Source organism: Ruegeria sp. HKCCD6426 (genome assembly GCF_057221115.1).
On record NZ_JBWVBF010000001.1, the window covers coordinates 737170 to 850658 of the forward strand.

Below are 113489 nucleotides of genomic sequence, written 5' to 3' on the forward strand. Positions count from 1 at the left end.
GCCGAAACGGCAGTGGACGCGACCGCGTATCGGTTAGAGCGCGACGGCCAGCGCCCTCGGCTGCTTCCAGTTGGGTCGCGTTTGCCTGCGATAATCACGGGTGGGTCCGTAAAGATCGCCTTTACTGCCGGTATGGCGGCGGATTGGGGTGGTCTACCGGCCGATCTGGGCCAGGCGGTGCTGCTGCTGGCTGCGCACTACTACGAATACCGGGATGAAACCGCGCTGGGGGCTGGCTGCATGCCCTTTGGTGTGACCAGTCTGATCCAGCGTTATCGGATGGTGCGCTTTGGCGCTGGGGTGATGCAATGAGCGGCCCGCGTCTGAACCGCAAGCTCGTACTTGAGGCTCCGATGCGCAGCGCCGACGGCTCGGGCGGGTATACCGAGACATGGGCCGCTCTGGGTACGCTTTGGGCCGAAGTCACCGCGCGTACTGGGACCGAGCGGCAGATTGCGGGTGTTTCAGTGTCGCGCGTTGGGTATCGTATCGTGGTGCGCGGCGCGCCGGAGGGGGCCGCGGCTCGGCCAGCGCCAGACCAGCGGTTTCGCGAAGGTGATCGCCTCTTTGTCATTCGGGCCGTCGCAGAACGAGATCCGCGCGGTCGGTACTTGACATGTTTTGCAGATGAAGAGGTGGCGGCATGAGTTATTGTGTCTCGGCTGCCTTGCAAGCGGCAGTGTTTCAAAAACTTTCGGACGATGCGGAGGTAAGCGTCCAGTCCGGCGGAGCGATCTATGACGCCGTGCCCACGGGAACGGTTCCGCAGACCTACGTGACACTGGGTCCGGAGGACGTGCGAGAAGCCTCAGACCGGTCCGGCGCAGGGGCAGTGCATCGGTTCACAGTATCGGTGGTGTCCGAGACGGCAGGGTTTGGTGCAGCCAAAACGTTGGCCGGAGCCGTTTGTGATGCGTTGGAAAATACCGAGCTGACGTTGAATCGGGGCCGCCTTGTGGGGCTGTGGTTCGAACGTGCTTCTGCTCGACGAACCGGAACCGGCGGCACGATCCGCCAGGTCGACCTGAGATTCCGCGCTCGCGTGGAAGACGACTAAGCAATCATTGGAGAGAGCATATGGGTGCCCAGAACGGTAAGGACCTGCTGGTCAAAGTGGATATGGATGGCTCGGGGCTGTTCGACACCATCGCGGGGCTGCGTGCCACGCGGATCAGTTTCAACGCTGAAAGTGTCGATGTGACAACGCTGGAAAGCCAGGGCGGTTGGCGTGAACTGCTAACCGGGGCGGGTGTGAAATCGGCCTCTATCTCGGGCTCGGGTGTATTCAAGGACGCTGGTACGGATGAGCGCGCGCGGCAGTTGTTCTTTGACGGTGAGACCCCGGGGTTTCAGGTGATCATACCCGATTTCGGTATCGTTGAAGGGCCGTTCCAAGTGACCGGCATAGAATACGCGGGCTCGCACAACGGCGAGGCCACCTATGAGATGAGCCTGGCCAGCGCCGGTGCCCTGACCTTTACTACGCTGTAAGCCGATGGCCAATCCGTGGACGGGCGAGGTGGCGTTGACCATTGATGGGGAGCGGCGGGTGCTCAAGCTGACTTTGGGCGCTTTGGCGGAATTGGAACAGGAGCTGGGTGAAAGTTCACTGGTTGAATTGGTCCAGCGGTTCGAAGGCGGAGATTTCTCAAGCGGAGACGTGTTGGCACTTATCGTTGCAGGGCTGCGCGGCGGGGGAACGGACGTGACCCGAGCCGATCTTCTGAGCGCGCAGATCGAAGGTGGACCGATCGCGGGCGCACGAGCGGCGGCGGAGTTGCTGGCGCGGGCCTTCATGGTGTCGGGTGGCGCATGAACGGGTTGGACTGGCCCGCTCTAATGCGGGCCGGGCTGGTCGGGCTGAAGCTGACGCCCGATCAGTTTTGGCGGCTGACACCTGCTGAGTTGCAACTGATGCTTGGGCAGGGCGCGGGGATGCCGGTGATGACCCGGGCGGGGCTGGATACCTTGCTGGCGACCTATCCGGACAAGAGAAAAGGAGAGCGTGATGACGGATCGTGACGGATTGGAAGATCTTCAGGAACGCGGCGAGGCGCTGGGCGACTCGCTGGGCGACGCGGCGAGTATGGCGGCGGCTTTTGATGGCCAAATGAAACGGATCAGCGCTGCGTTTGAAGAGACTGGCAAGGATGTTGCCACGCTGGAGCGCGGCATGTCCGGCGGGTTGCGCAAGGCATTCGATGGCGTGGTGTTGGATGGAATGAACCTGTCGGATGCGCTGGATGTGCTGAAGAACTCGATGATCCGTACCGCTTACTCGGCAGCAATCAAACCGGTGACAGATCATTTCGGCGGGATGTTGGCTGGGGGGATCGGGAGCTTGGTACAGGGACTATTGCCCTTTGCCGACGGCGGCAGTTTTTCACAAGGCCGTGTGATGCCTTTTGCAAATGGTGGGGTAATCAGTGGGCCGACAACCTTTCCCATGCGCGGTGCTACCGGGTTGATGGGTGAAGCCGGGCCCGAGGCGATCATGCCTCTGGCGCGCGGCCCGGACGGCAAGCTGGGTGTGCGCAGTTCGGGCAGAGGCCAGGCGGTGAATGTGGTGATGAACATTTCCACACCTGACGTGCAGGGGTTTCGCCGAAGCCAGGGCCAGATTGCGGCCCAGATGAGCCGCGCCTTGGGGCGCGGCAATCGCAACAGGTAAATCAGGGAGCAGGTCATGAGTTTTCACGAAGTGAGATTTCCCGCCAGTCTGAGTTTCGGCTCGGTCGGGGGGCCGGAACGGCGGACGGAGGTCGTGACGCTGGCAAACGGTTACGAAGAGCGTAACACGCCTTGGGCGCATTCGCGACGCCGCTATGATGCCGGGCTGGGTATGCGGTCGCTGGATGATATCGAAACATTGATCTCATTTTTTGAGGCGCGCCAAGGCCAGATGTTCGGGTTCCGCTGGAAGGACTGGTCGGATTTTAAGTCCGGACTCGCCTCAGGGGATGTCGATATGAGTGATCAGGTCATTGCTCGTGGCGACGGCGCACGAACCGAGTTCCAACTGATCAAGACCTACAGCTCGGGCGGGTTCCGCTATGTGCGGCCGATCGTCAAGCCGGTTTTAGGCACAATCAAGCTGGGGCTGGATCAGGATGAGGTGCGTGAAGGCGTGGACTTCGAAGTCAATTTGAACGCGGGATTGATCACCTTTGTGACGCCGCCTGCGGAACAGGTCGAGATCACCGCCGGGTTCGAATTCGATGTCCCGGTGCGGTTTGATACCGACAGTATCCAAACCAGCGTTGCCAGTTTTCAGGCCGGTGACGTGCCCAACGTGCCTGTTGTCGAGGTACGGATATGACGAGCGGAAACAAACTGGGCTTGCAGGCTCATTTGCAAACCGGGCTGACCACAACCTGCCGGTGTTGGGCTATCAAACGTACAGACGGGCTGGTGTTCGGGTTCACCGATCATGACCTGGAATTGTCTTTCGATGGGATCACATTCAAGGCCAGTACCGGCATGACAGCCTCGGCGATAGAGCAGGCGACGGGGCTTTCGATCGACAACACCGAGGCTATGGGCGCACTGTCGGACGCCGCCGTGCGAGAAGAGGACATTGAAGCGGGCCGCTTTGACGGCGCCGAGGTACGTGCGTGGCTGGTGAACTGGGCTGATCTGGGCCAGCGCATGTTGCAGTTTCGGGGCTCGCTCGGTGAGCTGCGGCGTGGTGGAGGTGCATTTCACGCCGAGTTGCGCGGGCTGACTGACTTACTGAACCGACCCTTGGGGCGGATTTACCAAAAGCCTTGTACCGCCGTTCTTGGAGACAAAGCGTGCCGGGTCAATACTGATGCTTCTGGATATTGGGTTAAGGCGGATATCGCCGCTGTTTCGGAATCCGGCGGATTGCAATTGATCGGCGCGACGGCTTTTGCTGATGGATGGTTCGATGGGGGCCGGTTGGATGTTTTATCAGGCTCGGCATCTGGCTTGTGGGGGACTATCAAGCGCGACCGTCAGAGCGCGACCGGTCGCGAATTGACCCTCTGGGCCGGGATTGCAGGCGGTTTGGCCTCCGGAGACCGAGTGCGCCTGACTGCGGGGTGTGACAAGCGCATAAACACCTGCCGCTTCAAGTTTGATAACATCCTCAACTTTCAAGGATTCCCCGACCTTCCGGGTGAGGACTGGGTGATGGCAGTACCCAAAAAGGACAACCCGAACAAGGGAGGCAGCAGACGGTGAGCATACTCAGGCAGGATATCGTGGACGAGGCTCGCAACTGGTTGGGGACTCCTTATATTCATCAGGCTTCGGTTCGAGGAGCCGGCGCGGATTGCCTGGGGCTTCTGCGCGGCGTGTGGCGCGAAGTCATCGGTCATGAGCCCGAGGCCGTTCCGGTTTATAGCATGGATTGGGCCGAACCTCAGGGCGAAGAGCGGATGTGGGCCGCAGCGCGCCGACATTTGACCGAAAAACCTATGGCCGATGCGAAATCCGGGGATGTCCTATTGTTCAGGATGCGGGATCACAGTGTTGCAAAGCACTTGGGTATCCTGAGTGATATCAACCCATTGTCACGTTTTATTCACGCTTACTCCGGGCATGGAGTTGTCGAAAATACCCTGAGCGATCCCTGGCGTCGCCGTATCGTCGCCTGTTTCGAATTCCCGTTGGAGGGTTTCTGATGGCTACCATTTTATTATCAGCCGCTGGCGCCGCGATTGGCGGATCAATCGGTGGAACCGTCGCGGGTTTGTCGACTGCAGTCATCGGACGCGCGGTAGGTGCCACCTTGGGCCGTGTTATCGATCAGAGGTTGATGAGCCAGTCCGTCATGGGCGGTGGCAGTGAAGTCGTCGAAACCGGTCGCCTTGACCGGTTCAGGCTGACCGAAACGGGTGAGGGCGCCCCTGTCGCCACCGTATTCGGGCGGATGCGCGTCGGTGGGCAGGTGATCTGGGCCTCAGACTTTCTGGAAACACGAAGCACTTCGACCTCAACCCAGTCAACCGGGGGTGGGAAAGGGTCGCCTAAACCGGCCGAAGTGAAAACAACCACGCATAGCTACAGCTATTCGGTTTCGCTGGCCATCGCATTGGGAGCTGGTGAAATCGCGGATGTGTCCCGGATCTGGGCTGATGGCGAAGAATTGGCGCGCACAGACCTGAACATGCGGGTTTATCGGGGCAGAGACAACCAGTTGCCGGACCCGTTGATAGAAACCATCGAAGGTGCCGGTACGGTTCCGGCCTATCGTGGGACCGCCTATGTGGTGATCGAGGATCTGGCGCTGGGCGCCTATGGGAACCGGGTGCCGCAGTTTTCCTTTGAGGTGGTGCGTCAAGAACAAAAGGGTCTACCGGATTACGACAGCGCCTTGTCTCGTATCATCAAGGGCGTTGCTCTTATGCCTGGGACCGGAGAGTACGCTTTGGCAAGCACTCAGGTGAACTATACCAAAGGTGCTGGTCGCAGTTGGGCGGCAAATGTCCATTCTCCATCGGGTCAGCCGGATTTGGTCGCTTCGACCCGAGCATTGAATCACGAATTACCAAAATGTGAGGCTACGTCTCTGATCGTGTCATGGTTTGGCAATGATCTGCGATGCGGGCAGTGTCAAATCAAGCCCAAGGTCGAGCGTAAGAGCGAAGATGGAGAGAACATGCCCTGGACCGTATCCGGGGTTTCGCGGGCGGCGGCGCAGGTTGTCAAACGGGAAAATGACCGTCCGATTTATGGGGGAACGCCAGCAGACGCCTCGGTCGTTCAGGCGATCAGGCATCTGAAAGCCAACGGCAAGCGCGTCATGTTCTACCCCTTCATCCTTATGGATCAGATGAAAGGCAATGGTCTTCCCGATCCCTGGTCGAATGCCGACGACCAGCCGCACCTGCCTTGGCGGGGGCGCATCACGCTGAATGCTGCACCTGGTCAATCAGGGTCTGTGGATCAAACTGCTGCGGCCGAAGCTCAAGTAGCTGCTTTTTTTGGGGGTTCTCAGGCTACGGATTTTGCTGTGGCGAACGGGTCGGTCACCTATACCGGACCGCAGGAATGGGGGCTGCGCCGGTTCATCCTGCATTATGCGGCACTGTGTAAGGCGGCAGGTGGAGTAGATTCCTTCTGCATAGGGTCCGAGATGCGCGGGCTTACGCAAATCCGGGGGTCAAGCGGATTTTCAGCTGTGTCCCAGTTGAAATCACTGGCGGGTGAAGTGCGAAAACTCCTTGGGTCAAATACCAAAATTGGCTATGCGGCCGATTGGACTGAATATTTCGGTTATCAGCCCAACGATGGCAGTGGGGACCGCTATTTTCACCTGGATGCTCTATGGGCGGATGACAATATCGATTTTGTCGGCATCGACAATTACATGCCCTTGTCCGATTGGCGTGAAGGAGACGACCACCTGGACGCCGACGGCGGGTCGAGATCGCTGTATGATCTGGAATACTTGCGTGGCAACATCGAAGGCGGCGAAGGGTATGACTGGTATTATGCCTCGCCGGAAGAGGCCGATGCGCAGGTCCGAACTCCGATCGAGGATGGCGCCCATGGTGAGCCGTGGGTCTGGCGCTATAAGGACATCCGCAACTGGTGGGGCAGCAAGCATCACGAGAGGATCGGCGGTGTCAGACAGAAGACGCCAACTGCGTGGGATCCTGGCTCCAAACCGATCTGGTTCACTGAACTGGGGTGTGCGGCGATCGATAAGGGCACGAACCAGCCCAACAAGTTTTTGGATCCGAAGTCTTCGGAATCTGCCTTACCTAAACACTCCAACGGGATGCGTGACGACTTTATTCAGGTGCAGTACCTGAAGGCAGTGCTGGGCTATTGGGGCGATCCGCAAGTCAATCCGACTTCAGACGTCTACAACGGTCCGATGGTAGATTTGTCGAACGCCTTCGTTTGGGCATGGGATGCGCGCCCGTTTCCGACGTTTCCCAACCTGCGTTCCCAATGGAGCGATGGGGTCAACTATGCACGTGGACATTGGCTGAACGGTCGATCCGGTTCACGCACGCTGGCCTCGGTCGTGACTGAGATCTGCCACGGTGCAGGTGTAACAGAGATTGACGTCTCGGCCTTGTATGGCGTTGTGCGCGGTTACACGATGCAGGATGTCATGGATGCGCGGCAGGCTTTGCAACCGCTGATGCTGCGCTATGGGTTTGACGCGATCGAGCGGGACGGTGTGTTGTTGTTCCGAATGCGTGACGGGAGTGGGGCGCTGGATCTGGACCCAGAACAGATCGCTGTCAGTTCGGACATTGAAGGCAATGTAGAGCATCGGCGTGAGGCAGAGGCCGAGATGACGGGACGGGTTCGCCTTCGGTTTGTGCAATCGGATGCAGATCACGATGTAGTCGCTGAAGAGGCTGTATTGCCTGACGACAGGACGCATGCCGTTGCCGTCAATGAAATGCCCTTGTCAATGACACGTGCCGAAGGCCGGCAGACCGTCGAACGTTGGCTGAGTGAGGCTCGGATCTCGCGCGAGACGGCTCGATTTGCGCTACCTCCGTCGTTGATGCATGTGGGCGCCGGTGACGTCGTTCGCATCGCCGATACAGGCAAGGGGGCAGGCGGTCTTTACCGCATTGATCGGCTGGAACAGGCTGAGATGCAGTTGGCAGACGCGGTTCGGGTGGAGCCTGCAGTTTATTCCCCGTCAGATCCCAAGGACGAAGTTCCAGCGGCAAAACCCTACATAGCGCCGGTTCCTGTGTTGCCGGTGTTTCTGGATCTGCCGTTGATTACCGGCTCAGAAGCTCCGCATGCGCCTTATCTGGCGGTTTCAGCCGACCCATGGCCCGGCAACGTTGCCGTTTTTTCGGCGGCACAGGACGAAAACTATGCGCTAAGCGAAGTAATCGCGGGTCAGGCCGTGATCGGGTTCACCGAAACTCCACTTTGGCGCGCCAGTCCGGGGATCTGGGATGAAGGGGCATCGTTGCGTGTGAACCTGTTGGATGGGGTTCTTGAATCGCACCCACGCTCGGCCCTTTTGAATGGCGCCAACCTTGCCGCGATTGGGGACGGTTCAACCGGCAACTGGGAGGTTTTTCAGTTCGGAGATGCTGTGCTTCAACAACCAGGAGTCTATTCGCTTGGGAACCGGTTATGAGGGCAACTTGGGACCGACGCCATCATGCCGGATGTTTGGCCCGAAGGTTCGTTCTTTGTGCTGCTGGACAGCCGGGTTTATCAGACCGGTCTGCTGCGAACCGAACGGCGCGTAACCAAGCATTACCGTATTGGTCCTGCCACGCGTGGTTACGACGATCTATCCTTCGTACATCAGATTGAGGCCTTTGATGGCAATGGGTTGCGCCCATACGCGCCTGTGCACCTGCGCGTACTGCAGTCTTCGACCGGAGACGATATTGCGTGGACGCGGCGCACGCGGATCGATGGCGATGACTGGAGCGGTCTTGACGTTCCATTGGGCGAGGAAAGCGAATCCTATCTTGTCCGTGTTCTCGCAGCGGAGGGGATGTTGCGAGAACACGTAACCGGTTCTGCGAACTGGCACTATTCGCTAGCAATGAAGGCCGCGGATGGTCTCGGCGGGCCATATGAAATCGCAGTCGCGCAAGTCTCGGCTGCTTATGGACCGGGGCCGTTTGCGAAATTGTCGGTCGGGTGAGTCCCCAAATGCGTCCTGTCTTACATGGAGACGTCAGTGCGGCGGCGCGGGTCTTGATGGCCGCGCCGCAAATGGACCGGGATCGGCTATGCGCTCAAATGATCGCCGAAGCGGAGTTGGCCGATCATTATGTCGCCAATACCGGCCGATTGCATCCAGCCTATGGAAACGGTTCTTTGATGGCCGCGGCCCGCGAACGGGATCTGGCGGACGAGCCTGGTTTCGACGATGTCCAATACTGTCAGTGTTTTGAAACGGTTTTGCGTCACCTTATCCGTTTTCATTCTAGCCAGACGCACAGCTAACACATTTACCGGCCGCCAGGTCCAGCTCCAGTCGACCGTGCGGGATAGGATCTCCGCAATCCTCGCAATACCCGAATTCTCCTTCCTCTATTCGTGTTTGCGCGGCTTTCAGGCGAAGAGTTTCCATATCGCGCCGGGCTTGTTGGGCTTTTGCCATGGCTTGATTCTGTAGCGCGTCCATACGGCTGAGGCGACCCACAGCCTGCTGATCCAATTCAACAACTGATTGAGCCTCTTGCCCCGAGGCGGATTGCGCATCCAGTTCGACCAGCCGATCACTTATGCGGCGCGAAAAATACTGTAGATCAGTCTCGTTCATTTTTTGTTGCATCACACATCAAGGGTTTGCGTTTGGCCTTTTTAGGCCTAGATGGCTATTCTAGGCGCAGGAAAGGATCAAAAGCCATGTTCGAAAAGCGCAGCCACGTGACACCCGTCGACCCCGTTTGGGATCGCATCACCTCTGAGGCCCACGCGGCCGTAGAGAAAGAGCCCCTGATGGGCGGGCTGGTTCACGCCTGTATCCTGCATCATCGCAGCCTTGAGCGCGCTCTTTCTTACAGAGTGTCGGCAAAGCTGAGCTCTAATGAAATGTCGATGATGGTCCTGCGTGAGATTGTGGATGAGGCCTACGCTGATGATTCCAACCTGATTGAGGCCGCGCGTGCTGACCTGATGGCCGTTTATGAGCGCGATCCGGCCTGTCACCGGTTGCTACAGCCGGTACTGTATTTCAAGGGCTACCAGGCAATGCAGGCCTATCGCGTGGCGCATTGGCTGTGGCGCAAGGGCCGGCATGATCTGGCGTATTTCTTCCAGATGCGCTCGTCCGAGATTTTTGGGATCGACATTCACCCGGCTGCAAAAATCGGCAAAGGCATTATGATCGATCACGCCCACTCAATCGTGATCGGTGAAACCGCCGTGGTTGGTGACAATGTCTCAATGTTGCACTCGGTGACGCTGGGTGGGACGGGTAAAGAGGAAGAGCAACGCCATCCCACGATCGGAGATGGTGTTCTGATCGGAGCCGGGGCCAAAGTATTGGGTAATATCGAAGTCGGTAATTGCAGCCGTATTGCGGCAGGGTCGGTAGTTCTGCAGGAAGTGCCCGCCTGTAAGACAGTTGCCGGAATACCAGCCAAGATTGTGGGTGAAGCTGGCTGTGATCAGCCGTCGATTTCCATGGATCACATGCTAGGCAAAAACCAGTAACTGATCTTTTGCATGAATGGCTTGAGCGGTTGTTCTTTTTGGTCAAGCCGCTTGAGCCGTCGTTTTTCCCGATTTTGATCTCGCAACTCCACCCGCCTTTCCCGATCAGTCGTTCGCCCCGCAGTCTCGGTTGGGTTGGTTGCTTTAAACGTGGACTATTCGCCAAAATAGCCGTTGAGTTCTGCGTTATTCTCTACGGGAGATGTGAAGGCCAACAGGAACAACGGCAACAGGAACTTGACCGCGTTGGCGAAGATCGTGGATCACCTGTGATACAAGGAATTGATGTGTATCGAAGGTGGTACGTCCAGAAAATCGACCAAGTATCCGCAGGATCACGTCTGCTCACATAAAGCGGGTGAACAGCTGGGCACCCCGAGTGATAACCCGGTGTGCCCAGATTTCAGAAAGCGATTAGGCCAGCATGACCATTGGGTTTTCGAGGTTGTCGACGATCGCCTGCAATAGCTGTGCCCCAAGCGCACCATCGATGACCCGATGATCGACCGACATAGTGACCGACATCACGGTCGCGACGGTCAACTCGCCGTCCTCTCCGACCACGGGTTTCTTGAGGCCTGTGCCAACAGCCAGAATACCTGCGTGCGGCGGGTTCACGATGGCATCGAAATTGTCGATGCCGAACATGCCCAAGTTGGACACAGCAAAGGTTCCGCCCTGGTATTCATGCGGCGCTAGCTTGCGCTCACGGGCGCGACCGGCAAGGTCTTTCATCTCAGTTGAAAGCGCAGACAGTGACTTGGTGTCGGCATCCTGAAGGACAGGGGTGAACAGGCCACCTTCGATGGCGACCGCAACGGCCACGTCCGAAGGTTTCAGTTGAAGCACTCGATCACCGGCCCAGACTGCATTGCACTCCGGCACCTGCTGCAGCGCGTTGGCAACGGCCTTGATGATGAAGTCGTTGACACTCAGCTTTACGCCGCGCGCTTCCAGTTGTTTGTTCAACTGGCTGCGGAACTTCAGCAGGGCATCCAACTTGATGTCGCGACGCAGGTAGAAATGTGGGATGGTCTGCTTGGCTTCGGACAGTCGCGCCGCGATGGTCTTGCGCATGCCGTCGAGCTTGATCTCCTCATACTCGCGCCCTTCGTACATCCGGGCAACTGCATCAGCCGATGGGCCAGCCGGAACCGCCGTGGCGGGCGCAGCTGCTGCCGCTGCCGCCGCAGGCGCTGCGGCCGGAGCCATTGCCGTCGCGCTTTCGACATCCGCCTTGACGATACGCCCATGCGGGCCAGAGCCGGTGATCTGCGAAAGATCGAGGCCCTTCTGGGCTGCAATGCGACGCGCCAGTGGCGAAGCAAAGATACGTCCGCCATCCGCTTTGACCGGAGCAGCCGGGGCAGGGGCGGGCGCCTCGGATGCCGCTGGTGCGGTAGCCTCGTTGCCCGCGTCGGCAGCAGGAGCCGTTTCCGGTGTTTTGGCTGGTGCTGACGAAATGTCAGCAGCGCTTTCGCCGTCTTCCAACAGAACCGCAATAGCGGTGTTGACCTTGACCCCTTCGGTGCCTTCCGGGATCAGGATCTTGCCGACAACACCTTCGTCAACGGCCTCGAATTCCATCGTGGCCTTGTCGGTTTCGATCTCGGCCAGCAGGTCACCGGAGGAGACGGTGTCACCTTCCTTGACCAGCCATTTGGCGAGCGTACCTTCTTCCATTGTCGGCGAGAGGGCGGGCATCAGAATTTCGGTGGGCATCTGTCTGTCGCTCCTTACCGGTAAGTCACTTGTTTGACGGCAGCGATCACCTCATCGGTGGTCACAAGCGCCAGTTTTTCCAGGTTCGCAGCGTAAGGCATCGGAACGTCCTTGCCAGTGCAGGTGACCACTGGTGCGTCAAGGTAATCGAACGCCTCCTGCATCACGACCGACGAAATGTAGCTGCCGACCGAACCTTGCGGCCAGCCTTCTTCGACGGTCACCAGACGGTTGGTTTTCATCACCGAATTGATGATTGCGCCAGTATCCATCGGGCGGATGGTGCGCAGGTCGATCACCTCGGCGCTTATGCCTTCTTCGGCTAGCCTATCGGCGGCTTCCAACGCGAACTGCATGCCGATGCCAAAGCTGACGATGGTCACATCCGAGCCTTCACGCCAGATACGCGCCTTGCCCAGTGGAACCGTCAGATCATCCACCTGTGGCATGTCGAACGAACGGCCATAGAGGATTTCGTTTTCGAGGAAGATCACCGGATTGGGGTCGCGGATGGCGGATTTCAGCAGGCCCTTGGCGTCAGCAGCCGAATAGGGCGCGACCACTTTGAGACCGGGCACCTGCATAAACCATGCCGTGTAGTCCTGGCTGTGCTGCGCCGCGACGCGGGCAGCGGCGCCGTTGGGGCCACGGAACACGATGGGGCATCCCATCTGCCCGCCGGACATATACAGCGTCTTGGCGGCAGAGTTGATGATCTGATCCATCGCCTGCATGGCGAAGTTGAAAGTCATGAACTCGACAATCGGTTTCAAACCAGCCATGGCGGATCCGACAGCAATACCGGTGAAACCATGCTCGGTGATCGGTGTGTCGATCACGCGCTTGGCGCCGAATTCGTCTAGAAGACCCTGGGAGATTTTGTAAGCGCCCTGATATTCGGCGACTTCTTCGCCCATCAGGTAGACGTCTTCGTCGCCACGCATTTCTTCGGCCATGGCGTCGCGCAGAGCTTCGCGGACGGTCTGTTGTTTCATCTCGGCGTCGACAGGCCAGTCGGGGGAAAGGTCGACCTTGGGCGCGGTTGGCGCTGCCGCGGCAGGAGCGGACGCCTCAACCGCCGCTGGGGCGGCTTCAGCGACCGCTTCGGCTGCGGGCGCAGCCGAAGGCAGGGCCGAAGCGTCTTCGCCTTCTTCGACCAGGATCGCGATGGGGGTGTTGACCTTGACCGCTTCGGTGCCTTCAGCAATCAGGATCTTGCCGACAATACCCTCGTCAACAGCTTCGAACTCCATCGTCGCCTTGTCCGTTTCAATTTCGGCCATGATATCGCCCGAGGATACGGTGTCGCCTTCTTTGACCAGCCATTTGGCCAATGTGCCCTCTTCCATCGTAGGCGAGAGTGCGGGCATGAGAATTTCGGTTGCCATGTCTTAATCGTCCTCTCAGGCGTAGATGTCGGTCCAGAGCTCATCCAGCGACGGCTCGGGGCTTTCTTTCGAGAATTCGGCGGCCTGATTGACGATCTCTTTGATCTCTTTGTCGATCGTCTTCAGATCGTCCTCGGTTGCGTGTTTGCCGGACAATAGCAGTTCGCGTACGTGCTCGATCGGGTCGCTTTGTTCGCGAACCTTCTGCACCTCTTCACGAGTGCGGTATTTGGCCGGATCGGACATTGAATGGCCGCGGTAGCGGTATGTCTTAACTTCCAGAATGTATGGACCCTTGCCTGCGCGGCAATGCGCAACAGCCTTTTCGCCGGCCTCTTTGACTGCCAGAACGTCCATGCCGTTGACGATTTCGCCGGGGATGCCGAAGGCTTCGCCACGGTGATAGATGTCTTTGGTCGAGGTCGAGCGCGCCTGAGCGGTGCCCATCGCGTACTGGTTGTTTTCAATCACGAACACCACAGGCAGATCCCACAAGGCGGCCATGTTGAACGTCTCGTAAACCTGACCCTGGTTTGCGGCACCATCGCCGAAATAGGTGAAGGTCACCCGGCCGTTCTCTTTGTACTTGTCAGCAAAGGCCAGCCCCGCACCAAGCGGAACTTGCGCGCCTACGATGCCGTGGCCGCCGTAAAAATGCTTCTCTTTCGAGAACATATGCATCGAGCCGCCTTTACCCTTGGAAAGACCACCCTCACGCCCTGTGAGTTCAGCCATCACTCCGCCGGGCTCCATGCCGCAGGCCAGCATATGTCCATGATCGCGATAGGAGGTGATGCGCTTGTCGCCGTCTTCAGCAGCGGCTTCTAGGCCTACGACAACGGCTTCCTGCCCGATGTAAAGATGGCAGAAGCCACCAATCAGGCCCATACCATAAAGTTGACCTGCCTTTTCCTCGAATCGGCGGATTAGCAACATCTCGCGGTAGTAGGTTTTGAGTTCTTCCGCAGAAACATTTGGTTTCTTTGTGGTTTTTCGCGCAGCCATCGTGGCGATCTCCCCCTTCCGGACAGATAGTTTAGCGTTAAACTATCTCTTAAAGCATTTCGAGCCGTCTGGCGAGTGAAAATGTGACGCGGCGTCGGTGAACCATTGAACTGGTTCGCTTCCAGCGGTTATGTGTGAAAAGCCAAACCGAGGGAGTGTGGTCGGATATGATAATCCTGCGTGAACCTAAGCTGGTGTTTGTAAAGACGAAAAAGACTGGGGGAACGTCGATTGAAATTGCTCTTGGGAAGCGGTTGCAACCGGGAGATTTTGCGTCGCCGCTGGCGCCGGAAGAAGAGGCACAGCGGCCGGGAAAGCGGCCGATTGTCCGGCAGTCCGTCAGATTGCTGAGAGAGCGGTCAGAAGGCGCCGTTCGCGCGCGACAGCCGCACAATGGAATAAGCGTGGTCAACAATTACCTTTCTGATTTGGCGGAAGGTTGCACAAGCTTCTGTGTTGAGCGTAATCCGTGGGACAAAGCAGTGTCGGCCTTCTATTTCTGGATGCATCAGCGGAGTATGAAGATCACGGCGCCAGATCGTATGTTTGCAAAATTCTGTTCTTCGCAACTGCACTATTTTTCGGACTTCAAGTTGTACGCCGAGAACGGGGAGCTGCGTGTCGATCGCGTTTTGCGATATGAAAACCTGCAGGTCGAAGTTGACGGTCTTCTGGCCGAGCATGGCATCGATGACATCTCGCTTGGGCAGGTGCGCGCCAAGTCGGGTATTCGCAAATCCGACCGATTTGAAATGTTCTACGGTGCCGATTGGGACAGCCGAAATGTCGACCTTGTCGCTGATGTATTTGCGGCAGAAATAGAGATGTTTGGCTATGACTTGCCAAAGGTTATCAAGTAACGCGTCTTCCTGACCGGTCTGATCGTTCTGTTCAGCTTAGTTGAAATCGAATGATGCAGTTACCGAATGACGATCTCATCCGTGCGGATCATACCCAGAACCGAGCGGGCTTGTTGATCCAGAAGATCGAGGTCAAGGTAAGTGTCTGAAAGACGGCGGGTCAGGTTATCCATTCGGGAAATATCGGCATTCAGCTCTGCCAGATCCCGTGACAGGAAATCCCGCTCAGCCGCAATTTCAACCCGGCGGAACAACCCATAGTCGCCTTGAACGGCGGCAAAGGTGAAATAGACGCCCAGCGTGAACGCGATCGAAAAGAAAACAACTGCACCTAGGCCGGGACGATGAGAACGGGTCACTATGTTAACCACCGAATGAAACTGCCTCGTAAACGTGCCCTTTCCGGGCATCTGAAAACACTATGTCACAGGTGATTCGCCTTGGGAATCCCCTGTGACACAAAAAAACCGGCTCAGTGTCAGCGCCAGGAAAAGGACCAAGGCTGAGCGTCTTTTTCAGGTGCCCTATTGGTCCAATGCGGCGACACCGGGAAGTGTCTTACCTTCCATCCACTCAAGAAACGCGCCACCCGCGGTCGAAATGTAAGAGAAATCTTGTGCCGCGCCTGAAGCGTTCAGTGCGGCGACCGTGTCCCCACCGCCCGCGACTGAAACCAGCTGTCCGGCGCGGGTCAATGCGGCTGCTTTTAATGCGGCCGCGTTTGTGGCGGTGTCAAATGGCGTCAGCTCGAAGGCACCGAGCGGGCCGTTCCAAATGAGCGTTCTGCTGGCTTCGAAGGTCTCGCAGATTGCGGAGATACTTTCCGGGCCTGCATCCAGGATCATACCGTCAGCCGGGCACTGATCCGTCGGCAGAACTTGATGCGGGGCGTTGGCTTCGAATTTCTCCGCCACCACGATGTCCTGCGGTAGCACAATGGTGCAACCTGCCGATTCAGCTTTGGCCATGATTTTGGATGCTGTATCAGTCATTGCGTGTTCGGCCAGCGATTTGCCGACATCCACACCTTTGGCGACCAGAAAAGTATTCGCCATTCCACCACCGATTACCAAGTAATCCACCTTCTCGATCAGGTTGCCAAGCAGGTCTAGTTTGGTTGATACCTTTGCTCCTCCGACAACGGCGGTGACAGGCCGATTGGGCGATCCAAGCGCGGCCTCGAGCGCGCTCAATTCCTGTTGCATCAGGCGACCAGCACAAGAAGGGAGCAGCCGGGCCAAAGCTTCGGTCGAACTGTGGGCTCGGTGCGCAGCGGAAAAGGCGTCATTGCAATAAACGTCACCTAGCTTGGCCATACCCGCAGCCAGCTCTTCGCTGTTTTTGGTTTCCCCGGCGTGAAACCGAGTGTTTTCCAACAGCAGAACTTCGCCGGTGCCAAGTGCGGTGGCGGCAGCTTCGGCCTCGGGGCCTGCGCAATCGGCGGCGAATTTCACCGGTGCGTTGAACGCTGTTTCCAGCGCGGGGATCAATTGCTGCAGAGACATTTCCGGTACGGGTTTTCCGCCGGGCCGGCCAAAATGCGCCAGCAAGATCGGTTTTCCCCCCGCACTTAGGATGTCTTGAATGGTAGGCACGATGCGTTGGATGCGTGTAATGTCGGTTACTTCGCCGTCAGCCACGGGCACATTGATGTCCACGCGTACCAGCACACGCTTGCCGTTCAGATCCATGTCGTCCAGTGATTTCCAGCCCATCGCGCAATCCTCGTGTTTAAAATCCGATTTAGGCGGTTCTTTTCCTGCATTTTGCCTTCAGGTCAATGCGTCACTTGGCATTCGCGCGCCCGGCGCATAGTTAATTGCGCAAGACAAACGACAGGAGGGCCTCATGGCCGAGATCAAAGATCCCGAAAACACAATCATCATCGAGCTGAAAGACGGCAATGTCATCGTCGAGCTGCTTCCGGATGTGGCTCCTCAGCACAGCGCGCGAATGAAAGAGCTGGCGCGTAACGGAGAGTACGACAACGTTGCGTTTCACCGTGTAATCGACGGTTTCATGGCGCAGACCGGCGATGTGCAGCACGGCGACATGGAAGACGGATTCAACTTGCGAATGGCAGGCACAGGTGGCTCGTCGTTGCCGAACGTTCCTGCCGAATTCTCTAAGCTGCCGCATGATCGCGGCACCTTGGGTGCTGCGCGCTCGCAAAACCCGGATTCGGCCAACTCGCAATTCTTCATCAACTTTAAAGACAACCATTTCCTGAATGGCCAATACACCGTTTACGGGCGCGTCGTTGAAGGGATGGAGCACGTGGACACAATTACCCGTGGCGAGCCGCCTGCGAGCCCTGACCGCATGGTCAGCGTCAAGGTAGCAGCTGATGTATAAGCTGGCCGCCGCGTTTGCCCTGCTGACCGGTCCGGCACTGGCCACGGGTCTTGAGATCGAGATCGAAGGCGAGGGTGCCAACGGCACCGTCACCGTCGACCTGTTCGAAGAACTTGCGCCCAAACATGTCGAACAGATCACCGCAATTGCTGCGGCGGGTCAGTATGACGGGGTTGTCTTCCACCGTGTAATCGAAGGCTTCATGGCTCAGACCGGTGACGTTGAGTTTGGCCGCCTGGGCGGTGACATGCGTCGTGCCGGGACCGGGGGGTCGGATCGTCCGAACCTGCCTGCCGAGTTCTCGGATTACAATTATGACCGTGGTGTCGTCGGTATGGCGCGCGCGCAGGATCCCGACAGCGCTAACTCGCAGTTCTTCATTATGTTCGAACCGGGTCCATTCCTGAATGGCCAGTACACGGTTGTCGGTCAGGTAACCGACGGTATGGACGTTGTGGACGCGATTAAACGGGGCGATGGCCCCAACGGCGCGGTCATCGGTCAGCCGGATGCTATGAAGAAGGTCACTGTGACCGAATGAACAAAGGCCCGGCGCACGGATCAGCGCCGGGCTTTTTCGATGAGCGTCAGTCGTCCGGGGACATCACCTTCCAGATGATCGCGCCAACCGCGCCACCGATCAGCGGTGCAATCCAAAACAGCCAGAGCTGCGCCAGCGCCGGACCATCGGCGAACAGGGCCACACCGGTCGAGCGTGCGGGATTGACGGACGTGTTCGTCACCGGGATCGAGATCAAGTGGATCAGTGTCAGCGCCAGACCGATGGCAATTGGGGCAAATCCAGCAGGTGCCCAATCGGAAGTCGCGCCCAGAATGATCAGAATGAAGAACGCCGTCAGGGCAATTTCGATCACCAGTGCCGACGTCAGGGAATAACCTTCGGGCGAGGCATCACCATACCCGTTTGAGGCGAAACTACCGACGCCTTCAAATCCTGGCGCGCCGCTGACGATGACATAAAGCACCAATGCCGCTGCAATCGCGCCAATCACCTGAGCAACCCAATAGGGCAGCAGGTCCTTTGCTGGAAAGCGCCCGCCGATCATCAATCCCAAACTGACTGCTGGGTTGAAATGCCCGCCTGAGATATGACCGACCGCGAAGGCCATAGTCAGTACCGTCAGGCCAAAGGCGAAGGATACGCCCAGCCAACCGATCCCCACATCGGCAACACCCGCCGCCAGTACTGCGCTACCGCAGCCACCCAGAACCAGCCAAAAAGTGCCAAAGAATTCAGCCATGAGTTTTGATGCCATGAAAAGTCCTCCAGAAAACAATGGCTTTTAGGTTAATTCAAAAAGCGATTTTTGTGAAATCGTCTAATATGGGGGAATTCTCATCTTGATGCGTCAAATAAGATCCATCGGCGCACAGCAAGCGTAAGCCAAGCACCTAAAACTTCGTGATGTCGGCATTGAGCTCAATTCGGGCCTAACAAGTCTGCGGTTAACGAGAGCAAAGTGAGCTCGGCGGCGGGTAGGCTTTTCGTTACAATCGAATAGAGGATCAACCCTGCTCCGTCCGGAAAGGAGGATGGAATCCTCTGAAACGTTTGTCCGGGTTATTCCCGCCACCTTCAGAAACGCCGATATACTGTTGTCTCTGATTGCTACCATTGCCTAATTTGGTACACCCGAGGCTTTTTCATCGACGATCCGAAAATTGAGTGTTACGGACCTGAGGGCGAAAACGCACGCAGCTGCTCAAGTTTATGGTTTGGTAAATCACCCTTCCGCTGGTGACACAGCCCGCTGATAGAGATGCCATGTGGTGTGACCAAGGATCGGCAAGGTAAAGATCAGGCCCAGAAACGCCGGGACCAGCGACAGCAGCATGGTGACCGAGATGATCGCCGCCCAGGTGAGCATGACCACAGGGTTTTCCGAAACGACGCGAATGGACGTGAGCATGGCGGAAACGAAATTGGTTTCCCGGTCGAGCAGCATGGGCATGGCGACGACGGTCACCGTGAACAGAACAGCCGACAGAAATGCGCCGACGCAGGTGCCGATGGCGAGGAAAGTCCAGCCCTGCGGCGTGAAGAGTACGGTGTTCAAAAACCCGTCAAAATCCGAGAAGGATGCATTCTGCAGGGTGATCGCCAGCCAAAGCCGAACCTGATAAATCCACACCCAGAAAATGAACAGGGTGACAAAGGCCATCCAGCCCATTTCGCGCTTGCGTTGATTGGCCATGACGGTGAGGATTTCAGACCAGCCGAAATCCTCTCCTTTCTGCAGTCGACGGGACATCTCATATAGCCCGGCGGCGGCGAAGGGTGCGACCAGCGGAAAGCCCACTATGGCGGGAATGATCATCCAGATCTTGCCGAGCCAGACCAAGCTCCAAACAAACAGGATTCCGAAAACTGCATAGAACAGGCCGAAGAAGCCGCTCATGAAGGGACGAGCGAGAAAGTCTGAAAACCCGGCTTTCAGCGACGCAGTGATATCACCGGCGGTCAACCTATTGACCTCGGGCATGGCCCGCTGCTGCGGCGTCTGATTGTCCGGTGGTGTGGAACCCGCGGTCTTGGACGTCATGACACATTCCTCCCAAAACATGGAACCGCACTGGTCCGTTCGCCAACAAACCTAGCGGTGAAACAGACACTCCTCCTTCGCATAAAAGTTTGCATCAGGTGGGGTATAAGGGCAAGGGGGGAGGATGGCAGCTAAGTCCGCAGAGAAGGCATTCCCGCATTTAGATGAACGGACCCAGAAAAAAACAACGCCGCAGAAGATCCTGCGGCGCTGCTTAACTTTATTACTTTTTTAGTAGGGCTTATTGCTTGACTTCGGCTGCCGGGTTGGCGCCTGCCTTGCCACTGCGGCCTGGGTTCAGAGGGTCATCCTGACGCTGTACAGAACCTTCGAAATGCGCTCCGCTTTCGATTGCGATGGTCTTGTGGATGATGTCACCCTCGACCCGCGCGGTTGACGTCAGGCGAACCTTCAGGCCGCGCACTCGGCCAACGATGCGGCCGTTGATGACTACGTCATCGGCGGTGACTTCGCCCTTGATAGTCGCGGTCTCGCCAATGGTCAGAAGATGGGCACGGATGTCGCCTTCGACGGTACCTTCGACCTGAATGTCACCTGACGTCTTGAGATTGCCGGTGATGTGCAGGTCTGAGGACAGAACCGACGCGGGCGGTTTGGGCTTCGGGGCGGTGCTGGCCTTGGGCTCTGCTGCCGCGGGTGCCGCCGGAGTCGCCGGAGCGGCGGGTTTTGCTGCCTCAGTCTCTTTGGGGCCGGGTTCGTTGATTTTGCTCTTAGAAAACATTTCTCGCAGCCTTGATGTAAGTCATTGGGTTAACAGGTTTTCCGTCCACGCGCACTTCGTAGTGCAAATGGGTGCCGGTCGACCGTCCGGTGCTACCCATATCAGCAATATGATCCCCGCGCGAGACCCTTTGGCCGACCTTGACGCGGATCTTGGTGTTATGAGCGTAAAGTGTCTCAATTCCGAAGGCGTGTTTGATTTTCACCAGCCGACCAAATCCGGATTGCCAGCCTGCATGAGAGACGACACCATCGGCGGTTGCAAAGATATCGGTGCCCGACGCGCCAGCGAAATCAGCGCCGTTGTGCATGCGCCTTCCGCCGGTTTTGGGGTCGCGCCGGGTGCCGTAACCGCTGGTGTAACGAACCGCTGCTCGCACCGGGCTGGCGAAGGGGGCCTTTTCCGCAGCGATGCGATAGAGGTTCAGCTGATCCATTTGTTGCAGCAAGGTGTTCGCGCGGATCTCGTCGGGGGTCAGTTCCTCACCGCGCGTGCTGAAGGATAAAGGGGTCAGCGGACCGCCCATACCGCTATATCCACGCCGGACTTCTTCGATGATGCGATCTGTGGGCATGCCTGCACTGCGGAACATTTTGTCCAGCGGCTCGACCGAGATTACCATGGCCTCTTCGATCTGGCGGAAGATTTCCTCGTTTCGCTCCTGCATCAGCCGGATTTCCAGTTCCAGCTCGTCGCGTTGATCCAGGGCGCCTTGTGCGTTGGCGGCGATCTGATCGCGTTCCAGAGCGGTCCGAGCTAAGGCGTCGGTCATGAACGTCATCTGCTCGGGATTGACCGAGGCTGCCATATAAGAGGCATCCCCGTTCGTTACCTGTTGCAGCACCGCCAGTTTGCCACGGGCCTCTTCGCGCTGTTTCATCGTTGCGCGCAGAGTGGTCTGGATGACCTCGATTCCGGTTTCCAGCTCACGGCGGCGGTTTTCGGATTCCAGCAGCTCGGATTGCATGACCGAGATTTGTTCAAGCGCTGCGTTGAACCGATCATGGGCAGCCAGAGCTTCGGCCGCGCGGGCGTCGCGTTCGCCGGACAGGGTGTTCAGACGTTCCTGATATGTGGCCTGATCGCGCTTGGCCTGTTCTCGAAAGTTCCCTGATCCGATGCTGTCCATCAGCAGGATCGCGGTTGCAACGGCCGTCCAACCGACCATGACCGCAACACCCGCGACGGCTGCCACTTGGGTTTCCGAGCTCAGCCGGATGAACCGCGTATCGTTGTCGGATTTCAGGAAAACGCGGCGTTCTGGAAAGTGCCGCTCGAGCAGTGAGTGTAGTTTGATTGCCAGACGTGTTCGCACGCGCCGTACCTCGATAATCCCCATTGTCCGGAGCCGGTCGTGAGTGAGTGGCCGCTCCTTGACGCGATTGCATAAAGGGACGAGGGCGATGGGGCAAGTTTGTTGACCAGTGATACCTCGGAACCACAGTTTTCCCGCGTGAAATCGGCGGGAACTTGCCGAAGGCGCCGTGTGCGGGTCAGTCCAGTCCGGTGCCGGGGGCGGGCATGTCTTCGGTCAGAGGCCAGTAGAAATCAGGCGGTAATCCGGCCTCGGCCCGTTTTTCCTCGTTGAAAGGCGGTTTCAGGGTGCCGTGGAAATAACGCCGAACAAGGGTATGGAATACATCCTTGGGATCTACATTCTCTCGCCCGCATAGGGACTCGTTATACCAACCAAAATCGATTTTTCATTGTTTTAGTCAGCGCGACCCCCTTGAAAACAATCAATGCATCGAACCGAAATACTTCCACTTCAAAAAGTTCCACGTGCATTATGGAACTTTTTCGCCCCAAAACCCGATCAAAAGTTCCATGTACTTGAGTTCCAGTCTTGATCGAAACGAGGAGAGAAGCGGCAAACAGGAAGAGCATTGGTTTTGACTTGGGCAATTCTTCTGCGTCGCTTGGACGGGATCCCGCAAGCCGAAACGGTCTCGCCCTCGGTGAGTCGGAGCTGTTGCCTGATGAATTGGCGCGAAGGGTGATTACTTGAAGTACGAGGTCCTCAAGCAAAATGCTTCAGTGGCGCAGGCAACTGCCAACTTTCTCAGCGAACATAAGGAGGAAGTTCCTCAGCGAGCGGCCAATAAAAGTCAGGTGGCAATCCGGCATCTGCGCGTTTTTCTTCGTTAAACGGAGGCTTCAAACCTCCTTTGAAATAGCGCTTTACTAGCGCATGGAATACTTCTTTTGGATCACTGTTGTCCCTGCCACAGACGAAGTTAAACCATTTCGCCCCATACGCCACGTGGCTGACTTCCTCACTGTAGATGATTTTGAGGCTTTCAACAGCCGCGGTCTCACCAGCTTTCTCGAAAACGTCTATCATTCCCGGTGTTACATCTAGCCCTCGTGCCTCCAATACCATTGGAACGATGGCTAACCGTCCTTGTAGGTCGTTTGCAGTATCTGATGCCGCGCGCCACATTCCATCATGAGCGGGCAGGGCTCCGTAGTAGCTTCCCATCGTTTCCAGGCAATCACAGATCAGATTGAAGTGTTTTGCTTCGTCGTCTGCGGCTTTCACCCAATCGTCATAAAATCCCATCGGCATCGGCACGTGGGCGAAGCGTGAGATAATATCCCAGTGCAGATCGACGGCATTGAGTTCGATATGAGCGACGGCATGAAGTAGCGCTATTCTTCCTGCTGGAGATCCCGGCTTGCGCTTTGGTACGTCGCGGGGACTGAGCAACTCTGGGTGCTGCGGGCGAGCTGGATGATCTGGTGGAATAGAACACCCGAGTTCAAGAACTTCACCCGTAGTCCGCGCAGTTTTCCAAACCGAAGCGTAGGCTCTTGATTTTGCTGTTTTTGCGTGACCATCCTTCGTGGAGAGCACATCGACCGCCATTGCAGTCAGCGTAGTCGGACGCTGTGTTTCAGCGTCTTTGTCAGTACGGCTAGACAAAGTGTAAATTGCTCCAAGGTCGGTGGAATTAGCAGAGCTTGGCTTTTAACCAAATGGCGCAACAAACTTTCTCAGGTTGCCCGCTATGCCTACTATGGGGCGTAGCCTACGTCCAGATTTCATGTTGCTGCGTGGTGTGAACCATCATGCGCTCCCGATACCAAGGCTGTGTGTCCGCGAGAACGCATATTGAGTGACCGGTTCATTGGAAGATCGGACGGTCGATGAGCCTCGATTATATTTACAAAACGGTCGTTTACACAATTGTCCAGAAGGTTCTTGCTCGTCTAAACGCTTTCGAAATCGTTTACTCAGATTTGTTTTCAATTTTTGACCTTCGCTAGAAATCGTCACGAGCAAAAGCTGCTAGGGTAGATTACTTATGTAGGCACTTAGTCGGATATTGTCCCCAACAAACTTTTGCCACGCCAATCTCCACTACCCGATTATGGGCAACCTGACATCGACATTTCCCCGTGCGACGAACTCGACAAATTGTCCTCTGTCGGACACCGAAACGGGGCATTTAGGTTTATTACCCTTTGGAGTTGGAAATCTCGGCCTCCATTTCCAACACCAATTGGCTCAAGGAAAGACCCAACGCATCACTAAGCCGTTGTAGGGTAGCAAGAGTTGGTTGATGTCGACAGCTTTCCAGCAGGGAGATGTAACGCATGCTTCTACCCGCCATGTGTGCAAGTTCTTCTTGCGAGAGTTTTTGGGCCTGCCTGTGACGTCTCAACACGATTGCGAGCGCGGCTATCATTGGGTCATCGATTCGTTCACGGTCCATAAAAGGACAAAGGGGCCAAAGAGCGGCTTGCGGCTATGAAGTGTACTGTGAATACTGAGTGGAACGGAAAGAAACTCTTTGGGAATGCAGATTCCAAAAAATCTGCTTGATCTGGCTCGTGCAAGGAAAGACGGAACATGTCAAAAAAGTTGTCTGACGATCAGTTCGCTGTGTTAGTCCAAGTTGTTACTGAAAAAGTTTTGGATGCAGTTTCGAGTCACGATGAGCAATCTACTAAAAGCGTAGAAGCAGAATCTCCGACCGTAGTGCGCAAGCGTAACCGCTGGCGCCCAGTATCGCCCTACACAGGCCAGCTTCACTTGAAGGTTTTGCCGGAAGATGAGGAGTGGTTTAAAGAGCTAAGAAGGCAAAACAAAGTTCAGAATGGAAAGCTCTTTCATCTTTTCCGTAAGTTCATTGACGACAACGCGTCTATCTGTGCCGCTGAGTTTCAATTGACTGATCGCGTGCCTTGAAAGCGCCAACGAATCTGGAAAATGATGAAATTCACTCACAACCTGTCGTGTGCGAACTCCAATAAAACTGTTTGAAGTGACCAACACACCTGACGATTGCCGAGTTGGTTGCTGAAGTCGAAAGAAGACCACTAATTGCGCTGTTCAATTGCGGGTTAGTGGTCTCGTGGCGGCATACCGGACCCTCTCTAATCAAGGCCCGGAGCTAGAGACCTCGAAGTGGGTATTCACCACACGCAACAAATGCTCAAAGTCACCCTGGACGGCGTCCTCAAGAAAGGCCTGAATTCGTGCTTGCCCTACTCCGGCTTTTTCGGCTGCTATCTGACAACGTGCCAGCACTATAAAAGCGTTGGCGTTTGTTCCGGGCAGGTCGATGGTCGCAAGTTTTTTCATGTCCAATCCTCTTGTAGAATGCCGGGCAACCATTGCAGGTCGAAATTAATCTCAGGTATAAGAATTGGGTACTTTGCCCACGATCCAGAGACTGAAAAAAATATAACAAAACTCGCGATTATGCAGCGTTTGCGCTGTCGGCAGCCAGCCACCCGCTGCATCTGCACATCGGCCAATCGTGAATATTCTGTCAGTGCCAGCCTTAGACCCAAAGTTCAGAATGCTTCCCCACGCTATAAGGTCAGCAATGCGCAGAAAGCGGACTTTGCAAAGTGTAGCAGACTGCTCAAAGCGGGTATTCCTTCCAATAGCAGCGTATGCGGCTTTGAGCTGCGTTCCGCAAATCATTTAAACTGCACAGGACAGCAACATTGAGCCCAGAGTTGCCGATGTGGCAAGTAGCGTGCAACGCGGCAAGGGTTTCAGAAAGAGACATTGAATCTCGCCGATCTACAATCGGGCATACAATCTAAAAGAAATATTTCAGCCCAAAATACGGCCCCTGCTGCGTGACGTCATATGCGAACTCGCCTGAGCTGAGTGTGTCGCTATAATCAATACTGAAATACCGATAGCCGAACGTCAGCGCGACCTTTTCCCAGGGTTGGTAGTCGAATCCCGCGTTGGCCCCAATTTGCAAATCGTTTCCTCCGGCGCCGAAGCCACCCAATTCCAGAGATGCGATAGAGGTCCATTTTTCATTCAAGCGCCACATACCCCTTGCGCCCACGACAGGTTCTATCCAGCCTTCATCGCCCCCCAGAACCGGAAGCGTCATGGGACCAGGGGTTGAAACTGAAATTTCCTGTCGGATCGAATTCAAGCGCGCACCGCCTTGGATATCGACTGCGTATCTTTGATTTTTTCCCCCGTAAGTCCCGTCCGCAACGCGATACGCAGCGAGGATACCAAACCATTTTTGTCGGACGTCAACATTTACATCTGCGTTCAGTGGTCCCGGTAGGCTGGCATCTTGTTCGATGCCGACATAATTCGCATCAACGATGATACCGAAATCACCTTTCCACGCCTCGTATCGGCCTGCTGCTGCAAAATCCAAGACGTCGAGAACATCTCCCAGGCTCAAATCCAACTCAGCGGATTGCCCAGCGACCGTTGAGGTTCCCCGAGTGCGGAGCGGAGTGAACAGATAGAATGATGCGGCGTGACGCCAATTTGCTTCATCCTGTCCCGCGGCAGGCAGGGATTGCGCGACGACGGTCTCTGGGCAGGCCAGGATGGACGCAGAAAACAAAAGGCTGAACAGGGTTCCGGACTTTGGCATAGATGATCTCCACCGAAGTTGATTGAGGATATATTAGTAGTTGAACCGCAGGCCCAGGCCCGCACCTTTGTCGTAAGGGCGGTCGGAACCTATACCGATGAGAAAGTCGGCATAAATCGCTATTCCGGAGCTGAGGTTCTTGCCGATCTGCAACTCTGCGGTCGCTGGCCAAGCATCGTTTTCCCAGTCATATGGCGCTTTGATATCGGCTTTGGCCCAATACCCATCGCCAAACGGTTGCAGCGCAATCAACCGCATTGCGGTCTGGCTGATGTCGGTCGGGCCATTGTACGAAGCAAAATGCTGGAGCAAGGGGATCAGCGTCAGCCCTGATTTTGTGTTTGCAAAGGCGAACCCGCCAAAAGGCGCAATTTGATCGGACCCGGTGCCGATTCCTTTTTCCGGATCGCCAAGGTCCAGTATCCACTCCAGACCAATGGCCGACTTGATGGCCCATGTGTCGTTGAGCGGCCTCTGAGAAGGAAAGTAGATCGCTTTGAGGCTCGCTTTCTCGAAATTAGTGAACCGCGTTCCGGTCACATCTGTTGAGTTGTAGTGCAACTCATATTTCAGTTTCAGATCGGGCCGCAGCATATAGGCACCATCGATAAAGGCGTCCTGCCGATCAGCGCCATTGCCCAGATCAAAATACTGATACCGGATGTCCGTGTTGTTGACTGCGGCCAACGGGTTCGAGGCGTTCTCGTCTGCCATTGAAGGGGTCGCGACGATGCCAGTTGCCAATGCTAGGGCAAGCGCTTGGAGTTTCATACTGTTCCCATGATCTTTGAAGTAGATGTCAAACCCCGCGTTGAGCGCTTCGTTTTGCGGCGCGGGGTTTGCGTTACTCGTATCAGAGTCACCTATTACTCAGGCTGAATGTCCCGCTTGGCGACAAAGGCATCCACCGCTGCGACAGTTTCGGGACGAAGGTTCGCGATACCTTCATAGGGGCGTCCCGTCGCGGCAGGTTGATCGGGGTACATTTCCTTGAATTTCAGGTGGCGGGCAATGATCCGGTTGAACTCATGACCTGCCCACGCGCCGATCTCTGTCGATACGCTCTGTTCTTCGCGAGGATCTCGGAACAGGTTGTAGAACTTGGCCACGATGGCGTTTTCACCTTTGGCCGGAACCTTGAGCTTGATGTGTTCCTTCACCACCTCTTTCAGCGAGTTGATCGAGTAGATCAGAACATGATCTCGGCGCCCATGCGTATCGCCAATGAACATCAGGGACGTCTGATCGACACCGTCAATGATCCGGTCGCGGGGGATGGCATCCATCGCTCCGCCAATACGTGCTATCGACGTGAACAAGTCAGAGATGTGAATGATGTCCGATACTATCGAGTCTCCCTCGATCAGGCCGGGCAGGCGGGCAAACGCGTCCACCCGAACCCCTCCCTCAGAGGTATCGGCCTTGCCGCCGCGGAAGACCAAAGGTGAAAACCCACTGCCGGGAGCATATTTGGTGAAGTGACCGTTATCGCCCATCAAAACGATCAGGGTATTGTCTCTGAGCCCCAGCGTATCGACTTCCTCAAGAATGACGCCGATCCATTCATCCAGCTCTTCCATGCTTTCAACGAATGTACCGCCGTTGGGTGTCGTGAACGCCTCTTTCGTCGTGCGCGTTGTCGACAGAGGGACAAGAGGCCAGTATTGCAGGAAGAACGGTTCATCCCGCTCTGCTAGCAGGCGCAACTGTTCCATCGCTTGTGCCTGATAGCGGATGTTCATTTCATTGTATTTGTCCTGGGTCCATTTCTCACCCGGTTCCATATGGACTTCGCGGACCTCTCCACCAATGACAGCTTCAAGCCCTGTAATCATGTGTCCCGGATCAGGTCGAAACCAATCATCCAGCGTGTACTTGGAATTGTAGTTGTCTTCACCGATGGCCATGGTGATTTCTTCTTTAGCCGCGTCTTCGTTGAAGATGGCCAACTGGCCCTGCTGATGGATCGGAAACGCGGCGTAGTCGAAACCCTGATAAGTCGGCCAGGATTCCTGAATGTCGCCCATGTGCCATTTGCCAACATGCGAGGTATTGTAGCCTACGGATTTCAAAACTTCGGCGAGGGTGACCTCTTCGTCGGCAAGGCCAAAACCTGAAATATCGACGGCAGTATCACCCATCCCATTGCGATACGGCTGGCGACCCGTCATGAAGGCCACGCGCGACGGTGTGCAGGACGGCTCAGTGTACATGCGCGCGAACCGCATGCTTTCCTCTGCCAGCGCGTTGATATTGGGCGTCGAATACCCGCGGATGGCGTTCATCTCGGGCATACCCATGTCGCCAAAGCCCATATCGTCAATCAGGATGTAGAAGATGTTTGGAGGGTTCCCTCCGTTCTTCTCACGAAAATCGGCCAACAGTTGATCAACCTGCGCGTCGTTCTCGACCCAAACGGCCTCGTTTTGCTGCTTAAGTACATAGTACTCCGCATCATGCACGATGTTGCTGTCCTGAGCTGTCGCCGTGAAAGCAGAGCCAGCAAAGGCCAGTGTGGAAAGGAACAGTTTTGATTTCATGAGATACCCCTATTTCATGATTTTTGTGTTTTCAGACCTTCAAGGATCAGGTGATGGCAGTAGGTCGAAAGCGAGAGTTCGCTGTCCTCAGCCTGAGAGCGCAACATCTCTTTTTCGCTCTTGGTAAGCAGTGTTACGACACGTTCAGTGCGCGCTATGTCATCAGGCAAGGATGGGCGTCCAAACCTTTTTTCCCCCGATTTGTCTGCCTTGTCTTGCAATTGCCTAAGCCTACGTTTGCGAGATAACATTGCATGACAATTACGCGAGCTGCTGAATGGACCACATCAAAAAACGATCAGTGGAAGAAAAAACCTGCAACCCAAATACTCTTTTATTGCAGGATCCTTCGCAGTTCCGCGAGCTTTCCCAATGGGATGTCGAATTACGCCAACTCGAAAAAGGAAACATGAATTCGGCGGTATCTGTTTGGGCGGGGACTGGTCTCCAAATGATAGATTTGTCGTTTGACAAAGCCGTGTACCAAACCGGTGTATCTCGCCCCGACATTCTGGCGTTTGGACTACCAGACAAAGGGAGTGTACGGACTTGGCTTAACGGCTACCCCTCAGACACCGCTCTGATGAATTTTGGTAGCGGGGACCCTTTTGAAGGCGTGAGCAATTCAACGCTCACAGGCCTGACCTTTGGCATCGACATCCGAAGGGCGGAACGGGTCGCCGACGATTGCGGCCTTGATATCAGCACTGTGCGAAAAAATGCTTCGCGTTCGTTCGTGGGTGATGCTGGCAGATTTCATTCTCAGATCAAAAACAAAGCACGTTTTCTCATAGGTTCCGAGACAGGCCCCAGCACTGAAGGTGAAGAGAGCGATCTGATCCTAGAGCTTCTGGAAATGCTAGTGAACGATGAGAAATGGAGTGATAGAGGCAACAGCAAGAACAGAACCCGCTTGGCGCAAAAGGCAGTTGAATTCATGCGTGCCCATTTGATGGACAACGTTTCAATTGGAGAAGTATGTGCAGACACCCAAGTATCCGCATGTACTCTTCGTCGCGCATTTCAGGAAACTTTCGGTGTAAGCCCCAAACAGTTTTATCTAAGAGCCCGTCTCGGTGCAGTACGCCATGAATTGGTATCCTGCTCGCCAGATCAGAGTATATCGGACGTCGCAAATTCCTTTGGGTTTTGGCACATGGGGCAGTTTGCACGAGACTACAAGGCATTCTTTGGGGAACTACCGACTCAAACGTTATCCGGCAGAATGAACTGAAACAGAGCTTGGTAGCAGTCTTAGGCGCAAAGTTTATGTTAAGCCATTCTTGTTGCGGAGCCAATGTCAGATTTCCGTGGTTATGACCTGCTCCCCATAGAGTCCGCGTTAATAGGTTAGCTCTGTTCAGGTTTTGGTCTTCCTTTGACCGGTTAGCATATTCTTGTGGCGTCAGACCAGCGAGGCTGGAGTGAGGCCGGTTGTAATTATAGTCGGCGCGCCATGCCGCAATCGTGCGGCGGGCATGGTGCAAAGACGGGAACAGGTGTTCGTTCAGGCATTCCTCGCGCATTCTTCCGTTGAAGCTTTCCACCAAACCGTTCTGCATTGGCTTTCCCGGTGCGATGTAGTGCCAGTCGACCTTGCGGTATTCCTGCCATTTCAGCATCGCGTTGCTGGTCAGCTCAGTTCCGTTGTCTGAGACCACCAGGCAAGGATAGCCACGCAACTCGGCGATCCGATCCAACTCACGGGCGACACGCGCACCGCCGATGGAGGTATCTACCACGGCGGCCAGACATTCTCGGCTGAAGTCATCAATGACGTTCAACACACGGAACCGGCGGCCATCCTCCAGCGCATCCGACATGAAGTCGAGCGACCATCTCTGATTAGGCCCCTGCGGGATCGCCATGGGTGTCCTGGTCCCCACTGCGCGCTTGCGACCGCCGCGTTTACGGACTGTTAACCCTTCTTCGCGGTAGAGGCGGTACAGCTTCTTCCAGTTCACCTCCCAGCCTTCACGCTTCAGCAGGATGTGCAGGCGGCGATATCCGAACCGACGCCGCTCGGACGCCAACTCCTTCATCCTGGCGCGCAACGCGGTGTCGGCAGGACGCTTCGACGTTCGCCGATACACACGCGGATCGACCCCGGCCAGCGCACAAGCGCGTCGTTGATTGTAACCCTTGGTCTTCATTGCCCAGTCCACGGCATTCCTCCTTGAACCAGGCCTCAGAAGTTTTTTCCGAGCATCTCTTTCAGCGTCGCCACATCCATCATCTGCTCAGCCAGCATCTTCTTCAGCTTGGCATTCTCGGATTCCAGCGTCTTCAACCGGCGGGCATCCGATACTTCCATGCCGCCATACTTGGATCGCCATTTGTAGAACGTCGCATCGCTGATACCGTGCTTACGGCACAGTTCCTTCGCACCAAGTCCAGCTTGATGCTCCTTCAGAATGCCAATGATTTGCTCTTCGCTGAAACGGCTTCTCTTCATCGTCTGTCTCCTTCGTTGGAGAACAGGCTAACCTCAAACTGAGGACTTTTTAGGGGAGCAGGTCAGTTAGCGACGCTGAGATATTGGCAGAACGAGGCCTAACTTATCCGCAACACGAGAACTGCAAAGTTGGAATTTGAAGGTCCGCTTCGGGCTGCCTCCAGTCACTGTTGCGAACGGTGGCGAACGCTACTTCGAGCCTAACGCCGCTAATTCGCTGGAGCGGCAAACTCTCTATTCCGAATTTGTATTGGGCCGCAGCCAGCGTTGATACCGCCACGGCCCGCGTAGTATTGTGTCAATTCGTTGGGGTCACATCGACCAAAGTGGGTTCGCGATCACCGCTGGTTTCAAAGACGATCATCTCGTCTCCCATTGCTCCGAAGTCAATCTGCTTCATATCGACCATGTGCACCGTTCGGTCGTACATCGTGTGATAGTAGTAGACGAGGTTCAGGGAGTCCGCAGCGGTCGTGATCTGTGTTGCGCTGTACAGCAGATCGTCCGATTGCACATCGTCTTGAGCACCTTCCGCGGCATCGGCAGGGATATTGAAGTTATCCAAAATGCGGAACGCCTCGCGTACGGTGTCATAGCCACCTTGCGTCTCCCGCGCCGTCTGGGAAAAGGCGACTGCGCGGACAAACCGGGATGGGGGTGTGAAGTCGCCTGGCAGCCCTATCATGCCGCTCCCGGCGCCAAGGGGCGCGAAGGTCACGCCGCTTGCCTCAACTTCCGGAAGCCCGAGGGCCGATAGGTTTACGTAATTGTTTAGGTTGGTCATGTGCCAATCGTAGTTTGGCGAATTAGTGATCACCCCAAGCGGAGCATCGAAAATCGTCAGTTCGCCATCAATGTACTCAACAACGATCCTTCCGCCGAACCGGTCAGCAACCAACATATGAAATGGGAAGGGAAATCCGAGTGTCTCATCCACAACCCCGACGACACGGACATCCGCCAACCCGGTGGCAGCCTCTTCAACCGTCTCAAACTGGGAAAGAACATAGCTAGCGAGCAGATCGCCGGGAATCGTGTTGTCGGCAAGGTCAGGATCGTACTCCTGATACTCAGTAAATCCGGGCAGATAAAACAGTCCGGCGGTCAGTCCAGCTTCGTTGATCCCATCTGCGGGAGCCCCATGATCCAACATGCTGATACCGACCATCCCAAAACGGCCCGTCCAGTTTGCTCCGTCTTGCCCATCTGGCATTTCGCCTGCGGAATACGTGAAACCTCGGGGAATAATGTTGATCTTTGTCTCAAGATCGAACGGCCCCCATTCGGCGGTCCTAGCGCGAACGATGCTTCCATCCTGCCCCGTCAACATGATGCCTGTACATCCCCATGCCATCGATACAGAAGCTACAAAGGCTATGGCTGCTTTTGGCAGTGTCCGAAAAATATAAATTTGACGCATGGTCGTTCTCCAATTGGACTGGTCTCATGAACTCACTCGACCAAGCTACCACACCGGTTCTCAAGTTGGATGAAGTTTGCATGATCTTCAAATAGGCGAGAGAGACCGCCTGTTCCGTCGCTCGGGCTTTGCAAAGTCCGACCCTGAATGTCCGTCTTGGGCTGCCACCAGCCCATCATGCAAGTCGCAGAGAAATGTAACACGAGCCCAGAGCGGAAGTGCAAAAGGCAAACTTTGCAATCTTACGGCGGACGACAAATTCACCCATCACACAAAGGTTGAGTTTTCTCCAGCCGAGCGGTTACGCTCAAAGTCCGTCGCGTAGCAATTGCATGATCTCTTCCAAAGAAAACTTGTCTCAACACTTTAGCGAGGTTCCAAATTGCGTAGGTTTAGCAAATTCAACCGGGGTGCTCTGGCAGTTGGTTTCCTCTTATATTCACTGATTGCTTCACCGCTTGATGCGCAAGAGGTAGTTCCAGTGACCTATTCGCTGGAAGCAGGCGTGGTTTATGGACAGGGGGTCGTGACGAAAGAGGGTAAGAAGGTTTCGCGCGACTTGTGGATGGACATCTATCATCCGACCGAAGCCACAACCACGCCGCGACCCGCTGTAGTCCTCACCTTTGGCGGCGCATTCCATCGCGGCAGTCCGCGGCTTACGTTTCAATCGGGTGGTGCTCAGGATACCTCGATGGGCAATTATTGCCGTCGGTTTGCCGCGCGGGGCTATACGTGCTTTGCAATCGACTATCGGCTGACACCCGAAGGGCCTGTGCCGTCAGGGGAAGGGTATCAAGCAGATTGGATCGCGCCCGACAGTCTGTTGCCTCTATTGCCCCAAGCCAACCATATTCGGGGGACTATGGACCTGCCGCCGCTTGATTTCAGCATCCCCGAACAAGAGAAGACAATGGTTGATGGCGTGATCTCAGCTGCCGAAGACTTGCGCAAAGCGGTGCTGCATATCCGGGAATCCGCTGCCACTTACAGTATCGACCCGAACCGTATTGTGCTTGGCGGGTTTTCCGCAGGCGCAGTGACGTCTTGGAATGTTGCGCATGGCATGGGGGTTCCTGTCTCTGGTGTCTTTCTCCTGTCCGGAACTGACGCCGGGTTTGACGTGAACAAGGCGGTTACAGCTTCGTCAGACAGACCGCCGATCCTCATGTTCATAGGGCAGTATGATCTGCCGGGCGCGTTGTCTTCAGTTCCCCTCCTTGTCGCTCACTACGAAGAAGTCGGTGTGGAGCATGAGTTCGCCTGGGTGCCGGGCTTTGGCCATTTCTATCCTGCTGGCGCAGCCAGTTTGGGCGGCGATGCAGTGAGCATGTCTGTGGAAGGACGGATTACCGAGTTCCTCGAACGTGTCATTGGCACCGGGCAATGACGTCAGGCAATGTCATTCAGAGGCGCTGTCTATGAAAGACGAGACGCAACTTCGTCGGCATCTAGGAATTTGCAAAGTCTACGTTTGAATGTCTTCTTTGGGGCTGCGACTAGCCAATCATGAAAACCGCAGAGTACGGCGGCATAGAGCCCATTTCTACCGATGCTGCGTTGCGCGCGAATTAGCAAGAAGCGGCAATAGCCGCCATTCTGAAAGTCATCTATCGGCAGGTGGAGTTACCAGAAAACGGTTAGCTCCCTCCTTCGAAAACAAGTCTCTCAGGCTTTCAATGAAATATTTCACAACACGGCGTGGATTGTCCGGCAGGTATCCCAGAACAATTTTCAATGGGTCAGCAGGTGGGTCCAATGGTACTTCCACGACTTTTTGCCCTGCATAAGTCTCATGCGTTTTGGGGCGCATATGCAGCAGTGAACACCCAACCCCTGTACCAACCAAACTGCGTACCATTTCGAGTGTTGTCGCTGTGCAGGCGACATGTGGAGCGACATCGGCTGCTTCAAACAACCGGCTGTAATAGTCGCTGATCACAGGCAGATCGAGAAGTACCATGGGTTCGTTGTTCAGATCGGACAAGGAAACGCCGGTTCTGGATGCAAACGCATGCTGCTCCGGAACAAGAAGATATGGAGGCACCTCAATCAGGGTCTCATAGATCACCCCAAGGGCCCCACTTTCAGCAACACAAAGGATCACATCAAATTCACCGGACAGCAGCCCAGCTTGCGCTCTCTGGGTGTCGCATTCGATGAACTTGATGTCGACGCGCAGGTTATCAGTTAGAAGGTCACGCGCGATGGTAGGCAGAAAGGCTGGGGCAACGGGGGCGTAGTACCCGACGCGCAGGGTTCCGATCAATTGTGTTCGCATCTCTGCGCCCTGGCTCATAAGCGCTTCATATTCATCCAGTAGATGTTGGATGCGGGCCATGAGAAGTTTCCCAGTCGATGTGGGGGCAATCCCTTTTGAGCGATGCCGCACTGTCAACTGCAATCCAAAGGCCTCTTCCACCTGGTTGACCGCTGCCAGCACAGCGGATGGTACGACATTCATCTGCTTGGATGCATCGGTAATGCTGCCACTGTTTGCGGCTGCCATGAAGTATCGCAAGGCTTTCAGGCTGGTATCCATGGCTGTTCCTAATTCACTAAATATGAATTTAGTATTTCATATTTTCTGTTTTTCAAAAGATATAATTCGACCGATACTTGGTTTTAGTAGTTTGGAAGTCTTGGAGGTGGCTCATGCAGGACCATGCGCGCGTGGTTGTCGTCGGTGGCGGCGTTGGTGGATTATCCGCGCTCTACCATCTCTGTCAGGAAGGTTGGAGCGATGCTGTCTTGCTGGAACGCAACGAACTGACCAGCGGAACCACCTGGCATTCGGCGGCGCAATGCCCAAGCGTGGCATTCAATCAACTGCTGCTTCTGCTGCGGGACTACACGATCAAACTCTATAAAGAACTGGCCGATGATCCGGCTTATCCGATCAATTACCACCATGCCACCGGCGGTATGCGTTTGCTGACCAATCCCACCCACTTGGATGAGGTGCATCATATCATGTCAGTGGCGAAAGGCTTGGGAATTGACTTTGATCTTCTGGATGCCGCGGAGGCCAAGCGGCGCAACCCTCTTTTGAACACCGATGGGGTGTTGGCCGCGATGTGGGACAAAAAGGACGGTGATATCGATCCCGCGCAGCTATGTCAGGCATTGGCCGCGCGGTCACGCAAAGCCGGGGCCAAAATCCACCGGCACACGCCCGTCACAGCGTTGAAACAACTGCCCAATGGCGAATGGCTGGTCACAACCGGCCAGGGCACAATCACCGCCGAGCATATCGTGGTCGCGGCTGGTTATCGTGCCAATGAAGTCGGCGCGCTGATGGGCATCGAATACCCTGTCATAGCGATGGAACACATGTATTTCTTAACCGAAGACATTCCGGAGCTTGTTGAACGGGAAACCCGCGTGCCCATGGTACGCTGCCCCCGCGACACCTTCTACATGCGACAGGAAAAGAAGGGACTTTTGGTCGGCATCTACGAACATGACTGCAAGACGTTTGGCATGGACGGGATCGATCCGGATTTCGTCAACGCACTTTGCCCGGATGATCTGGACCGCCTTTTGCCAAAGATGGAGCCAATCTTTGAGCGTCTTCCCTGTATGAAAGAGGTCGGCATCAAATCGGTGGTGAACGGGCCGATTACCTATGCATCGGATGCGGGGCCACTGGTGGGCAAACAACCAGGCCTGCGCAACTGCTGGTCCATGATCGGGTTGCGCGTGGGCATCGGCGAAGGCGGCGGTTATGGCAAAATGATCGCACAGATGATCGTACATGGCGAAACCGAATGGGACACATGGCAGCTTGACCCACGTCGGATCACCAGTTTTGCCAACACCGAATACACAGCATTAAAATCCATCGAGGATTACCAGAACGAGTTCCGCTGGCACCTGCCTCATGAGCATCGCCCAGCTGGACGTCCCGCAAAAGCATCGCCGCTCTATCCGGTGCTCAAAGCCAAAGGCGCGGAATTTGGGGTGGTCAATGGCTGGGAGCGCACGGAATTCTACAAACCAGATGCCGAATTCGAGCCAACACATGGCTACGCTTTCCAGAATTGGCACGATGTTGTTGGAGCCGAGATTGAAGCCCTTCGTTCTGGTGTCGGACTGGCTGAGCTTTCGGGTTTCAACCATTACCGCATAACCGGCAGCGGAACGTTGGAATGGCTCAGCAGCCTGACGTGTTCAAAGGTGTCGGACAAAGCAGGCAAGGCTAATCTGTGTTACTTCCTGACGCCAAATGGCAACATCTCAGGCGAAGCGACAATTGTGCCAATGCCGGATGGAAGCATCTTCTACGGCTCTGCCGCGACAGCGGAATACCACGATATGGACTGGCTGAACGAGCGTCTGCCGAAAGGGTCGGATATTCGCATCGAAAGCCGCACCAACACTCACACGATGATGATTATTGCCGGCCCAAAGACTCGTGATCTGCTGAAGGCGGTTTCACCTCGTACAAAATGGGGGCAATCCGACTTTCCCTGGCTCACCGCGCAACGTGTCTTTATCGGCCATGTCGAGGCATTGGCCATCGCCATTAGCTATTCAGGTGAGCAGGCATTCGAACTGCATATACCCAACAGTCAGCTCTATGCCGCCTACGACGTCCTGACTAAGGCAGGCGAAGCGTTTGGCCTCGCGCATTTTGGTATGTTTGCAATTGACTCGATGCGTTTGGAAAAAGGCTATGGCCACTGGAAAGGTGATTTCATCACCGAATTCAATCCGATTGAAGCTGGGCTGCATCGTTTCGTGGATATGAGCAAGGAATTCCCTGGAAAACCGGGACTTCAGGCGCAAATCGAAGCCGGGAACCGTAAAGAACGGGTTATGTTGGAACTCCATAGCAACGTGGGCTCCGCCCAACCGGGCGAGGGTGTATTTGTGAATGGCAGATCGGTCGGCTCCATAACATCAGCGGCCTGGGGTTATCGGACGGGGAAGAACCTTGCCATGGCGTATGTTAATCCGAACCATGCCGAAATCGGCAAGGAACTGGAGGTTCTGCTGATGGGTGAAGCCACCCGAGCCACGGTTCTTCCACAGTGCCAGTTTGATCCTGAAAACACTCTGCCCAGAGGTGTCGCATGACGGAAACTCCCAAACGCCGCACCCGAGCCGGAGGTCGTGCTGCGCGTGTGGCATCGCGCCAGAATCCGGGCGATGAGGTTCCAAATCCAGCCCCTTCCGGTTTGCCCGGCGGTCAATACCGCCCCCTGACCGACACGCAGTGTGCCCAGATCGTCGACGCCGCTTTTACCTTGCTGAGCACTGTCGGCATCGGCGACGTGCCTGAGCAAATCAAGAAGCTGGCAAAAGAGCGTGGATGCGAAATCGATACCGAGGGTCGTGTGCTCTACTCGCGGGGTTTCCTCGAAGACATCATTGATTCGACGCCGAAATCCCTAACCTTGTTTGGCCAAGATCCAAGACATGATTTCGAGGTCAAGAAACAGGATGTCCGCTTTGGCACCGGCGGTGCAGCCGTGCAAACGCTTGACCTGGATACAAGTACGTATCGCCCTTCTACCCTACGCGACCTCTATGACTTTGCCAGACTGGCGGACCAGTTGGACAATATCTGCTGGTTCACCCGCTGTTGCGTGGCCACGGATGTGCCCGACATCTTTGATCTGGATGTCAACACGGCTTACGCCATCGCAAGTGGCACGACAAAGCCCATCGGCAACAGTTTCAGCTTTGGCAGTCATGTAGACGCCTGCATCGAACTCTTCGATATGATTTTGGGCGAGCCCGAAGCCTTTCAGAAGCGCCCATTTTGCAAGGCACATATCTCGCCGATTATCTCTCCCATGCGCTACGGTGAAGACGCCGTTGACGTGGCCGAAGCAGCACTGCGCCACAACATGCCCGTCAACACGATCATCGCCGCCCAATCCGGTGCGACGGCACCAGCGCCGTTGGCGGGGATGTTGGCACAATCGCTTGCTGAAACCCTTGCCGCACTGGTCTTGATTGACTTGTTGAAGCCTGGGCATCCTGTCATCTTCTCCAATTGGCCATTCGTCGTCGACTTACGGACAGGCGCATTCGCCGGTGGTAGCGCAGAAATGGCCATCCTGAATGCTTGCTCTGCTCAGCTGACGAATTCACTTGGTCTGATTTCCGGGGTGGCGGCATCTATGACGGATTCCAAACTGCCCGACGCGCAGGCTGGATATGAGAAGGGTCTGACAACGCTGGCAGCAGGACTGGCCGGTGGAAACCTGATCTATGAATCCGCCGGTATGTTTGGCAGTCTTTTGGGGGTGTCATTTGAGGGATTTGTAATCGACAACGATATCCTCGGCTCGGTTCAACGCATCGTGCGCGGCGTCGAGGTCAATGGTGACACCTTGAACCTGGAGGCCATCGAACATTCCATTCGCACAGAAGGCCACTTTCTGGGAGGTGATCAAACCCTGGCAGCGATGCAGCGCGATTACTTCTATCCATCCCTCAGCGACCGTGAGAGCCCCGACGCGTGGGCCGAGGCGGGTAAGACTGACATGCAAACGCGCGCCCGTGAGCAGGCTCGGCGGCTCCTGAGTCAGCATTTCCCGTCGCATATTGATCGCGCGACAGATGACCTGATCCGGTCCCGATACCAGATTCATCTATCTCCGCAGCATATGCAGTAACTCAGTCAGTTAGATCGCATCCACTTAAAAACTTGCAGCGTGGTATTTAGCTGAGAATTCGGACGCAATGTGCACTTAGGAGACATTGGTTCGCATGCAGCGAACTGGTGCTTTGTCCGCTTCTCGGGATTTGCAAAGTCTAGTTTTGAATGTCTGCTCCAGGCTGCGACCAGCCAATACGCACACCACAAAGAACGGCCACTTTGAGCCCTTTTCGACCATTTCCGCGCTGCCGACGGGCGTCAGCTTTAGGCAGAGGGTATCGGGAAGGTTGAGAAAGCATCGTCCTGCGGCGCGTATCCCAGAACATTGCAGGTTTCAGTCAAATCAAGTCGCTTAAATCGATTGTTGGAGATGCCATGTGCAATGAAACTCCCTTTGATCTCAGCTTGGATGGCGCGATTAATAAGGTGAGTTGCATCCCGATGACTAAGCCACGCGCTGAGATCGCGCTTGGTTTCAAGCGGTGGGCCGTCAGCACGCTCGAACGCCCCTATTCGCAATGAGACACAGGACATACCGTGTCGTGTCGCATAGAGTGAACACAGTGCTTCCCCATAACACTTGGAGACACCGTAGAGATTGGCCGGAGCGATTGCCATCCCCGGCACGATTTGCCGGTCTACAGGGTATCCTTCTATAGTTTGCGCACTGCTGGCGAAGACAAAGCGACTGACCTTTGCTTTACGAGCTGCTTCAATCAAGTAAGTTGTCGCCAAGATATTGGCGGGCAGCACATCGTCAAATTCAGCGTCTGGGTCTGGCACGCCAGCAAGATGCACAACCGCATCCACGCCTTGGCACAATGCGTCAGCGGCATTTACATCAGAAAGATCGGATTGCACAAAGCGATGCGGACCCGAAACGGGTTGCGTGGGTTCCTTCATATCAGTCAGCGCAAACTCATAGCGCTCCTGATACGCGGCAAAAAATGCCTGACCGATCCGACCGGAGGAGCCTGTTACCAAAATCTTCCGCAATTTGTTTCCCCGCAAACGCTACGCCTCGGCGGAAAGTTCTAAAGAGATCACGAGCCAAAGGAAAGCGAACCTTCAGTTAACTTTGTCCTTCGGCAGCAAAGTCCGCATAGCGAGAATTGCAAAGTCGGATTTTGAAGGTCCGCTTCGGGCTGCCTCCAGACATAGGCACGGGAACCAGCGAAGGTCGACTGCGAGCCCAATCTTACCAATGCTGCGCTGGATCCAAATGACAGTCTTGGTGCACAAGCGAACCTTCGTCAGAAGGTGTTCCTCGCGAGTTCTTGTTAGGATCGGGAGGCAAGGATTGGTGCCTCCCGTGAGTTGATTTCTACTGTGACATCCCGCCTTCGGTCGAGATTTGTTCTTCAACATGACCTTGGTTGGTGACGTCCGAACCCCGTGGAGGATAGTCCTTGAACGTAGAAAGGTGGTTTTGAACGATTTTGGCCGCCGGCCCAAATGCCCACATCTTGTTGCCCATCCAGCGGGTATACATCCCGGATTCCTCGGCCGCTTTTTCGTAAGGATCGCGACGCAGGTTGAACAGCAGGGGTGCGTTCAGTTCCTCCTTGGGGCCAGCCCAGCCTTCGGATTGGATCGTGAAATGTGCTTTCCAGTCACCATGGCGTACAGCTTGCAGGTCCGGTCCTTCGTAGTAGATGATCTCGTCCCGGCTGCTCTCGCCCTCACCGGTCAGGAAAGACAGTTGGTTATATCCATCGAGATGCACCTGATAGCCTTCATAGCCTTGCAGCAAGGAGTCCGGCAGATCGCCCGGCCCTCCGGCGGCGGCAACAAGGGTGGGCATCCAGTCAAGACCGGCAAAAATACCGTTACTCACGGTTCCGGCGGGGACTTTTCCGGGCCAGCGAATGATGGCCGGGACGCGGAAACCGCCTTCCCAGGTTGTGCCCTTTTCGCCATGGAACGGTGTTGTTCCACCATCGGGCCAGGTCATGGTTTCGGGGCCGTTATCGGACGTAAAGACAACAATCGTGTTGTCCGAGACACCCAATTCCTCCAATCGCGCCATGACTTTGCCGACGTTGTCATCCAGCTCTTTCATCACGACATCCTGCAAGCCGCGCCCGTCGCCCAGCATGGCCTCGTATTCGGGGCTCAGATGGGTCCAGACATGCGCGCGCGCCGGTGCCATCCAGACAAAGAAAGGCGTATCGCTGTCGACTGCGCGGTAGATGAAGTCCAGCGTGTGGGCTGTCACCTCGTCGTCCAGCGTCTTTTGCCGCTCAGGCGGAGCCGGACCATCGTCGATGATGCGTTGCTTGCCAACCAGACCCCAGCGTGGGTCCACAGTTTCATCGACTGTATCCGTGGCGTACGCGTGAATGATGTTCCGAGGGCCAAATGTGTCGTTGAATTTCTGATCTTTCGGCCAGTCCGGGTCGGATGTGTATTCCATCGCGTTCAGATGGTAGAGCCAACCCCAATATTCATCAAAACCCTTCACCGTCGGCAGGAATTTATTCATATCCCCCAGATGGTTCTTGCCGAATTGACCGGTCGTGTAGCCCAGAGATTTTAGCATGATGGCCAAAGTCGGGTCATTTTCGTTCAGACCTTTTTCAGGGTCTCCGGGCAGGCCGACTGTGTGCATTCCGGTACGAACTGGCAATTGTCCGGTGATAAAGGCTGACCGTCCAGCAGTACAGCTTGGCTGAGCATAATAATCCGTCAAACGCATACCGTCGGCAGCCAGTTGATCAAGATTGGGGGTTTTGATGCTTTTCACGCCCTGATGATAGCTGCCCAGACTGGCCCAGCCGACATCGTCGGCCATGATGACAAGGATATTGGGTTGGTCGGTTCCGGCCAAAACCGGCATGGCAGAGACCGTCGCCGTGGCCAGCGTGGCGGAAACCGCAATAGATCGAAGAATGAACATTATTACCTCTGTGGACGTGGAAGACGATATCGATGGTGGGAATATCGAAGGGTCCATCAGGGATAGCGATTGAGAGTTTCTTGTCGCAACAGAGCTTTACCATGATTTCATATTGTGAAAACTAAAACACAAATCCTGAAACAATTAGACCGTATGATGAACGAAAACGCTTTGACCGCCTTTCTCACATTGGCTGAAACCGGTAGCTTCCAAAACGCCGCTCGTGCGATGGGTGTATCCAACGCGTCCTTGTCCCGCTATGTCGGGCAGGCTGAAGAACACACGGGACTTGTTTTGTTCCATCGCAGCCGAAACAGCAGCACGTTGACACGCGCGGGGCAGGAGTTTTTGCCAATCGCTCAGGCGCTGCGCGAAGACCTGAACCGCTATACGACCCGTGTGGCCGGTTTGCGTGAAACCGGGCCGGGTACTTTGCTGATTGGTTGCGGGCCGTTAACCACAAGAACTTTGATCCTGCCAGTCTTGCGCGCCGTACGAAGGGCAATGCCTGACCTGCGCTTCCGAATTCTGGTGAGTGCCTATGCACGTCCGCTCGACTTATTGCAGGCAGGGGAATTCGACGTGTTCCTTGGCGATCTGACCTACACACCTGAAGCCGAAGATGTCGAGATCATGGTGATGGAGAAACAACCCATCCAGTTTGTTGCTCATCGAGATCATGAGATTCACCAGCGCGGCCCGCAAACCATGGCAGGCATATTCGATTTTCCCTTTGCATCACCCCATCTCCACAAACATTGGAAAGCCGCTTTGACAAAAGCACTTGGTGGCGGTGCCGAGGCTGTCGAAAAGGTCAATGCGCAGCCGCATATCGAATGCGACGACTACAACCTTCTGACTGGACTGCTGGCAGAGCCTGAATTTATCGTTGGAGGGATGCCGGACACATTCGCAGAGCTGACCCGTGCGAAGACCGCAAAACCCGTGTCGATGAAACAGAACCTTACATGGAACATTTGTGCAGCGCGCAAGTCGCAGAACACGTCTGCCGCGGTTGAATTGGTTTGGAATGAACTTGCCAAGTATCGGGCGTGATCGGTGGCGGGAGGCACAGGGAGACCTGTAACTGAAGCATTTTCTGGCCCAAACGTAGGTCGTTTTCTTAGGCCCGGTAGAATTGCCGAAGTTCCGCTTAGGTACCGAGAGTAGCTTTTTGAATGCAATTGACCGACGGCAGCAAAGTCCCGCATCTCGGGATTTGCAAAGTCTAGTTTGGAATGTCCGGTTTGGGCTGTCAGTTCCAATTGACACAGTCTACCAGAAGTACTGGCTGCACTTCTATCGTGGATTTACCGGCCAAATACAAAGCTCAATTCTGATGGTTCTCCGCCAGAAAACGTACAAAGTGCACAGTCAGGTTCTCGCGCCGCGACTGATCTGGCCATACTGCAAAAATCCCAAGCGGGCGGAGTTGCCAGTCGGGCAGAAGTCTTACAAAGTTCCCTGATCTCAGGCCGCGTTCGGCCAGATATTGAGGCAACACAGTAACACCAAGGTTCTGTTGCGTCAGATGGTGCAACGCATCGACATTGTCGACTTGAACCTGAGCGTTACCTGCTACTTTCGCGATCTTTCCGTTTTGAGCGATGAACTCAATGGTGTCAGACCGCTGAGCATAACTGATCCAATCCCAGTTCTCTAAATCATCGGGGTGCTTTGGTTCTGGTCGAGAAGCCGCGTAATCAGCGCCAGAGACTAGAGAACGGTCAATTTCACCCAGTTTTCGAGACATCATCGAGCTGTCTTCGAGCCAACCCACTCGAATATTCAAGTCAAACCCGTCATCGATAAGATCCACTGGATGATCGGTAAATGAAAGAGACAACGCCACATGCGGGTGCTGTCTTGCAAACTCACCCATTGTGGTCAAAAGCTCTGACGACGACATGAAAGCCGGTACAGAGACCCGAAGCGCACCAACAGGTTCAAGCGACAGCGCGTTCAACTCATTCAAACCGGTTTCTGCGCTTCGGATCATGTCGACCACACGGGCATAGAACACTCGGCCTTCATTGGTCAGCGCGATCTTGCGTGTTGTGCGATAGAGTAACGTAGCGCCCAGAAAGTTCTCAAGTTCCGTTACCGTTTCGCTGATGCGTGACGGCGCCAGGCCAATACTTTTTGCTGCCGCGCGAAACGAGCCCTCATCCACGACGCGGGCGAAGATAGCCATATGTCTAAGATGCTCAATCATTGTTCGGCCAAACAGAACTATCTTATCGGAATTTAGACAATTTTCATAACAGTGCGGCGAAAATATTTTATGTGCAAGTCAGACGGAGCAAACCGATGCAACTGCACGCGACATTTTTTACTCAACGGGGCGGACGGTATATTGCGGCCTTGTGTCACCATTTCGGTCGTAAGGTTGAAGCATGTTGCGACGAGGATACCGGCTGGGTGAAATTCCCATTTGGTCGATGTGACCTCAACCAAGATGCTTCGGGTCCGCACGTGTTGGTCAGTGCAAGTTCTCAGGCGAACCTAGAACGGGTGGTTCAAGTAGTCACCAATCATCTCGAACGTTTCGCATTCCGTGAAAACCCGGAATTGGAATGGATCCACACCGCGGGAACGCAGCCCGACACCACGAGTGAATTCACCCCTCATCCTTAAATTGGAGCATCACATGACGATCAAAAACCTAGCGCTTTCGGCCGCATTCGTTTCAGTTGCAGGTGGAGCAATGGCGGACGACACCGCGACCGTGCAAAAATTCTATGATTTGCTTAGCAATCCAACGTCACAAGATCACGTGGCAGCCTTTGAGGCGTCAGTCTCTGAAAATTGGGAAAGCATCGGCGACTATTCAGGGTCCAGCAAGTCCAGCGAAGCCTTCCTAGGCCAAATCGGAGGTTTCGGGAAACTGATTCCGGATCTTGAATGGTCTGTACAAGCCATGCATCAGGCCGGGGATTTCGTGACCGTCCGCAGCCGCGCCACCGGTACGCCTGTTGGACCAATGTTTGGTGTCGACGGTGAGGGCCGGAGCTTCGACATCATGACAATCGATATCCACGAATTGAACGACGGCAAGATCATTCGCTCTTACCACGTCGAAGACTGGGCGGGTGCGCTGCAACAACTCGCGGGTCGATAGTCTGACAATCAATTGAGCTCCGGTTCTGAGCAATTGGACAGGACGTCTTGAAGGGAAAATGGACATGGAACGTAGAAATGCTTTGAAGGTTCTGGGGCTCTCTGCTTTGGCAGCCACCCTGGGCAATCAGGTGAATGCCGCTGATGGTGATGCGGACACGCAGTCAAGTTTTGATACCGTGATGGCATTCATGGGCGCTATGGGTAGCGGCGACATGGAGAGCATGGCCAACCTTATGGCCGATGACATGGTATGGCACAACGAAGGTGACACTACATTGCCTTGGGTAGGCGGCGCCGAGGGAAAAGAGGCGATTTTTGAGTTTCTCAGTGTATTCTCGTCAAACTTTGAAACCACAATGTGGGAAAATACCGACGCTTTCGCGTCCGGCGACACTGTCGCGGTTTTCGGTAAGATGAACGGGAAAACGACAAAGTCCGGCAAGGACATCGGCGAGTTTTCCTTCGCGCTTCGCGCCAAGGTTCGCGACGGGCAAGTCGTCTTGTGGCATTGGTTCGAAGACAGTTTCGCGGTCAGCCAAGCCTATCATGGATAAAGCTTGTCAAAAGGAGATTGGATCATGGAAGTTCACCGCCTGATTTGGACAGCTTCCCTTGTTTGCACCTTCGGGGCTTCCCACGCACTGGCCGACATCACGAACTTGCCAATGCGTGAGACACCAATTCCGCGGACAACGGACGGCGTCCCGCATGTTCAGATTGGCGTAAAGCCAGTCCCCGAGTTATCCGAAGCCCTCCTAGGAAAGGTGTCGGAATTGCCTGGTGTTGAGATCAGGCAAACGGTCGTGTCCTTGCCAGGAGCGTTGGGCTTTTGGATCACTGAAGATACAAAGCTGGCCCGACCGGACGTCATCGTCGGCGGTCGCGAGTTTGCCCACATACATCCCGACGGCAGCCTTCATGCGTCCCTGTCACCGGCGCTCGCTAAGATGGCAGCCGAAAAAGGATGGGCCGTCAGCCATCCCTGGGCAGATCAAAGACCAGGTTGGGGCGGCTTTGTCATGATCTTCACGCCGATGAACACGGACGAATTGGAAGTGGTTTTTGATCTGGTCCAGGCATCATACGAGTTTGTGACGGGCCTGGGCTTATCATCAAACTGAATTGACCCTCTGTCCCTACAATCTGAAGTGAAGAATCTAGCCGCGCGAATTTTCGACGGAACACTGTTATTGACACGTTCAAACTAGAACGTGGACGCTCCAACAATGAGGTTCTCAGTGCTTAGGCAAGTATTAAACTCTCGTTACTTTGTTTGGGGTCTTATCGCGCTGCCTTCAGTTCCGATGGTTCTTGCCCTGATATCTGGTCAACCTGGAAGAGAAGGTGAACCTGTTACCGAGCTGCTCCTGCATCCGACTGGTGAATTCTCAGCCCGTTTTCTGATCGTCGCAATGATACTCACGCCGATGCGTATGCTGTTTCCGGCCTCTAGATTCTGGAAATGGATGATGAAACGACGCCGGTATTTTGGAGTGGGTGCGTTTGCCTATGCGGCGTTCCATACCGTTCTCTATCTGTTTGATATGGGTAGTGTTCGGGCCATTCTTGGAGAGGCATTGGCTCTGGGGATTTGGACCGGCTGGCTCGCTTTCTTCGTATTTATACCACTTGCAGTGACCTCCAATGACTGGTCCGTCCGAAGGTTAGGCCCGGCTTGGAAATCGCTCCAACGCTGGGTCTATGTGGCGGCAGTTGCGACGCTGCTGCACTGGATTTTCGTCCACAACAACCTTGGACCTGCACTTGTGCACTTTGTGCCCTTGGCTGGACTCGAAGCGTTCAGAATCTGGAAAAACCTCAGTCGCAGACGCGCACGCGCTGCTTAACGAAAGGACAGCAAATGAAGACGTGGATTCTGGCCATATCGATTGCACTTCCGACAACGGTTCAGGCTACTGGCATGTATCAGTGTGAGCCGGTGGAAGCTGAAAACTGGCTGACTGAAGTGCAACTGACCGAGAAGATCACTGCGGACGGTTGGACCGTGAACCGCATGAAACAGGATGGTGGTTGTTGGGAAGTTTATGGAAGCATGCCAGACGGCAAACGTGTTGAAGCTTATTTCCACCCTTCCACTGGAGAAGTGCGCCTGATCAACCAGAGAGGCACAATTCTCTATCGGGCAGAAAACTGAAGTCATTGGGCAAACCTTGGTGACCCGAGCGCTCAGATACCACCTTTTTGCTACGGGTTGGCATAATCGTTAATCTCGTACGCCTCGATTTAGATGCGTTTGCGATAAAATTTTTGGTATCGGTGAGTTTGTCCTCGGCACACTTCACAAACCTTCCTAACGTCGGCTTTGGGCTGCCTCCAGCCAATTATGCGAGAGGTAGCGACGGTCGACCACGGGTCTATTTTGCCCGATGCCGCGGCGGGCATCGAATTCCACATTGGACATTCTTTGAACTAATTCGCGTTGACTACCTTCAGCACAGAGACGCGGAGTGCATCGAGCAGTTGCACCAAGTGTTTTCTGTTTTTCGCCGTGTATTTTGCCGCCGTCGCAGTGCGTTGGATAAAGTCTGCATATTGGGCCACCGACAAATCCGCAGCCCTAAGGTCATCCGAGAAAGGCTCTAAAATTCGGGCAATAATCTCAGTGTTCCGTTGAGCACCTGCTTCAAGCTCCTCCTGCGAAGAAGCGGTTACGCCCGCAATGATGTCTTCGGCATTCGGCGAGGATTGAAGGACATCGTAGTGCTCAATCACTGTGTGCTGGAAGATCACATCCAATTGCGCACTGAGTCCCGTTGCATTCATTAGCCCGGCCTCAATGTCTACGACAACCTTGTCCGCCATTGATCGGATCGTGGCCTGTAAAACTGCGTCTTTATTGGCGAATGCCTTGTAGAGCGTCTGTCGCGATAACCCTGCTTCTTCCGCAATATCGTTCATGCTTGTCCGCTTAACCCCAAAACGAAGAAAGAGACGGACTGCTGCGTCGAGGATGTGGGCGTCGCGATTTTTCATAAAGGGCATATTGACATTACGTGGATGACTGTCAATATTTACAATCAGTCATCAAATGTAAACTTTGTGGAGCCATTCATGACCACCATTTCCCAAAAAATTGCCATTGTCACCGGAGCCAACAATGGCATCGGATTTGAAACAACAATCGGCATGGCCCAGGCCGGGATCCATGTAGTGATGGCCTGCCGCAATCTCGAAAAAGCAAAAACCGCTCGGGACGACGTGCTGGCACGCGTGCCGTCAGCATCGCTTGATGTGATGCCGCTAAACCTGGGCGATTTTGCCTCCGTCAGAAGCTTTGCCGAGGCGTTCCGCGCGCGCTATGCGAAGCTCGACGTGCTTATCAACAATGCGGGCATCCTGCTTTACACCGCTGAGACGAATGGTGAGGGGATCGAACTGCAATTCGCGACCAATCACCTCGGTCATTTTCTTTTGACGGCGCTGCTGATCGACCTTGTGCCTGACGATCCGGCATCCCGGATCGTCGCGCTTTCAAGCCTCGGGCACAAGGGTGCCACCATCCAGTTTGATGATCTGACCTGTGGCCAGGATGGCGGCATTGCTTATGGTCAGTCGAAACTCGCGAACCTTTTGTTTGGGGACGAGCTAAACCGTCGCCTACGGGCTTCTGGGCGTAGGCAAAAAGCACTGTCCGTCCATCCCGGCGGTTCTGAGTCCGGTCTGTTCCATAACGTTGCCTCGGATCAGCTCGCGCAGATGAAGGCACAAGTTGAACAATTCCTACATTCTCCAGAAGAAGCCGCGAAACCCACCCTGTACGCCGCCCTGTCCACGGATGTTCAAGGAGGCGATTACTACGGCCCCACCGGCCCCCAGGAAATGAGCGGGGAGGTCGGCGTGGCCACCCGCGATCCGATAACCGCGAATATCGAGATTGCTATCCGGCTATGGACCCTGTCCGAAGAGCTTACCGGCCAATCCTTCAAAATCTGACCCCGCCATCCATTCCAGAAGCGACAGTGCAGACCTCCCAAAAGGAAAGATCATGCAAGATTTCGAAAGCAAGACCGTTGTCATCACCGGCTCCGCCTCGGGGATTGGAAAAGAACTCGCCCTCCAGATGGGGCAGGAAGGCGCAAAGGTCGTCATCTGCGGTCGCCGATTGGACCGCGTTCAGGAGGCAGTGGTTGAACTGAAAGCCAATGGGATCAACGCGGCGGGAACAGCCTGTGATGTCGCGGAACGCGACCAAGTAGAAGCGTTGGCAGACTTTGCAGAGGCTGAGTTTGGTCCAGTTGATGTGCTCATCAACAACGCTGGCATTGGCCAGGACCCCACGCCGCTGATCGACATGGATCTGGATCTGTTCCGGCGTATCTATGAGATCAACATATTCGGAACGCTCAATGGAATTCAGGTCTTTGGGCGCAGAATGCTCGACCGCGGAACACCCTGCGCGATCTATAACCTCGGCTCCGAAAACAGTGTCTTCACGGCCGTACCTTCCTCACATGCCTATGTCTCGTCCAAGCATGCCCTTTTAGCCATCACGGAACTTCTGGCCGAAGAGACGCCGGACTTCATGGATGTGGCCCTGATCATGCCCGGATTGGTGGTTTCCGAGATGAGCCAAGGCCTCGGCATGCCGACGGACCAGTTTGTGAGGCGAGTGCTTAATCAGCTAAAAGCCGGTGAATTTTTCGCGGTCAGCCATGCCTACAACAGGGTTCGCATTGATGACCGCTATGGAAAACTCGCGCGCGCCTATGACACCTACGCCCCGCGATACGAAGGCGACATCGAATACGATATCCGCAATTTTCTAGAGAGGTCGGCGGCCGGGGCTTAGGCCCTGCCAGGTAATCTCCCAAGTCACATCAATCATTTGGGAGCCGAGTCTCCGGGACGGTAGATCATGCAAAAAACACTTTCACGCATCTTCAGTTTGTTGTTGATCCTCGCTGCCCTGATCATGCTCAGCTGGGGTCTCTTAGGCTTTCTGGAGTACTTCGCAGGATTTGCCCCGCTGATGCCCCTACAAAACGAGACATTCCCAATTGGCATGCAGACCCTTCATTGGGTTTTGATCACTGTGTCGGGGGCCACGTTCCTTGCCGGTTACACTTTGCGTTGGCGCTACACGCCCATCGCAATGCTTGTGATGTTCACAGCACTTGGCACGATGTGCGCGGTCCAAACCTTCGACATGCTGCAAAACCCAGATCGCTACCGCAACTTCGTGGTGGAGTGCATCAACTACACTCTCATTTCTATCTACCTCTTCCGGTCGCAGCGCATGCGCGACCGGTTCGGGCGGATCACCGTTGAGACGGCGCTCCGCGCCGCGCCTCTAGAGGCTTGAACCGATCAAAAAAGGGAAGATCATGGAAACTGGTAGAACTGAGAAGGTCAGCTTCTCTCATCATAAAATCCACACCGACATCATCATCAACACGGCGCCCGAAGCCGTTTGGGCGGTTCTGACCGATACTGCCAACTACAGCTCCTGGGCTGCGTTCCTTGTGGGAATCGAGGGCCAGATCGCGGACGGTGAAAGCATCAATGTTGCCTTCCAGCTGGACCCCAACAAGGACAAGCTCACACGGATTGATCACACGATCACTGTGGTAGACGGCCACGAGTTCTACTGGGCTGAAAGAGGACCCGGCGGCATCCGCGATAACCACCATTTCAAGGTCGAGGCCGCCGCAGATGGAAAGACCCGGTTCGTGCAATCGGACGAGATCATCGGCGGCATGACTTTCCTGATGGGTGGACGGTTGGCGAAATTGTATCTGGAGGGCTACCAGGCATTTAATCGCGGCCTGAAGGCGGAAGCGGAGCGACGCGACAATGTCGGATGATCCCACCGTAAGAGCTCTCGGGCGCGTTCTGCTTACAGGGGCAACCGGCATGGTCGGGTCATCTGTTCTGGCTGCATTGCTGGAGGAGGAGAGCGTAACAGAGGTTGTTTCTCTTGGGCGGAGATATTCGGGTCGCAATCACGCCAAGCTGACCGAAGTCAGCTTTACGGATTTCGGGAACTCAGACTCATATACCCAGTATCTGACCAGTATCGACACGGTGTTTCATTGTCTGGCAACCTACTCAGCCCGCGTCAGTAGGGAGGCTTATTCCGAGATCACCGTCGATTGGCTGATCAACCTTGTACGGGCTTGTGAGGAAACAACGCCGGAAGCAACATTCTGCCTGTTCTCGGCCCAAGGTGCGCGAGCCGACGGGGGTGGCATGTCGTTTGCTTTGAAAGTCAAAGGTGAAGCTGAGACTGTTTTTTTCGCCTCCCATATCAAACGCAAATTTGCCTTTCGCCCCGGCTACATCGCCCCATCGGAACGAAGAAGATGGAAACCGGTAGACTATCTGTTTGCACCGCTTCAAAGCCTAGCTCCGTCTATCGGCGTGACATCCGATGAACTAGCACAAGCTATGGTTAGAACGGCCATCAACAACGCTAGGTCTTCCGCTCTCCTGGAAAACAGTGAAATGCGAGCTTTATTGGGGTGAATAGCGAATTTCTGGACCTTGAGCGATATCGGCCGCAGGCAAAGCGGTCATTGGTCAATTTGGAGCAACGTCCGCAATGTCTTGGTTTCAGTCTATCACACAAAGTGCGGCGAATGACCGGACAGAGCCCAAAGTGACTGATGCTGCGCAACGAATGTATGGCGGCTTGTGGCGAATAGCTGTCTTATTTGATATTGGGTCCGATCCGATTTACCGTTTGCATATGAAAGCGCTGCGCAAATTCGCGGCAGCCGAAGCAAACTTCTGATCTCTGAAACCCAATACAATACTGCGGCGCTACTCTGGTAGACCGGCCTTTAGCATAGCATCCGCCCAGAACCTGCGCAGTTCGTCAGTCTTGTAGACCATATGGCCAGTATAGGTTTGCACTGAAAATTGAGGATCGATTGAAAGAACTGCGTCTACTGCTTTCGTAGCATTTTCGGTGTCATCAAGATCAGCGTGGATCGCTGCCAAACGGATTTGGCACAACAAGGTGTCAGGCAGGCGGGTTTCCAAGTGCCGGTAAACTGTTCTTGCTTGCTCCAGCTGACCTAACCCGCGATAGGCATCCCCCAAATGGCTGAAATACCAGTCCGGGCTGTAGGGCGACAGCCGAATGGCCTTTCGCATGCTGTTCAGGCTTTCCTCAAATTCACCACAACTATTGTAAGCAATTGCCAGCATGGCATGAGAAATCGAGACGCTGGGTTGCCGTTCGATAGCTTCTTTGCAGAAGGCTTTGGCTTCATCAAAACGAGATTCGTTTGTGAAAATATACCCTTGTAGAGCATAGACATCAGCCGGGACATTTTTCATCGGTAACAATGCGTCGCAGATGGACTGGGCCTCGTCAGTTGACGCCTTCGGATCTTGATGAAACCCAAGGCGGGCACCGACTTGCAACGCCCAGCCGAGGCCCGTTCTGAATGATGAGTTCTCGGGGTCAAGCTCAACTGCTTTCCGGTAGAGCTGAATCGCGGAGAGATTCCCTTCTTTTGTAAATTTGTATTGTTCACTGATGCCACGCATCATCAAATCCCACGCCTCAAAGTCAGGCGCTTGATCAGCCCAAAGCCTGAGCTCTTGTCCGTGTGTAAGGTTGACCGCCAATGATACGGAAATTTCGCGAGTGATTTCATCTTGAACGGTAAAAATGTCTTCAATCTGACGGTCATACCGGTCGGCCCACAAATGCGACCCGGTTTGGCATTCAATAAGCTGCCCGGTGATGCGAACCCGCTGCCCCGCCTTTCGAACACTCCCTTCAAGGGCGAAACGAACACCTAATTCCCGCCCGACCTGTCTTACATCGACCGACCTTCCTTTGTAGGCAAAGGTCGAATTGCGCGCCATCACGATGAGGCCATTGATATGCGACAAGGCAGTGATGATGTCCTCGGTAATTCCGTCCGCGAAGTATTCCTGCTCTGGGTCGCCTGACATGTTTTGAAATGGCAGGACAGCGATTGACGGTTGGTCCGGCAACTCCAACTGCTCACCCGTTAGAACTTCGTAGAACTCAGGTGACAGGCGCGCCGGGTCGAGATCGATGCTGTAGGCGCCGATCCTATGCTCGATGTTTTTTAGATCTTGCTCACCCAGATATCTGAAACTGCCGGAGACCTTTCCTTTGATCTGACGGTGTACATCCTCGGAAATACAGACGCCTCCGGGTTCTGCGATTGCTTCCAATCTTGCGGCCACGTTGACGCCTTCCCCAAAAATATCTGAACCTTCGGAAATCACATCTCCCAGATGAATACCGATCCTCAATTGAATGCGTTGCGCGTGGGCAATGTCAGGTTCTCGGTCCTGCATGGCCCGTTGAATGGCAACAGCGCAATCCGCCGCGTCGACCACACTTGTGAATTCGGCCAACAGACCGTCGCCCATCAGCTTGACAATTCGCCCACTGGAATCGCGTATTTGGGGTTGAACCAATTCAGAAAGCAGAATGTTTAGACGCCGAATCGTGTTTTCTTCATTGCGCCCCATGAGGCGTGAGAAGCCGACGACATCGGCTGCCAATATCGCCGCAAGTTTCCGCTTCACTGTCAGCCCTCCGCGAAAGTTACGTTAGAGGCAATGATCGTCGAGGTCTACATCAGTACCAACGCTTAAGGTTTGCCGCTCCATCGCGTAGGTCTTTGTCAGTTTCTTAAATCGGCTACCAAGGTTCATTACATCGTGAATTCAACATTAGCGATCCAAAACCAAAGATCGCTTTGTGCGGGTTCCTGCACTCCGGAGCAGAGATGCGAATGGCAGCAAAGTCCGCATTTGGGGGTTTGCAAAGCCCACCGTGAAGGTCCGGTTTGGGCTGGTAGCGGCCTATAGCGCACATTTCAGAAAACGGTGGCACTGACCCTAGCTAGAGCTGCTTTGGGGCGAGTTTGTTCCACTCATCCGCGCTCATGCTTTTCCGCGTTAACCCATCCTCTGAGGCGAATTGAGCTGCTTTGAGTAGGAGAAAGGCCACCGTGATGGCATCTACCTCGCAGCGTTTCTCGAATTCTTCGGTAGTCTCATTGGGACCTTCTTCCGACATTGCCACTCCCCTCTGTATCTGACGCTTTCGGGCAATTGGCTAACTTTGCATAATACTTCATCGCCCTCAGAAAACCAGTTCTCGGGCGTGCGAGCGCTTCTTCAGGAGAGGCTCTAATTCTGCAAACAAGCTCGTCTTCCAGCGCGAGTAGTTTGCGATGGTGCAGAAGGACGGGAGACCGGCTCCGGTACTCTTCATTGCTCGTTTTGCTGGGTGTCATCTGACGACACATCCTGCTCTTTGTCAGACGTTGCTTCAATCTCCCGTACAGCCAACTCTGCGATTTTTCGAACCAGATACCAAACGCTGCTGCGGCGTCTGTGCCCCTTGATCCAGCCACTCACATCCTTAGCCGGGATATCGAGATGCGGTGCATCGTCTTCGAATACTCTGACTTTGTAGTCGGAGATATCAGAAAGTCCGGACATGTTTCCAGCCCGGGCTTCCGCGATTGGGGTACGGTTTACATAAACAACAACTCTTAGCATTTTCGTCCTTCCTATTTTGGTGTGTCTGCACGCTTGGGCTCTTTTGGGATCGTCTTAGTTCCACGAGTGATTTTTGCTTTTCTGATGCAGAAGGCCGCGCACGAGCCGTCTCAGAACCCGCACTGATCGGTGCCGCCCATAGGTGCCCACCAAAGCTTCAACATCGCCCAGATCCAGCCGAAAGAACTCAGGCCTCAACCCGAACTCAGCCGAGAATTCATTCACCAGGCTTTGAATGATCGCAGGCAGTTGCTCCTGCGTTGGCGGCGGGATCTCATAGATTGTGCAGCGGCTAAGAAGAGGCGCAGGAACGCCACTCAGATCATTTGCCGTCAGAATCCAACTCACATGTGAGGCATCCACGTCGGCAGCCAGGTACTTCTCTCGATATCTCCTGGCCTCAGAGGGCTCGAGCAGTGCCAAAAGTTCGCCAGTGATATCTCCGTTTCGGCTCGCGTGCGTCTTGTCGATTTCGTCGAGGATGACCACTGGGTTAAGGACCCGTGCCGTTGCCACGGCCTCCGTTACGATCCCTGCATGCGCAGAACTCCATCCGACAGAGAGGCCAAACAAATGGTTCTCCGATTTGCCGCCGACATTTGCGCTCTGCACATAAAGGCCGAGAGCTTTACAGGCTGTCTTTGCAAAAGCCGTTTTGCCAACCCCGGGCTCGCCAACCAGTAGGGTGGGTTGGATATGAAGAATGTCAGATCCGATGCTCCATCGGCACTCGATGTCATGGGCCATCCCTTTGATGACGAAGTTGCAATGAGGGAACCTTTGGGAGACCGCACGAAGCTCGTTCAACTCATTAAGTGAGGCCAGCCGGGCGAATTGATTGCTCCAGGTTGTGAGTTGCTTGATATGTTCTGGCATCTCGTTTCGGAGCGTGCGCGGCAGGTACTCAAAGTCCGCCTTGTCCAGCAGATACCGTGCAGCAGTGGCTTTCTCACTCTCTGCGCGAGAAGCTTCAATGCTCATATCGGCAGCATGACGTTCGGAGATGAGGCACATGACCTCTTTCCAGCGCTTCAGGCTCGCCATCTGTTCCACCGCGTCCTGGGCAAAGACTGTCAGAGTAGGATCGATTTCCCTCAAACGGCTAATTTCGGTCTGCCGCCAGTTCTCGGGCTCATCGCTAAATCTTGCGGTTTCTTCAGATCGTTTATTGATCACCTTCAGAAGATCTTCAGAACTGGCTCTTTCCAAAATCATTTGCTTCACGATTTTCCAGGACGCACGGGAGTTGGCTGCGCTCAAAACAGGGCGGAGGATGTCTGCCTCGTCATGGCAGAAGCCAGCCAGCGCAAAGATTTCATCTTCTTCCCAGGTTGTTCCACTCATCGGGTTACCAACCTTTCGCCACACAGGAAGGACAGCGGTGGCCGGATGCGCCCCAGGCAATTTGGCCGATATAGCCGCAGCTACGACATTGAAGCGCATCTCGCTTGGCACGCGTATTCAAACGCACCGTGGGAAAGGTCTCCATCCGCTCACTGGCCGCCTCGTGCGCGTGCCAACAGCACAGGTTGACATGCCAGGTAGCGATAACCTGAGTTGTAGAGGCGTTTCCGCACCGCTCACAGGACATCTCCGCTTCCTGCATAGCTTGCTGCAACCGCAGTTGAATGAACGTGTCTTCCTGCGTCCCATCCATGTAGATCCGAAGCGAGCCGAATTTCTGCTTGATCTGGCCGACCGAGGGATAGCTTTCCTCACGCCGGTCGCAGTGCTTCTTGATCGCTTCAAAGCACTCAGTGACAATCCGAACCCAGCCCAGATTGTCTTTCCCGAGGTGCTTCTCAACGGAGCCGCGGATGTCATCGTAATCGAAGATTTCACTCATCCGCCGGATCCCCGGTTCTAGGGGGTTGGGATTCTTGAACTGAAGCGATTTCCTCCAGCACAGCAACTAGACGATGCAGGCCTTTTTCTGTCTCTGCCGCCACCGTCGATTTGAGAGCAGAGAAGTGTTCGTCCGGTAAGTCGAACAGGCATTCAGCGACGTTTCGATGATTGATACTGTCAGGATCGAATTCGTGAAAAGGGAATACCAATCGCAGAATGGCGTCTGGAGGAAGACGGCGTCTGTCTTCTTTCCCATCGTCTGAGTACATGCGACCTGTAGCACCATGAAACAGAAGCGTTTCTTTCAGCTCACCAGTCTCGATGCGTGTTTTAATTTCCGATAGAAGCTCGTCGTTGGCGTAGAGCTTCAGGCGTCTTTTCAGGTCTTCATTTGTTTTGGGGTCTTGTGACATGGAATGCCTCCAGAGGTTGGTAGGAGGCGTCGGAATCGAACCGACTCGTGCACTCTAATCTGGAGCTATCACAGGGGTATAAGCCCCGCCCGCATACCAATGCTGCCTCCCGCGTGCTTCGCGTGGGGTATCGACTCAGGTCGATATTCGTTGGCAGTGGATGCGTGTGTATGTCATGGGGCGAAGCTGAACCAGCGTAGGTCATCGTGTCAACACGAAGTATGAAAAACGTCGTGATTCACCGCGTAGTTCCGGGAACTTTCTATCATGGGTTGTGTCAACTACTGCCTCTCGACCGTTTCAGGCACGTATATTTCCCCGTTCAAGGTGAGAATCGGCAGGTGTTTCTGATCTCACCAAGAGCGCCAGAACGTCCGGTTTCTTAATCGGCGCGAACTGGTTTGCAGTTTCCGTGTCTTCTCTGAGGCAGTGGGAGACCGACTCCACATGAGGCGATGAGTTTCGTGAGCGGTGTGGAATCCGCCCAGATCTCACCAGCCTTTTTTCACGCAACTGGGGCACCTCCGCCTGTCATCTGAGCGTTCGATATGTCCAACGTAACCACAGACCGCACAGACGAGGTGCTCGGGTGCGTCCGTCCGGCGGAAATAGCGGCGTTTGTGCTCATTGAACCGCTTGGCCGCTTCTTCATGCGCGCACCAGCAGCATAACGTAATGATCCAGCTTCCTAAATTCTGCGGGCGTGCTGCGTTCCCGCATCTCTCGCAACTCTGGTTTGCTCGGCTGATTGCCGCTGCGACCCAGCCGCGGATGCGTTCATCCTCAGATACCTTGCTGAAGTAGATCCGGAGTTCGCCAAATTTCTCCTTGATTTGGAGTACCTTTGGATATTCGATCCCAAGCTCGTCACTGCGTATTTTGATCTGTTCAAAGAGCTCGGTCACGATCTGCGACCAGCCCAGTAGGGTCTCACCCAATTCGAGCTCAACGCTTTTCTGAATGTTATCGTAGTCGACCACATTGATTGTGGCTTCAGCTTCAGACATTACGTGCCCTCCTGGAATTCCGCCGGTAGGGGTCAGCTCCGATTGGATTCCGGCAGCACTTTGACGGGACAACGGTCTTCGTTTGGAGTGTCAACTGCAAGTTGTAGTATCTATTACTACAGGAAAGTCGCGTTTCTTTGTGCCGGATTTGCAACTGCTTCTCTTCACTCATGACCACAGGAACTATCGGCCGGGCGGGGAGGTTTTTTCTAAAGCGCTTGCTTCTCCTGCCTTTGCTGCTCCAACCGTTCTATCTCGGCTTTCAACAGCGCGATCCTCTGCGATGTCTGATGTTCCGCAATCAGATCGAGGAACATCTTGGTCTTGCCGCCATGCTTCATGCCGTAGCGCTCGTAGACCATGGCGTTAAACTCATCCAGTTTCGCTTTTGGGATCCGGAACTGGATGTGCTCAAAATGTTCAGCCCCTGTTTCTGTCATTGTATCCACCTTTTTCGGCCGACGATACCAGAATGGACCCCTTGGTGTCGCTACCGCATCGGGAACAAACCCCGGCACTCAGTCCGGTTAGCCGCCGAGCACGACAATGAGTGCGCCGTCATGACCGGCGCGACCAATCTAAAGGTTGATCGCACGACACCAGTTTGGGGTTGGCGGCCTTGATCCCTTTGAAAACACTCAATTTGTGCGACAATTGTGCAATGCCTTCAACCTTTACTTGATAACGCCATGTGCTACGATCTACCCAAGAGGGATTAGTTTGACAGATTTAACAAAATACAGCGCTAGCGGCCCAATGGCTGGATACTTGTTTCAGTGCAGACTTGCTTTGCTGCATGGCATGGAACTGATCCGAAAGAACCCAGATGCGGTAATTTCCATTGAGAAATTCGATGACATTGCATTCGAAACCGATAACTTCGCCGATTGTTTGGTTCAAGCCAAGCACCACGTAATACCAAAATCGCTCGGCGATAAGAGCGAAGACGTCTGGAAGACTCTTCTTATTTGGATCGAGGGGGCCCAAAAGGGTGTCTTCGAAGTGATCAAAACAACCTATATGCTGATCACGACAGCGGAGTGCCCGACTGGCTCAGCAATGTCCAATCTACGTGAGGGTGCATCGGAGCAAAACATTGATGCCGCTTACGGTTTGCTAACCATTGCTGCACAAGAATCTACAAGTACCACGACGGATAAAGCGCGCAGCGCCTTTTTGGACATGACGTCAAGCGAAGCAAAGCTGTTGCTTTCGCGCGTGGTAGTCGTAGACAGGCATCCAAATCTGATCGATGTTTCTTCGGATATCGCATCGCACTTTCTTACCTTGGCACCAAACAACCCCGAACTTGCTGCACAGTATCTTGAAGGCTGGTGGCTAAACAGGATTTGCCTCCATTTAATGGGAGAGGACAAGCGAGGTATCCCAGTCCATCACTTAATCCTCAAAGCTCACGAGATTGGAAAGTTGTTCTCGGAAGATGCTTTGCCCTTAGATGACCCATCTAAACTGGACATCAAGGAATATAGTGAAGACGATGAAGCTCGGGTTTTTGTCCGACAGATGAGAGCCATAAAAATTACCGATGGCATGGTGCGAAACGCAACGTCCGATTTTTATCGTGCGTATGCTCAGCGGTCGCGCTGGAGCAGGGAAAACCTTATTCTTGAAGATGAACTCTCCAACTATGACGAGAAGCTCCAAGACGCGTGGCGACGAAAATTCGAGGCGGAGGTTCTATTGAAAGGTGCTGATAGCGAAGAAGCAAAGGTACACTTAGGCAGAAAATTATTCCTCTGGGCAACCCAAGAATCAACACCACTTCGAAACGTTGTGGAAAAGTGGATTACTGCGGGTTCTTATCACGGCCTTGCAGATCGGGATAAAGTCAGGTGGCATCCTGATTACAACAGCGTTGTCGTTGCGGCATCGGAATTAGACAATGCATAAGGCTTGGCGGGACCGTCCGCGCGAAGAGGCATATTCCTTTAATCCTGCGTACCTATCATCTCTCATGTGCGAATTCGTTCGCGAATTTACGAAGGCGAAGCAAGAGACGTGTCCAATTACTTTGGTGTATCTATTTCCGGCCTTGTCCCTGCATCGCCAAACACGAAAACGTTTCCCCAGTCGTACTGTGACGTCGCTTTATGAATGGATTCAGGACAACGAGGACGTCCTGGTCGATCTCCATAGACGCACAAGTGCGCTTATGCCCTTGCTTCGAGATGGTGCAAAATTCGCAATCTATCAAGAAGTTCTTGAATTCAGTGGAGGCCATGGCTTGAAGATAGGACAAAAGAAAGGTCACTTCACACCGTCGTTCTTGAAATCAGCTTCGACTGATTTCAACGAGACCGTTATTTCGACGCGGTTTTTGGCAAAATGGTTTGCTAAATCTGGATCAGAGGCATCGATTCTTTCTGGCTGGGGGGTAAGGCCTTGAGTTTCATAATTCGTGAAATGGTCGTCTACAGTCACTCAGGAGAAGTGCGCCCAATAACTTTTAATTCGAACGGGTTAAATATAATTACAGGAAAGTCGAAAACTGGAAAGTCGGCTATAATAGATATTATCGATTACTGTCTGGGAAGGGGCAGTTACAATGTGGCTGAGGGCGTTATCAGAAAGAAAGTTTCTTGGTTCGGTCTTCATCTTGAAAACGATGGGGATGAAGTTTTTATCGCGCGCGATAATCCCGGAACCGGCGCATCGACAGGTTCTAAAGTTTACTTCAAACGTGGCAAGCTTGAAGAACGCCCTTCGATTGAAGAAATTGAGAAAAACACAACTGAGACCAGCCTAAAAAAGTTCATTACGCAATATTGCGGTATCGTTGAAAACGAACACCGTCCGATTTCTGGCACTCGAGACCCTTTGAGCGCGAACATTTCTCATGCCCTATTTATGTGTTTCCAACCGCAAGGAGTGATCGCGAGAAAAGATCAGCTATTTAATCGGATGGATGATACGTTTCGGGTTCTGGCTTTGCGAGATACACTTCCTTACTTCCTGGGAGCAGTGGATGAAGAGCATTTCCGTTACTTGGCTGAACTTGATGAATTGCGAAAACAGGCTCGACTGTTGGAGGCTCAAAAAGGCAAACAGTTACAGGCCGTAGAAGTGAGCAGATCACGCGTTACACGTTTGGTCAACGATGGGAAACGCGTTGGCTTGATTCCCCAAGACTATCAGGCCGTCGACGATTCCGTTTTTGACTACCTGTCGCAAATTGCGAAAACGGATGTCGAAGAAACCGTTGACTATCAAGACTTCGGTGAAACAATAACTCAGTTGGAAGACGAGAGGAGTGCGATCTGGAATCGTATTGATGAATTGTCAAAGGATCGCTCGGCCACCGAGGCGTTTTTGTCCGCTCAAACCGACTACGGAAGAGAAGTTTCGGAGCAGAAGTCTAGGCTGAGCAGTATTGGAATTTATAAAGAGCAGCTTGGTGACAGAGCGATATGCCCTTTGTGTGCCTCACCTCAGGAAAACCCAACTCCTGATCTTTCAGAAGTAAATGCTGCTCTCGCAAACGTTGATAACCAACTATCGTCCGTACATAAAGAAAGCCCTCATTTGCTGTCACACATTTCTTCTTTGGAAGAGAAGATTCAGGCACTTACCATCGATCTAAGAGAGGTCTCAAAAGAGTTGAGAGCTGCTATATCTTCCGATGAACAGGCACGAGCAGCGCAAGAACAACTCGTTGATAGGGCTCGGTACGTTGGACGTCTGACGAATTTCATCGAAACTGTTTCACCCGAAGAGGATGATGGTTTCGATGAAGCAGAGCTTGATCGTGTAAAGGAGCTTATCGAAACAGTTCTGTCGAAGCTCAAGTCCGAAGAAACGGAATCTAAGATTACGACTTTCTTGGACTTTGTTGGCCAGAAGATGACCGAATACTCCCAGAAGTTAAGCCTAGAGTATCAGGGTAGCTCTCTGAGGCTGGATGCGAAGAAATTGACGGTTGTTGCAAACACCGAAGATGGTCCTATCCCGCTGAACAGAATGGGAAGTGGTGAAAACTGGGTCGGCTATCATGTGTTGGCACACCTTGCACTGCATTGGTGGTTTAGAAAACGTGACAGACCTGTCCCAGCTTTTTTGGTGTTAGATCAGCCAACCCAAGCTTATTATCCGCCTGATGCGCGCCAAGGCTCACTGGACGAGATCAGGATCGATGCCGATAGGCGCGCAGTTCAATCGCTGTTTGAATTGATGCATGAAGCTTGCCAAGAGATAAGCGCACCATTTCAACTCATCGTTTTAGACCATGCACACCTACGACATGAGTGGTTTGAAAGCGCAATCATCGAAGAATGGCGTGGCGACAACGCTCTGATTCCATCACATTGGCCAAGCGCATAAGAAGACGGAAATAGACCTGCGACTAAGACAATTTCAATGAAGACAGAATCCTAACTCGAGTGAATAAGTTCGAGGGAAAATTGTTGCTTTTGTATTAGCAGATTTTAGAAAGACAACCATGTTGATATGCCCGGACTGCTTTGAAAACTCCAGTCTACAAAACCGCATAAAAGAAATCCGGCCGCGTTTTGACGAAGGTCAATGTGAGCAACATCCTAGTAAGAAAGGAGTCCCGATAGAAGAGGTCGCGCGGATTATGGATGAGGTCATAACGAACAACTATTATGTTTCGGGAGTCAACTACTTTGGGGAGCCGACTGGAAGCACCTTAATCGACTTGATTTATGAACTGACAGGCGCCGACCATGACGACGTAGCTACCGCATTGCAGAACGCAATAATCGAAAATGAGTCTTGGTGGCCGAGTGATGGCGACGAACCGTTCTTCTCAGAAGAAAATGGTTATGAACGCATTACAGAAGTCTTTGACGAACATCGGTCGCAAATGTGGGAAGACTTCCGACGGCAAATAGTCGGCAAACAGCGTTTCTTCAATGACAGTGCTCGACGGACATTGTCGGAAATATTCGATGGCTTGCAACTCCTCCGAGATGACCGAAACGAGCCCGCTATCCGTACTCTCGAGCCCGGGAAGTTGACGATCTTTCGAGCAAGACGTGCTAACTCTCTGCGATCACAGGAAACGATCTCTTCCAACATCGCTCAAGAACTCGGGCCTCCACCACCCAGCCTACGAATGCCCGGAAGGATGAACCCATCCGGGATACCTTCTTTCTATGGAGCTTTCGACCTGAAGACCGCATTAGCGGAGTTGCGGCCGGCGGTCGGAGAGACGATTATGGCAGCACAGTTTGATTTTGTGAGGCCAGTGGTTGTCTTGGATACAACAAAATTCGAACGCCCTCCGAAAGCTCTGAACATTTTTGCGAAGACTCACAACAAGCGCCTGAGCCTGTGGGGTTTCATGGCTGAATTCATGAATGAAATTTCCCAACCATGTCTGCCGGGCGATGAGCACTTGGACTACATTCCTACGCAGGTGGTAGCTGAATACTTGGTTCACCTGCATCGTTTCAAACATAACGACCAAGAGAGAACGGTAGAGGGTATTATCTTTCGATCAGCGCAATACAGTGAAGGAAAAAATATCGTCCTTTTCGGTGATGCTACCAAAGTCAAAGCCAGTCAGTCACCCACGACTGGACGTGCCCACCGTAAAAACCGGCGACCTCATACACTTGAGGTAGTCGAGGATAGCCTAACATCCCAGATCATCGAGGGTGTGGAGGTCAGCACCTCCAGCGTTTACACGGGAGCGCATGAAGATGAAGAATTTTGAATGTCGAGGGAGTTGAGACACTAAGCTCTCATCCAACGCAAGAACCAACCTCGGTAAGCGAGTTGTGCAAAAACCTATAAGCGTTAACAATACGCCCTGAAAAACGCTGAGGTCCCAAGTGGGTTCTTCGATTGGTTAGCGTCTAGCGCCACCCGCCATTGAATGCCTCATTGGGTTCCCGAAGGCGTCGAGCAAGGGCGTCAATCGACGCGGCTGTCTGGCGGATTTCCTTTGCGTACTTTGCGAGGAAAGGGCGGACTTCTTCTTTGCGATACAGAGTTTTCCAGTTCAGTTTCGCCTGTTCCAAAATCAGTTATGGCCTCAAGGCACGATCCGAGTTTGGCGACAAGTAATTGTTTTTTTGTTTATCTGATCACTACCTCAAGCGTGGTAATGGCCTCCGTCTTCTTTCTGCGACTCATTTTTTGCGCCTCTCTGGGTAGGTATTCCCAAGTCTGGAGACGTTAAGCGGTTGCTTCATCAAGCGAGGATCAATCCCTTGCGCCACGGCGTTTGACAAGATCACGTCCAATTTCACTTCGAGTTGAGCGATCTTTTTCTGCTGTTCTTCCATTAATGCGGCGGCGTTTTTTGGTGCCTTTCGGGCCTTCTTACCCTTATCTGTCTCTCTTTTGCGCGAGAAGGTTGCCGCTTTGTCTAGATAGGCCGCATGGATGAGAGGGTGTTTGAACAGCTGCTTAGATGAGATTTTGACAACCTTGGATTCAACTTTGACATGTATTTTGGATCGGGTGATTTCGCCCCTCATTTGACTAATCAGTACCAAAATTTTATCCACTTTTTCGGGCGTAAGCTTCACGTCAAGTTCCCCGTGGTTCGAGAGGTTTCAAGCTCTGCCAGCTTTTTTTCGATGATCCGTTCAGCGTGGCTGAACTCGATCAATGGGCCGAGGTCGGTATTGCGGATCAGAGTCCCTTCGTTAGCTGGATCCATAATGGCCTCAGCGAGTGCTTGGCTACGAGCGTGACTATGTTCGATAGCCTCTATGGTTGTTTCATTGACCCGCATTCCTTTAGCCTGGCGAGCCCGCAGGGTTTCAAGAGATTTCTGATCTCTTTCCGCATCTCTAAGGAGCTGATCAGCGGCTCTTTTGGAACCGCCTAGGCATACCAGCCTAGTGCATGTTCTACAGGCACCAGCTCGGTCGCACGGCTCTTGGTTGAAGCGACGATTGCAATATCCGAATGACGTCGAAAGAAGATACATCTTCAGGTTTGCAGTTTCGTAGGCCGCATTTTCGACATCCGAGTCGTCCACAACCCTGACTGCCGGTAAGTTCTCATCCTCGCCACTGCGCTTTATTTGCTCGACTTGATACAGTTTGTCTGTGTGGTCGTAGTTCCGGTTTTGCATGACGTTCGCACGACCACTCCAGTAGGCTATGTGTGATTGGGGAACGTTGGCGCGTTGAGCCATCGTGTTTAGGTAATGGCGCATTTGGTGTGTAGTGATTTTGGGGTACTTACCGTTCTTTAACCGAATATCGAAACGCTCGAAGATGGAGGGAACCGCAGGGTTAGTGTGGCCACTTTTGTGAAGACTTTCTGGCCTGCCTGACAAGACGAGTTCGACCACACCACTACTTAATGCTTCTATCATGTAAGGCCGTGCCTCAGTATTGTGAGCAAATTGGTTTTTTAAGCAGACGCACAGCGCCTCGGAGTATGCTACCGAAGACAACTCGCTGAGCACAGGCAAGCCGTGGGGTGCTTCCGCCAAGCACTTCTCTTCGATTTGAACAAAGTCGTACACAGCTATGGGTTTTCCGTTTTCGCGGGCCCTGTACTTGGCAGCTAGGATGCGCCTGGACTGAAGCCAAAAATTTCCACCGACACCAAGAAATTCTTCCAGCTCTGAACGTGTGATTTCGCCTGTTGCCCGAACATGCTGAAGATTCGTAGGGACAAAGACTCTGCCAGGGTTCTCCGTCATCCATTTTGCTAACTTGCGCGCTCTCTCAGTATGTTCACAGATCCTTTCGAGTGCCAACTGAGCAACCGGAACCATTTCTTTCGGAACAAATTTAATCATAGGCTTGCCGCCCTTTACTGGCCACCACCTGAGGCCAGCCTTGAAACGACAGTCTTCGTTGAAGGGCACATCTGGGTTGACGTAACCTTCGCCCGGGTTATGCAAAGCCTGAACCTTGGCTGGTAGAATGAAGACTTCCTCCTTTCGAGAGGGGGCACACATCAAAAGTGCGACAATGCCCATAGCGACCTGATCTCGTGGCGTTTTTGCCCGGTAAAAGGCTTCTCCCAAGCATGACACTTCCTCTTCGGTCAGGTTTTTCCGGAGAGAGTCCTCATTCACTCTGCTCCGAAAGCGTTTGTCCTGGAGTTCTGGGTGCCACCAGCTCTTCAAATCATGCGCGATGCCCGCTCCCTCCAACACTCGCGCAATAGATCGCATGGTCTCGGCAGCCTTACGCTTATGGGATTTACTGGCTAACTTGACGACTTTGTTCAGGTCTGACTTTGCTATAAGGTCTGCACGGCCGGGATGTCCTCGACTTTCTAGAACGCGGTCTAAAATGCGGCAGAACTTCACCTTGTGCCTAAAGACATTGGATTTTCTTAATTTTCCTGTTTTTGTAGCGTTTTCTTTGAGTTGAAAGGCGAAGTATGCCTTTGCGAAGTCACCAAACGGCACGTTCATCGCGAACTCGGGATCATTCGCGCGGGACCGCTGTCGATCCGCATGATGGAAACCAACCGTTTCTCTCCTGGAATTCCTTGTCCGCTTTACAAATGCAGTGATGTCCCAAGTGGCACTGTCCCAAACAACATGTCCCTCGACACGGGGGTCAAAGATCGACAGTTTCTTAGCCTTTGCGATGTATTCTTCAACTGAGATTTGCTGTTTCGACCTGAAATGCAAAGTCATTTGGTGCTCTCGTGTTCTTTGCGCGCCTGATGCTGCATTTTTTTAGCCGCTAACACCGCAGCAACGTGCCGATTAAGTTCTCGAGAATATTCGTCATCGCCATGAATTTTGGCTTCTGCCTTTCTACCAGCCAGAAGGCGCAGTAACGGGTCAAGCTCGGAGTCAATTGAGAGATTGAAATGGCGGCAGAGGAAGCATGCATATGGCGCTGCGAGACTTTCCAGCGCGCTGCAACCTCCAGAATCGCATGCACCCAGATCAGGAGCACCGTCAGCCTCGGTTGCTGTAATAATTGCTCCGAATTCGAGGTCGTCGGGTTGCGCTTCGGTCACTTGACCCAAGAACCTGCCTGCGACATGTACCATCTTACCGTCCAGCAGACTACTCATGAGCTGATGATGTCGAGAGGCTAGTTCGATGTAGGCTTCGCAGCTGCCGGGGCTGGTATGATGCATCCATGCCGCGATTTCTTCCGCCGTACATCCTCGCAACGCCATGATTGTCGCGATAGTGTGCCGTTCTCTCATTTGGTTAAACACCATTGGTTCACCAGTTCGAGGGCTTATGATGTTTAATCTTCCAAGAATGGCTTTAAAACGTTCGGAGGCTAGGTTCGCAGTCATGTGACCTTCGTAGCCCGCCTTTGTTTGACCTTTTGAGCGTCGTGCTCTTTTCTTATTAACTGAGCGACAATCAGTAACAAACTCATCAGTCCTCGCGGGAAATAATGGTTTCTCTTGATTCCACTCAGTAGCAGGAATGCCACCGGTTAATCGATCCAGGTAAGCTTCTAAGGCGTGGGTAAACAGCATTGGCGCAGGTCGCTTAGGGCCGTACCTTACGGCTTGGGTTCGCTTCTGCTTTAGGATTTCGAACCGGATAGAGGTCTCCACACCGTGGTGTTTCGGAGTTCTTATGTCCCGAAGTTTCAGGTTGGCATTCATTGAGGCTCGTTGGCCATAGAGGCGGAACGTTTGAACTAGCACATATTGAGCATCATTGATGGCGCCGCTTTCGTAAGCTTCATGGAGTTCGCGATCCACCATCGCGATTTCGCCATCCAAGTAGGGACCCGACTCTGGATCTAGGGTCAGAATATGAACTTTTTCGTTTTCTTTTTTTCGGAAGCCGTCGATTAGTTCAGCCGCATCCGGGGTAATCCCCGGAAATCCAATTTCTTGCCATGAAGAAACAATGTTTCGCATGCTATAATCACTGCCACTCGGATCACCCAATCGGTAAGCGGCAATATCTTTACGGTTGATCCGACCGACCAGGTCGTTGTTTTCGCGCCTGAGCCAGACACAGGGTCGCTTGAAGGCTGTCAACTCTGCAAGAATCGAAGAAGCAAGGTTGGTTTCGAGCCGATAAGCCACCACTTCCTTGAGCGCGTTTTTCATCAATGGCGACAATACCTCAGTACACCATTCAAAATTGAAGGTAGCAACGCTACCAGTTGCGCTCACTTCCCAATAATCAGAAGTGATATCGAAAGTTTCACCATTGGCAGCTCGGCGGATATTGGTTGGGCGCAGTGCTGGAATGCCGTGAGAGCACGGTTTGTGCTTGTTCATTTCTTATCTTTCTTCTTTGTCGCGGCTTCTTCGGCCAACTTTTCGCGGTGATCGAGCAGGCTAATGTACTCACTTGTTTCTGAGCAAATTATGTTGAGGAATTCCGTATCTTTGGCGGCGGCTCGAGCTTCCTGTTCCGCCCAGATCGTTCGGATGCTTTTCGCTGCGCCAATGTGGGACTCTCCTCCGAGATAGCGAGAGATCATGTGAGATGTTTCCGACCACCCAAAGTGATAGGTGAAGACCTTTCGAGCTTCTTCGCCGCTGGTTCCACGTTCGTTTAGAAGCTTGGCCATTTCTCGAGCCTTCTTGTGTCGCATAGGGTGCGGCGTCAGTTTTCGAACTCCAGCTGCTCTGGAGGCGTCTCTGAACACATCGTCAATTGCGGTCTTGGACATGGGCTTGCCATACTCAGCGGGATCACGAGCCAAGTTGACAAACATGAAGGAATTTGAGTTTCGGCCGCTTTGAAAATCGATGTCGTCCCTCGCATCCATCCATTCATCGAGGGTCTCGATCAGCAACGGCGACGCTGTCAAACTGATTTTTCGGTCGAAGGTCTTTGCGTTTGGCTGACGTTTCCTAGGGTCTTCTGGGTCGTTGTGGCGGCGAACGACCTCGATCAAATCATCTTCGCTCTTATAATCTTCGGTCTTCATTTGACCCAACTCGCCAGCGCGCAAACCAAGTTCGGCAAACATCAATAAAATTAGGTAGTTTCGTAGTGCTCGAATTCGGTTCTTAGGCCAAACATCATACGGATTGCATATCGCTAACCATAGGTAAAAGCGGTCAGCAGCTTCCTCATGATCGTATGCCTTGATCCGGCTTTGTGGCATACCTTTGCGAATCTTTCGAAAGTAATGCGCATAACTCCCCGGCGCTGTGTGGTAGCCGCCGTCACTTAGCTTGATCGCTGGTTCCAAGAGTTGTTTGCGACGGCACAGTTTCCGTCCGGATCCTGGACTTGGCTTTTTTCGAAGCAAGCGATTGCCGTATTCGCCGAGCCACTGGAGGTATTCTTCAATACCAATCTGCCGTTGGATTATTGTGCCAGCTTGAACGCTTCGCTCTTCCAGACACCTGGTAAGAAACTTCTGCTCATTCATGGGCAAAACCCACGCCAGCTTACGCAAATCCTGGATTTGAAAATTCAGGAAGTAGTTTAAGTCCGCGACTTGCTCTAAGTTCAGGCATTCTCCATCTAGCATGATGGTGTAAAGGTCGATACCTCGGTGAATTGCCCAAAGTTCGAGAATGGTGATGTGAGACAGTCGAGTGGAAATAGTGTCAGGGGTGTAGTTCCGCTGACGTGTCTCGCTGACAACCCAAGCCCAAGGCCACAGAGCGATGCCGCCATCTTCACGGTAAATCGAAAATCGGGTTTCGCCAGCTCGAGTTTGACTTTGTTTCACAGGTTGTCGGCCTAGTGTTGAAATGGGCTTCAAGGGTTTCTCCGAGGCAGTGGATGGTCTCCAAACGATACTCGAATGGAGGCCAATTTTCAACTTTCTGGTGCTTGTTGCGGCTTAAAATATTTAGCAAGAACAGATACTTAAACTATTCTTGCTCCTTAATGGATAGATGAGGGACTGTTCTTGGTTTTTAAAGATAGAAGAAGAATAGAGAGGCAATGGCGCCCTACGATTGGCTATTCTTGCCACTGAGAGCCCTAAGATTTTTTTCCCGGTCTAAAGCGTTTTTGAGCATTTTCGGCGCCAGTTTTTACCAGCTCTGCGAATCATCGAAGAGGCCCGCAACTGCGAATAATCGAAGAGAACAACCTCAACCACCAAACCAACTTGGAGGCGCGGATCCACGCGGCCTCACCAGGCCGCACGTTTGCACCTATCATCGGCAACAAGGCTTGTACCTGTCACGGTTTGATATCGCTGACCGGAGCCTTTCTCAACAGGCTTACCCATCATGTCAGAATTCTTGAGATGAACGGTGACAACTATAGCCTGACGCAAAGCGGGCAAAACAGCTCAAAGACAATTCTTAAAATGGAATTTCGATTGGTCCTGACGGACCAAGGCACCTCGGCACACGCCAGCTATTTGGAGAGCGCGCGTGCCAAGGTGCCAGTCACTCTGAAATGGCCGGGTATTGCGCCTCCCAGTGGTCGGAAAACATACCGCCGTTGGCTGTCCAATAATGAAAGCGTCTGAAGTAGTTGAGACCATCTGAGTCTCCGTCCGTGACTGTAAGTTAAATCTAGTCAGCAACGAGCACCTAACTAAGTGGCATCAAGTGCTGTCGGTTATTTTTGATCCCAGAACGTACAATCTTGTAAAGCATTGTAATCATTGGTTTTATGTGGGCGCTGCGTATGTGTATGTGGGCACACTTCGAAAGTTCCATCCGAAAAATACTTGTTCTGTAATCCCAAGTGATGGAGCAAGTCTTTTGAAGAGAGAAACTGACCTGATGAAAATTTTTTTAATAATTTACAAAGATTTAGGTGCTCGAAGCTTCCTCTGGAACGAAATGGTTGGCATATAAATGGAACCACTTGGACCCATAGGCCACATGCCCAACTTCTTCGGCATATATGACCTCAAGCGCGGCGACGGCATCGTCCTCCTTGGCCTTTCGAAAGATGTCGATCATGCCGGGCGTGACATCCAGTCCGCGGGCTTCCAGCACCATCGGTACAACGGCCAGACGACCCATCAGGTCATGGGCCGTGTCCTCGGCGGCGCGCCACATGCCCGCATGAGCGGGCAGGGCGCCATAATGGCTGCCCAATTGCTCCAGACAATTGCAGACCATCTCGAAATGGCGCGATTCCTCTTCGGCGCATTTAACCCAATCATCATAGAAACCGATGGGCATGGGCACGTGACCAAAGCGGGCGATAATATCCCAATGCAGATCGACTGCATTCAGTTCGATATGGGCCACCGCGTGCAGCAATGCGATCCGTCCAGCTTCGGTGCCCGGTCGCCGTTTGGGCACGTCTCGCGGCGATAGCAGCTCGGGCTTGTCCGGACGAGCAGGGGACGGCGGTGGCATCGCGACGCCGATTTCGATCTCGGGCTGCGCGCCACTACGAGCGGCGAACCACTGCGACGCGTATTGCTTGGACAAGGCGGTTTTGGCCCGCCCGTCTGCAGTTGTCAGAACCTCGGTCGCCATTTGGGTCAGTGTTTTGGGCAAGGGTTCTCTCCGCCAATCCTAAATTTCGACGCGGCATAAACCGGATGGCGACCAGGGTCGAGGGGCGGTCACAGCTCGCGCACGGCTTCAAGCACTTCGTCAACATGGCCGGGTACTTTTACCTTGCGCCAGACGCGGGCAATGCGGCCTTTGGCGTCGATCAGGAAAGTGGATCGCTCTATCCCCATAGACTTGCGACCATACATGTTCTTCTCCACCCACACCCCGTAGTCCTCGCACACGGTCGAGCCTTCGTCGGACAGAAGCGGCGTTGTCAAACCGTGCTTGGCGACGAACTTGTCGTGTTTAGCCACGCTGTCGCGCGAGATACCGAAAACGTGAGCGCCCGCGTCGGCAAAGGATTGAAGTTGCTCCGAGAAACCAATGGATTCCTTGGTACAGCCCGGCGTATCATCGCGGGGATAGAAAAACAGAACAACAGACTGGCCACGCAGTTCTGACAAGGTTACTTGGCCGCCACCGTCGCGAGGCAATGTGAAATCGGGGGCGATGTCAGAGACGTCAGGCATATGTGAACTCCGGCTGAGAAAATTAACGGTTGCCCGGTATCATAGGGCGCCATGGGCATGTTGAAAGACAGGGATTGCAAATTGGCCCAGCCAGAACAACAGCAAGGCGAAAAGACCGGCAAGAAACCCCGCCGGTCGCGCCGCCGGTCCGCTGTGTTGTGGAGCATGCGCGGCTTCTTTGTTTTGGTGTTTCTGGCCGTGCTGACCGCGTTCATGGTGGTCGGCCAGCGGATGCACGCACCAATCTGGCTGCGCGATCGGGTCGAATCGCGACTTGATCAAGCCCTGGGTGGGGTTCAGATCAGATTTGGCGATGTCAGTTTTATTATCCACGAAGGATGGCGACCACGTCTGAGGCTGACCGACGTGCGCATTAGCGACGCGGCGGGCCAGCAGATCGCCGAGGTGTCTGATTTGCGCGCCAGCCTCGCGATGCGACCGCTTTTGCGCGGTCACGTCCGACCCAAGCGCATCATCCTGCAGGGCGCTCAAATCGCATTGACCCGCGGAATGGATGGCGCGCTGTCGCTGACTGTTGGGACCGATAGTGCGCCTGTCGGTCAGGCCCCCAACCTTGCACAATTGATCGAGACGTCGGACGAAGTATTCAAGTCACCAGCCTTGTCGGCGCTTACGTCGGTCGAGCTGGACGCAATTACGCTGGACTATCAGGACCTGCGACAGGGGCGATCCTGGATTCTGGACGGGGGGCACATCCTGGCCACCCGCACCGCGCAACAAGTACGTTTGGCCACAGGGTTTTCGGTATTGGCTGGCCGAGATTATGTCAGTGGGATTGAAGCAAATTACACCAGCGCTGTGGATAGTTCGTCAGCCGAGTTCGGGGTGACGATCACCGACCTTCCGGCCGAAGACATTGCGGGGCACAGTCCCGCTCTTGCTTGGATGCAGGTGCTCAGGACGCCGATTTCGGGTGCGCTACGCGGAAGTGTCGACGCCGAAGGGGCCTTGGGCCCGGTTTTCGCTACGCTGAATCTTGGTACAGGTGCCGTACAACCGACGCCGGAAACGCTGCCGATCAAATTCGAGGCGGCCCGTACCTATTTCACCTACGACCCATCTCAGCAGGTCTTGGATTTCAACGAGGTTTCGGTCGATTCCGCGTGGGGGACCGTTCAGGCCGAGGGAAAGGCTTTTCTTCAAGGCGTTCAAGCCGGTGGGCTTGAAAGCATGTCGGGTCAGTTTCGCTTCAGCGCAATCCAAATCAACCCGGCAGATTTCTTTCCCGAAGCACTGAACCTGACGCGGGCTGAAGTGGATTTCCAGATGAAGCTGGCACCATTCCGAGTGCGTCTGGGGCAGATGACGGTAGAAGATGGCGAGCACGGCTTGCGCCTGAGCGGAGAACTTGCCGGCCTGCGTGAAGGGTGGGCGGCGAAAATTGACGCGCAGATTGGCCAGATGCCGTCAGATCAAGTGCTGCAATACTGGCCAGAACGGCTGGCCCCCAAGCCTCGCAAATGGGTGACCGAGAATATCCTTCAGGGTAACCTCTCCGATCTGGACTTTGCATTGCGTCTGAAGCCGGGCACCAAGCCGGATATTTACGCGGATTTCGAATTTTCTGACACCAAAGTCAGATTCGCCAAGACCTTGCCTCCGATTGAACAGGCACAGGGGCAGGCCAGTTTGCTCAACCGCCGTTTTACGGTGACCGCGCAAAAGGGAATTGTGATCGCCGATCAGGGCGGGGCCGTTGATGCCGCGGGCACGTCATTTATTATTCCGGATACGAGTATCAAGAAAACAACCCCCGGAATCGCCAGGGTACAAGCCAAGGGCAGCGTGACGGCTGCTTTGTCCCTTCTCGATCGCCCGCCTCTGCAGTTGTTGACCAAGGCAAAACTGCCAGTGGAACTGGCTGACGGTCAGGTAAAGCTGATAGGAACGCTGTCGCTGCCTTTGATCAAGGGGCTGAAACTGGAAGACACCCGGTTCCACTTTGTTGGCGACCTGGCCGATCTCGACAGTGACAAGCTGGTGCCTGGTTTCCAAGTCAGCGCCGACCGATTGCAACTGACTGGAGACCAAACGCAGGTCAAAATTGATGGCGACGGTCTGTTCGGAGAAGTGCCGGTGCAGGCAAAATGGACCCAGCCCATCGGAGGGGACACACCGCAGCGAAGCCAATTGACCGGGCAGATTGAGTTTTCGCCCAGGCTGATGGATCAGATCAACGCAGGATTGCCCCAGGGCATGCTGACCGGGCAGGCAGTGGCAGAATTTGACTTGGGTATCGGGGCCAGTGAACCGCTCAGCCTGACAGCACAGACTGATCTGGTCGGTGTCGCGCTCGCGATACCGGAATTGGGCTGGCGAAAACCGGAAAGCAGAGCTGGAACTATGACGGCCAAGGCCACGTTGGGCGCGCAGCTAAGTGTGGATGAACTGCGGATCGACGCCGCCGGGCTGCGAAGCAACGCAACGATCTCGTTTCGTGATGGTGCGTTTGACCGGGTACGTTTCAGCTCGTTCGAGTTGGGGAACTGGCTGGCCGTGCCCGCCGAGCTAATTGGCCGCGGAGCCAACGTTCCAGATATCCGTGTGCTGGGCGGTGTGCTGAACCTGGCCAAGGCGACTTTTGGCAGCGGAGGAGGAAGCGGGGCCGGGCCGGGGCCAAAGCTGGATGTTAATTTGGACCGGTTGCAGGTTACGGAAACAGTCGCGCTGACTGGTTTGAACGGATCGTTCCAGACAACCGGCGGCCTGACCGGCGCGTTTAGCGCACAGGTCAATGGCGGCGCTCCTATTCAGGGGCAGGTCACGCCACGGGGCGGGCGAAGCGCAGTTGGGTTGACCTCGGTGGACGCGGGCGCTGTTCTGCGTTCGGCGGGAGTCATAACACAAGCCCGCAAGGGTACACTGGACTTGCGGCTGGAGCCAGCGGCTGCACCGGGAAACTACGATGTGGATCTTACAATCCGAAACACCCGGATCAAGGATGCTCCGGCTATGGCCGCGCTGCTGAATGCGATCAGCCTTGTTGGGCTGTTAGATGAAATGGCAGGTCAGGGTATCTTTTTCTCAGCCATTGAAAGCAAAATGCGCATCACCCCAACTGAAATCAAAGTGCTCAGCGGCAGCGCGGTTGGCCCGTCGATGGGGCTGTCTTTTGATGGAATGGTCAACACCGTGGCCGGGACACTGAACCTGCGAGGCGCGATTTCCCCTATCTACCTGCTGAATGCCGTCGGCAGTGTTCTGAGTCGCAAGGGCGAGGGTGTTTTTGCCTTTAATTATACTTTGACCGGTCCACTGGCCAATCCTCAGGTCTCGGTCAATCCACTGTCGGGGCTGGCACCGCTGTTTTTGCGGAACCTGATGCGTGCCCCGGCGCCGACAGTTTCGGACGGGCCCAATGCCGCCCCGGATAAACCCAACCCTGCCGTCCAAACGCGTGGTGAAGATCGGTGAGCTGAGCTGTGGCCGAATCTGTCTTGCCCATGTATGGCGCGCGCATGAAACTGAGTGATTTCGATTTCCACCTGCCCGAGGACTTAATCGCCACGCGGCCAGCTACACCGCGTTCCTCTGCACGCCTCTTGGTTTCGCAGGGGGATGAAATTCGCGATCAGCATGTGTTTGACCTGCCTGAATGGCTGCGTCCGGGTGATCGTCTTGTTCTGAACGATACGCGGGTCATTCCCGCGCGGCTGAGTGGACGGCGCCATCGGGACAGCGCGCAAGGCCCGGTATCGGCCGCGATCGAAGCTACCCTGTTGGACCCACAGGCCGACGGCACCTGGGCTGCGCTGATCAAACCGCTTAAAAAAGTCAAACCCGGAGAAGAGATTGAGTTCTCTGATCAATTCAGCGCCCGGCTTGAAAGGGTCGAGGATGGACAGGCTCATCTGCGGTTCAACCTCACGGGCGATGATTTTGATCGCGCTCTGGAACAGGCCGGTGCCATGCCTTTACCGCCATATATCGCGGCAAAGCGACCTGCAGACGATCAGGACAAAACCGATTACCAGACCATATGGGCGCTCAATTCAGGTGCAGTGGCGGCACCAACCGCTTCTTTGCATTTCGACGAGAAGCTGATGCAGGCACTTTCAGCCCGTGGCGTAGAATTTACACATGTCACGCTGCATGTTGGCGCGGGAACCTTTCTGCCGGTCAAAGTCGAAGATGTGGCCACGCACAAGATGCACGCGGAGTGGGGCCGTGTTAGCGAACAGGCGGCCGAAGAAATTCGGACGACCAAAGCTGCCGGTGGACGTGTCATCCCCGTGGGTACCACCGCGCTGCGCCTGATCGAAAGCGCTGCACGAAGTGGCTGCATTCAACCTTGGGAAGGGGATACTGACATATTCATCTATCCTGGCTTTGAGTTCCGTGTGACAGATGCCTTGATGACCAATTTCCACCTGCCGAAATCAACGCTCTTGATGTTGGTATCGGCCTTGATGGGGCAAGATCGGGTCAAGGCTATCTATGACCATGCCATCGCACAAAAATACCGTTTCTTCTCTTATGGAGATGCGTCGCTTTTGATGCCTTGAAGGCCGTGTTCCAAGGATCGCGTCACTACAATGTCGTAGACAAGCGCGACCAAAGGGTTTTTTGATCGCAAGACGTATAACACGTCGGCAATTCCGGGTGGCAATATGCTTCAGGTTCTCTCCAGCGCTTGGGCGCTTCTTCTTGGTATGGGATTGCTGATGGTCGGCAACGGCCTGCAGGGTACGCTGTTGGGTGTACGCGGCGAGATTGAGGGCTTCTCGACCCTCCAGATGTCGTTTGTGATGTCCGCCTATTTCCTCGGGTTCCTCGGCGGATCGCGCCTTGCACCCGAGATGATCCGCCGCGTCGGGCATGTTCGGGTGTTTGCCGCGCTGGCTTCGTTCATTTCAGCAGTGATGATCATGTATCCGATGCTGACAGATCCGATCGCTTGGTCCTTGGGGCGCGTCATAATCGGTTTCTGCTTCTCTGGCGTGTATGTGACGGCAGAAAGCTGGCTGAACAACGCGGCCAGCAATGAAAACCGGGGCCAGGCTCTGTCGCTTTACATGATCGTTCAGATGACTGGCGTCGTCAGCGCGCAGGCGTTGATGTTGGTGGGCGATCCGGCAGGCTATGAGACCTTCGTGGTCGCCTCGATCCTAGTTTCAGTCTCGTTCGCGCCGATTCTTCTGTCGATCTCGCCGACGCCGGCGTTTGACACGACCAAGCCGATGACATTGCGGCAATTGATGAATGCCTCGCCCCTTGGGTGCGTTGGCATGTTCCTGTTGGGCGGAGTGTTCTCGGCGCAGTTCGGGATGGCTGCTGTTTACGGTGCTCAGGCGGGCCTGTCCGTGGCCGAAATTTCAATCTTCGTCGCTTCATTCTATATTGGAGCTTTGGTGCTGCAATATCCGCTGGGTTGGTTTTCAGATCGGATGGATCGTCGGATCCTGATCCTTTTGGCTGCTGGGCTGGGCGGTCTGAGCGCTCTTGTCGGTATGGTGTTTGGTGTCACGCTTCCGGTTCTTTTGATCGTGGCATTCTTTATCGGTGGGATGTCCAACCCGCTTTATTCGTTGTTGATCGCCTATACCAATGACTACCTTGAATACGAAGACATGGCCGCGGCCTCGGGTGGCTTGGTGTTCATTAACGGCCTTGGCGCTATCGCGGGACCGCTGATCACCGGTTGGTTGATGGGAGGTGCGGTATTTGGGCCACAGGGTTTCTTCCTGTTCATTGCCACGCTGATGTTCGCGGTTGCGGCTTACGCGGCCTATCGAATGACCCAGCGTGCCTATGTCGTTGTTGACGAAACGGCTTCAATTGCACCTATTTACGCAACATCGTCTCCAGTTGCGCTTGAAGTCGCGCAGGAGGTTGTGATCGAAGCCGCTCAGGATGAAGCGGAAGTATCGCAAGAATCCGCCTGAGCGCCGGATTTATTTCGCGTGTGTTGCAATATGTTACTGTAACAGTTCTGTAAAACAGACTTTACTGACGTTACGTCCCTGGGGAGGGCAATTACGGAGTGAAGGGCATGGTAGGTCCTGAAAGAGTATTGAGTTTTTGGTTAGATGAGGTTGGCCCCGAGGGGTGGTATTTGCAGGATGAAGCGCTGGATGCGCAAATCCGCGATCAGTTCTTCGAGACTTGGAAAGCGGCATGCCAGGGCCGGTTCTCGCTCTGGTTAACGTATCCCAGCGGAGCGCTGGCGTATATCATCCTCATGGATCAGTTTCCACGCAACATGTTCCGAGGCAACAAGCAAGCCTTCGCGTCTGACAAAGCTGCATTGGCGGCTGCGAAATGCGCGGTCGACAAGGGCTGGGACTTAAAGATTGACGAGCCAGCACGGCAGTTCTTTTACTTGCCGATGATGCACTCGGAAAATCTCTGCGATCAGGAGCGCTGTGTCCGGCTGATGTGCGAGAGGATGCCGAATGACGGTGCAGGCAACTTGCTGCATGCCCGCGCGCATCGCGAAATAATCCGGCAGTTCGGCAGGTTTCCCTATCGCAACGACGCGCTTGAGCGCCCGACCACCGAGCATGAGGCCGCCTTTGTCAGTAGTGGCGGTTATGGTTCGACTGTGCGGGCTTTGCAGACTGCCGGCTAGGTTGCCGGCTCACACCCTCGAATAGCCAGAACCTGTTCTGTTACCGTTTCGGCCGAGGTGGTGACGGCATAATTGATCAGGTCTTCAGGGTTGTCCACGAGGTCGGCAAGACGAGATTGCGTGGACGCCAGTTTTACCTCTAGCTCTTTCAGACTTTTGGTTACTTCTTCCAGCTTTCCGCGCGACACTAAATCAAGCGCACCATCTTTTTGACGAATGGCAGTGAGATCGCTTCGGATGCCTTCCAGTTCACCCCGAATACCTTGAACTTGGATTCTAACTGGATTGATCTTCTGCAGATTTTCCGCGAACCCGGATTGTATGTTTTCCACCGATTGGGCGAGCTTCCACCCCAGAAACAGGCAAAGCGCCAATAGGATCAGAGTTGCGTTTAGAAGCGCGAGCAGAAGATCCTTGAGTGTCTTGGCCATGATTTGCCTCTCTTTAATCAATGGCTTGAAAAAAACCGGGCGGGTCCGGAGGCCTCTGTTGTAGCCTTTGGCGCGAGGCGGGTATAGGCTGAATTCAGCCCAATTGAAGTCAAATGTCCCTGCGTCACTTATGTCGCGCGCGGTCATGTTGATGCGCGATACAAAATAGTTTAATGGTAAACTAGTTTTTTCAACCCGACCTGCGCCGAGAGGTACACATGGCTGCACAATCCTTTGATCTGATCGTAATCGGGGCAGGCCCCGGCGGCTATGTCGCTGCTATCCGCGCGGCCCAGCTGGGCCTGAAAACAGCCGTGGTCGAGCGTGAACACCTCGGTGGCATCTGTCTGAACTGGGGCTGTATTCCAACGAAGGCATTGCTGCGTTCGTCCGAGGTGTTTCACCTGATGGAACGTGCCAAGGATTTTGGCTTGAAGGCGGACAAGGTCGGATATGATCTGGACGCAGTGGTCAAGCGGTCCCGCGGTGTTGCGGCGCAATTGTCGGGCGGCATCGGTCATCTTCTGAAGAAAAACAAAGTGACCGTGGTGATGGGTGAGGCAACGATCCCGGCCAAGGGTAAGGTCAGCGTCAAGACCGACAAGGGAACCGAAGAGCTGGCAGCCAAGAACATCGTTCTGGCTACTGGGGCGAGGGCGCGCGAGTTGCCGGGGCTTGAAGCTGATGGCGATCTTGTCTGGACCTACAAGCACGCATTGCAGCCGCCGCGTATGCCGAAGAAACTGCTTGTCATCGGCTCGGGCGCGATCGGAATTGAATTCGCCAGCTTCTACAATACGCTCGGCGCTGACACGACGGTCGTCGAAGTGATGGACCGCGTGCTGCCTGTCGAAGATGCCGAAATCAGCGCTCTGGCCAAAAAGGCTTTCACCAAGCAGGGCATGACCATCATGGAAAAAGCGATGGTCAAGCAACTGGACCGCGCCAAGGGCAAGGTCACGGCACATATCGAGGTGAAAGGCAAAGTTGAGAAGCACGACTTTGACACGGTAATCTCGGCTGTTGGAATCGTGGGCAATGTCGAAAATCTCGGGCTTGAGGCCTTGGGTGTGAAACTTGACCGGACTCACGTGGTCACAGATGAGTTCTGCCGGACTGGCGTTGAGGGTTTGTATGCCATCGGCGATATCGCAGGCGCGCCCTGGTTGGCGCACAAGGCGAGCCATGAAGGTGTCATGGTGGCTGAACTGATTGCGGGCAAACATGCCCATCCTGTCAAACCCGAAAGCATTGCAGGCTGTACCTATTGTCAGCCGCAGGTTGCCTCAGTCGGGTATTCCGAGGCCAAAGCCAAGGAGCTGGGGTATGACATTAAGGTCGGCCGCTTCCCGTTCATTGGCAATGGCAAAGCCATCGCACTGGGCGAGCCGGAAGGCATGATCAAGACCGTGTTTGACGCCAAGACCGGCGAATTGCTTGGTGCGCATATGATCGGTGCAGAAGTAACTGAGTTGATACAGGGCTATGTGGTTGGCCGCCAGTTGGAGACCACGGAAGAAGACCTGATGAATACAGTTTTCCCACACCCGACCTTGTCGGAAATGATGCACGAAAGCGTTTTGGACGCTTACGGCAAGGTCATCCACATGTAAGGGAAGGGGCTGACCCAAAGGTTAAAGGCACCGCCGAACAGGCGGTGCCTTTTTTCGTTACCGGCTCAGCGCATCAAGAATACGCGCCCAGGATCGGATGCCCTTGTGGAAACTTTTGACATCGTATTTCTCGTTGGGCGAGTGGATAGCGTCGTCCTCGTTGGCGTAACCGACCAACATGGAATCCAGCCCCAGAACGCTGTCAAAATAGCCGACCACGGGGATTGATCCGCCCATGCCGGTAAAGACCGCTTCGCGATCCCATTCGTCGGACAAGGCTCCGCGCGCGGCTTCGAATTCGGGGCGGTCGAGGTTCATGACTGAGGCCGGTGAGCCCTCAAGGTCGTTGTCCCATTCGATGGTTGCATCCGGTGAGAGACGGTCTTCGACGTGTTTCCGGATTTTGTCTCGCAGAGCGTCCGGGTCCATATCGCCAACCAGACGGCAGGTGATCTTGCAGTGCGCCAATGATGGGATCACCGTTTTTGATCCCGCGCCGTTATAGCCCCCCCAAAGGCCGTTTACCTCGAGCGTGGGGCGCGCCCATTGTTGTTCGAGCGTAGAATACCCTTTTTCGCCGTGGGGCTGGGTGTAGCCGACTGAGTTTAGATAGTCAGATTCGTCGAAACCGCAGTTTTCCCACTGCTTCAGCTGCTCGGCGGGCACTTCGTGCACGCCCGCGTAAAACCCTTCGACAGCGACGCGGCCTGTTTCTTCGTCATAGAACGAGGCCACGATGCGCGACAATTCCCGAAGAGGGTTCAGGCCAGGGCCGCCGTAGTGGCCGGAATGCAGGTCGATGCGCGGGCCCTGAATGGTGAATTCGTCTTTGAGCATTCCGCGCAACTGCGCGGCAATAGAAGGCACGCCACGCGACACCATCGAAGTGTCGCAAACCAGCGCCAGATCCGCCTTCAATTCGTCCGCGTTCTCTTTCAGGAACGGAACCAGCGAGGGCGAACCGGATTCTTCTTCTCCCTCGAAGAAAAAGGTGATGCGGCAAGGCAATTTACCATGAATGGCTTTCCAGGCCCGGCAAGCTTCGACGAAGGTCATCAGCTGGCCTTTGTCGTCGGACGAACCGCGCCCGCGAATGACTTGTCCATGTTTGGTGTCTTCCAGCGCCGGATCAAACGGGTCACGATTCCACAGGTCCAACGGGTCAACAGGCTGAACGTCATAGTGCCCATAAAACAGAAAATGCGGGCCGTCGCTATCCTCTCCGACATGACCCACAACCATTGGATGGCCCGGGGTTACGCGCTTTTCCGCTGCAATGCCAATGCTTTGCAGATCAGCTACCAGCCAGTCTGCGGCTGCGTCGACATTGTCCTTAAAGGCCGGGTCGGTCGAAATGGATGGGATACGCAGAAACTCCATCAACCGGTCGATGGAAGTGGTCAGATCGGTATCGATCCGGCTCAGAACAGCGTCTAGCGACATGGGAAGACTCCTGGAAATGTGGTAATCTGGGGCGAACCTATCAGGGTCTGCGATGTCGTCCAGCCCGATCGTGCGTGTTTCCACGTGCAGATTGAGGGTAGGGGACTGCGTCGTTTCCCCACGTCTGAGTGCCGTAACTTCACTTGTCTGGGTGTGCGCAAAGAGATATTTGATGCAAATCAATGATGCGCGCGTTTCAGGGACATAGAAAACAGACCCAGAAGAACGCAAAGTTGCTGTCGTGGACAGACCCGCGAAATGTGACGAAAAAGGCGCCTGGCTGCCGCGAACAGAGGCCGGGCAATCAAGGAGGGTCCGTTGGACTATAGTGCTCAGCTCGATACAGCGATCGCCAGGCTGCATGAAGAAGGACGTTACCGGACCTTTATCGATATCGAACGTCGCAACGGTCATTTCCCGCATGCGGTGCGGACGTGCCCGGATGGCTCGCAGCAGAACATCACCGTGTGGTGTGGCAATGATTATCTGGGTATGGGACAGAACCCCGTTGTTCTGAACGCCATGCACGAGGCGGTTGATGCCGCCGGCGCAGGTTCGGGTGGTACACGCAACATCTCGGGCACCACTGTGTATCACAAACGGCTTGAGGCCGAACTGGCCGATCTGCATGGCAAGGAAGCTGCGCTGCTATTCACCAGCGCATATATTGCCAACGACGCAACCCTGAGCACGTTGCCGAAACTGTTCCCTGGCCTGATCATCTATTCGGACGCATTGAACCACGCTTCGATGATCGAAGGCGTTCGCCGCAATGGCGGGGCCAAACGTATCTTCCGTCACAATGACGTCGCTCATCTGCGCGAGCTGCTGGAAGCCGACGATCCGGCCGCACCCAAACTGATTGCGTTTGAGTCGATCTACTCGATGGATGGCGATTTCGGCCCGATCGAAGAGATTTGTGATTTGGCCGACGAATTCGGTGCGCTGACCTATATCGACGAAGTTCATGCCGTCGGCATGTACGGTCCGCGCGGTGGCGGTGTTACCGAGCGGGACCAACTGGCCCATCGTATCGACATCATCAACGGTACGCTGGCAAAGGCGTACGGCGTGATGGGTGGCTATATCGCGGCCAGTGCCAAAATGTGCGATGCCGTTCGATCCTATGCGCCTGGTTTCATTTTCACCACTTCGCTGCCGCCGGCCGTTGCGGCAGGTGCGGCGGCGTCGGTTGCTTACCTAAAGACAGCACCTGAGTTGCGGGAACAGCACCAGACACAGGCCAAAATCCTCAAATTGCGCCTCAAGGGTATGGGGCTGCCGTTGATCGACCACGGCAGCCACATCGTACCCGTGATCGTTGGCAATCCGGTGCACACCAAGAAACTGAGCGACATGCTGCTGGATGACTATGGCATCTACGTTCAGCCGATCAATTTCCCAACTGTCCCGCGTGGGACTGAGCGTCTGAGGTTCACCCCGTCACCAGTTCATGGACCCGACGAAATGAACCGTTTGGTGGAGGCGATGGACGAACTTTGGTCACATTGTGCGCTAAATCGCGCCGAACTTGCCGGATAACCTAACGCCAAAGTGTGCAACGCGTTTATCGCGTGTTAAGCTTACGCTAACAAAAGTAGCGGACGAATCATCATGGGTATGATTCGCCGTTGGCGTGTAACACGCGGCAGGCAGAATGGGGCAGCAGGAATGATTGGGCGCAGATCACAGCGCGATTCCGACGAAGACACTGACGTCAGACCCAAAGGGTTCGACGATTATGAGGTGCGGCTTGGCGATGTAATGCGCGGCGAGCGCGCAACCATGGGTAAATCGCTGCTGGACGTCCAGCGCGAGTTGCGGATCAAAGCCAACTATATCGCCGCCATCGAAAATGCCGACCCTGACGCGTTTGATACGCCCGGTTTCATCGCCGGGTATGTTCGTTCCTATGCTCGCTATCTTGGGATGAACCCAGACGAGACGTTCGCCACCTTCTGTCAGGAAAGCGGGTTTGAAGTTGCTCACGGCATGTCGGCGGAGGCTTCGGTTGTTCGAAAGAACATCGGCGATCCGCTGGCTCGTGGCCCAATGGGGCGGGACCCTTTTACGTCGCCTAACACTCCTTTCATTCCCGGCAAGGAATCTCTGGTCAGCCAGATAGAACCGCGGGCGATCGGTTCCTCTCTGGTACTGCTCGCCGTGATCGGCGGTATTGGTTACGGTGGCTGGTCGGTTCTGAACCGTATACAGCAGGTTCAAGTCAGCCCGGTGGAACAAGCGCCGGTTGTTCTGACGGATTTGGACCCGCTGGATGCGGCCCGGACACAGCCAGATGGGGTCGAAACTGCCCGCGCAGATACGCCAAGCGCCGAGGCGTTAGATCGTCTGTACCGCCCGCAGGCGTTGGATGTACCGGTTCTGGTTGCCCGCGACGCGCCGATATCCACTTTGGACCCGCGCACTGTCGGAACGTTCCGCCCACCTGAACCGCCTCGGGTTCAAGTGGCCGAAGTCCACACGGTTGAGCGCCCCGCGCTTCCGCAGGTGGTTGAAAAAATTGACACCACTTTGAAAATCGTGGCCGTCAGCCCGGCTTGGATGCGTGTCACGGCAGCGGACGGCAGCGTCATATTCGAAGGCACACTGGGCACAGTCGAGCAGGGCAGCGTGTTTGAAGTGCCTCTGACAGAAGAACCGCCGCAACTGCGCGCCGGGGCATCTGGTTCGGTTTATTTCTCGATGAACGGCGAACATTACGGCCCGGCTGGTGCGCCTGGTACTGTGGCTAAGGGAGTTGTCCTTTCCAAGGACGCCGTTTCCGATACTTATGACGTGGCCGATCTTGAGGCCGACCAGAATAGCGCGCTCAAGCAATTGGTGGCTGAACTTCAGACACAGGCGACAGAAGAGCCCGCCGAGTGATCTAGCCATTGCGGTAATCCGGTTGCCGAACTATCTAAAGCAGCAACTCAGGCAGACGCGGATCCGTCCTTATGTCCCTCAATCACGTGCGCCCTTGGCGCGACATTTATCGCCGTAAATCGCGCCAGATCATGGTTGGCGACGTGCCCGTCGGTGGCGACGCGCCCATCGCGGTTCAGACCATGACCAACACGCTGACCACCGATGTCGCCGCGACTGTGGCGCAGGTGCAGGCTGCGGCCGAGGCGGGTGCTGATATTGTGCGGGTATCCGTCCCAGACGAAGCTTCTGCTAAAGCCCTGAAAGAGATTGTGCGCGAAAGCCCTGTGCCTATCGTGGCCGACATCCATTTCCACTATCGCCGCGGGATCGAAGCTGCCGAGGCAGGGGCCGCCTGCCTGCGGATCAACCCGGGAAATATCGGCGACGAAAGACGGGTGAAAGAGGTCATTCAAGCCGCGCGTGACCACAACTGCTCGATCCGTATTGGCGTGAACGCGGGCAGTCTGGAAAAACACCTGCTCGAGAAATACGGCGAGCCATGCCCCGAAGCGATGGTCGAAAGCGGGCTGGAACATATCCGGATCCTTGAGGACAATGATTTTCACAACTTCAAGATCAGTGTGAAAGCCAGCGACGTATTCCTGTCGGCTGCCGCTTATCAGGGCATCGCCGAGGCAACGGATGCACCGATTCATCTGGGTATTACGGAAGCCGGCGGCCTGGTCTCGGGTACCATCAAATCCGCCATCGGCTTGGGTAACCTGCTGTGGATGGGGATCGGCGACACGATCCGCGTCAGCCTGTCGGCTGATCCGGTCGAAGAGGTCAAAGTTGGGTTCGAAATCCTGAAATCTCTGGGGCTGCGCCATCGTGGCGTGAACATCATCTCGTGCCCGTCCTGCGCACGGCAGGGGTTCGACGTGATCAAGACGGTCGAAGCTCTGGAGCTTCGTCTGGAACACATCAAGACGCCAATGAGCCTTTCGATCATCGGTTGCGTGGTGAACGGACCGGGCGAGGCGCTAATGACAGATGTGGGCTTTACAGGCGGCGGGGCTGGATCCGGCATGGTTTATCTGGCCGGTAAGGCAAGTCACAAGATGTCGAACGATCAGATGATCGAGCATATTGTCGAAGAGGTCGAGAAAAAAGCGGCCGAGCTGGATGCATCTGCTGAGGCGGCGGAGTAAGGTTCTGAGACAATCTTCTAAGTCCATCGCAATCCGCCATTTTCTGGCCTGATTTGCCGTTAGTAGTGGCGGTATTGATGTGGACCTTAGGAGCAGAAAACTTGAATCTCAAAGCAATTGGCGCTGCTTTATTGGTCGCCGCATTGGCGGGATGCAGCAGCCCTTCGAATGAGTATGACAAACGGCCGGGCTTTCTAAGTGTACCGGTCCCACCGTCGACTCAGGGTACACAACTTGGTTACATGTCGGTGCATGTGAGCGGGTATAATGAAAGCGGTACGACAACGCGTGCCGATGTGCGGATCAGCCCGGGCGGGACAGGCAAACCACGGGGCCGCTTAACGCCGATTATGAACGTTGATCCGCAACTGGCCTCTCGGGTTGCCGTATCGTTCCATGACGGTCAGGATTCGAAGGCGGCTTTTGCGTTTGCAAAACAGGTTGCACGGGCAACCTATTGCCCGTCGGGCCCGGTTACGGAAAACACTGGAATCCGGAAGTATTCCAAGCCTGAAGACTTGCAAGCCATCCTGGCAGAAAGTCAGCGGCAGGGCCGCGATGTCATACCCGCAGGTATGAAGGGGGAGGCCATCCCTGCGACTCACTTCAGAAGAGACGGCACTCCAACATGGGTTGTTTCAATGAAATGCAACGCTCCGTATCCTTACGAATAAGGAATGAAAGCGAAAAGGGGCGGTCTGACCGCCCCTTGCTAATCAACCCTGCTCAGCTCGTACACCGTCTGCGATCTGCTGCATCTGATCGGCGGGCAGAAAGCCGCGCAGCATCTCGGTGCCCAGAACAAACGAGGGCGTGCCGGAAATCCGCATCTTCTGCGCCAGCGCACGGGTTTGGGCGATCTCTTCCGTCACCGCATCACTGTCCATTGCTGTGATGATGGCATCGCTGTCCAGTCCCAAGCCGTCGGAAATACGGCGCAGAGTTACTTCGGTCGGTTCGCCGCTGAACTCCAGAAGCGCATCATGCACCTGCTTATAGGCGTCATCACCGGCAACCTGTTTGGTCGCAATGGCAAAGCGCGCAGACGCAACCGAAGCTTCACCGAGGATCGGCAACTCCTTGATCACCAGTCGGATATTGCCGTCTGATGCCAACAGATTGGCGACTTCGGGAACCGCGCGCCGACAATAACCGCAGCGATAATCCATGAACTCTACCAGAGTGATATCGCCATCGGGGTTGCCGCCGACCCAGCTGTAGCCGTCATTGAACAGCTCATCGGCGTTGGCCGAGACGAGTTCCTTGTCGACATGTGCTTCAGCAGCGGCATTGCGCTCTTCCAGAATGTTGATCGCCTCGATGATCACTTCGGGGTTTTCCAGAAGGTATTCCCGCACCTGAGCACCAAACTCGGCCTTTTCAGCATCGGTCATTGCATTCAGATCCAGCGCCTGAACCGGGCCGGATATCAAGGAAAGCCCTAGCAGGGCAGGTGCAACTTGTCTGAGGATCATTTCCGTTTCCTTTTCTTTTTCGCCCGCTCCGAGGCAATCAGGACGTCCTGCGCCCTTTGCCACCCCGGAGACCCTTCGGGCAACTGCCCGACGGCACGTCTTGCATGAATGCCCGCATCCGCCAGACGGCCCTGCAAAGCATAACGTTCTGCGGTGACGGCCGAGGCCATCCCGTTGTTACCCACTTGCGCATAGGCCGAGCCCAGATCGCGCATCAGTCTTGCGTTTCGGTAATCCCTTGCGCGCGCTTTTTCAAGCACTTGAAGGGCTTTGTTCGTCTGCCCTCCAACCAGCAGCGCGCGACCATAACCCGCCAGGATGAGGGGGTCGTTCGGAGCCATCTCGACAGCTTTGCCATACGCGTCAATTGCCTCTTTCAACCGACGATTTTCCAGTAGAATCTGGCCCTTTAAATCATAATAGAACGGATCGTCAGGGCGTATCGACAGAGCTTCGTCAATGGCGGCGCGGGCGCGTGCAAGGTCGCGATTCTGATGATGGGCAGAAGCCTCGCGCATAAGACGGATGTCTCGGTCCTTTTCTTCGGCGGCGCGGCGCAATGTCCAGCCAGGCGTGCGCAAAAACGCGGACAGCTTTCCCTTGACGCGCGCAAACCAATAGTCGGCGTTCGGGTTCTGTTTAGCCTGATCGCCGAATTCATCCAGAAACGCCTCGGCGGCGCGCAGGCGTTCCCGGCTGGTTGGATGCGAGCGCATATAGGGGTCTTGATCGGCTGCGCTCAGCAGCTCCTGACCGGCAAATTTTCTGTGCAGATTGACCATGCCCTGCGGGGAAATATCGGCCCAGCGAAGATAACTGGCGGCGCTGCGATCGGCCGATGCCTCTTCAGCCCGTGTATGACCCAGAAAGCTGCGCAAGGCAGAGGCGGTCGTGCCAGCGGCGATGCCAGCGGCAGCTTCTCCGCTGCCTGCCGCAGCTGCAATGAGCGCCAAAGCGGTGCCAAGCTGGGCTTTGCGTTGGGCTACGCGCAAGTTTTCTGCCCGCCGGGCCAGATGGCCGTTGGCGATATGGGCCGCTTCGTGAGCGATGACAGCTTGCAGCATTTCGGGGGATTCGACGGTTAGAATCAGCCCGTAGTTCACATAGATCGTGTTGTAGTCGATCACGAAGGCGTTGAACGTGCTGTCATTGACCACCAGAACCCTTACTCGGTTGGTGTTCAGGCCCGCTGCCCGCAACACGGGAAACGCCAGTTCCCGCAGGCCGTGTTCAATGTCCGGGTCTCGGATCAGGCTTTGCGCGCCGGCCTGCATCGCACTGACTAGCCACGCCAAAGCAACCAGCAACAGGGCCGGGATTGACGCCAGCCTTGATACGCGTTCAAAAGCCATGCCAGCAACATGGGAGATGGGCATGAGAAACTCAACCCGGTCCGACGTCGATCCCTTCATCGTGATGGACGTGATGGAGGCCGCGCGCCAAGCCGAAGAAGCCGGTCGCCACATCATCCATATGGAAGTTGGTCAGCCCGGAACCGGTGCACCAAAGGGCGCTGTTCAGGCTCTGGCGAAAGAGATGGAGCGAGGCCCGTTGGGCTATACCGTCGCTCTGGGCCTGCCGGCCCTGCGGCAACGGATCGCACGGCTTTATGGCGAGTGGTATGACGTCGATCTGAACCCCGAGAGGGTGGTGATCACGCCGGGCTCGTCCGGAGGGTTTCTGCTGACCTTCACGGCGTTGTTTGATAGTGGCGACCGCGTCGGCATCGGCGCGCCCGGTTACCCCTCGTACCGGCAAATTCTCAGGGCGTTGGGGTTGGAACCTGTAGACCTGTCCACTGCGCCCGAGAACCGCTTGCAACCCGTTCCGGCCGATTTCGAAGGGCTCGATCTGCAGGGTCTGATGGTTGCCTCGCCCGCAAACCCAACTGGAACGATGCTGAATCGCAAGGCGATGGGGGCCTTGATCGAAGCCGCACACGGGCAGGGCGCCTCGTTCATCAGTGACGAGATTTACCATGGCCTCGAATATGAGGCCAAAGCCGTGACGGCGCTGGAGCTGACCGATGAATGCTACGTGATCAACTCATTCTCGAAATACTTCTCGATGACCGGGTGGCGCGTAGGCTGGATGGTAGTGCCCGAAGATCAGGTGCGTGTGGTCGAACGCATCGCCCAAAACATGTTTATCTGTGCGCCTCACGCCAGTCAGGTGGCGGCGCTGGCTGCAATGGATTGCGAAAAAGAGTTGCAGGCCAATATGGATGTCTACCGCAAGAACCGCAAACTGATGCTGGACGGATTGCCGAAAGCCGGGTTCACCAATATCGCGCCGCCGGACGGCGCATTCTACGTCTATGCTGACGTGTCCGACCTGACCAATGATAGTCGCGCGTTTGCTGCCGAGATTCTGGACAAGGCCGGCGTCGCTGTCACGCCGGGGCTTGATTTTGACCCCCAGCGTGGCCATACGACCCTTCGCTTTTCTTATGCCCGTGCGACCGTGGATATCGAAGTGGGGCTGGAGCGGCTGCGTCGGTTTATGGCCGAGCGCGGCGCGATTGCAGAACAGGTGTAAGGCGTTCACAAACATCGCCGGGTGCTATAGTCTTACGCGCAAACGATCTCGGGAAAACTTGAGGCCATGAGCAGGATTTTCTTTGCACTCGCGCTGGTCTGGGCGCTGTCTGGTGCTGCAATTGCGCAGGACTTCAATGCACTTGCGCGCATTCTTCCGGATAGCCGTATCACGGAACAGGGGCGCTCGGGCGTGCGGGTTGATCTTGGCCTCAGCCAAGGGGTGCCATACCGGATCTTTACGCTGCGTGACCCGTACAGAATGGTTTTGGATTTTCAGGAAGTTGACTGGTCCGGTCTGAAAAGGGAAACGTTTTTGCAGACAAACCGCATCAGCGGGGTTCAGTTTGGCGCATACGTGCCAGGATGGTCCCGGCTGGTATTGGAACTGGGCGCTCCGTTGGCTGTTGATACTGCCGACATGCGCATCAACGCATCAACTGGATCTGCCCATTTGTCGCTGACATTGAAGGGCACCGATTTCGACACCTTCGCGGCCAGCGCCGGCGCGCCACGCCAAGCTGGTTGGGATTTGCCGGAGCCGTCTGTGACATTGGCAGCCCCACAAACAGAGGGTTTTCGACCGCTTCGTGTAATGCTGGATCCCGGGCATGGCGGCATCGATCCGGGGGCCGAAGTAACCGGCACCGATGAGAAAACGTTGATGCTGGTTTTTGCGCGTGAACTGCGTGAAAGGTTTTTGCGTGCAGGTGGTTATGATGTGGTCCTGACACGAAATGACGACCAGTTTGTGTCTCTGGAACGCCGCATCGCTCTGGCGCATCGGGCCGGAGCAGACGTGTTCATCTCGTTGCACGCGGATTCTTTGTCCGAAGGGCGGGCACACGGCGCGGCAGTTTATACCTTGTCGGATGAGGCCTCGGATGTGGCCAGTTTGAAATTGTCCGAGCGCCATGATCGCGGTGATCTGATCGCAGGCATTGACCTGAGCGGCTCTGATGATCAGGTGGCAGATGTACTGCTGGATATGGCGCGTCAGGAAACCAAACCGAGAACCGATGCGTTAGCAGAGGCTGTTGCAAATGGGATGGCGCAGAAGGGCGGGCCAATGAATAGCCGCCCGTTGCGTACTGCGTCTTTTTCGGTTCTCAAGGCCGCAGATATCCCTTCGATCCTGGTTGAACTTGGATTTTTGTCCAGCCCCAGAGATCTGCAAAACATTCAGAACCCCGAATGGCGCGCCTTGATGGCGCAAGGGATTTATGACGGGCTAGAGCGGTGGCGACAGGATGATCTTGTCAATCGGTCCCTGATTGGCCAGTGACCCTGCGGCGCAAAATGGCTAATATGAGCCGTGGTGTTTTGACCCGGCGGGGGTGCGCCCCTATATAGGCGGCACCGCGAAGAAAAGGCAGTAACGTGATCCGGTTCATTCTTTCGATTTTCGGGGCTATTTTCAGCCTCGTAACCTTGGGTATTTTCATGGCGGCCCTGACTGTGGGTGCCGTGTTCTGGATGTACGGGCGCGATCTGCCCAGCCACGAGTCGCTGGCGCAGTACAAGCCGCCAACAATCAGCCGGATCTATTCGGGCGAGGGTCAGCTGATTGACGAATTCGCGCAGGAACGCCGTCTGTTCACCCCGGCCGAGGAAATCCCTGATCTTGTCAAGGAAGCGTTTATCTCGGCTGAAGACAAAAACTTCTACACCCATCAGGGTTACGATCCGCGCGGCATCATAGCCGCCGGTGTCGAAGCGGTGAAATCCAAAGGCGAGAACGTCCGGGGCGCGTCCACGATCACGCAACAGGTGATGAAGAACTTCTTGCTGTCAGGTGACCGTCAGGCCGAGCGCAAGATCAAGGAAATCATCCTCGCCACACGGCTAGAGGACACATTGGACAAGGAACAGATTCTCGAACTCTACATGAACGAGATTTTCCTGGGTCAGAACTCCTATGGCGTGACAGCCGCTGCGCAGACATATTTCAACAAGACTTTGCAGGAACTGGCCCCGCATGAGGCCGCGACGTTGGCCGCGATGCCCAAAGCACCGTCGAACTATCACCCTGTTTACGAAAAGGACCGTTTGCTGGCGCGCCGTAACTATGTTCTGCGTGAAATGAACCAGAACGGTTATATCGATCAGGCAACTTTTGAGACCGAGGTCGAAATGCCTTTGCGCTCGGTCCAGAACGGCGATTTCGAGAGCTTCCGCACCGCCCTTCCTCCACGCGATTATTTCACTGACGAAATCCGCCGGCAACTGAGCGAAGATTTTGGCGAGGGTGAGTTCTTTACCGGCGGTTTTACCGTCCGCGCTTCGGTCGACGAAGAAATGCAGGTTGAGGCCGCGCTGGCTCTGCGCGAGGCACTGCAGAAATACGACCGTTCGCGCGGCAAATGGCGCGGTACCGGCGAGGTGATTCCCGAAGAAAAGCTTGCCGATGAAACACAGTGGCGCGAAACACTGTCCATTATGGATATCCCGCGCGACGTGGTGTTACCGACCCGATGGTATCCGGCGGTTGTGCTGAACGTGGCTGATAATCAGCTGACAGTTGGAATCGAAGATGGCCCTGCAGACGGGATAATCCCACGGGCGGACATAAAATGGATGCAGGGTGATTTTGCTGCCAACTTCAAACGCGGTGACGTCATTCTGGTCGTCGCCGGTGAAGAGGGCCAATGGTCCGCGCGTCAGATTCCCGAAGTGCAGGGCGGTTTCGTGGCAATGGACGTGAACTCGGGCCGTGTTCTGGCGATGCAGGGTGGGTTCTCGTACCAGGACACTGTGTTCAACCGTGCCACACAGGCGCAACGCCAGCCGGGTTCGAGCTTTAAGCCCTTTGTCTACGCCGCAGCGCTGGACAGCGGGTATAGCCCGGCAACAATTGTTGTGGACGCCCCGATCGAGGTAAACACGCCTCAGGGTTTGTGGCGGCCCAAGAACTCATCGAATAAATTCTACGGCCCGACACCCCTGCGCACCGGGATCGAACAGTCGCGAAACCTGATGACTATTCGTCTGGCGCAAGAGGTCACGATGCCTGTTGTTGCCGGGTACGCTGAACGGTTTGGTGTATATGACCGGATGGGCGCGTTCCTTGCCAACTCGCTGGGATCCGAAGAGACGACACTATACAAAATGGTGGCCGCCTATGCGATGTTCGCCAATGGCGGTGAGCGGGTCGAGCCAACTCTGGTCGACCGTATTCAGGATCGGTTTGGAAAGACCATTTATCGCCATGACGACCGTCAGTGCCTGAATTGTAACTCCAACTGGCTGGAACCGGATGAGGCCCCGACCATTGAAACAAACCGCAGTCAGGTTATGGACGCGATCACCGCGTATCAGCTGACCTCGATGATGAAGGGGGTAGTCGACCGAGGAACCGCATCGAGTGTGGTCAATCTGCCGGTTCCAACAGCGGGTAAAACAGGTACGACCAACGAATCCAAGGATGCGTGGTTCATCGGTTTCACCTCCAATATCGTGGCTGGGTGCTACATCGGATATGATCGTCCACGCCCGATGGGTCGGGGCGCTTATGGCGGTACGATGTGCGGGCCTGTGTTCCAGAGCTTTATGGAAAAAGCAGTCGAGAAATATGGTGGCGGTCCGTTTGATGTGCCCCCGGGTGGGCATTTTATCAAGATCGATCGCTTCAGTGGTGCACGCCTGCCGCAGGACGCTGCTGGTGACTATGTAGTGGCTGAGTATTTCCGCGACGGTGTAGACGGATTCATCGACCGCGTCTTCGACGGTGGATTTGCGATGGGGTCGGACTTGCCGTTGTTCGAAGAGGTCAGCAATTCTGGCCGTCAGGTAACCACGTCTACGGGCGATACGATCACGGTTGGCCCCAACGCAAGCCAGGGCGACTTGCAAGGTGGCGGGCTTTACTGATCGGCGATGCGTAGCAGCAGATGGAGAAGGTCGGCCTCACTGTCATCTGTGATGGGGTCGATTGACCGCCAATAGATCGACAACGCACATTTGGCCGCAGCCCACTGCGCCAGTCGATGCAGCGGGACCTCCATCGCGTTGGAATACAGTGCTAGGCAATGCGCAATCTGTTCTGGCCGACGAACCAGTTCCGGCATACCTTTTGGATGGCGAATTGCGTTAGCCAGTTCGAAAGCCGGGTCGCCGTAATATCCCTTTGCGTCAATGATTTTCGGACCGGTGCCTGTCAGAATAACGTTGTCAGGATGCAGGTCACCGTGCAGAGCGGTTTTGCGTTTCTGACTGTCCAGAAGCTTCTGAGCCAAGTCTGCGCCTTGTCGCATGTCCCGCGCCAATGATGTTGAGCAGTTATCTGCAAAGGTCGCGGTGAAAAGTGGCGCGAAGACTTGTTTCAGGGGTTTCAATTCACGTGAGTTGGAAATGGGCTTTCTGTGAAGTCGGTGCGCACACTGTGCCATAAGGTTCACTGCCTGGTCGGGCGCACCGTTTCGCGCCACATCTCCCAATGTAGGACCTTCCAGCCATTCCATGAGTACGGCGTTGTCTGTCTCGGCTATGATCCTGACTGCACCGCGGTCTTGCCACGCGTCCAATAGATGAGTGCCGGCGGCTTCGTTGCCACGATCCGCCCGGCGATAAAGTTTGAGTGCCGCGTAGTTTCCTTCAGCAGTAGTCACTTTCCACACGAGCGCGTGCCCGGTGTCGGCAACCTGCGAGAGGCGGGTCAAGCCCCACTTGTCCAGAATCTCGCAAGGTACGTTTTGCATTCGCGTCTCAGTCGTCTTGTGGTGGCCCGCACCTCTTGCTATCACGCAGGCCTGATTGAGCAAGTTGGGACCTGACCATGCGCGCCGAAACCCAAAACACCGTGGCGGAAATTGAAAAGTCGCTGGAGCTTCTGGCGCAGCGTATGGACTATGAAACCGCCCCCCACCGGTTGGAGGAATTCAACGCGCGTGTCGAAGACCCGAACCTGTGGGACAGCCCCGAGAATGCACAGAAACTGATGCGTGACCGCCAGTTGCTGGTGGATGCCATCGAAACCTATGAAGCCATCAAGACTGATCTGAACGACAATATCGAACTGATTGAACTGGGCGAGATGGAAGAGGACGAAGAGGTCGTCCAGGATGCCGAGGACGCCCTCAGGAAGTTGCAGGCGAAGGCCGCGAAGAAAGAGCTTGAGGCGCTTCTGGACGGTGAAGCCGACGGAAACGACACGTTCCTCGAGATCAACTCGGGTGCCGGTGGCACCGAGAGCTGCGACTGGGCTTCGATGTTGGCGCGGATGTATGTGCGTTGGGCCGAGAAAAAAGGGTATGCCGTCGAGCTGCAATCCGAGACTGCCGGTGAAGAAGCGGGGATCAAATCCGCAGCCTACAAGATTTCTGGCCATAACGCCTATGGCTGGCTGAAATCAGAAAGCGGCGTGCACCGCCTGGTGAGAATATCGCCTTTTGACTCGGCCGCGAAACGTCACACGTCCTTCAGCTCGGTCTGGGTATATCCTGTTGTGGACGACAATATCGAGATTGAGGTCAATCCATCGGATATTCGTGTAGATACGTATCGGTCCTCCGGTGCCGGTGGTCAGCACGTGAACACCACGGATTCGGCGGTTCGGATCACGCACATCCCGACCGGGATCGTGGTGACATCGTCCGAGAAATCCCAGCACCAGAACCGCGATATTGCCATGAAAGCCCTGAAATCGCGCCTGTACCAGCAAGAGCTGGATCGCCGGAACGCCGAGATCAACGCTGCGCACGAAGCCAAAGGCGACGCGGGATGGGGCAACCAGATTCGCTCCTATGTATTGCAGCCCTACCAGATGGTGAAGGACCTGCGGACCAATCACGAAACCTCGGACACCAAGGGTGTTCTGGACGGCGATCTGGACGGGTTCATGGCTGCGACCTTGGCGTTGAACGTGGCTGGAAAAAGCCGGTCCGAAGCGCAAGGCGACGGATAATCCTCGATTGCCTGAGTGAGCGTCTGTCTCCTCTGACAGATACTCCTCCGGGGTATTTGGGGCTAGATGGCGCTGATCCAGGGTACACAAGGCAAATTCGGAAAAGATACATTCAAACAGTGGGTTTAAATGGTGCGAGGCCTTGGCTAGGCTGAACCGCGAAAGCATGAGCTTGCGCGAATGAGAGCCTGATGGACCTGACCCAAATTTCCGCCGAGAATCTGCTGGCCGATTTGTCTTCCGGGCATGTCTCGGCGGTTGATGTGATGCGTGCCACCCTAGGGCGGATTGGTGCAGTAAACGGGCGGGTTAACGCCATTGTCGCCTTGCGCGATCAAGACGAACTTATGGCCGAAGCGCAAAGAGCAGATGCAGCGCCCAAACGAGGGGCGCTGCATGGGCTGCCCATCGCGGTCAAGGATTTGGTTAATGTGGCCGGGATCGCTTCGACGCAAGGATCGCCGTTGTTTCGCGATCACGTCCCGCAGAAAGACGATCTGCTGGCCGCGCGATTGCGGGCAGCGGGGGCTATTCTGATCGGCAAAACCAATACGCCCGAATTTGGACTGGGCTCGCACACATTCAACCTGGTCTACGGCGAAACACGCAACCCCTATGATCCGAAGCGGTCTTGTGGCGGGTCATCCGGAGGGGCGGCGGTTGCGCTAGCGACAGGGATGCTGGCACTGGCCGATGGTTCGGACATGATGGGCAGTTTGCGTAATCCCGCGGCGTGGAACAACGTCTATGGATTCCGGCCCAGTTGGGGAAAGATTCCGTCGGAGCCCGTAGGGGACGGGTTCCTGCACCAGCTATCAACGCTGGGACCAATGGCGCGTAGTCCGGCTGATATCGGAATTCTGCTGGACGTGATGTCCGGACCGGACCCGCGTCAACCATTGCCCGTTCCGTACCAACCGGTAGCGCCGGTAAAGGCCACCGACCTGAGAGGGTTGCGTATTGGTTGGCTTGCGGATTGGGGCGGGGCCATTCCGTTCGAGGCCGGCATCCTCGATCTCTGCCGACAGTCGCTGGATGTTCTGGAAGAACTTGGCGCGCGTGTTGAGGCCGTGCCACCTCCGTTCGAGGCCGAACGGATTTGGGACAGCTGGATTACTTTGCGGTCGTGGAGTGTCGCGACCGGGCTGCAACCTCTGGCCGACCGAATGGCGGCACTGAAGGACACTGCGCAATGGGAGCTGTCGAGGGGTTTGGCGCTGAGCGCGATGGATGTTCATCACGCCAGTGTCACAAGATCAGAGTGGTTTCGGCGTGCGGCTGAGCTGTTTCGAAGCTATGACGCTCTGATCCTGCCGAGTGCGCAGGTCTGGCCCTTTGCAATAGAGACACCGTTTCCGACTGAAATCGCGGGTACTGCGATGGATACCTATCACCGTTGGATGCAGGTTGTGACGCCGGTCAGCTTGTTGGGATTGCCCAGTTTGTCGATGCCGGTGGGTTTCGGAAGTAACGGCTTACCGATGGGAATGCAGGTCTTTGGCCCGCGCGGCGCAGATGCGCAAGTATTGTCAATTGGCGCTACCTATCACGAGGCAACAGGCTGGCCGCAAAAAAGACCGGCCGCATGAAACAGACGTAGGGGAGGAGAGACTGCAAATGGATAAACCTTTTGGCGTGCCGACGCTGAAACCCGTCGATACGGGCATGTTGAAAGAAGCGCTGCGTCGCGCTTGGAGCGATTTTCGCCGCGCGCCGGTGTTTGGCCTGTTGTTCGCCGGATTCTACGTTCTCGCCGGATGGCTGATGGCTTGGATTACCGTGCAAACCGGTACCTCGTTCTGGTTGGTTCTGGCTGCAATCGGGTTCCCTTTGATCGGACCTTTTGCCGCCGTCGGGCTATACGAGGTGTCGCACCGTCTGGAACAGGGCGAACCACTGGATTTCGGAGCGATTTTCGGTGTGGTCGTTCAGCAAGGCCGCAGGCAATTACCCTCGATCTGTGCAATCATCGTAGTGATGTTTTTGTTCTGGTTCTTTCTGGGACACATGATCTTTGCCCTTTTCATGGGCCTGTCGACGATGACGAACGTTTCATCTTCGCTCGAGGTTTATTTGACCCCAAATGGACTGACCATGCTGGCGGTGGGCACTGTTGTAGGGGCGGTGTTTGCCCTTGTTCTCTACATGATTTCTGTTCTTTCGATCCCTATGTTGCTGGATCGGGAACTGGATTTCGTATCAGCGATGATCTCCAGTTATGCCTATGTCAGTGCTAATATGCGCGTGATGCTAATGTGGGGCGTGTTTATCGCAGTGGCGACGTTTCTGGCCATGATCCCCTGGTTTCTGGGTTTGCTGATCGTACTGCCTTTGTTAGGGCACGCCAGTTGGCACCTTTATCGTCAGATAACCGACAACGAAGGGCCGGACTCTGCCTGAACGTCGAATGAAACCGTCAGCTTGGCGCGCGCGGTACCGCGCGCGCAAGACGCAAAATGGCTTGGGTGTCGTTATTCAGGTGCCGCAGGATTATCTGCTTGGGTTTTGGGGGCGTGGACGCGCTTTCGAACAGGTTGACGATGTAGCCGGCCCATTCATCTTTTCCGTTCTTCGGGGACACATTAATCATTCGGCTGTTCTGTGCGTCGCGGCGAGATATCAAGGCATAAACCTGCGTTCCGTTGCTTGACATGATGCCCTGGATCTCGCGCTCTTTCGCGGGCGATGCGGGTAAATGAGCACTTGGCTCAAAGCTGCGAAGCAGGGTTGTGTGTCCCACTTGGCGCACGAACAGTAACCGGTGTTCCGCAGCATCCGGAATCTGTGGGTCAGACTCTGTTGCATGATAAAACCCTGGCGAAAGAGGCATTTCGTTATGGGTCGTCAAATATTTGTCTAGCGTGTCGGCGGCAGGGTGGTTGTCCGCCTGTTCAATCTCATTCAGAGGCTTCAGCAGAATTCGGGCGTCGACCTCAAAAAAGCAACAGATGCGATCCAGCACGTCCGGCCGCGGAAAGCTTTCACCTGCAAGGTAGCGATTGAATTGCGTGCGGTTGATGCCAAGCTGGCGGCATAGTGCCGAGACGGTTGGATAAGTTGAAGCCAGCTGCCTGAGATTTGCACCAAACATATTTCGCAATTCTGCCGGGCTGCGGGTGGTGTCGGTCATGTCTGTCCCAGGTTGTTTGAAGTTTTAGGAAAACACGACCGCGATGGTCCAAAAACCAAGCGACAGCCTAAATCGTAATGATGACCCCAACGAAGGGTCCGAGTATAGCGTTGCGTCAATTAGGCTAGCGCGCATAACGGCAAACGCAATAGGCTTTATCCTGTTTTGCATGATCTTTTTCACGCGTTGCTATCCAAGACACAGGACCGCACAGGATTGCAATTTGTATCGGAGCAGTCCGCCGCGTTTGGAACGGAATTGCCCCGCTTGGGCACAGTGACAAGCGGGGCGCTCTTTGACTTCAGTCGCCCCGGAGGAGGGCAGCCACACCGGTCCGGGCGATTTCCACCAGACCCAGCGGGCGCATCAGATCGGCAAAGGCGTCGATCTTGTCCGGTGCGCCAGTGATTTCAAAGATGAAGGAATTCAGTGTGCTGTCGACCACGTTGGCACGGAAGATATCGGCCAGCCGCAACGCTTCGACGCGTTTTTCGCCTTCGCCGACGACCTTGATGATAGCCAGTTCGCGTTCGACCGCAGATCCTTCGACCGTCAGGTCGTGCACGTCACGCACCGATACGATACGACCCACCTGCGCTTTGATCTGCTCGATCACTTGCGGTGTTCCGGTTGTGACAATGGTGATGCGGCTGAGGTGACCGGTGTGATCGACCTCAGCCACGGTCAGGCTTTCGATATTGTAACCGCGGCCCGAAAACAGCCCGATTACACGGGCCAGGACACCCGGTTCGTTTTCGACCAATACGGCAATCGTGTGACGCTCCTGCACGTCCGAGAATGTCGGACGTAGGTTATAGGCCGAATGGCGGGTGGAGCCTTTTTTGATATGTAGGGCAGACATTTATGTCCCTTTCGTCATCCTGAGGTGTCAGGCGCTCGGGGCGCCCGACGAAATTCGATACTTGTCAGACCAGAACTGCGCCGCCGGCCTGGATAACACCTTGTGTCTCCGCCTCGCCCAGCAGCATCTCGTTATGGGCCTTGCCTGACGGGATCATCGGGAAACAGTTCTCGTGCTTTTCGACCAGACAGTCAAAGATCACCGGACCGTCGTAATTGATCATCTCCATGATCGCGTCGTCCAGATCGGCGGGGTCGCTGACCATGATGCCCTTGGCGCCAAACGCTTCGGCAAGCTTGACGAAATCGGGCAGGGCCTCGGACCACGATTGAGAATACCGCTCGCCATGCAGCAGCTCTTGCCACTGGCGCACCATGCCCAGACGTTCGTTGTTCAGGATGAATTGCTTAACCGGCAAGCGATACTGAACGGCCGTGCCCATTTCCTGCATGTTCATCAGCCAGGACGCTTCACCCGCCACATTGATCACCAGCGCATCCGGGTGCGCCATCTGCACACCGATCGAGGCCGGAGTGCCATAGCCCATCGTACCCAGCCCTCCGGATGTCATCCAGCGGTTGGGGTCTTCGAACCCAAGATACTGCGCAGCCCACATCTGATGCTGACCGACTTCGGTCGTAACATAGCGGTCGTGTTTCTTGGTCAGTTCCTCAAGACGTTGCAGCGCGTATTGCGGTTTGATCGTCTTGTCACTGTTGGTGTAGGCGAGGCAGTTCACTTTGCGCCATTCGCCGATCTGGTTCTGCCATTGTTTCACCGCAGCCGTATCGGTCTTGCGACCTCGCGCTTTCCAGACTTTAAGGATGTCTTCAAGCACATGGGCCACATCGCCGACAATCGGGATGTCGACGCGGATGACCTTGTTGATCGAGGACGGGTCGATATCGACATGCGCCTTTTTTGAGTTTGGCGAGAATGCATCGATCCGACCGGTGATGCGGTCGTCGAACCGCGCACCGATATTGATCATCAGATCGCAGTCATGCATCGCCAGATTGGCTTCGTAAAGACCGTGCATTCCCAGCATTCCCAGCCAGTTCTCTCCTGACGCTGGGTAGGCACCCAATCCCATCAGGGTCGAAGTGATCGGAAAGCCTGTCGAGTCCACCAATTCCCGCAGCAGTTGGCTGGCCGCCGGACCTGAATTGATGACACCACCGCCTGTATAGAAAACAGGTTTCTTCGCGGTCTCGATGGCTGCAACCAATTCGGTTATCTCTTCCAAATCACCTTTCAAAACTGGTTGGTAGTGCGAGGTCGAGGGTTTAGGTGAACTGTATTCGCCCGTAGCGAACTGAACGTCCTTGGGAATGTCGACCAGTACCGGTCCAGGGCGACCCGAAGTGGCGACGTGAAACGCCTCGTGCAGTGTGGCCGACAACGAATCCGTGTCTTTTACCAACCAGTTATGCTTGGTGCACGGGCGGGTGATGCCAACGGTGTCGGCCTCCTGGAACGCATCCGAGCCGATCATGAAGGTGGGGACCTGTCCGGTCAAAACCACAATCGGGATCGAATCCAGTAACGCATCTGTCAGGCCGGTCACCGCATTGGTCGCGCCGGGACCAGAGGTCACAAGCGCAACACCGGGTTTGCCGGTGGACCGGGCATAGCCCTCGGCTGCGTGAACGGCACCCTGTTCGTGACGCACCAGAATGTGGCGAATGTCGTTTTGCAGAAAGATCTCATCATAGATCGGTAGGACGGCGCCACCGGGGTATCCGAATACCGTGTCCACACCCTGATCCTTGAGGGCCTGAACTACCATCTTTGCGCCGGTCATCTCACGTGTCATCTGCTTTGCTCCGTTCGCGACATGTGTCTTGCGTTTAGCATAAAAAAAGCCCCCGAGGTTTTCGGAGGCGCATGGGTTCGATTATGGTTCACCGTTACCGGCCCATGCGCGTGGTTCCTACGATTACGACTAGCGTTCTCATCGCCAGAGGCTCCTTTTTGCTTGGCAGGGACCTTATGAGCGAGGGAAAGGGGCGTCAACAGGCAATTGACTAAATTTCATGACCTGAATGGTGAATTCTGCGACATTTTATTGCGCAAAATGACGCATGCCGGGAACTTCCGGGAAAATGTGGCTGAAAACGATGGCTTGGAGCCGAAATCTAACTTGTCAGATTGCGTCAAGCCAATGTCCGAAATGGACCAGAGAGGTATCTTCGAGTGAGGCAGGCTGAACCTGTTGGTGCAGAACAGGGAGGCAGACCATGTTGCAGGATCTGGTGGATCTGGGAAAGTATCCGATCGATCGTCCGGACTCGTGGGGATATGAGCAGTTGATCCGGGATCTCCGGCGGGAACTGGACGAGGATGGCTGCGCGATTCTGCCTGGGTTCGCGCATGAAGAGGGGTTAAAACACCTGCTGCGAGAGGCCGATGCCGTCGCGCCCAAAGCGCATCGCTCTTTTAACCGGACAAACGCGTATTTCACGAAGGACGATCCGCGCTTTGGAATTGGTCACCCGATCCGGCGCTTCTACGACCGCTCGAACGCGTTTGTGCCAGCAGATCATTTTAAAAAGACGGGACCTCTGCGCCGGATCTACGAGTATCCGGGGTTCCTGCCATTTATCCGTACGGCTTTGGACGAGCCCGAAGACCGTTTCTTTCGCTACGATGATCCGCTGGCCGACGTGATCATAAATGTTGTGGAGGAGGGGCAGGGCTTTCCCTGGCATTTCGACACCAACAACTACACGGTGACGCTGGCTATTCAGAACGGAGAGGAGGGCGGGGAATTCGAGTACGCGCCTAACCTGCGCAGTGCAGAGGATGAGAATTTCGGAGCGGTCACCGCAGTCCTGGACGGAGGTATGGCGAATGTGCGGCGTCTGGAATTGCAACCGGGCGACCTGCAGATTTTCAAGGGTCGGTATTCCTTGCACCGGGTGGCGCCGGTTACTGGTGAACGCAATCGATATGTCGGTATCTTTTCCTTTGTCGAGACCGAAGGCATGTGTGGAGGTGTCGAGCGTACCAAGCAGCTGTATGGCCGAGTGTTGCCACATCACTATGAACGAGAGGGGCGGCGGAAAGATAGGCTGCTGGATTGATTTGGGTGAACATGTAGACTGAAGTCTGTTCAGACCGGAGGACGCCGTTCATGTCACGTATCTTGCAACTGACGCCATTTGTCCTGTGTTCTTCGTTGCAGAAGCAGATTGATTTCTACTGCAACCGCTTAGGGTTCTCTTGCGGGTTTCGACAAGAAAACTACGCTTATCTGTCATGCGGAGCGGTTGCTATTCGGTTATTGGAGTGCCCTCCGCGCGAAGACGGGCGGCCATTGGGAGACAATCAGTCATTCTATGTGGACGTTGACGGTATTGATGCGCTGTACGCCGAACTGAAACCAGGTTTGACCGATTTGCCCGAGGGGCGGGTGCGACCACCCTTTGACCAACCTTATCAGCAGCGCGAGTTTCATGTGATCGACGAGGACGGGACATTGGTCTTTTTCGGCGAAGACATCAGGCCGCGCGGTGAAGGGTAGGGCTCCCGCCCGTCGTCGATGCGCCTTACGGCGCAGCTTCTCCGGTTGGGCCCGGCAGCGCTGCGCGCTGCGTTTAAAAACTGTGACCGGTGCCTTGCAGTACGCCGTGTTCCATCGCGTAACGGGTTAGGCCGGCCGTCGAAGAGATTCCCAGTTTTCGTTTGATGTTCTTGCGATGGGTTTCAACGGTACGAACCGAGATATCCAGGGTTCTGGCGACCTCTTTGTTGGATTTGCCCTGCGCCAGTTCCAGCAGGATTGTCTGTTCACGCCCGGTCAGAGCCTCGCGCGTGTCGCCTTGCTTGGGTTCCAGCGAGCCGCTGGCGCCGGTGCACAGATATTGCTCGCCCCGCATCACGGCGTCGATGGCCTGTTTGATCTCATCCGTGGGCACGTCTTTAAGCACATATCCCTTGGCACCATGGCTGAGCGCGGTTGATATGTATTCCGGGCTGTCATGCATGGAAAGGATCAGAATTCGGGTCGCAGGCAGGCGTTCCAAAATGATCTCGGTGGCACTCAGTCCGCCCAGACCGGGCATGTTCAGATCCATCAGTATCACGTCGGGATGCAGACGCGTCGCCTGATCGACAGCATCCTGTCCACTGGAGAGAGTGCCCACCACCTCAATCTCGTCGTAGATTTCCAACAGGGATTGAATACCTTCGGCAACCATCGGGTGGTCATCGACGATGAGGACACGGATCGTATCGGGCATCAGGAACCGGCCTTTCGCTTGGGTGTTGCGCCTTCTTGCGGCGAGAGCATGCGGCTGAGCGGCAGGCTGACCTCGATCACGGTTCCGCTGCGCGTGCCGCGAGATGACAGAATGCGCAGCGACCCGTCAAGTTGTTCGATGCGTTCCTGCATATTGCGCAATCCGATCCCGGCGCTGATTTGGCCCGGTTCGCTGCGCAGTCCGCGGCCATTGTCGGTAATCCGCATGGTGGCACCTTTTTTGTGACCTCGCAGGTCGATTGTAACGTGAGTTGCGCCGGAATGGCGTTCAATATTGGTCAAAGCTTCTTGGGCAATTCGATACAAGGCAATCTTGCTGTCCTGATCCAACCGGTTGCGAAACACGACGGTCGAGAACTCGGTTTCGATCCCGGTGCGCTCGCGGAAATCGTCCGTCAGTGCCTTGAGGGCCGGGCCGAGGCCCAGATCATCCAGAACGCCCGGGCGCAGGTCGCGGCTGATACGGCGGACCTCGGTGATTGCTGTGCCCAGATTGTCGATCCCTTTTTCCAGTGGAGCTTGCGCACCTGTTTCATCGCCACCTGAAAGGCGGCGGCGCGCATTATCCAGCGCGTAGCGCACACCGACGAGGATTTGACTGATGCCGTCATGCAATTCACGCGCTACACGGCCTCGCTCTTCTTCCTGCGTATCGAATACCCGTTGGGTCAATTCCTTTAGCTTAGCGTCCGCCAGCCTGCGTTCGCGGATGTTCAGCATCATGCCCGAGGCGAACACAACCAGCACCGCAGCCAAAACGATTCCGCCGATATAGAGGAATGTGCGCTGCACCCGTGCCTCAACTTCGGCCCGTGCGTTGGCCACCGTTGCGACGATGTCGTCGATGAACACTCCGGTTCCGACGGCCCACCGCCAGTCCTGCAGACCGACCACATAGGCGATCATCTGTGCCTCTTCCCCGGTCGAAGGTTTTTGCCACATGAAACTGTGCCAGCCTGCGCCCTGACGTGCCAGACGAACGAACTCGTTAACAACCGGTGTGCCATCGCTGTCGGTGAGATCGACCCAGTTGCGGTTGATGAATTCAGTCTGACGGGGGCTGACGAGATTGGTGCCGTCATAGTCGTAGACAAAGAAGAAGCCGTCTTTACCATAGATCATCGCCGACAGAATCTGAGTGACCAAGTTCTTTGCTTCGTCATCATTTGGTGCTGCACGGCCGTAGATATAGGCAAAACCGTTGCGCGCCTGAGTTACGTAGTTGCGCAGCTCGTCCTTTTTCGCTTCGATCAGGCGGCGTTCGAGGGCCTGAATCTCACGCTCAGTCGTCGCGCGGGCTTCGTAAGCAACCACCACGGCAATTGCCGCTACCGCCGCAAGCAGCGGGATTGCTGCCACCAACGACAATTTTTGCGCGTAGGTCAGTGAGACAAGGTTGCGAATTCCGCCCATGATCGAATCGATACGCAAGACAGGAAGGAATTGCAAAAAGAATGGGGGGGGACAAAGCCCACTGACGCGATTTTTTCGAGAAACAAAGGAAAAATCCGGTCAGAAATTCTGTCCAAGCCAGAGAAATGCCGCCCCCCTACGTAGTACTAGGTATTCACATTCCCTTGAGTGTCATTACGCTGGCGCTCATTCGAAACGACTAACCCGGACAATTCCGGGCACTGAAAATGGAGGGGAGGAACACTCACATGGATCGTCGTTCATTTCTGAAAACTTCTGCGATTGGTGGTTCGGCTGCCGCTGCAACCGCATTGGCGGCACCGGCTTATGCACAAGGCAAGCGCACGCTGACCATGGTTACGTCGTGGGGCCGGGGCCTTGCGGGCGTGTTTGACAGCGCGCAGCGTTGTGCGGACAGCATCACCGCGATGTCTGACGGCAACCTGACCGTTGATATCAAGGCCGCAGGCGAGCTGGTTGGCGCGTTTGAAGTGTTCGACGCTGTGTCGTCGGGCCAGGCAGATATGTACCACGCGGCTGACTACTATTTTGTCGGTCAGCACCCTGGCTATGCCTTCTTCACCGCTGTTCCGTTCGGCATGACCGCTCAGGAAATGGTCAACTGGTACTACCAGGATGGCGGCATAGAGCTGCATGACGAACTGGGCCAGATCTTTGGTCTGAAGTCGTTCCTGGCCGGTAACACCGGCGCGCAGGCAGGCGGCTGGTACTCAAAAGAGATCAACAGCCCCGAAGATTTCAACGGTCTGAAGTTCCGTATGCCGGGTCTGGGCGGTAAAGCTCTGGGTAAACTGGGTGCTTCGGTTCAGAACATTCCGGGCTCAGAAGTGTATCAGGCGCTGTCGTCTGGTGCGATTGACGGAACCGAGTGGATCGGTCCGTGGGCGGACGAAAAAGCCGGCTTCCAGGAAATCACCAAGGTTTACTACACCGCTGGTTTCCACGAGCCGAATGCGGGTCTGTCGCTGGCAACCAACCGCGACGTATTCGAAAGCCTGACACCTGCCCAGCAGAAGATCATCGAGATCGCAGCAGGCGAGTGCCACCAGTGGAACCTGTCGCAATTCCTGGCCAACAACGGTGCCGCACTGCAGCGCCTGCAGTCGGGTGGTGTCAAAGTCATGGAATTCCCGGACAGCGTATGGGATGCCTTCGGTGCGGCCAGCCAGGAAGTGCTGAACGAGAACATGGGCGACGAGCTGTTCAAGAAAATCCACGATAGCGCAGTGGCATCGTCGACGTCGTCGGCGGGATGGCTGGACCTGTCTTCGGGCGTCTACACCACGCAGCGTAACCGCGTACGCGGTTAACAGCCAAGAAAATCCATCATTTGGTTTCCCCGCACATGCGGGGGAACCTTTCCTGTTGCAAATGCGCGGTTCGGACAAATCCGCTATAATCAGCATTGTAACTGACGAACCGGGGACAACATGCAGGACGATAACGGTATCTCCTTCTTCGGCGCCCTGTGGAACGGACTTGTTTGGTTCGTTCAGAACATCGCCGAAGCCTTTTACAATTTCGGATACGCCATCACGCATCCGCAGCTCTGGCTGGACTGGTCGGACAAAGAATCCATCATGCGCTTTGTCTATTATGGCGGATCGGTCGAATTCTTCTTTGTCATCTTCACGCTGTTTCTGGTTCTGACCGCCATTGGTCTTTACTACCGGACCTTCATGTGGGGCATGGTGCGAGTCCTTGAAGGGTTCGCCAATACGACCGGGCGTTTCTTCGCCTGGGCCGGGTTGCTGATGGTGGTCCAGCAGATCGTGATCGTGTTCATGCAGCGCGTGTTTGCCCGGCCTGATATGTCGTTCGGGTTCGGCATCCCTCTGCAGATGGACATCAGCTGGTATGCCGAGGAACTGAAGCTTTATAACGCCATGGTCGTGTGCCTGTGCTGTACCTACACATTTGTACAGGGCGGCCATGTACGGGTTGACCTGATCTATGCCGGGATCAGCCACCGGGCCAAGCGCGTGGTCGACATGCTGGGCGCGTTGCTGTTCATGATGCCGATGGCGGTGCTGACCTGGATGTACGGCTGGTACTTCATGTGGCGGCACCTGATCGTGCCGAAACCCTCGGCCAGTGATACTTTGGACCGTCTGGTGATGAAGTCCCGCGCATTGCGCTGGAACGTCGAAACCATCGGGTTCAGCCCCAACGGATTCAACGGCTACTTCCTGTTCAAGATTCTGCTCGTCGCCTTTGCCGCGATGGTGTTCCTGCATGCGATAGCGTTCCTGTACCGCTCGTATCTGGAATATGTGGAAGGATCTGAAAGCGTTGGAAAGTACCTCGACAAGGACAGCCTTGGCGAGGGTGAAGAAGCCTACGAAGGCGCACATTAAGGACGGAGACCAAGACAATGCTATTCGGACTTGATGGCGTCGAGATAGGCCTCATTATCGTATTTTTCTGCCTTTTCGGAGGCATCCTTTCCGGCTTTCCGGTGGCCTTTGCTATCGGTGGAGCAGGAATCATCTCCTTCGGGATAATCGCGGCGTTGGACAGTGCCGGGCTTCTGGTGCATCAGGCGATCGACACCGGGTCGCAGCTGTATCGTGATCTGGTGAATACCGGCGTGAAACCCGACACCATATCCGTGTTCCGATACCCGGATCTACCGAGGATCGCCGAGCCGGTATTCGTTTCTGGCTGGGAAACCGCGCTGGACCGCAACGTATCCTTCATCGTGAACCGCATGAACGAGCGTGTTCTGGCCGGGCAATCCATCGAAACCCTCCTGGCGGTTCTGATGTTCGTTCTGATGGGCATCACGCTGGAGCGTTCGAAGATTGCGAACGACCTGCTGACCACAATGGCGCGCGTCTTTGGCCCGTTGCCGGGTGGTTTGGCGGTGTCCATCGTGGTTGTGGGCGCGTTTCTTGCGGCCTCCACCGGGATCGTTGGAGCGACCGTGGTGACAATGGGCCTGTTGGCTTTGCCGACCATGTTGAGGAACAACTACTCGCCTGAACTCGCTACAGGTGTGATCGCGGCCTCGGGGACATTGGGACAGATCATCCCGCCCTCCATCGTTATCGTTCTACTGGGTACACTGGCAGGTGACCTCTATTCGACTGCTCAGGAAACCCGCGCGGTTGATGCCGGTTGCACCGACGCGTTGACATACCTGGGTGAGCCCGCTGTTGTTTCGGTCGGCACGCTGTTCCAGGCGGCGCTGCTGCCGGGAATTATGCTGGCGTTGCTCTATGCCCTTTATGCTTTCGGCTATGCTTTGCTGAACCCGGACAAAGCGCCGGCGGTCGAGTTGTCCGGTGGCAGTGGCGAACCCATCACCCGCGGCGAGGGCCTGACATGGCTGCTTGGCGTTCCGGTCGCGCTGATCGTCGGCGTGGTCCTGATGGGCAGTGCTGGTGTAATCGGTAGCCAAAACATAACGGTTTCGGCGTTTTCCGATGTTTCGCAGAGTGCTTCGTTGCGTACGAACGTGTCAGCCGAGTGTAAGGCCTCGATGATCGATCTGCACGGACAGTCCGCCTGGGATCAGGCCGTTGTCGAGCAAGAGGCCATTGATGCTGCAGGTGGCGCGTCACAGGCACAGCGGCTGAGCGAAGAGGAACTGACCGCTGCCCGCGACGCAAAGATTGCTGCAGCCGCTCCTATCGGGACTGGTGTGGCCGTAATTGTCGTCCTGTTGGGGCTGACGCTGGCATTGGGACGGGGGATCGCGCCCTCGCGTCCGACGCAGCCGTTAGTCCTTGGCACAATCGGTCTGTTGCTGATGCTGCTGGTGGATGTGTTGCTGATTGGGCCAACGACTTCGTCCGGGCTGACCTTCGTGTTGCTTGCGGCGCCGTTTGCTCTGGCCATCTACGGCTGCAGAGAGGCGGCCGCCCGCTGTGCAACCAATGATCTTATCCGGGTGGTGTTCCCACCGCTGGTCCTGATCATCGCGGTGCTGGGTTCGATCCTTGGCGGCGTGACCAACCCGACACCGGCGGCGGCGCTGGGAGCGGGCGGGGCCATCATGCTGGCGGCCTATCGCAAGCTGCAGGATCAGGGTCGGTCCGGCAAAGTGATCATCTGGTCGACCTTCGCGGTTATCATCGCCCTGCTGATGGGTGTGAACTTTGACCTGCGCGTTAATCAGGGGAACGTAAGCTTCGAGACCTGGATTGCATTTGGTATCGCCTATTCGGCCTATCTCTATGCGCTGTTTGGCCTGTTGTTCGGCTGCTGGGTCCTGTTCTCCAGTGGCGTTCTGACTCCGGTTGTGCGCGAAACGGCCAAGGTGACCTCGATGGTGTTCACCATCCTGATCGGGTCGCAGCTGTTGAACCTCGTGGTGATTTCCTTTGGGGGCGAGCACTATATCCAGCAGTTCCTCAAGAGCTTTGATAACGAGTTCACGGTCTTCCTGATCGTGATGCTGGTGCTGTTCATTCTTGGCTTTGTGCTGGATTTCCTTGAGATCATCTACATCGTGATCCCCATCGTGGGCCCGGTGATCTATGGCGGTTCGTTCGATCCGAAATGGGTCACGATCATGGTGGCAGTGAACCTGCAGACCTCGTTCCTGACGCCACCTTTCGGCTTTGCGCTATTCTATCTGCGCGGGGTTGCACCAAAGGAAGTGACAACTGGGCATATCTATCGTGGGATCGTTCCATTTGTGTTCATTCAGGTAGTGGGTATTGCGATCCTGTGGTTCTTCCCGACGATCGTGACCATTGTTCCGGACCTGATTCCGAACTGATCTGGCGCCTTGTGGGCTAAAGCCTCTGACGTAAATAAGGAATGGCCCGCAGCTTTGCTGCGGGCCATTCCTTTTTGGTCATTTGTTCCACACAGGTAGAACCTTGGGCTTCTCAACCCTCAAGCGATGGTCTCTGCTGCACAATTGCGGGCCAATTCCAGCGCGGGCCGGAAGCCCAATCCAACACTTCCACCAGTTACGTTAGCCTGTTTCCCCGAATGATCGGGAATGTCGGAGAGTGTTCAGTGCTGCATTATCTATCGTTTGGGAGAATACCGACGCAGATTGAAACGGAGTTGCCGCCGAGAAAACCTCAACTGAATTGGATAAGATCCCAGCGATTTCCAAAGGGGTCCCGCCACACAGCGACGATGCCATAAGGTTCGTGCCGTGGGTCTTCCTCAAAGATCACGCCCGCAGTCAGCATAGCAGCGTGGTCTCGTTGGAAGTCATCGGTCTCAAGGAAGAACCCGACACGTCCTCCGGTTTGATTTCCAATGGCGGCTTTCTGATCCGCACCGTCAGCGGTCGCCAACAAAAGCGACGTTCCCTCTGAACCCGGAGGTGTCACACGCACCCAGCGTTTTCCATCTCCAAGGTCGATATCCTGCGTCAGAGAAAAACTGAGAACCTTCGTATAAAACGAAATCGCAGCGTCGTAGTCTGGCACCACGATGGTGATGGCGTGCAAACTCTGCCGAATGTTGTTTGTCATTTGGTAGGGCGTCTGTCGGGCAGTTGAATGCCAGCTACCTGTTCCGCGATGGGTTGGGTGGACAGCGGATGATGCGTAATATCGGCTAGTTTGTCAGGGTTGCTGACCGGGCGCCACTCGTTGCGCATAAATACTTCAAGGCCCGCGAATTTCGCCTTGTATCCCATCTTGGGGCTGCCCGGTACCCAATACCCAAGGTAAACGTAGGGCAGGCCAGCTTCTCGCGCGATTTCGATGTGGTCCAAAATCATGTATGTGCCCAGCGAGTTTTGCTGCAACGCGGGATCGTAAAACGAGTAGACCATGCTAAGACCGTCATCCAGTACATCGGTCAGGCTGACGGCAATCAGGTTACCGGTGTCCGGGTCGGCATATTCAACCACGCGACTGCGGATCGGCGTTTCTTCGATCATGGCGGCAAATTCGAACACGTCCATGTCGGCCATACCGCCATCGGCGTGGCGGGCGTCCAGATAGCTGCGGAACAATTCGAACTGGTCGTCCGTGGCCCAAGGCGACGTCGCGCGCCGCTGCAGGTAGGAATTGCGCTTTACCGCGCGCTTCTGGCTTTTGCTCGGTGAGAACTTTGAGACGTCCAGCCGCGCGGACAGACAGGCAGAGCACTCGCTGCAAGACGGGCGATAGAGTACGTTCTGCGAGCGTCGAAATCCTTGTTGCGACAGGGAATTGTTCAGCTGATCGGCGCCATCGCCCTGAAGAGCTGTGAATAGTTTACGCTCCATCCTGCCCTCAAGGTAAGGGCAGGGCTGGGGTGCCGTCACATAGAACTGTGGCGCTATTGGCAGCGTGTGTCGCATGTAGTTCCCGTGTTTCCTGGAACCGAATGATAGCAATGGTTCCGGGACCCGCCAAGTGATTCACGCAATCGGGATCTCAGGCGCGCTGGTTGATCATTACGGTTCCCAGGAATGCGTCCGTCAGACCCTGACAGCGGGCGCTGGTCAACATCATGATGACCGAGATGATTTGGATGACCGGAAATGCCATGCTGACAAAGTATCCGGCTGTGTGGGCGACAGCCTTACCGGTATCCATTCGGGCGCCGAAGGCGTCACGCAGTTCGATGCCCATGAACCGCATTCCTAAGGTGGCGGATCCGTTTGCGATGGTGACGACGCGATAGACGAAACTGACGACAGCGTAGATCAGGGCCAGAATGAAAAAGCCCATACCGAAAGTCAGCAGGATCGCCACAGTACAGAGCAGCGAAATAAAGGCGATGTCGAATAGCCAGGCGAAAAATCTTTTGGTCGCAACGGATTGATAGAATTCCGGCTGAGTGTCGGGGTCGGGCAGATGGGTCATAAAGGAAGTCCGGGTGATGATCTTGGACACCCTGTCCCGATTGTCGGGACAGGGCAAGTTCGTATCAGGCGCGCTCGCCGTTTTCGGCGTCGTCGTCGTTGTTCTCGCGGGCGCGGTCTTCCATGAACTGGTCGAACTCGGCCTTGTCCTTGGCCTCACGCAGGCGGCGCAGGAAGGACTCGAAATCCTGTTGTTCGCGCTCCAGACGAGCCAACGTATCGGCCTTGTAGGCGTCAAATGCACTGTTGCCGGACGGCTTCATTGCGCTCATGTGGCTGTGCCAGGATTTGCGGCGGCTGCAGGATTTGCTGAACATGCGTTTGCTCCAGATCATGTAGGCCAGAAATGCAAGACCAATGGGCCAGAAGAAGATAAAGCCAAGGACCATGGCGGCGATCCAGGCACCTTTGCCTTTACTGTCAAGCCAGGCTTCGGCACGGTAAAGCCACCCCGGACTTGAAGGGACGGCGGTGTCGGACAATGCGGTCATTTTGGATCTCCGGGTTGATGTAAATTGCGTTCACATTGTCTAGATGGGGCAGCTCTCGCGATCTTGCAAGGGGTAATGTGAAAAAGATTTACATTTTGTCC

At 55.1% G+C, this 113489-nt stretch carries 105 protein-coding genes, 1 tRNA gene and 4 pseudogenes (1 of these 110 running past the window's edge); 58 read left to right on the plus strand and 52 right to left on the minus strand.

What is annotated here, in order from left to right; genetic code table 11:
- The 12 genes and pseudogenes from AC2TDA_RS03690 to AC2TDA_RS03745 all read left to right on the plus strand — a co-directional run.
- A protein-coding gene (locus AC2TDA_RS03690) for a head-tail connector protein (protein ID WP_480878859.1) crosses the window boundary here: on the plus strand, positions 1–312 show its 3' portion. It extends 288 nt beyond the left edge of the window; 312 of the gene's 600 nt are visible here — the last part of the coding sequence; its start codon lies off the left edge, out of view; its stop codon occupies positions 310–312.
- Complete coding sequence (locus tag AC2TDA_RS03695; protein WP_480878860.1) at positions 309–647, plus strand: phage head closure protein; 339 nt, start codon at positions 309–311, stop codon at positions 645–647. The genes AC2TDA_RS03690 and AC2TDA_RS03695 overlap by 4 nt, the downstream gene beginning before the upstream one ends.
- Positions 644–1057: a DUF3168 domain-containing protein gene (locus AC2TDA_RS03700; protein WP_480878861.1), complete on the plus strand. Its 414-nt coding sequence runs from the start codon at positions 644–646 to the stop codon at positions 1055–1057. Before AC2TDA_RS03695 ends, AC2TDA_RS03700 begins: the two co-directional genes overlap by 4 nt.
- A gap of 20 nt (positions 1058–1077) precedes the next feature.
- Positions 1078–1491 (plus strand): phage major tail protein, TP901-1 family, encoded by a 414-nt coding sequence (locus AC2TDA_RS03705; protein WP_480846768.1) that lies wholly within the window; start codon positions 1078–1080, stop codon positions 1489–1491.
- 4 nt (positions 1492–1495) lie between these two features.
- Positions 1496–1816, plus strand: a complete 321-nt coding sequence (locus AC2TDA_RS03710) for a gene transfer agent family protein (RefSeq protein WP_480878862.1) — start codon at positions 1496–1498, stop codon at positions 1814–1816.
- Positions 1813–2022: a rcc01693 family protein gene (locus tag AC2TDA_RS03715; protein WP_480878863.1), complete on the plus strand. Its 210-nt coding sequence runs from the start codon at positions 1813–1815 to the stop codon at positions 2020–2022. Before AC2TDA_RS03710 ends, AC2TDA_RS03715 begins: the two co-directional genes overlap by 4 nt.
- Positions 2009–2671, plus strand: coding sequence for a phage tail tape measure protein (locus AC2TDA_RS03720; RefSeq protein WP_480846772.1), 663 nt, complete (start codon positions 2009–2011; stop codon positions 2669–2671). Before AC2TDA_RS03715 ends, AC2TDA_RS03720 begins: the two co-directional genes overlap by 14 nt.
- A gap of 15 nt (positions 2672–2686) precedes the next feature.
- Entirely contained in the window at positions 2687–3319 is a 633-nt protein-coding gene (locus tag AC2TDA_RS03725) for a phage distal tail protein, Rcc01695 family (protein WP_480846773.1), read from the plus strand.
- On the plus strand, positions 3316–4206 hold the full coding sequence (locus AC2TDA_RS03730) for a DUF2163 domain-containing protein (RefSeq protein WP_480878864.1): 891 nt from the start codon (positions 3316–3318) through the stop codon (positions 4204–4206). The genes AC2TDA_RS03725 and AC2TDA_RS03730 overlap by 4 nt, the downstream gene beginning before the upstream one ends.
- Positions 4203–4649: an NlpC/P60 family protein gene (locus AC2TDA_RS03735; protein ID WP_480878865.1), complete on the plus strand. Its 447-nt coding sequence runs from the start codon at positions 4203–4205 to the stop codon at positions 4647–4649. Before AC2TDA_RS03730 ends, AC2TDA_RS03735 begins: the two co-directional genes overlap by 4 nt.
- Positions 4649–8617: pseudogene (locus tag AC2TDA_RS03740) on the plus strand (baseplate multidomain protein megatron). The gene AC2TDA_RS03735 and the pseudogene AC2TDA_RS03740 overlap by 1 nt, the downstream one beginning before the upstream one ends.
- 8 nt (positions 8618–8625) lie before the next feature.
- Positions 8626–8922: a DUF7742 family protein gene (locus AC2TDA_RS03745; RefSeq protein ID WP_480878866.1), complete on the plus strand. Its 297-nt coding sequence runs from the start codon at positions 8626–8628 to the stop codon at positions 8920–8922.
- Here the strand turns inward: AC2TDA_RS03745 and AC2TDA_RS03750 are convergent.
- Entirely contained in the window at positions 8903–9241 is a 339-nt protein-coding gene (locus AC2TDA_RS03750; protein ID WP_480846782.1) for a TraR/DksA family transcriptional regulator, read from the minus strand. The genes AC2TDA_RS03745 and AC2TDA_RS03750 overlap by 20 nt on opposite strands.
- An 86-nt stretch (positions 9242–9327) precedes the next feature.
- On the opposite strand from AC2TDA_RS03750, the gene cysE reads away from it, so the two are divergent.
- Entirely contained in the window at positions 9328–10137 is an 810-nt protein-coding gene (gene cysE, locus AC2TDA_RS03755; protein ID WP_480846783.1) for a serine O-acetyltransferase, read from the plus strand.
- A gap of 414 nt (positions 10138–10551) precedes the next feature.
- Here the strand turns inward: cysE and AC2TDA_RS03760 are convergent, their stop codons facing one another.
- The 3 genes from AC2TDA_RS03760 to pdhA are packed head-to-tail and all read right to left on the minus strand — an operon-like array spanning position 10552 to position 14252.
- Positions 10552–11859, minus strand: a complete 1308-nt coding sequence (locus AC2TDA_RS03760; RefSeq protein ID WP_480846785.1) for a pyruvate dehydrogenase complex dihydrolipoamide acetyltransferase — start codon at positions 11857–11859, stop codon at positions 10552–10554.
- Between the two features lie 14 nt (positions 11860–11873).
- Entirely contained in the window at positions 11874–13247 is a 1374-nt protein-coding gene (locus AC2TDA_RS03765; RefSeq protein WP_480878867.1) for a pyruvate dehydrogenase complex E1 component subunit beta, read from the minus strand.
- Between the two features lie 15 nt (positions 13248–13262).
- Positions 13263–14252 carry a pyruvate dehydrogenase (acetyl-transferring) E1 component subunit alpha gene (gene pdhA / locus AC2TDA_RS03770; protein ID WP_480846787.1) on the minus strand — a complete coding sequence of 330 codons (990 nt, stop codon included), beginning with the start codon at positions 14250–14252 and terminating at the stop codon, positions 13263–13265.
- Positions 14253–14419: 167 nt separating this feature from the next.
- Here pdhA and AC2TDA_RS03775 point away from each other — a divergent pair, with 167 nt between their 5' ends.
- The gene (locus AC2TDA_RS03775) at positions 14420–15112 is read left to right on the plus strand and encodes a hypothetical protein (RefSeq protein ID WP_480846788.1); all 693 of its coding nucleotides are present in this window, start codon (positions 14420–14422) and stop codon (positions 15110–15112) included.
- Between the two features lie 59 nt (positions 15113–15171).
- Here the strand turns inward: AC2TDA_RS03775 and AC2TDA_RS03780 are convergent, their stop codons facing one another.
- On the minus strand, positions 15172–15471 hold the full coding sequence (locus AC2TDA_RS03780; RefSeq protein WP_480846790.1) for an FtsB family cell division protein: 300 nt from the start codon (positions 15469–15471) through the stop codon (positions 15172–15174).
- Between the two features lie 165 nt (positions 15472–15636).
- Entirely contained in the window at positions 15637–16827 is a 1191-nt protein-coding gene (locus AC2TDA_RS03785) for a phosphoglycerate kinase (RefSeq protein WP_480878869.1), read from the minus strand.
- A 133-nt stretch (positions 16828–16960) separates the two neighbouring features.
- Between AC2TDA_RS03785 and AC2TDA_RS03790 the strand changes: the two genes are divergently transcribed.
- Positions 16961–17467, plus strand: coding sequence for a peptidylprolyl isomerase (locus AC2TDA_RS03790; protein ID WP_480878870.1), 507 nt, complete (start codon positions 16961–16963; stop codon positions 17465–17467).
- Positions 17460–18008 (plus strand): peptidylprolyl isomerase, encoded by a 549-nt coding sequence (locus AC2TDA_RS03795; protein ID WP_480846794.1) that lies wholly within the window; start codon positions 17460–17462, stop codon positions 18006–18008. Before AC2TDA_RS03790 ends, AC2TDA_RS03795 begins: the two co-directional genes overlap by 8 nt.
- A gap of 46 nt (positions 18009–18054) precedes the next feature.
- Here the strand turns inward: AC2TDA_RS03795 and aqpZ are convergent, their stop codons facing one another.
- The 7 genes and pseudogenes from aqpZ to AC2TDA_RS03830 form a co-directional block, all read right to left on the minus strand.
- Positions 18055–18744, minus strand: a complete 690-nt coding sequence (gene aqpZ / locus AC2TDA_RS03800) for an aquaporin Z (protein ID WP_480846795.1) — start codon at positions 18742–18744, stop codon at positions 18055–18057.
- A 468-nt stretch (positions 18745–19212) separates the two neighbouring features.
- On the minus strand, positions 19213–20031 hold the full coding sequence (locus tag AC2TDA_RS03805) for a DUF2189 domain-containing protein (RefSeq protein WP_480878871.1): 819 nt from the start codon (positions 20029–20031) through the stop codon (positions 19213–19215).
- 241 nt (positions 20032–20272) lie between these two features.
- The gene (locus tag AC2TDA_RS03810) at positions 20273–20773 is read right to left on the minus strand and encodes a bactofilin family protein (protein ID WP_480878872.1); all 501 of its coding nucleotides are present in this window, start codon (positions 20771–20773) and stop codon (positions 20273–20275) included.
- A complete protein-coding gene (locus AC2TDA_RS03815) occupies positions 20763–22088 on the minus strand; it encodes a DUF5930 domain-containing protein (RefSeq protein WP_480846970.1) in 1326 nt (441 codons plus the stop codon). The genes AC2TDA_RS03810 and AC2TDA_RS03815 overlap by 11 nt, the downstream gene beginning before the upstream one ends.
- 178 nt (positions 22089–22266) lie before the next feature.
- Positions 22267–22461, minus strand: a pseudogene (locus AC2TDA_RS03820) (DUF455 family protein); the annotation flags it as partial.
- A 374-nt stretch (positions 22462–22835) separates the two neighbouring features.
- Complete coding sequence (locus tag AC2TDA_RS03825) at positions 22836–23642, minus strand: ferritin-like domain-containing protein (protein WP_480846972.1); 807 nt, start codon at positions 23640–23642, stop codon at positions 22836–22838.
- Positions 23643–24234: 592 nt separating this feature from the next.
- Complete coding sequence (locus tag AC2TDA_RS03830) at positions 24235–24492, minus strand: helix-turn-helix domain-containing protein (RefSeq protein WP_480846800.1); 258 nt, start codon at positions 24490–24492, stop codon at positions 24235–24237.
- A 137-nt stretch (positions 24493–24629) separates the two neighbouring features.
- On the opposite strand from AC2TDA_RS03830, the gene AC2TDA_RS03835 reads away from it, so the two are divergent.
- Positions 24630–24968, plus strand: coding sequence for a hypothetical protein (locus tag AC2TDA_RS03835; RefSeq protein WP_480878873.1), 339 nt, complete (start codon positions 24630–24632; stop codon positions 24966–24968).
- Between the two features lie 192 nt (positions 24969–25160).
- Here AC2TDA_RS03835 and AC2TDA_RS03840 read toward each other — a convergent pair whose 3' ends face one another.
- From AC2TDA_RS03840 to AC2TDA_RS03855, 4 genes are all read right to left on the minus strand, one after another.
- Positions 25161–25364 carry a hypothetical protein gene (locus tag AC2TDA_RS03840; RefSeq protein WP_480846803.1) on the minus strand — a complete coding sequence of 68 codons (204 nt, stop codon included), beginning with the start codon at positions 25362–25364 and terminating at the stop codon, positions 25161–25163.
- 469 nt (positions 25365–25833) lie between these two features.
- Positions 25834–26649: a hypothetical protein gene (locus tag AC2TDA_RS03845; protein ID WP_480585028.1), complete on the minus strand. Its 816-nt coding sequence runs from the start codon at positions 26647–26649 to the stop codon at positions 25834–25836.
- 33 nt (positions 26650–26682) lie between these two features.
- A complete protein-coding gene (locus AC2TDA_RS03850) occupies positions 26683–27420 on the minus strand; it encodes a hypothetical protein (RefSeq protein WP_480593645.1) in 738 nt (245 codons plus the stop codon).
- A 95-nt stretch (positions 27421–27515) separates the two neighbouring features.
- Entirely contained in the window at positions 27516–29189 is a 1674-nt protein-coding gene (locus AC2TDA_RS03855; RefSeq protein WP_480593643.1) for a sulfatase-like hydrolase/transferase, read from the minus strand.
- Between the two features lie 277 nt (positions 29190–29466).
- On the opposite strand from AC2TDA_RS03855, the gene AC2TDA_RS03860 reads away from it, so the two are divergent.
- Positions 29467–30423, plus strand: a complete 957-nt coding sequence (locus AC2TDA_RS03860) for a helix-turn-helix domain-containing protein (protein ID WP_480593641.1) — start codon at positions 29467–29469, stop codon at positions 30421–30423.
- Positions 30424–30547: 124 nt separating this feature from the next.
- Here the strand turns inward: AC2TDA_RS03860 and AC2TDA_RS03865 are convergent.
- Positions 30548–31644: pseudogene (locus tag AC2TDA_RS03865) on the minus strand (IS3 family transposase); the annotation flags it as partial.
- A 298-nt stretch (positions 31645–31942) separates the two neighbouring features.
- On the minus strand, positions 31943–33064 hold the full coding sequence (locus AC2TDA_RS03870; protein WP_480846805.1) for a linear amide C-N hydrolase: 1122 nt from the start codon (positions 33062–33064) through the stop codon (positions 31943–31945).
- Between the two features lie 481 nt (positions 33065–33545).
- Between AC2TDA_RS03870 and AC2TDA_RS03875 the strand changes: the two genes are divergently transcribed.
- Complete coding sequence (locus AC2TDA_RS03875) at positions 33546–34454, plus strand: alpha/beta hydrolase (protein ID WP_480846806.1); 909 nt, start codon at positions 33546–33548, stop codon at positions 34452–34454.
- Between the two features lie 216 nt (positions 34455–34670).
- Here AC2TDA_RS03875 and AC2TDA_RS03880 read toward each other — a convergent pair whose 3' ends face one another.
- A complete protein-coding gene (locus AC2TDA_RS03880) occupies positions 34671–35606 on the minus strand; it encodes a LysR family transcriptional regulator (RefSeq protein WP_170519261.1) in 936 nt (311 codons plus the stop codon).
- A gap of 113 nt (positions 35607–35719) precedes the next feature.
- Here AC2TDA_RS03880 and AC2TDA_RS03885 point away from each other — a divergent pair, with 113 nt between their 5' ends.
- The gene (locus AC2TDA_RS03885) at positions 35720–38146 is read left to right on the plus strand and encodes a GcvT family protein (RefSeq protein ID WP_480846808.1); all 2427 of its coding nucleotides are present in this window, start codon (positions 35720–35722) and stop codon (positions 38144–38146) included.
- Complete coding sequence (locus tag AC2TDA_RS03890) at positions 38143–39696, plus strand: trimethylamine methyltransferase family protein (RefSeq protein ID WP_170519255.1); 1554 nt, start codon at positions 38143–38145, stop codon at positions 39694–39696. Before AC2TDA_RS03885 ends, AC2TDA_RS03890 begins: the two co-directional genes overlap by 4 nt.
- A gap of 248 nt (positions 39697–39944) precedes the next feature.
- On the opposite strand, the gene AC2TDA_RS03895 is transcribed toward AC2TDA_RS03890, so the two are convergent.
- Together AC2TDA_RS03895 and AC2TDA_RS03900 are read right to left on the minus strand one after the other, a co-directional pair.
- Complete coding sequence (locus tag AC2TDA_RS03895; RefSeq protein ID WP_480846809.1) at positions 39945–40676, minus strand: NAD-dependent epimerase/dehydratase family protein; 732 nt, start codon at positions 40674–40676, stop codon at positions 39945–39947.
- Positions 40677–41004: 328 nt separating this feature from the next.
- Positions 41005–42579 carry an arylsulfatase gene (locus AC2TDA_RS03900; protein ID WP_480691749.1) on the minus strand — a complete coding sequence of 525 codons (1575 nt, stop codon included), beginning with the start codon at positions 42577–42579 and terminating at the stop codon, positions 41005–41007.
- Between the two features lie 114 nt (positions 42580–42693).
- Between AC2TDA_RS03900 and AC2TDA_RS03905 the strand changes: the two genes are divergently transcribed.
- Entirely contained in the window at positions 42694–43635 is a 942-nt protein-coding gene (locus AC2TDA_RS03905) for a LysR family transcriptional regulator (RefSeq protein ID WP_480846811.1), read from the plus strand.
- A gap of 274 nt (positions 43636–43909) precedes the next feature.
- Here the strand turns inward: AC2TDA_RS03905 and AC2TDA_RS03910 are convergent, their stop codons facing one another.
- Positions 43910–44794 carry a LysR family transcriptional regulator gene (locus AC2TDA_RS03910; RefSeq protein WP_480896846.1) on the minus strand — a complete coding sequence of 295 codons (885 nt, stop codon included), beginning with the start codon at positions 44792–44794 and terminating at the stop codon, positions 43910–43912.
- A 95-nt stretch (positions 44795–44889) separates the two neighbouring features.
- On the opposite strand from AC2TDA_RS03910, the gene AC2TDA_RS03915 reads away from it, so the two are divergent.
- The 6 genes from AC2TDA_RS03915 to AC2TDA_RS03940 all read left to right on the plus strand — a co-directional run bounded on the left by AC2TDA_RS03915 (position 44890) and on the right by AC2TDA_RS03940 (position 47857).
- Positions 44890–45216 carry a DUF2218 domain-containing protein gene (locus tag AC2TDA_RS03915; RefSeq protein WP_480846814.1) on the plus strand — a complete coding sequence of 109 codons (327 nt, stop codon included), beginning with the start codon at positions 44890–44892 and terminating at the stop codon, positions 45214–45216.
- Positions 45217–45229: 13 nt separating this feature from the next.
- Positions 45230–45700 (plus strand): ester cyclase, encoded by a 471-nt coding sequence (locus AC2TDA_RS03920; protein ID WP_171188037.1) that lies wholly within the window; start codon positions 45230–45232, stop codon positions 45698–45700.
- Positions 45701–45764: 64 nt separating this feature from the next.
- Entirely contained in the window at positions 45765–46256 is a 492-nt protein-coding gene (locus AC2TDA_RS03925) for a nuclear transport factor 2 family protein (RefSeq protein ID WP_480846816.1), read from the plus strand.
- A 24-nt stretch (positions 46257–46280) separates the two neighbouring features.
- Complete coding sequence (locus AC2TDA_RS03930) at positions 46281–46823, plus strand: luciferase domain-containing protein (RefSeq protein WP_480846818.1); 543 nt, start codon at positions 46281–46283, stop codon at positions 46821–46823.
- Positions 46824–46940: 117 nt separating this feature from the next.
- Positions 46941–47549 carry a protein-methionine-sulfoxide reductase heme-binding subunit MsrQ gene (locus tag AC2TDA_RS03935; RefSeq protein WP_480896847.1) on the plus strand — a complete coding sequence of 203 codons (609 nt, stop codon included), beginning with the start codon at positions 46941–46943 and terminating at the stop codon, positions 47547–47549.
- Positions 47550–47563: 14 nt separating this feature from the next.
- Positions 47564–47857 carry a PepSY domain-containing protein gene (locus AC2TDA_RS03940; RefSeq protein WP_480846819.1) on the plus strand — a complete coding sequence of 98 codons (294 nt, stop codon included), beginning with the start codon at positions 47564–47566 and terminating at the stop codon, positions 47855–47857.
- 275 nt (positions 47858–48132) lie between these two features.
- Here the strand turns inward: AC2TDA_RS03940 and AC2TDA_RS03945 are convergent, their stop codons facing one another.
- Positions 48133–48705: a TetR/AcrR family transcriptional regulator gene (locus AC2TDA_RS03945; RefSeq protein ID WP_480846821.1), complete on the minus strand. Its 573-nt coding sequence runs from the start codon at positions 48703–48705 to the stop codon at positions 48133–48135.
- A 69-nt stretch (positions 48706–48774) separates the two neighbouring features.
- Between AC2TDA_RS03945 and AC2TDA_RS03950 the strand changes: the two genes are divergently transcribed.
- From AC2TDA_RS03950 to AC2TDA_RS03970, 5 genes are all read left to right on the plus strand, one after another.
- On the plus strand, positions 48775–49656 hold the full coding sequence (locus AC2TDA_RS03950; RefSeq protein ID WP_480846822.1) for an oxidoreductase: 882 nt from the start codon (positions 48775–48777) through the stop codon (positions 49654–49656).
- Between the two features lie 52 nt (positions 49657–49708).
- The gene (locus tag AC2TDA_RS03955; RefSeq protein WP_480846823.1) at positions 49709–50512 is read left to right on the plus strand and encodes an SDR family NAD(P)-dependent oxidoreductase; all 804 of its coding nucleotides are present in this window, start codon (positions 49709–49711) and stop codon (positions 50510–50512) included.
- 66 nt (positions 50513–50578) lie between these two features.
- The gene (locus AC2TDA_RS03960; protein WP_480846824.1) at positions 50579–51025 is read left to right on the plus strand and encodes a hypothetical protein; all 447 of its coding nucleotides are present in this window, start codon (positions 50579–50581) and stop codon (positions 51023–51025) included.
- A gap of 22 nt (positions 51026–51047) precedes the next feature.
- Positions 51048–51527, plus strand: a complete 480-nt coding sequence (locus tag AC2TDA_RS03965) for an SRPBCC domain-containing protein (RefSeq protein WP_480846825.1) — start codon at positions 51048–51050, stop codon at positions 51525–51527.
- Entirely contained in the window at positions 51517–52188 is a 672-nt protein-coding gene (locus tag AC2TDA_RS03970; RefSeq protein ID WP_480846826.1) for an NAD-dependent epimerase/dehydratase family protein, read from the plus strand. Before AC2TDA_RS03965 ends, AC2TDA_RS03970 begins: the two co-directional genes overlap by 11 nt.
- Before the next feature lie 297 nt (positions 52189–52485).
- Here the strand turns inward: AC2TDA_RS03970 and AC2TDA_RS03975 are convergent, their stop codons facing one another.
- The 8 genes from AC2TDA_RS03975 to AC2TDA_RS04010 form a co-directional block, all read right to left on the minus strand.
- Positions 52486–54243, minus strand: coding sequence for an adenylate/guanylate cyclase domain-containing protein (locus AC2TDA_RS03975; protein WP_480846827.1), 1758 nt, complete (start codon positions 54241–54243; stop codon positions 52486–52488).
- 690 nt (positions 54244–54933) lie between these two features.
- The gene (locus AC2TDA_RS03980; RefSeq protein ID WP_480846828.1) at positions 54934–55227 is read right to left on the minus strand and encodes a hypothetical protein; all 294 of its coding nucleotides are present in this window, start codon (positions 55225–55227) and stop codon (positions 54934–54936) included.
- Between the two features lie 54 nt (positions 55228–55281).
- On the minus strand, positions 55282–56571 hold the full coding sequence (locus AC2TDA_RS03985; protein WP_480846829.1) for an AAA family ATPase: 1290 nt from the start codon (positions 56569–56571) through the stop codon (positions 55282–55284).
- A gap of 4 nt (positions 56572–56575) precedes the next feature.
- Positions 56576–57073, minus strand: a complete 498-nt coding sequence (locus AC2TDA_RS03990) for a hypothetical protein (RefSeq protein ID WP_480846831.1) — start codon at positions 57071–57073, stop codon at positions 56576–56578.
- On the minus strand, positions 57066–57488 hold the full coding sequence (locus AC2TDA_RS03995; protein WP_170795806.1) for a hypothetical protein: 423 nt from the start codon (positions 57486–57488) through the stop codon (positions 57066–57068). Before AC2TDA_RS03995 ends, AC2TDA_RS03990 begins: the two co-directional genes overlap by 8 nt.
- A gap of 17 nt (positions 57489–57505) precedes the next feature.
- Positions 57506–57599, minus strand: a tRNA-Ile gene (locus AC2TDA_RS04000).
- Positions 57600–57979: 380 nt separating this feature from the next.
- Complete coding sequence (locus AC2TDA_RS04005) at positions 57980–58495, minus strand: hypothetical protein (protein WP_480846833.1); 516 nt, start codon at positions 58493–58495, stop codon at positions 57980–57982.
- Positions 58496–58704: 209 nt separating this feature from the next.
- Positions 58705–58935 (minus strand): DUF1192 family protein, encoded by a 231-nt coding sequence (locus AC2TDA_RS04010; RefSeq protein ID WP_480846834.1) that lies wholly within the window; start codon positions 58933–58935, stop codon positions 58705–58707.
- A gap of 280 nt (positions 58936–59215) precedes the next feature.
- Here AC2TDA_RS04010 and AC2TDA_RS04015 point away from each other — a divergent pair, with 280 nt between their 5' ends.
- From AC2TDA_RS04015 to AC2TDA_RS04030, 4 genes are all read left to right on the plus strand, one after another.
- The gene (locus AC2TDA_RS04015; protein WP_480846835.1) at positions 59216–60406 is read left to right on the plus strand and encodes an ABC-three component system protein; all 1191 of its coding nucleotides are present in this window, start codon (positions 59216–59218) and stop codon (positions 60404–60406) included.
- Positions 60399–60902, plus strand: coding sequence for a three component ABC system middle component (locus AC2TDA_RS04020; RefSeq protein ID WP_480846837.1), 504 nt, complete (start codon positions 60399–60401; stop codon positions 60900–60902). Before AC2TDA_RS04015 ends, AC2TDA_RS04020 begins: the two co-directional genes overlap by 8 nt.
- On the plus strand, positions 60899–62833 hold the full coding sequence (locus tag AC2TDA_RS04025; protein WP_480878875.1) for a DUF3732 domain-containing protein: 1935 nt from the start codon (positions 60899–60901) through the stop codon (positions 62831–62833). Before AC2TDA_RS04020 ends, AC2TDA_RS04025 begins: the two co-directional genes overlap by 4 nt.
- Positions 62834–63089: 256 nt before the next feature.
- The gene (locus AC2TDA_RS04030) at positions 63090–64193 is read left to right on the plus strand and encodes an RES family NAD+ phosphorylase (RefSeq protein WP_480846838.1); all 1104 of its coding nucleotides are present in this window, start codon (positions 63090–63092) and stop codon (positions 64191–64193) included.
- Between the two features lie 418 nt (positions 64194–64611).
- Here AC2TDA_RS04030 and AC2TDA_RS04035 read toward each other — a convergent pair whose 3' ends face one another.
- From AC2TDA_RS04035 to AC2TDA_RS04050, 4 genes are read right to left on the minus strand one after another with little or no spacing between them, the layout of a single operon-like run.
- Positions 64612–65013, minus strand: coding sequence for a hypothetical protein (locus AC2TDA_RS04035; RefSeq protein ID WP_480878876.1), 402 nt, complete (start codon positions 65011–65013; stop codon positions 64612–64614).
- Positions 65010–67100: a hypothetical protein gene (locus AC2TDA_RS04040; RefSeq protein WP_480846841.1), complete on the minus strand. Its 2091-nt coding sequence runs from the start codon at positions 67098–67100 to the stop codon at positions 65010–65012. Before AC2TDA_RS04040 ends, AC2TDA_RS04035 begins: the two co-directional genes overlap by 4 nt.
- Positions 67097–68674 carry a hypothetical protein gene (locus AC2TDA_RS04045; protein WP_480846842.1) on the minus strand — a complete coding sequence of 526 codons (1578 nt, stop codon included), beginning with the start codon at positions 68672–68674 and terminating at the stop codon, positions 67097–67099. The genes AC2TDA_RS04040 and AC2TDA_RS04045 overlap by 4 nt, the downstream gene beginning before the upstream one ends.
- Positions 68671–70122: a tyrosine-type recombinase/integrase gene (locus tag AC2TDA_RS04050; protein ID WP_480846843.1), complete on the minus strand. Its 1452-nt coding sequence runs from the start codon at positions 70120–70122 to the stop codon at positions 68671–68673. Before AC2TDA_RS04050 ends, AC2TDA_RS04045 begins: the two co-directional genes overlap by 4 nt.
- A 444-nt stretch (positions 70123–70566) precedes the next feature.
- Between AC2TDA_RS04050 and AC2TDA_RS04055 the strand changes: the two are divergent.
- Positions 70567–70650, plus strand: a pseudogene (locus AC2TDA_RS04055) (AAA family ATPase); the annotation flags it as partial.
- 484 nt (positions 70651–71134) lie between these two features.
- Here AC2TDA_RS04055 and AC2TDA_RS04060 read toward each other — a convergent pair.
- Both AC2TDA_RS04060 and AC2TDA_RS04065 read right to left on the minus strand, forming a co-directional pair.
- Positions 71135–71815: a ferritin-like domain-containing protein gene (locus tag AC2TDA_RS04060; RefSeq protein ID WP_480878971.1), complete on the minus strand. Its 681-nt coding sequence runs from the start codon at positions 71813–71815 to the stop codon at positions 71135–71137.
- An 89-nt stretch (positions 71816–71904) separates the two neighbouring features.
- Positions 71905–72366 carry a peroxiredoxin gene (locus AC2TDA_RS04065; RefSeq protein ID WP_480878877.1) on the minus strand — a complete coding sequence of 154 codons (462 nt, stop codon included), beginning with the start codon at positions 72364–72366 and terminating at the stop codon, positions 71905–71907.
- 81 nt (positions 72367–72447) lie between these two features.
- On the opposite strand from AC2TDA_RS04065, the gene AC2TDA_RS04070 reads away from it, so the two are divergent.
- The 4 genes from AC2TDA_RS04070 to AC2TDA_RS04085 all read left to right on the plus strand — a co-directional run bounded on the left by AC2TDA_RS04070 (position 72448) and on the right by AC2TDA_RS04085 (position 78958).
- Positions 72448–75801, plus strand: a complete 3354-nt coding sequence (locus AC2TDA_RS04070; RefSeq protein WP_480878878.1) for a YhdP family protein — start codon at positions 72448–72450, stop codon at positions 75799–75801.
- Between the two features lie 44 nt (positions 75802–75845).
- On the plus strand, positions 75846–76892 hold the full coding sequence (gene queA, locus AC2TDA_RS04075; protein ID WP_480878972.1) for a tRNA preQ1(34) S-adenosylmethionine ribosyltransferase-isomerase QueA: 1047 nt from the start codon (positions 75846–75848) through the stop codon (positions 76890–76892).
- Positions 76893–76997: 105 nt separating this feature from the next.
- Positions 76998–78272 carry an MFS transporter gene (locus AC2TDA_RS04080; protein ID WP_480878879.1) on the plus strand — a complete coding sequence of 425 codons (1275 nt, stop codon included), beginning with the start codon at positions 76998–77000 and terminating at the stop codon, positions 78270–78272.
- 107 nt (positions 78273–78379) lie between these two features.
- Positions 78380–78958 carry a DUF924 family protein gene (locus tag AC2TDA_RS04085; protein ID WP_480846848.1) on the plus strand — a complete coding sequence of 193 codons (579 nt, stop codon included), beginning with the start codon at positions 78380–78382 and terminating at the stop codon, positions 78956–78958.
- Here the strand turns inward: AC2TDA_RS04085 and AC2TDA_RS04090 are convergent.
- The gene (locus AC2TDA_RS04090; RefSeq protein WP_480878881.1) at positions 78955–79536 is read right to left on the minus strand and encodes a hypothetical protein; all 582 of its coding nucleotides are present in this window, start codon (positions 79534–79536) and stop codon (positions 78955–78957) included. The two genes, AC2TDA_RS04085 and AC2TDA_RS04090, sit on opposite strands and share 4 nt — an antisense overlap.
- A gap of 71 nt (positions 79537–79607) precedes the next feature.
- Between AC2TDA_RS04090 and lpdA the strand changes: the two genes are divergently transcribed.
- The gene (lpdA, locus tag AC2TDA_RS04095; RefSeq protein ID WP_480846850.1) at positions 79608–81002 is read left to right on the plus strand and encodes a dihydrolipoyl dehydrogenase; all 1395 of its coding nucleotides are present in this window, start codon (positions 79608–79610) and stop codon (positions 81000–81002) included.
- A 57-nt stretch (positions 81003–81059) separates the two neighbouring features.
- On the opposite strand, the gene AC2TDA_RS04100 is transcribed toward lpdA, so the two are convergent.
- Positions 81060–82445, minus strand: coding sequence for a M20/M25/M40 family metallo-hydrolase (locus AC2TDA_RS04100; RefSeq protein WP_480878882.1), 1386 nt, complete (start codon positions 82443–82445; stop codon positions 81060–81062).
- A 318-nt stretch (positions 82446–82763) separates the two neighbouring features.
- On the opposite strand from AC2TDA_RS04100, the gene hemA reads away from it, so the two are divergent.
- The 4 genes from hemA to AC2TDA_RS04120 all read left to right on the plus strand — a co-directional run bounded on the left by hemA (position 82764) and on the right by AC2TDA_RS04120 (position 87198).
- Positions 82764–83987: a 5-aminolevulinate synthase gene (gene hemA / locus AC2TDA_RS04105; RefSeq protein ID WP_480878883.1), complete on the plus strand. Its 1224-nt coding sequence runs from the start codon at positions 82764–82766 to the stop codon at positions 83985–83987.
- Positions 83988–84116: 129 nt separating this feature from the next.
- Positions 84117–85331 (plus strand): helix-turn-helix domain-containing protein, encoded by a 1215-nt coding sequence (locus AC2TDA_RS04110; RefSeq protein WP_480846981.1) that lies wholly within the window; start codon positions 84117–84119, stop codon positions 85329–85331.
- A gap of 71 nt (positions 85332–85402) precedes the next feature.
- Positions 85403–86524 carry a flavodoxin-dependent (E)-4-hydroxy-3-methylbut-2-enyl-diphosphate synthase gene (gene ispG, locus AC2TDA_RS04115; RefSeq protein ID WP_480846853.1) on the plus strand — a complete coding sequence of 374 codons (1122 nt, stop codon included), beginning with the start codon at positions 85403–85405 and terminating at the stop codon, positions 86522–86524.
- A gap of 101 nt (positions 86525–86625) precedes the next feature.
- Positions 86626–87198 (plus strand): hypothetical protein, encoded by a 573-nt coding sequence (locus AC2TDA_RS04120; protein WP_480878884.1) that lies wholly within the window; start codon positions 86626–86628, stop codon positions 87196–87198.
- A gap of 42 nt (positions 87199–87240) precedes the next feature.
- Here AC2TDA_RS04120 and AC2TDA_RS04125 read toward each other — a convergent pair whose 3' ends face one another.
- Together AC2TDA_RS04125 and AC2TDA_RS04130 are read right to left on the minus strand one after the other, a co-directional pair.
- Positions 87241–87999: a DsbA family protein gene (locus AC2TDA_RS04125; RefSeq protein WP_480878885.1), complete on the minus strand. Its 759-nt coding sequence runs from the start codon at positions 87997–87999 to the stop codon at positions 87241–87243.
- A complete protein-coding gene (locus AC2TDA_RS04130) occupies positions 87996–89375 on the minus strand; it encodes a M48 family metalloprotease (RefSeq protein WP_480878887.1) in 1380 nt (459 codons plus the stop codon). Before AC2TDA_RS04130 ends, AC2TDA_RS04125 begins: the two co-directional genes overlap by 4 nt.
- On the opposite strand from AC2TDA_RS04130, the gene AC2TDA_RS04135 reads away from it, so the two are divergent.
- The 3 genes from AC2TDA_RS04135 (at position 89374) to AC2TDA_RS04145 (ending at position 94406) form a co-directional block, all read left to right on the plus strand.
- Positions 89374–90537 carry a pyridoxal phosphate-dependent aminotransferase gene (locus tag AC2TDA_RS04135; protein WP_480878888.1) on the plus strand — a complete coding sequence of 388 codons (1164 nt, stop codon included), beginning with the start codon at positions 89374–89376 and terminating at the stop codon, positions 90535–90537. The two genes, AC2TDA_RS04130 and AC2TDA_RS04135, sit on opposite strands and share 2 nt — an antisense overlap.
- A gap of 66 nt (positions 90538–90603) precedes the next feature.
- Entirely contained in the window at positions 90604–91821 is a 1218-nt protein-coding gene (locus AC2TDA_RS04140) for an N-acetylmuramoyl-L-alanine amidase (protein WP_480878890.1), read from the plus strand.
- Positions 91822–91916: 95 nt separating this feature from the next.
- On the plus strand, positions 91917–94406 hold the full coding sequence (locus AC2TDA_RS04145) for a penicillin-binding protein 1A (protein ID WP_480846860.1): 2490 nt from the start codon (positions 91917–91919) through the stop codon (positions 94404–94406).
- Here the strand turns inward: AC2TDA_RS04145 and AC2TDA_RS04150 are convergent.
- Positions 94400–95233 carry an aminoglycoside phosphotransferase family protein gene (locus AC2TDA_RS04150; RefSeq protein WP_480878891.1) on the minus strand — a complete coding sequence of 278 codons (834 nt, stop codon included), beginning with the start codon at positions 95231–95233 and terminating at the stop codon, positions 94400–94402. The genes AC2TDA_RS04145 and AC2TDA_RS04150 overlap by 7 nt on opposite strands.
- A 77-nt stretch (positions 95234–95310) precedes the next feature.
- On the opposite strand from AC2TDA_RS04150, the gene prfB reads away from it, so the two are divergent.
- The 3 genes from prfB to AC2TDA_RS04165 all read left to right on the plus strand — a co-directional run bounded on the left by prfB (position 95311) and on the right by AC2TDA_RS04165 (position 98838).
- A complete protein-coding gene (prfB, locus tag AC2TDA_RS04155; protein ID WP_480878892.1) occupies positions 95311–96438 on the plus strand; it encodes a peptide chain release factor 2 in 1128 nt (375 codons plus the stop codon).
- A 191-nt stretch (positions 96439–96629) separates the two neighbouring features.
- Entirely contained in the window at positions 96630–98027 is a 1398-nt protein-coding gene (locus AC2TDA_RS04160) for an amidase (RefSeq protein WP_480878893.1), read from the plus strand.
- Positions 98028–98055: 28 nt separating this feature from the next.
- Positions 98056–98838 (plus strand): DUF2189 domain-containing protein, encoded by a 783-nt coding sequence (locus AC2TDA_RS04165; protein WP_480878894.1) that lies wholly within the window; start codon positions 98056–98058, stop codon positions 98836–98838.
- Positions 98839–98854: 16 nt separating this feature from the next.
- Here AC2TDA_RS04165 and AC2TDA_RS04170 read toward each other — a convergent pair whose 3' ends face one another.
- The 3 genes from AC2TDA_RS04170 to AC2TDA_RS04180 form a co-directional block, all read right to left on the minus strand.
- Complete coding sequence (locus AC2TDA_RS04170; RefSeq protein ID WP_480878895.1) at positions 98855–99568, minus strand: helix-turn-helix domain-containing protein; 714 nt, start codon at positions 99566–99568, stop codon at positions 98855–98857.
- Between the two features lie 301 nt (positions 99569–99869).
- Positions 99870–100430, minus strand: coding sequence for an acetolactate synthase small subunit (gene ilvN / locus AC2TDA_RS04175; protein WP_480878896.1), 561 nt, complete (start codon positions 100428–100430; stop codon positions 99870–99872).
- A gap of 64 nt (positions 100431–100494) precedes the next feature.
- Positions 100495–102246 (minus strand): acetolactate synthase 3 large subunit, encoded by a 1752-nt coding sequence (locus tag AC2TDA_RS04180; RefSeq protein WP_480878897.1) that lies wholly within the window; start codon positions 102244–102246, stop codon positions 100495–100497.
- Positions 102247–102670: 424 nt separating this feature from the next.
- Between AC2TDA_RS04180 and AC2TDA_RS04185 the strand changes: the two genes are divergently transcribed.
- On the plus strand, positions 102671–103516 hold the full coding sequence (locus AC2TDA_RS04185; protein WP_480878898.1) for a HalD/BesD family halogenase: 846 nt from the start codon (positions 102671–102673) through the stop codon (positions 103514–103516).
- A 50-nt stretch (positions 103517–103566) separates the two neighbouring features.
- Complete coding sequence (locus tag AC2TDA_RS04190) at positions 103567–103956, plus strand: bleomycin resistance protein (protein ID WP_480846872.1); 390 nt, start codon at positions 103567–103569, stop codon at positions 103954–103956.
- A gap of 73 nt (positions 103957–104029) precedes the next feature.
- On the opposite strand, the gene AC2TDA_RS04195 is transcribed toward AC2TDA_RS04190, so the two are convergent.
- Positions 104030–104674 carry a response regulator transcription factor gene (locus AC2TDA_RS04195; protein WP_480846873.1) on the minus strand — a complete coding sequence of 215 codons (645 nt, stop codon included), beginning with the start codon at positions 104672–104674 and terminating at the stop codon, positions 104030–104032.
- Positions 104674–106107, minus strand: a complete 1434-nt coding sequence (locus AC2TDA_RS04200; RefSeq protein ID WP_480878899.1) for a cache domain-containing protein — start codon at positions 106105–106107, stop codon at positions 104674–104676. The genes AC2TDA_RS04195 and AC2TDA_RS04200 overlap by 1 nt, the downstream gene beginning before the upstream one ends.
- A gap of 248 nt (positions 106108–106355) precedes the next feature.
- Between AC2TDA_RS04200 and AC2TDA_RS04205 the strand changes: the two genes are divergently transcribed.
- The 3 genes from AC2TDA_RS04205 to AC2TDA_RS04215 all read left to right on the plus strand — a co-directional run bounded on the left by AC2TDA_RS04205 (position 106356) and on the right by AC2TDA_RS04215 (position 110857).
- Complete coding sequence (locus AC2TDA_RS04205; RefSeq protein WP_480878900.1) at positions 106356–107438, plus strand: TRAP transporter substrate-binding protein; 1083 nt, start codon at positions 106356–106358, stop codon at positions 107436–107438.
- A gap of 120 nt (positions 107439–107558) precedes the next feature.
- Positions 107559–108485, plus strand: a complete 927-nt coding sequence (locus tag AC2TDA_RS04210) for a TRAP transporter small permease subunit (RefSeq protein WP_480878901.1) — start codon at positions 107559–107561, stop codon at positions 108483–108485.
- 17 nt (positions 108486–108502) lie between these two features.
- Entirely contained in the window at positions 108503–110857 is a 2355-nt protein-coding gene (locus AC2TDA_RS04215) for a TRAP transporter large permease (protein WP_480846878.1), read from the plus strand.
- A 313-nt stretch (positions 110858–111170) separates the two neighbouring features.
- Here the strand turns inward: AC2TDA_RS04215 and AC2TDA_RS04220 are convergent, their stop codons facing one another.
- The 4 genes from AC2TDA_RS04220 to AC2TDA_RS04235 all read right to left on the minus strand — a co-directional run bounded on the left by AC2TDA_RS04220 (position 111171) and on the right by AC2TDA_RS04235 (position 113388).
- Positions 111171–111572: a VOC family protein gene (locus tag AC2TDA_RS04220; protein WP_480846879.1), complete on the minus strand. Its 402-nt coding sequence runs from the start codon at positions 111570–111572 to the stop codon at positions 111171–111173.
- Entirely contained in the window at positions 111569–112390 is an 822-nt protein-coding gene (locus AC2TDA_RS04225) for an arginyltransferase (protein ID WP_480846881.1), read from the minus strand. Before AC2TDA_RS04225 ends, AC2TDA_RS04220 begins: the two co-directional genes overlap by 4 nt.
- A gap of 76 nt (positions 112391–112466) precedes the next feature.
- Positions 112467–112898, minus strand: a complete 432-nt coding sequence (locus AC2TDA_RS04230) for an RDD family protein (RefSeq protein WP_480878902.1) — start codon at positions 112896–112898, stop codon at positions 112467–112469.
- Positions 112899–112962: 64 nt separating this feature from the next.
- On the minus strand, positions 112963–113388 hold the full coding sequence (locus AC2TDA_RS04235; RefSeq protein ID WP_480878903.1) for a DUF2852 domain-containing protein: 426 nt from the start codon (positions 113386–113388) through the stop codon (positions 112963–112965).
- Positions 113389–113489 lie beyond the last annotated feature (101 nt).

What these genes read in the sequence shown, in the direction of transcription:
- AC2TDA_RS03830 (WP_480846800.1), bottom strand. Translation starts at nt 24,492, where the DNA reads ATGGACCGTGAACGAATCGATGACCCAATGATAGCCGCGCTCGCAATC.
- AC2TDA_RS04065 (WP_480878877.1), bottom strand. Translation starts at nt 72,366, where the DNA reads ATGCCTGACGTCTCTGACATCGCCCCCGATTTCACATTGCCTCGCGAC.
- AC2TDA_RS04125 (WP_480878885.1), bottom strand. Translation starts at nt 87,999, where the DNA reads ATGATCCTCAGACAAGTTGCACCTGCCCTGCTAGGGCTTTCCTTGATA.
- AC2TDA_RS04110 (WP_480846981.1), top strand. Translation starts at nt 84,117, where the DNA reads ATGATTGGGCGCAGATCACAGCGCGATTCCGACGAAGACACTGACGTC.
- AC2TDA_RS03950 (WP_480846822.1), top strand. Translation starts at nt 48,775, where the DNA reads ATGACCACCATTTCCCAAAAAATTGCCATTGTCACCGGAGCCAACAAT.
- AC2TDA_RS04045 (WP_480846842.1), bottom strand. Translation starts at nt 68,674, where the DNA reads ATGAACAAGCACAAACCGTGCTCTCACGGCATTCCAGCACTGCGCCCA.
- AC2TDA_RS03760 (WP_480846785.1), bottom strand. Translation starts at nt 11,859, where the DNA reads ATGCCCACCGAAATTCTGATGCCCGCCCTCTCGCCGACAATGGAAGAA.
- ispG (WP_480846853.1), top strand. Translation starts at nt 85,403, where the DNA reads ATGTCCCTCAATCACGTGCGCCCTTGGCGCGACATTTATCGCCGTAAA.
- AC2TDA_RS03795 (WP_480846794.1), top strand. Translation starts at nt 17,460, where the DNA reads ATGTATAAGCTGGCCGCCGCGTTTGCCCTGCTGACCGGTCCGGCACTG.
- AC2TDA_RS03720 (WP_480846772.1), top strand. Translation starts at nt 2,009, where the DNA reads ATGACGGATCGTGACGGATTGGAAGATCTTCAGGAACGCGGCGAGGCG.
- AC2TDA_RS03845 (WP_480585028.1), bottom strand. Translation starts at nt 26,649, where the DNA reads ATGCCAAAGTCCGGAACCCTGTTCAGCCTTTTGTTTTCTGCGTCCATC.
- AC2TDA_RS04190 (WP_480846872.1), top strand. Translation starts at nt 103,567, where the DNA reads ATGTCACGTATCTTGCAACTGACGCCATTTGTCCTGTGTTCTTCGTTG.
- AC2TDA_RS03900 (WP_480691749.1), bottom strand. Translation starts at nt 42,579, where the DNA reads ATGTTCATTCTTCGATCTATTGCGGTTTCCGCCACGCTGGCCACGGCG.
- AC2TDA_RS04040 (WP_480846841.1), bottom strand. Translation starts at nt 67,100, where the DNA reads ATGACTTTGCATTTCAGGTCGAAACAGCAAATCTCAGTTGAAGAATAC.
- AC2TDA_RS03880 (WP_170519261.1), bottom strand. Translation starts at nt 35,606, where the DNA reads ATGGATACCAGCCTGAAAGCCTTGCGATACTTCATGGCAGCCGCAAAC.
- AC2TDA_RS03885 (WP_480846808.1), top strand. Translation starts at nt 35,720, where the DNA reads ATGCAGGACCATGCGCGCGTGGTTGTCGTCGGTGGCGGCGTTGGTGGA.
- AC2TDA_RS03785 (WP_480878869.1), bottom strand. Translation starts at nt 16,827, where the DNA reads ATGGGCTGGAAATCACTGGACGACATGGATCTGAACGGCAAGCGTGTG.
- prfB (WP_480878892.1), top strand. Translation starts at nt 95,311, where the DNA reads ATGCGCGCCGAAACCCAAAACACCGTGGCGGAAATTGAAAAGTCGCTG.
- AC2TDA_RS04080 (WP_480878879.1), top strand. Translation starts at nt 76,998, where the DNA reads ATGCTTCAGGTTCTCTCCAGCGCTTGGGCGCTTCTTCTTGGTATGGGA.
- AC2TDA_RS03940 (WP_480846819.1), top strand. Translation starts at nt 47,564, where the DNA reads ATGAAGACGTGGATTCTGGCCATATCGATTGCACTTCCGACAACGGTT.
- AC2TDA_RS04165 (WP_480878894.1), top strand. Translation starts at nt 98,056, where the DNA reads ATGGATAAACCTTTTGGCGTGCCGACGCTGAAACCCGTCGATACGGGC.
- AC2TDA_RS03970 (WP_480846826.1), top strand. Translation starts at nt 51,517, where the DNA reads ATGTCGGATGATCCCACCGTAAGAGCTCTCGGGCGCGTTCTGCTTACA.
- AC2TDA_RS03960 (WP_480846824.1), top strand. Translation starts at nt 50,579, where the DNA reads ATGCAAAAAACACTTTCACGCATCTTCAGTTTGTTGTTGATCCTCGCT.
- AC2TDA_RS03910 (WP_480896846.1), bottom strand. Translation starts at nt 44,794, where the DNA reads ATGATTGAGCATCTTAGACATATGGCTATCTTCGCCCGCGTCGTGGAT.
- AC2TDA_RS04215 (WP_480846878.1), top strand. Translation starts at nt 108,503, where the DNA reads ATGCTATTCGGACTTGATGGCGTCGAGATAGGCCTCATTATCGTATTT.
- AC2TDA_RS04140 (WP_480878890.1), top strand. Translation starts at nt 90,604, where the DNA reads ATGAGCAGGATTTTCTTTGCACTCGCGCTGGTCTGGGCGCTGTCTGGT.
- AC2TDA_RS03855 (WP_480593643.1), bottom strand. Translation starts at nt 29,189, where the DNA reads ATGAAATCAAAACTGTTCCTTTCCACACTGGCCTTTGCTGGCTCTGCT.
- AC2TDA_RS04205 (WP_480878900.1), top strand. Translation starts at nt 106,356, where the DNA reads ATGGATCGTCGTTCATTTCTGAAAACTTCTGCGATTGGTGGTTCGGCT.
- AC2TDA_RS03995 (WP_170795806.1), bottom strand. Translation starts at nt 57,488, where the DNA reads ATGTCACAAGACCCCAAAACAAATGAAGACCTGAAAAGACGCCTGAAG.
- AC2TDA_RS03745 (WP_480878866.1), top strand. Translation starts at nt 8,626, where the DNA reads ATGCGTCCTGTCTTACATGGAGACGTCAGTGCGGCGGCGCGGGTCTTG.
- AC2TDA_RS03925 (WP_480846816.1), top strand. Translation starts at nt 45,765, where the DNA reads ATGGAACGTAGAAATGCTTTGAAGGTTCTGGGGCTCTCTGCTTTGGCA.
- AC2TDA_RS03890 (WP_170519255.1), top strand. Translation starts at nt 38,143, where the DNA reads ATGACGGAAACTCCCAAACGCCGCACCCGAGCCGGAGGTCGTGCTGCG.
- AC2TDA_RS03985 (WP_480846829.1), bottom strand. Translation starts at nt 56,571, where the DNA reads ATGAGTGGAACAACCTGGGAAGAAGATGAAATCTTTGCGCTGGCTGGC.
- AC2TDA_RS03945 (WP_480846821.1), bottom strand. Translation starts at nt 48,705, where the DNA reads ATGCCCTTTATGAAAAATCGCGACGCCCACATCCTCGACGCAGCAGTC.
- AC2TDA_RS03695 (WP_480878860.1), top strand. Translation starts at nt 309, where the DNA reads ATGAGCGGCCCGCGTCTGAACCGCAAGCTCGTACTTGAGGCTCCGATG.
- AC2TDA_RS04005 (WP_480846833.1), bottom strand. Translation starts at nt 58,495, where the DNA reads ATGTCTGAAGCTGAAGCCACAATCAATGTGGTCGACTACGATAACATT.
- AC2TDA_RS03725 (WP_480846773.1), top strand. Translation starts at nt 2,687, where the DNA reads ATGAGTTTTCACGAAGTGAGATTTCCCGCCAGTCTGAGTTTCGGCTCG.
- AC2TDA_RS04090 (WP_480878881.1), bottom strand. Translation starts at nt 79,536, where the DNA reads ATGACCGCGCGCGACATAAGTGACGCAGGGACATTTGACTTCAATTGG.
- AC2TDA_RS04135 (WP_480878888.1), top strand. Translation starts at nt 89,374, where the DNA reads ATGAGAAACTCAACCCGGTCCGACGTCGATCCCTTCATCGTGATGGAC.
- AC2TDA_RS04020 (WP_480846837.1), top strand. Translation starts at nt 60,399, where the DNA reads ATGCATAAGGCTTGGCGGGACCGTCCGCGCGAAGAGGCATATTCCTTT.
- AC2TDA_RS03990 (WP_480846831.1), bottom strand. Translation starts at nt 57,073, where the DNA reads ATGAGTGAAATCTTCGATTACGATGACATCCGCGGCTCCGTTGAGAAG.
- cysE (WP_480846783.1), top strand. Translation starts at nt 9,328, where the DNA reads ATGTTCGAAAAGCGCAGCCACGTGACACCCGTCGACCCCGTTTGGGAT.
- AC2TDA_RS04220 (WP_480846879.1), bottom strand. Translation starts at nt 111,572, where the DNA reads ATGACAAACAACATTCGGCAGAGTTTGCACGCCATCACCATCGTGGTG.
- AC2TDA_RS03705 (WP_480846768.1), top strand. Translation starts at nt 1,078, where the DNA reads ATGGGTGCCCAGAACGGTAAGGACCTGCTGGTCAAAGTGGATATGGAT.
- AC2TDA_RS03715 (WP_480878863.1), top strand. Translation starts at nt 1,813, where the DNA reads ATGAACGGGTTGGACTGGCCCGCTCTAATGCGGGCCGGGCTGGTCGGG.
- pdhA (WP_480846787.1), bottom strand. Translation starts at nt 14,252, where the DNA reads ATGGCTGCGCGAAAAACCACAAAGAAACCAAATGTTTCTGCGGAAGAA.
- ilvN (WP_480878896.1), bottom strand. Translation starts at nt 100,430, where the DNA reads ATGTCTGCCCTACATATCAAAAAAGGCTCCACCCGCCATTCGGCCTAT.
- AC2TDA_RS03710 (WP_480878862.1), top strand. Translation starts at nt 1,496, where the DNA reads ATGGCCAATCCGTGGACGGGCGAGGTGGCGTTGACCATTGATGGGGAG.
- AC2TDA_RS04085 (WP_480846848.1), top strand. Translation starts at nt 78,380, where the DNA reads ATGGTAGGTCCTGAAAGAGTATTGAGTTTTTGGTTAGATGAGGTTGGC.
- AC2TDA_RS03700 (WP_480878861.1), top strand. Translation starts at nt 644, where the DNA reads ATGAGTTATTGTGTCTCGGCTGCCTTGCAAGCGGCAGTGTTTCAAAAA.
- AC2TDA_RS03980 (WP_480846828.1), bottom strand. Translation starts at nt 55,227, where the DNA reads ATGCTAAGAGTTGTTGTTTATGTAAACCGTACCCCAATCGCGGAAGCC.
- lpdA (WP_480846850.1), top strand. Translation starts at nt 79,608, where the DNA reads ATGGCTGCACAATCCTTTGATCTGATCGTAATCGGGGCAGGCCCCGGC.
- AC2TDA_RS03750 (WP_480846782.1), bottom strand. Translation starts at nt 9,241, where the DNA reads ATGAACGAGACTGATCTACAGTATTTTTCGCGCCGCATAAGTGATCGG.
- AC2TDA_RS04160 (WP_480878893.1), top strand. Translation starts at nt 96,630, where the DNA reads ATGGACCTGACCCAAATTTCCGCCGAGAATCTGCTGGCCGATTTGTCT.
- AC2TDA_RS04180 (WP_480878897.1), bottom strand. Translation starts at nt 102,246, where the DNA reads ATGACACGTGAGATGACCGGCGCAAAGATGGTAGTTCAGGCCCTCAAG.
- AC2TDA_RS03775 (WP_480846788.1), top strand. Translation starts at nt 14,420, where the DNA reads ATGATAATCCTGCGTGAACCTAAGCTGGTGTTTGTAAAGACGAAAAAG.
- AC2TDA_RS04150 (WP_480878891.1), bottom strand. Translation starts at nt 95,233, where the DNA reads ATGCAAAACGTACCTTGCGAGATTCTGGACAAGTGGGGCTTGACCCGC.
- AC2TDA_RS03810 (WP_480878872.1), bottom strand. Translation starts at nt 20,773, where the DNA reads ATGTTTTCTAAGAGCAAAATCAACGAACCCGGCCCCAAAGAGACTGAG.
- AC2TDA_RS03915 (WP_480846814.1), top strand. Translation starts at nt 44,890, where the DNA reads ATGCAACTGCACGCGACATTTTTTACTCAACGGGGCGGACGGTATATT.
- AC2TDA_RS04010 (WP_480846834.1), bottom strand. Translation starts at nt 58,935, where the DNA reads ATGACAGAAACAGGGGCTGAACATTTTGAGCACATCCAGTTCCGGATC.
- AC2TDA_RS03790 (WP_480878870.1), top strand. Translation starts at nt 16,961, where the DNA reads ATGGCCGAGATCAAAGATCCCGAAAACACAATCATCATCGAGCTGAAA.
- AC2TDA_RS04185 (WP_480878898.1), top strand. Translation starts at nt 102,671, where the DNA reads ATGTTGCAGGATCTGGTGGATCTGGGAAAGTATCCGATCGATCGTCCG.
- AC2TDA_RS03870 (WP_480846805.1), bottom strand. Translation starts at nt 33,064, where the DNA reads ATGCGTCAAATTTATATTTTTCGGACACTGCCAAAAGCAGCCATAGCC.
- AC2TDA_RS04195 (WP_480846873.1), bottom strand. Translation starts at nt 104,674, where the DNA reads ATGCCCGATACGATCCGTGTCCTCATCGTCGATGACCACCCGATGGTT.
- AC2TDA_RS04230 (WP_480878902.1), bottom strand. Translation starts at nt 112,898, where the DNA reads ATGACCCATCTGCCCGACCCCGACACTCAGCCGGAATTCTATCAATCC.
- AC2TDA_RS04235 (WP_480878903.1), bottom strand. Translation starts at nt 113,388, where the DNA reads ATGACCGCATTGTCCGACACCGCCGTCCCTTCAAGTCCGGGGTGGCTT.
- AC2TDA_RS04170 (WP_480878895.1), bottom strand. Translation starts at nt 99,568, where the DNA reads ATGACCGACACCACCCGCAGCCCGGCAGAATTGCGAAATATGTTTGGT.
- AC2TDA_RS03920 (WP_171188037.1), top strand. Translation starts at nt 45,230, where the DNA reads ATGACGATCAAAAACCTAGCGCTTTCGGCCGCATTCGTTTCAGTTGCA.
- AC2TDA_RS03730 (WP_480878864.1), top strand. Translation starts at nt 3,316, where the DNA reads ATGACGAGCGGAAACAAACTGGGCTTGCAGGCTCATTTGCAAACCGGG.
- queA (WP_480878972.1), top strand. Translation starts at nt 75,846, where the DNA reads ATGAAACTGAGTGATTTCGATTTCCACCTGCCCGAGGACTTAATCGCC.
- AC2TDA_RS04200 (WP_480878899.1), bottom strand. Translation starts at nt 106,107, where the DNA reads ATGGGCGGAATTCGCAACCTTGTCTCACTGACCTACGCGCAAAAATTG.
- AC2TDA_RS03765 (WP_480878867.1), bottom strand. Translation starts at nt 13,247, where the DNA reads ATGGCAACCGAAATTCTCATGCCCGCACTCTCGCCTACGATGGAAGAG.
- AC2TDA_RS04210 (WP_480878901.1), top strand. Translation starts at nt 107,559, where the DNA reads ATGCAGGACGATAACGGTATCTCCTTCTTCGGCGCCCTGTGGAACGGA.
- AC2TDA_RS03825 (WP_480846972.1), bottom strand. Translation starts at nt 23,642, where the DNA reads ATGGCGGTCGATGTGCTCTCCACGAAGGATGGTCACGCAAAAACAGCA.
- AC2TDA_RS04060 (WP_480878971.1), bottom strand. Translation starts at nt 71,815, where the DNA reads ATGGCGACCGAGGTTCTGACAACTGCAGACGGGCGGGCCAAAACCGCC.
- AC2TDA_RS03850 (WP_480593645.1), bottom strand. Translation starts at nt 27,420, where the DNA reads ATGAAACTCCAAGCGCTTGCCCTAGCATTGGCAACTGGCATCGTCGCG.
- AC2TDA_RS04225 (WP_480846881.1), bottom strand. Translation starts at nt 112,390, where the DNA reads ATGCGACACACGCTGCCAATAGCGCCACAGTTCTATGTGACGGCACCC.
- AC2TDA_RS03955 (WP_480846823.1), top strand. Translation starts at nt 49,709, where the DNA reads ATGCAAGATTTCGAAAGCAAGACCGTTGTCATCACCGGCTCCGCCTCG.
- AC2TDA_RS03965 (WP_480846825.1), top strand. Translation starts at nt 51,048, where the DNA reads ATGGAAACTGGTAGAACTGAGAAGGTCAGCTTCTCTCATCATAAAATC.
- AC2TDA_RS04100 (WP_480878882.1), bottom strand. Translation starts at nt 82,445, where the DNA reads ATGTCGCTAGACGCTGTTCTGAGCCGGATCGATACCGATCTGACCACT.
- AC2TDA_RS04130 (WP_480878887.1), bottom strand. Translation starts at nt 89,375, where the DNA reads ATGCCCATCTCCCATGTTGCTGGCATGGCTTTTGAACGCGTATCAAGG.
- AC2TDA_RS03805 (WP_480878871.1), bottom strand. Translation starts at nt 20,031, where the DNA reads ATGACGTCCAAGACCGCGGGTTCCACACCACCGGACAATCAGACGCCG.
- AC2TDA_RS03835 (WP_480878873.1), top strand. Translation starts at nt 24,630, where the DNA reads ATGTCAAAAAAGTTGTCTGACGATCAGTTCGCTGTGTTAGTCCAAGTT.
- AC2TDA_RS04030 (WP_480846838.1), top strand. Translation starts at nt 63,090, where the DNA reads ATGGATGAGGTCATAACGAACAACTATTATGTTTCGGGAGTCAACTAC.
- aqpZ (WP_480846795.1), bottom strand. Translation starts at nt 18,744, where the DNA reads ATGGCATCAAAACTCATGGCTGAATTCTTTGGCACTTTTTGGCTGGTT.
- AC2TDA_RS03860 (WP_480593641.1), top strand. Translation starts at nt 29,467, where the DNA reads ATGGACCACATCAAAAAACGATCAGTGGAAGAAAAAACCTGCAACCCA.
- AC2TDA_RS03930 (WP_480846818.1), top strand. Translation starts at nt 46,281, where the DNA reads ATGGAAGTTCACCGCCTGATTTGGACAGCTTCCCTTGTTTGCACCTTC.
- AC2TDA_RS03840 (WP_480846803.1), bottom strand. Translation starts at nt 25,364, where the DNA reads ATGAAAAAACTTGCGACCATCGACCTGCCCGGAACAAACGCCAACGCT.